The sequence below is a fragment of the Mycobacterium sp. OAE908 genome, from assembly GCF_017872775.1.
Lineage (GTDB): Bacteria > Actinomycetota > Actinomycetes > Mycobacteriales > Mycobacteriaceae > Mycobacterium.
This window is the reverse complement of sequence record NZ_JAGGJL010000001.1, coordinates 567,695-683,037: the sequence shown is the minus strand read 5'-3', so window position 1 is coordinate 683,037 and position 115,343 is coordinate 567,695. Positions and strand designations below refer to the sequence as shown.

Annotated in this window: 103 protein-coding genes and 2 pseudogenes (2 of these 105 running past the window's edge); 48 read left to right on the top strand and 57 right to left on the bottom strand. The window is 65.7% G+C overall.

Annotated features, from left to right (window positions below; genetic code table 11):
* The 6 genes from J3E61_RS03255 to J3E61_RS03230 form a co-directional block, all read left to right on the top strand.
* Positions 1-1,140, top strand: partial view of a type I polyketide synthase gene (locus J3E61_RS03255; RefSeq protein WP_210082601.1) — the 3' end only. 5,142 nt of this gene lie to the left of the window's left edge; the window shows 1,140 of its 6,282 coding nt (coding positions 5,143-6,282); its start codon lies off the left edge, out of view; its stop codon occupies positions 1,138-1,140.
* 47 nt (positions 1,141-1,187) lie between these two features.
* Positions 1,188-2,633: an acyltransferase gene (locus J3E61_RS03250; protein WP_192727058.1), complete on the top strand. Its 1,446-nt coding sequence runs from the start codon at positions 1,188-1,190 to the stop codon at positions 2,631-2,633.
* Between the two features lie 31 nt (positions 2,634-2,664).
* Complete coding sequence (locus tag J3E61_RS03245) at positions 2,665-5,787, top strand: RND family transporter (protein ID WP_210082600.1); 3,123 nt, start codon at positions 2,665-2,667, stop codon at positions 5,785-5,787.
* Positions 5,784-7,055 (top strand): glycosyltransferase, encoded by a 1,272-nt coding sequence (locus J3E61_RS03240; RefSeq protein ID WP_210082599.1) that lies wholly within the window; start codon positions 5,784-5,786, stop codon positions 7,053-7,055. The genes J3E61_RS03245 and J3E61_RS03240 overlap by 4 nt, the downstream gene beginning before the upstream one ends.
* A gap of 9 nt (positions 7,056-7,064) precedes the next feature.
* Complete coding sequence (locus J3E61_RS03235; protein WP_210082598.1) at positions 7,065-7,799, top strand: GAP family protein; 735 nt, start codon at positions 7,065-7,067, stop codon at positions 7,797-7,799.
* A gap of 125 nt (positions 7,800-7,924) precedes the next feature.
* On the top strand, positions 7,925-11,248 hold the full coding sequence (locus J3E61_RS03230) for a PQQ-dependent sugar dehydrogenase (RefSeq protein ID WP_210082597.1): 3,324 nt from the start codon (positions 7,925-7,927) through the stop codon (positions 11,246-11,248).
* Here J3E61_RS03230 and J3E61_RS03225 read toward each other — a convergent pair.
* Both J3E61_RS03225 and J3E61_RS03220 read right to left on the bottom strand, forming a co-directional pair.
* Complete coding sequence (locus J3E61_RS03225) at positions 11,232-12,476, bottom strand: glycosyltransferase (RefSeq protein ID WP_210082596.1); 1,245 nt, start codon at positions 12,474-12,476, stop codon at positions 11,232-11,234. The genes J3E61_RS03230 and J3E61_RS03225 overlap by 17 nt on opposite strands.
* A 19-nt stretch (positions 12,477-12,495) precedes the next feature.
* On the bottom strand, positions 12,496-14,235 hold the full coding sequence (locus tag J3E61_RS03220; RefSeq protein WP_210082595.1) for an AMP-binding protein: 1,740 nt from the start codon (positions 14,233-14,235) through the stop codon (positions 12,496-12,498).
* Positions 14,236-14,395: 160 nt separating this feature from the next.
* On the opposite strand from J3E61_RS03220, the gene J3E61_RS03215 reads away from it, so the two are divergent.
* Genes J3E61_RS03215 through J3E61_RS03205 form a run of 3 tightly spaced genes read left to right on the top strand, consistent with a single transcriptional unit; the run spans position 14,396 to position 16,763 of the window.
* Positions 14,396-14,905 (top strand): hypothetical protein, encoded by a 510-nt coding sequence (locus J3E61_RS03215; protein WP_192727051.1) that lies wholly within the window; start codon positions 14,396-14,398, stop codon positions 14,903-14,905.
* Positions 14,906-14,946: 41 nt separating this feature from the next.
* Positions 14,947-15,945, top strand: a complete 999-nt coding sequence (locus tag J3E61_RS03210) for a GNAT family N-acetyltransferase (RefSeq protein WP_210082594.1) — start codon at positions 14,947-14,949, stop codon at positions 15,943-15,945.
* Positions 15,945-16,763 carry a shikimate 5-dehydrogenase gene (locus tag J3E61_RS03205; RefSeq protein WP_210082593.1) on the top strand — a complete coding sequence of 273 codons (819 nt, stop codon included), beginning with the start codon at positions 15,945-15,947 and terminating at the stop codon, positions 16,761-16,763. Before J3E61_RS03210 ends, J3E61_RS03205 begins: the two co-directional genes overlap by 1 nt.
* Here the strand turns inward: J3E61_RS03205 and J3E61_RS03200 are convergent, their stop codons facing one another.
* From J3E61_RS03200 to J3E61_RS03180, 5 genes are all read right to left on the bottom strand, one after another.
* Complete coding sequence (locus J3E61_RS03200) at positions 16,764-17,669, bottom strand: hypothetical protein (RefSeq protein ID WP_210082592.1); 906 nt, start codon at positions 17,667-17,669, stop codon at positions 16,764-16,766.
* A gap of 8 nt (positions 17,670-17,677) precedes the next feature.
* Complete coding sequence (locus tag J3E61_RS03195; RefSeq protein ID WP_192727047.1) at positions 17,678-18,049, bottom strand: hypothetical protein; 372 nt, start codon at positions 18,047-18,049, stop codon at positions 17,678-17,680.
* Entirely contained in the window at positions 18,046-18,744 is a 699-nt protein-coding gene (locus J3E61_RS03190) for an LpqN/LpqT family lipoprotein (RefSeq protein WP_192727046.1), read from the bottom strand. Before J3E61_RS03190 ends, J3E61_RS03195 begins: the two co-directional genes overlap by 4 nt.
* A 241-nt stretch (positions 18,745-18,985) precedes the next feature.
* Entirely contained in the window at positions 18,986-19,297 is a 312-nt protein-coding gene (locus J3E61_RS03185; protein WP_210082591.1) for a hypothetical protein, read from the bottom strand.
* A gap of 115 nt (positions 19,298-19,412) precedes the next feature.
* Positions 19,413-19,724, bottom strand: a complete 312-nt coding sequence (locus J3E61_RS03180) for a hypothetical protein (RefSeq protein ID WP_192727044.1) — start codon at positions 19,722-19,724, stop codon at positions 19,413-19,415.
* A 100-nt stretch (positions 19,725-19,824) separates the two neighbouring features.
* Here J3E61_RS03180 and J3E61_RS03175 point away from each other — a divergent pair, with 100 nt between their 5' ends.
* Positions 19,825-20,478 (top strand): DUF5642 family protein, encoded by a 654-nt coding sequence (locus tag J3E61_RS03175; protein WP_210082590.1) that lies wholly within the window; start codon positions 19,825-19,827, stop codon positions 20,476-20,478.
* A 28-nt stretch (positions 20,479-20,506) separates the two neighbouring features.
* Positions 20,507-21,175, top strand: a complete 669-nt coding sequence (locus J3E61_RS03170) for a DUF5642 family protein (protein WP_192727042.1) — start codon at positions 20,507-20,509, stop codon at positions 21,173-21,175.
* Here the strand turns inward: J3E61_RS03170 and J3E61_RS03165 are convergent.
* Positions 21,172-21,768, bottom strand: coding sequence for an alpha-ketoglutarate-dependent dioxygenase AlkB (locus J3E61_RS03165; RefSeq protein ID WP_210082589.1), 597 nt, complete (start codon positions 21,766-21,768; stop codon positions 21,172-21,174). The two genes, J3E61_RS03170 and J3E61_RS03165, sit on opposite strands and share 4 nt — an antisense overlap.
* Before the next feature lie 32 nt (positions 21,769-21,800).
* Positions 21,801-22,235 carry a redox-sensitive transcriptional activator SoxR gene (gene soxR / locus J3E61_RS03160; protein WP_192727040.1) on the bottom strand — a complete coding sequence of 145 codons (435 nt, stop codon included), beginning with the start codon at positions 22,233-22,235 and terminating at the stop codon, positions 21,801-21,803.
* On the opposite strand from soxR, the gene arcA reads away from it, so the two are divergent.
* The gene (arcA, locus tag J3E61_RS03155) at positions 22,234-23,466 is read left to right on the top strand and encodes an arginine deiminase (RefSeq protein ID WP_210082588.1); all 1,233 of its coding nucleotides are present in this window, start codon (positions 22,234-22,236) and stop codon (positions 23,464-23,466) included. The genes soxR and arcA overlap by 2 nt on opposite strands.
* Before the next feature lie 59 nt (positions 23,467-23,525).
* On the opposite strand, the gene J3E61_RS03150 is transcribed toward arcA, so the two are convergent.
* The gene (locus J3E61_RS03150) at positions 23,526-24,380 is read right to left on the bottom strand and encodes a hypothetical protein (protein ID WP_210082587.1); all 855 of its coding nucleotides are present in this window, start codon (positions 24,378-24,380) and stop codon (positions 23,526-23,528) included.
* Positions 24,381-24,480: 100 nt separating this feature from the next.
* Positions 24,481-26,031 carry a phospholipid carrier-dependent glycosyltransferase gene (locus tag J3E61_RS03145; RefSeq protein WP_192727037.1) on the bottom strand — a complete coding sequence of 517 codons (1,551 nt, stop codon included), beginning with the start codon at positions 26,029-26,031 and terminating at the stop codon, positions 24,481-24,483.
* Positions 26,032-26,055: 24 nt separating this feature from the next.
* Between J3E61_RS03145 and rsmI the strand changes: the two genes are divergently transcribed.
* Positions 26,056-26,892 carry a 16S rRNA (cytidine(1402)-2'-O)-methyltransferase gene (gene rsmI, locus J3E61_RS03140; RefSeq protein ID WP_210082586.1) on the top strand — a complete coding sequence of 279 codons (837 nt, stop codon included), beginning with the start codon at positions 26,056-26,058 and terminating at the stop codon, positions 26,890-26,892.
* A 27-nt stretch (positions 26,893-26,919) separates the two neighbouring features.
* Positions 26,920-27,345 (top strand): hypothetical protein, encoded by a 426-nt coding sequence (locus J3E61_RS03135; RefSeq protein WP_210085414.1) that lies wholly within the window; start codon positions 26,920-26,922, stop codon positions 27,343-27,345.
* Here the strand turns inward: J3E61_RS03135 and J3E61_RS03130 are convergent.
* Genes J3E61_RS03130 through J3E61_RS03120 form a run of 3 tightly spaced genes read right to left on the bottom strand, consistent with a single transcriptional unit; the run spans position 27,297 to position 30,636 of the window.
* Positions 27,297-28,541, bottom strand: coding sequence for an aminodeoxychorismate synthase component I (locus J3E61_RS03130; RefSeq protein ID WP_210082585.1), 1,245 nt, complete (start codon positions 28,539-28,541; stop codon positions 27,297-27,299). The genes J3E61_RS03135 and J3E61_RS03130 overlap by 49 nt on opposite strands.
* Before the next feature lie 20 nt (positions 28,542-28,561).
* Entirely contained in the window at positions 28,562-29,458 is an 897-nt protein-coding gene (sigJ, locus tag J3E61_RS03125; RefSeq protein WP_192727034.1) for an RNA polymerase sigma factor SigJ, read from the bottom strand.
* Positions 29,455-30,636, bottom strand: coding sequence for an FAD-dependent oxidoreductase (locus J3E61_RS03120; RefSeq protein ID WP_210082584.1), 1,182 nt, complete (start codon positions 30,634-30,636; stop codon positions 29,455-29,457). Before J3E61_RS03120 ends, sigJ begins: the two co-directional genes overlap by 4 nt.
* A 128-nt stretch (positions 30,637-30,764) precedes the next feature.
* Here J3E61_RS03120 and J3E61_RS03115 point away from each other — a divergent pair, with 128 nt between their 5' ends.
* The 3 genes from J3E61_RS03115 (at position 30,765) to J3E61_RS03105 (ending at position 35,358) form a co-directional block, all read left to right on the top strand.
* A complete protein-coding gene (locus J3E61_RS03115; protein ID WP_192727032.1) occupies positions 30,765-32,078 on the top strand; it encodes an NtaA/DmoA family FMN-dependent monooxygenase in 1,314 nt (437 codons plus the stop codon).
* A 139-nt stretch (positions 32,079-32,217) separates the two neighbouring features.
* Entirely contained in the window at positions 32,218-33,843 is a 1,626-nt protein-coding gene (locus tag J3E61_RS03110) for an ABC transporter substrate-binding protein (protein WP_210082583.1), read from the top strand.
* 102 nt (positions 33,844-33,945) lie between these two features.
* Positions 33,946-35,358 (top strand): HNH endonuclease, encoded by a 1,413-nt coding sequence (locus J3E61_RS03105; RefSeq protein WP_210082582.1) that lies wholly within the window; start codon positions 33,946-33,948, stop codon positions 35,356-35,358.
* A gap of 1 nt (position 35,359) precedes the next feature.
* Here the strand turns inward: J3E61_RS03105 and J3E61_RS03100 are convergent, their stop codons facing one another.
* Together J3E61_RS03100 and J3E61_RS03095 are read right to left on the bottom strand one after the other, a co-directional pair.
* On the bottom strand, positions 35,360-35,860 hold the full coding sequence (locus J3E61_RS03100; protein WP_210085413.1) for a flavin reductase family protein: 501 nt from the start codon (positions 35,858-35,860) through the stop codon (positions 35,360-35,362).
* The gene (locus J3E61_RS03095) at positions 35,857-36,342 is read right to left on the bottom strand and encodes an NAD(P)H-dependent oxidoreductase (protein ID WP_192726986.1); all 486 of its coding nucleotides are present in this window, start codon (positions 36,340-36,342) and stop codon (positions 35,857-35,859) included. Before J3E61_RS03095 ends, J3E61_RS03100 begins: the two co-directional genes overlap by 4 nt.
* A 208-nt stretch (positions 36,343-36,550) precedes the next feature.
* Between J3E61_RS03095 and J3E61_RS03090 the strand changes: the two genes are divergently transcribed.
* From J3E61_RS03090 to J3E61_RS03075, 4 genes are all read left to right on the top strand, one after another.
* Entirely contained in the window at positions 36,551-38,500 is a 1,950-nt protein-coding gene (locus J3E61_RS03090) for an ABC transporter ATP-binding protein (protein WP_210082581.1), read from the top strand.
* Between the two features lie 62 nt (positions 38,501-38,562).
* Positions 38,563-39,879 carry an NtaA/DmoA family FMN-dependent monooxygenase gene (locus J3E61_RS03085; RefSeq protein ID WP_192726984.1) on the top strand — a complete coding sequence of 439 codons (1,317 nt, stop codon included), beginning with the start codon at positions 38,563-38,565 and terminating at the stop codon, positions 39,877-39,879.
* A gap of 26 nt (positions 39,880-39,905) precedes the next feature.
* Positions 39,906-40,784 (top strand): ABC transporter permease, encoded by an 879-nt coding sequence (locus J3E61_RS03080; protein ID WP_210082580.1) that lies wholly within the window; start codon positions 39,906-39,908, stop codon positions 40,782-40,784.
* On the top strand, positions 40,784-41,779 hold the full coding sequence (locus J3E61_RS03075) for an ABC transporter permease subunit (RefSeq protein ID WP_192726982.1): 996 nt from the start codon (positions 40,784-40,786) through the stop codon (positions 41,777-41,779). The genes J3E61_RS03080 and J3E61_RS03075 overlap by 1 nt, the downstream gene beginning before the upstream one ends.
* A 1,157-nt stretch (positions 41,780-42,936) precedes the next feature.
* Here J3E61_RS03075 and J3E61_RS03070 read toward each other — a convergent pair.
* The 6 genes from J3E61_RS03070 to J3E61_RS03045 all read right to left on the bottom strand — a co-directional run bounded on the left by J3E61_RS03070 (position 42,937) and on the right by J3E61_RS03045 (position 50,335).
* Positions 42,937-43,746 (bottom strand): GntR family transcriptional regulator, encoded by an 810-nt coding sequence (locus tag J3E61_RS03070; RefSeq protein ID WP_210082579.1) that lies wholly within the window; start codon positions 43,744-43,746, stop codon positions 42,937-42,939.
* A gap of 56 nt (positions 43,747-43,802) precedes the next feature.
* Positions 43,803-44,984, bottom strand: coding sequence for an MFS transporter (locus tag J3E61_RS03065; protein ID WP_210082578.1), 1,182 nt, complete (start codon positions 44,982-44,984; stop codon positions 43,803-43,805).
* Positions 44,984-46,123 (bottom strand): 3,4-dihydroxy-2-butanone-4-phosphate synthase, encoded by a 1,140-nt coding sequence (gene ribB, locus J3E61_RS03060; protein WP_210082577.1) that lies wholly within the window; start codon positions 46,121-46,123, stop codon positions 44,984-44,986. The genes J3E61_RS03065 and ribB overlap by 1 nt, the downstream gene beginning before the upstream one ends.
* 2 nt (positions 46,124-46,125) lie before the next feature.
* The gene (locus tag J3E61_RS03055; RefSeq protein WP_210082576.1) at positions 46,126-47,427 is read right to left on the bottom strand and encodes an NtaA/DmoA family FMN-dependent monooxygenase; all 1,302 of its coding nucleotides are present in this window, start codon (positions 47,425-47,427) and stop codon (positions 46,126-46,128) included.
* Positions 47,427-48,728: an NtaA/DmoA family FMN-dependent monooxygenase gene (locus tag J3E61_RS03050; RefSeq protein ID WP_192726977.1), complete on the bottom strand. Its 1,302-nt coding sequence runs from the start codon at positions 48,726-48,728 to the stop codon at positions 47,427-47,429. Before J3E61_RS03050 ends, J3E61_RS03055 begins: the two co-directional genes overlap by 1 nt.
* 62 nt (positions 48,729-48,790) lie before the next feature.
* Entirely contained in the window at positions 48,791-50,335 is a 1,545-nt protein-coding gene (locus tag J3E61_RS03045) for a methionine--tRNA ligase (protein WP_210082575.1), read from the bottom strand.
* A 24-nt stretch (positions 50,336-50,359) separates the two neighbouring features.
* Here J3E61_RS03045 and J3E61_RS03040 point away from each other — a divergent pair, with 24 nt between their 5' ends.
* The 3 genes from J3E61_RS03040 to rsmA all read left to right on the top strand — a co-directional run bounded on the left by J3E61_RS03040 (position 50,360) and on the right by rsmA (position 53,377).
* Positions 50,360-51,202, top strand: coding sequence for a TatD family hydrolase (locus J3E61_RS03040; RefSeq protein ID WP_210082574.1), 843 nt, complete (start codon positions 50,360-50,362; stop codon positions 51,200-51,202).
* Positions 51,203-51,347: 145 nt separating this feature from the next.
* Positions 51,348-52,412, top strand: coding sequence for a transglycosylase family protein (locus J3E61_RS03035; protein ID WP_210085412.1), 1,065 nt, complete (start codon positions 51,348-51,350; stop codon positions 52,410-52,412).
* Positions 52,409-53,377, top strand: coding sequence for a 16S rRNA (adenine(1518)-N(6)/adenine(1519)-N(6))-dimethyltransferase RsmA (gene rsmA / locus J3E61_RS03030; protein WP_192727029.1), 969 nt, complete (start codon positions 52,409-52,411; stop codon positions 53,375-53,377). Before J3E61_RS03035 ends, rsmA begins: the two co-directional genes overlap by 4 nt.
* On the opposite strand, the gene J3E61_RS03025 is transcribed toward rsmA, so the two are convergent.
* Positions 53,374-54,171, bottom strand: a complete 798-nt coding sequence (locus J3E61_RS03025; protein ID WP_210082573.1) for a serine/threonine protein kinase — start codon at positions 54,169-54,171, stop codon at positions 53,374-53,376. The genes rsmA and J3E61_RS03025 overlap by 4 nt on opposite strands.
* 91 nt (positions 54,172-54,262) lie before the next feature.
* Here J3E61_RS03025 and J3E61_RS03020 point away from each other — a divergent pair, with 91 nt between their 5' ends.
* From J3E61_RS03020 to larC, 3 genes are all read left to right on the top strand, one after another.
* Entirely contained in the window at positions 54,263-55,237 is a 975-nt protein-coding gene (locus tag J3E61_RS03020; RefSeq protein ID WP_192726972.1) for a 4-(cytidine 5'-diphospho)-2-C-methyl-D-erythritol kinase, read from the top strand.
* Between the two features lie 279 nt (positions 55,238-55,516).
* A complete protein-coding gene (locus tag J3E61_RS03015; RefSeq protein ID WP_192726971.1) occupies positions 55,517-57,151 on the top strand; it encodes an AMP-binding protein in 1,635 nt (544 codons plus the stop codon).
* Between the two features lie 101 nt (positions 57,152-57,252).
* Positions 57,253-58,497: a nickel pincer cofactor biosynthesis protein LarC gene (gene larC, locus J3E61_RS03010; RefSeq protein ID WP_210082572.1), complete on the top strand. Its 1,245-nt coding sequence runs from the start codon at positions 57,253-57,255 to the stop codon at positions 58,495-58,497.
* Here the strand turns inward: larC and larB are convergent.
* The 18 genes from larB to J3E61_RS02920 all read right to left on the bottom strand — a co-directional run bounded on the left by larB (position 58,476) and on the right by J3E61_RS02920 (position 78,739).
* Positions 58,476-59,156 carry a nickel pincer cofactor biosynthesis protein LarB gene (gene larB, locus J3E61_RS03005; RefSeq protein ID WP_192726969.1) on the bottom strand — a complete coding sequence of 227 codons (681 nt, stop codon included), beginning with the start codon at positions 59,154-59,156 and terminating at the stop codon, positions 58,476-58,478. The genes larC and larB overlap by 22 nt on opposite strands.
* A 13-nt stretch (positions 59,157-59,169) precedes the next feature.
* A complete protein-coding gene (gene larE / locus J3E61_RS03000; RefSeq protein WP_210082571.1) occupies positions 59,170-60,012 on the bottom strand; it encodes an ATP-dependent sacrificial sulfur transferase LarE in 843 nt (280 codons plus the stop codon).
* Complete coding sequence (locus tag J3E61_RS02995; RefSeq protein WP_210082570.1) at positions 60,009-60,611, bottom strand: aminodeoxychorismate/anthranilate synthase component II; 603 nt, start codon at positions 60,609-60,611, stop codon at positions 60,009-60,011. Before J3E61_RS02995 ends, larE begins: the two co-directional genes overlap by 4 nt.
* On the bottom strand, positions 60,608-61,981 hold the full coding sequence (locus tag J3E61_RS02990; RefSeq protein WP_210082569.1) for an anthranilate synthase component I family protein: 1,374 nt from the start codon (positions 61,979-61,981) through the stop codon (positions 60,608-60,610). Before J3E61_RS02990 ends, J3E61_RS02995 begins: the two co-directional genes overlap by 4 nt.
* Positions 61,978-63,159 (bottom strand): DUF362 domain-containing protein, encoded by a 1,182-nt coding sequence (locus J3E61_RS02985; RefSeq protein ID WP_210082568.1) that lies wholly within the window; start codon positions 63,157-63,159, stop codon positions 61,978-61,980. Before J3E61_RS02985 ends, J3E61_RS02990 begins: the two co-directional genes overlap by 4 nt.
* Positions 63,152-63,826 carry a cyclase family protein gene (locus J3E61_RS02980; RefSeq protein ID WP_192726964.1) on the bottom strand — a complete coding sequence of 225 codons (675 nt, stop codon included), beginning with the start codon at positions 63,824-63,826 and terminating at the stop codon, positions 63,152-63,154. The genes J3E61_RS02985 and J3E61_RS02980 overlap by 8 nt, the downstream gene beginning before the upstream one ends.
* A 27-nt stretch (positions 63,827-63,853) precedes the next feature.
* The gene (locus tag J3E61_RS02975; RefSeq protein WP_210082567.1) at positions 63,854-65,197 is read right to left on the bottom strand and encodes a hypothetical protein; all 1,344 of its coding nucleotides are present in this window, start codon (positions 65,195-65,197) and stop codon (positions 63,854-63,856) included.
* A gap of 23 nt (positions 65,198-65,220) precedes the next feature.
* Complete coding sequence (locus J3E61_RS02970; protein ID WP_210082566.1) at positions 65,221-66,492, bottom strand: MFS transporter; 1,272 nt, start codon at positions 66,490-66,492, stop codon at positions 65,221-65,223.
* Positions 66,489-66,650, bottom strand: coding sequence for a hypothetical protein (locus J3E61_RS02965; protein WP_210082565.1), 162 nt, complete (start codon positions 66,648-66,650; stop codon positions 66,489-66,491). The genes J3E61_RS02970 and J3E61_RS02965 overlap by 4 nt, the downstream gene beginning before the upstream one ends.
* Before the next feature lie 79 nt (positions 66,651-66,729).
* Positions 66,730-68,004, bottom strand: coding sequence for an ATP-grasp domain-containing protein (locus J3E61_RS02960; RefSeq protein WP_210082564.1), 1,275 nt, complete (start codon positions 68,002-68,004; stop codon positions 66,730-66,732).
* Positions 68,001-69,266, bottom strand: a complete 1,266-nt coding sequence (locus J3E61_RS02955) for an ATP-grasp domain-containing protein (protein ID WP_210082563.1) — start codon at positions 69,264-69,266, stop codon at positions 68,001-68,003. Before J3E61_RS02955 ends, J3E61_RS02960 begins: the two co-directional genes overlap by 4 nt.
* Positions 69,267-69,280: 14 nt before the next feature.
* On the bottom strand, positions 69,281-69,895 hold the full coding sequence (locus J3E61_RS02950) for a DsbA family protein (RefSeq protein WP_210082562.1): 615 nt from the start codon (positions 69,893-69,895) through the stop codon (positions 69,281-69,283).
* Positions 69,896-71,014: a branched-chain amino acid aminotransferase gene (locus J3E61_RS02945; RefSeq protein WP_210082561.1), complete on the bottom strand. Its 1,119-nt coding sequence runs from the start codon at positions 71,012-71,014 to the stop codon at positions 69,896-69,898. It abuts the gene before it with no gap.
* The gene (locus J3E61_RS02940; RefSeq protein WP_210082560.1) at positions 71,011-72,402 is read right to left on the bottom strand and encodes an adenylosuccinate lyase family protein; all 1,392 of its coding nucleotides are present in this window, start codon (positions 72,400-72,402) and stop codon (positions 71,011-71,013) included. The genes J3E61_RS02945 and J3E61_RS02940 overlap by 4 nt, the downstream gene beginning before the upstream one ends.
* Positions 72,399-74,375 (bottom strand): FAD/NAD(P)-binding protein, encoded by a 1,977-nt coding sequence (locus J3E61_RS02935; RefSeq protein ID WP_210082559.1) that lies wholly within the window; start codon positions 74,373-74,375, stop codon positions 72,399-72,401. The genes J3E61_RS02940 and J3E61_RS02935 overlap by 4 nt, the downstream gene beginning before the upstream one ends.
* A 13-nt stretch (positions 74,376-74,388) precedes the next feature.
* Positions 74,389-75,420, bottom strand: a complete 1,032-nt coding sequence (gene aroF, locus J3E61_RS02930) for a 3-deoxy-7-phosphoheptulonate synthase (protein ID WP_210082558.1) — start codon at positions 75,418-75,420, stop codon at positions 74,389-74,391.
* Between the two features lie 17 nt (positions 75,421-75,437).
* Positions 75,438-77,105 (bottom strand): acyl--CoA ligase, encoded by a 1,668-nt coding sequence (locus J3E61_RS02925; protein ID WP_210082557.1) that lies wholly within the window; start codon positions 77,103-77,105, stop codon positions 75,438-75,440.
* A gap of 158 nt (positions 77,106-77,263) precedes the next feature.
* A complete protein-coding gene (locus J3E61_RS02920; RefSeq protein ID WP_210082556.1) occupies positions 77,264-78,739 on the bottom strand; it encodes a lipase maturation factor family protein in 1,476 nt (491 codons plus the stop codon).
* Positions 78,740-78,837: 98 nt separating this feature from the next.
* Here J3E61_RS02920 and J3E61_RS02915 point away from each other — a divergent pair, with 98 nt between their 5' ends.
* Together J3E61_RS02915 and J3E61_RS02910 are read left to right on the top strand one after the other, a co-directional pair.
* Positions 78,838-79,791 carry an ATP-binding cassette domain-containing protein gene (locus tag J3E61_RS02915; RefSeq protein WP_210082555.1) on the top strand — a complete coding sequence of 318 codons (954 nt, stop codon included), beginning with the start codon at positions 78,838-78,840 and terminating at the stop codon, positions 79,789-79,791.
* The gene (locus J3E61_RS02910; RefSeq protein WP_210082554.1) at positions 79,788-80,636 is read left to right on the top strand and encodes an ABC transporter permease; all 849 of its coding nucleotides are present in this window, start codon (positions 79,788-79,790) and stop codon (positions 80,634-80,636) included. Before J3E61_RS02915 ends, J3E61_RS02910 begins: the two co-directional genes overlap by 4 nt.
* A gap of 96 nt (positions 80,637-80,732) precedes the next feature.
* On the opposite strand, the gene J3E61_RS02905 is transcribed toward J3E61_RS02910, so the two are convergent.
* Both J3E61_RS02905 and J3E61_RS02900 read right to left on the bottom strand, forming a co-directional pair.
* Complete coding sequence (locus J3E61_RS02905; protein ID WP_210082553.1) at positions 80,733-81,581, bottom strand: class I SAM-dependent methyltransferase; 849 nt, start codon at positions 81,579-81,581, stop codon at positions 80,733-80,735.
* A gap of 19 nt (positions 81,582-81,600) precedes the next feature.
* A complete protein-coding gene (locus J3E61_RS02900) occupies positions 81,601-82,071 on the bottom strand; it encodes a TetR/AcrR family transcriptional regulator (RefSeq protein WP_210085411.1) in 471 nt (156 codons plus the stop codon).
* A 580-nt stretch (positions 82,072-82,651) separates the two neighbouring features.
* Between J3E61_RS02900 and J3E61_RS02895 the strand changes: the two genes are divergently transcribed.
* A complete protein-coding gene (locus J3E61_RS02895) occupies positions 82,652-83,536 on the top strand; it encodes an alpha/beta hydrolase (protein WP_210082552.1) in 885 nt (294 codons plus the stop codon).
* A gap of 177 nt (positions 83,537-83,713) precedes the next feature.
* Here the strand turns inward: J3E61_RS02895 and J3E61_RS02890 are convergent, their stop codons facing one another.
* Entirely contained in the window at positions 83,714-85,372 is a 1,659-nt protein-coding gene (locus J3E61_RS02890) for an FAD-dependent oxidoreductase (protein ID WP_210082551.1), read from the bottom strand.
* Between the two features lie 615 nt (positions 85,373-85,987).
* On the opposite strand from J3E61_RS02890, the gene J3E61_RS02885 reads away from it, so the two are divergent.
* The 5 genes and pseudogenes from J3E61_RS02885 (at position 85,988) to J3E61_RS02865 (ending at position 91,282) form a co-directional block, all read left to right on the top strand.
* Positions 85,988-86,434, top strand: a complete 447-nt coding sequence (locus J3E61_RS02885) for a hypothetical protein (protein ID WP_210085410.1) — start codon at positions 85,988-85,990, stop codon at positions 86,432-86,434.
* Positions 86,431-89,292 (top strand): annotated as a pseudogene (locus J3E61_RS02880) (MMPL family transporter); the annotation flags it as partial. The gene J3E61_RS02885 and the pseudogene J3E61_RS02880, both read left to right, overlap by 4 nt.
* A 213-nt stretch (positions 89,293-89,505) precedes the next feature.
* The gene (locus tag J3E61_RS02875; RefSeq protein ID WP_210082550.1) at positions 89,506-90,414 is read left to right on the top strand and encodes an NAD(P)/FAD-dependent oxidoreductase; all 909 of its coding nucleotides are present in this window, start codon (positions 89,506-89,508) and stop codon (positions 90,412-90,414) included.
* An 80-nt stretch (positions 90,415-90,494) separates the two neighbouring features.
* Positions 90,495-90,836 carry a DUF732 domain-containing protein gene (locus J3E61_RS02870; RefSeq protein ID WP_210085409.1) on the top strand — a complete coding sequence of 114 codons (342 nt, stop codon included), beginning with the start codon at positions 90,495-90,497 and terminating at the stop codon, positions 90,834-90,836.
* Positions 90,837-90,841: 5 nt separating this feature from the next.
* A complete protein-coding gene (locus tag J3E61_RS02865) occupies positions 90,842-91,282 on the top strand; it encodes a DUF5078 domain-containing protein (RefSeq protein ID WP_210082549.1) in 441 nt (146 codons plus the stop codon).
* 96 nt (positions 91,283-91,378) lie between these two features.
* Here the strand turns inward: J3E61_RS02865 and J3E61_RS02860 are convergent, their stop codons facing one another.
* The 5 genes from J3E61_RS02860 to J3E61_RS02840 all read right to left on the bottom strand — a co-directional run bounded on the left by J3E61_RS02860 (position 91,379) and on the right by J3E61_RS02840 (position 96,485).
* A complete protein-coding gene (locus J3E61_RS02860) occupies positions 91,379-92,896 on the bottom strand; it encodes a GMC family oxidoreductase N-terminal domain-containing protein (RefSeq protein WP_210082548.1) in 1,518 nt (505 codons plus the stop codon).
* A 129-nt stretch (positions 92,897-93,025) separates the two neighbouring features.
* Positions 93,026-93,805: a maleylpyruvate isomerase family mycothiol-dependent enzyme gene (locus J3E61_RS02855; protein ID WP_210085408.1), complete on the bottom strand. Its 780-nt coding sequence runs from the start codon at positions 93,803-93,805 to the stop codon at positions 93,026-93,028.
* A 16-nt stretch (positions 93,806-93,821) separates the two neighbouring features.
* Positions 93,822-94,460, bottom strand: a complete 639-nt coding sequence (locus J3E61_RS02850; RefSeq protein WP_210082547.1) for a TetR/AcrR family transcriptional regulator — start codon at positions 94,458-94,460, stop codon at positions 93,822-93,824.
* Between the two features lie 15 nt (positions 94,461-94,475).
* Positions 94,476-95,651 carry an acyl-CoA dehydrogenase family protein gene (locus J3E61_RS02845; RefSeq protein ID WP_210082546.1) on the bottom strand — a complete coding sequence of 392 codons (1,176 nt, stop codon included), beginning with the start codon at positions 95,649-95,651 and terminating at the stop codon, positions 94,476-94,478.
* Between the two features lie 36 nt (positions 95,652-95,687).
* Positions 95,688-96,485, bottom strand: coding sequence for an SDR family oxidoreductase (locus tag J3E61_RS02840; protein ID WP_210082545.1), 798 nt, complete (start codon positions 96,483-96,485; stop codon positions 95,688-95,690).
* 91 nt (positions 96,486-96,576) lie between these two features.
* Here J3E61_RS02840 and fabG point away from each other — a divergent pair, with 91 nt between their 5' ends.
* From fabG to J3E61_RS02790, 10 genes are read left to right on the top strand one after another with little or no spacing between them, the layout of a single operon-like run.
* Positions 96,577-97,311: a 3-oxoacyl-ACP reductase FabG gene (gene fabG, locus J3E61_RS02835; protein ID WP_210082544.1), complete on the top strand. Its 735-nt coding sequence runs from the start codon at positions 96,577-96,579 to the stop codon at positions 97,309-97,311.
* Positions 97,311-98,066, top strand: coding sequence for an enoyl-CoA hydratase/isomerase family protein (locus tag J3E61_RS02830; protein ID WP_210082543.1), 756 nt, complete (start codon positions 97,311-97,313; stop codon positions 98,064-98,066). Before fabG ends, J3E61_RS02830 begins: the two co-directional genes overlap by 1 nt.
* A gap of 46 nt (positions 98,067-98,112) precedes the next feature.
* Entirely contained in the window at positions 98,113-98,913 is an 801-nt protein-coding gene (locus tag J3E61_RS02825; protein WP_210082542.1) for an enoyl-CoA hydratase/isomerase family protein, read from the top strand.
* Positions 98,910-99,695, top strand: coding sequence for an enoyl-CoA hydratase/isomerase family protein (locus tag J3E61_RS02820; RefSeq protein WP_210082541.1), 786 nt, complete (start codon positions 98,910-98,912; stop codon positions 99,693-99,695). The genes J3E61_RS02825 and J3E61_RS02820 overlap by 4 nt, the downstream gene beginning before the upstream one ends.
* A complete protein-coding gene (locus J3E61_RS02815) occupies positions 99,692-100,960 on the top strand; it encodes a Rieske 2Fe-2S domain-containing protein (protein WP_210082540.1) in 1,269 nt (422 codons plus the stop codon). The genes J3E61_RS02820 and J3E61_RS02815 overlap by 4 nt, the downstream gene beginning before the upstream one ends.
* 5 nt (positions 100,961-100,965) lie before the next feature.
* A complete protein-coding gene (locus J3E61_RS02810) occupies positions 100,966-101,478 on the top strand; it encodes an aromatic-ring-hydroxylating dioxygenase subunit beta (protein ID WP_210085407.1) in 513 nt (170 codons plus the stop codon).
* 8 nt (positions 101,479-101,486) lie between these two features.
* Positions 101,487-101,765 carry a hypothetical protein gene (locus tag J3E61_RS02805; protein ID WP_210082539.1) on the top strand — a complete coding sequence of 93 codons (279 nt, stop codon included), beginning with the start codon at positions 101,487-101,489 and terminating at the stop codon, positions 101,763-101,765.
* Positions 101,762-102,973, top strand: coding sequence for an acetyl-CoA C-acetyltransferase (locus J3E61_RS02800; protein WP_210082538.1), 1,212 nt, complete (start codon positions 101,762-101,764; stop codon positions 102,971-102,973). Before J3E61_RS02805 ends, J3E61_RS02800 begins: the two co-directional genes overlap by 4 nt.
* Positions 102,970-104,340, top strand: a complete 1,371-nt coding sequence (locus J3E61_RS02795; protein ID WP_210082537.1) for a hydroxymethylglutaryl-CoA synthase family protein — start codon at positions 102,970-102,972, stop codon at positions 104,338-104,340. The genes J3E61_RS02800 and J3E61_RS02795 overlap by 4 nt, the downstream gene beginning before the upstream one ends.
* A complete protein-coding gene (locus tag J3E61_RS02790; protein ID WP_210082536.1) occupies positions 104,337-105,542 on the top strand; it encodes an acetyl-CoA acetyltransferase in 1,206 nt (401 codons plus the stop codon). Before J3E61_RS02795 ends, J3E61_RS02790 begins: the two co-directional genes overlap by 4 nt.
* A gap of 65 nt (positions 105,543-105,607) precedes the next feature.
* On the opposite strand, the gene J3E61_RS02785 is transcribed toward J3E61_RS02790, so the two are convergent.
* Positions 105,608-106,096: a nuclear transport factor 2 family protein gene (locus J3E61_RS02785; protein ID WP_210082535.1), complete on the bottom strand. Its 489-nt coding sequence runs from the start codon at positions 106,094-106,096 to the stop codon at positions 105,608-105,610.
* Positions 106,097-106,129: 33 nt separating this feature from the next.
* A pseudogene (locus J3E61_RS02780) lies at positions 106,130-106,462 on the bottom strand (enoyl-CoA hydratase/isomerase family protein); the annotation flags it as partial.
* Between the two features lie 274 nt (positions 106,463-106,736).
* Between J3E61_RS02780 and J3E61_RS02775 the strand changes: the two are divergent.
* Positions 106,737-107,510 (top strand): hypothetical protein, encoded by a 774-nt coding sequence (locus J3E61_RS02775; RefSeq protein WP_210082534.1) that lies wholly within the window; start codon positions 106,737-106,739, stop codon positions 107,508-107,510.
* A gap of 695 nt (positions 107,511-108,205) precedes the next feature.
* Here the strand turns inward: J3E61_RS02775 and J3E61_RS02770 are convergent.
* From J3E61_RS02770 to J3E61_RS02745, 6 genes are all read right to left on the bottom strand, one after another.
* A complete protein-coding gene (locus tag J3E61_RS02770) occupies positions 108,206-108,949 on the bottom strand; it encodes an SDR family oxidoreductase (RefSeq protein WP_210082533.1) in 744 nt (247 codons plus the stop codon).
* A 50-nt stretch (positions 108,950-108,999) separates the two neighbouring features.
* Positions 109,000-110,040 carry an alcohol dehydrogenase catalytic domain-containing protein gene (locus J3E61_RS02765; protein WP_210082532.1) on the bottom strand — a complete coding sequence of 347 codons (1,041 nt, stop codon included), beginning with the start codon at positions 110,038-110,040 and terminating at the stop codon, positions 109,000-109,002.
* Positions 110,037-110,960: an alpha/beta fold hydrolase gene (locus J3E61_RS02760; protein ID WP_210082531.1), complete on the bottom strand. Its 924-nt coding sequence runs from the start codon at positions 110,958-110,960 to the stop codon at positions 110,037-110,039. Before J3E61_RS02760 ends, J3E61_RS02765 begins: the two co-directional genes overlap by 4 nt.
* A complete protein-coding gene (locus tag J3E61_RS02755; RefSeq protein ID WP_210082530.1) occupies positions 110,957-111,577 on the bottom strand; it encodes a TetR/AcrR family transcriptional regulator in 621 nt (206 codons plus the stop codon). Before J3E61_RS02755 ends, J3E61_RS02760 begins: the two co-directional genes overlap by 4 nt.
* Entirely contained in the window at positions 111,567-112,940 is a 1,374-nt protein-coding gene (locus tag J3E61_RS02750; RefSeq protein WP_210082529.1) for an NAD(P)-binding domain-containing protein, read from the bottom strand. Before J3E61_RS02750 ends, J3E61_RS02755 begins: the two co-directional genes overlap by 11 nt.
* 279 nt (positions 112,941-113,219) lie before the next feature.
* Positions 113,220-114,272, bottom strand: coding sequence for an LLM class F420-dependent oxidoreductase (locus J3E61_RS02745; protein ID WP_210082528.1), 1,053 nt, complete (start codon positions 114,270-114,272; stop codon positions 113,220-113,222).
* Positions 114,273-114,417: 145 nt separating this feature from the next.
* Here J3E61_RS02745 and J3E61_RS02740 point away from each other — a divergent pair, with 145 nt between their 5' ends.
* Positions 114,418-115,278, top strand: coding sequence for an SDR family oxidoreductase (locus J3E61_RS02740; RefSeq protein ID WP_210082527.1), 861 nt, complete (start codon positions 114,418-114,420; stop codon positions 115,276-115,278).
* 3 nt (positions 115,279-115,281) lie between these two features.
* Positions 115,282-115,343, top strand: partial view of an acyl--CoA ligase gene (locus J3E61_RS02735; RefSeq protein WP_210082526.1) — the start only. Its footprint extends 1,561 nt past the window's final position; 62 of the gene's 1,623 nt are visible here — the first part of the coding sequence; its start codon is at positions 115,282-115,284; the stop codon falls past the right edge of the window.

The window sequence follows — 115,343 nt, the reverse complement described above, 5'->3', positions numbered from 1 at the left end:
CGGGCGATGGGCGGGGCGCAACACACCGGCAAGCTGATCCTCGACATTCCGCGGGTAGGGCACACCAACGTCGCCGTCCCGCCCGAGCAGGCGCGTATCTTCCGCAGCGACGGTGCCTACCTCATCACCGGCGGCCTCGGGGGCTTGGGCCTGTTCCTCGCCGAGAAGATGGCGTCCGCAGGCTGCGGCCGGATCGTGCTGACCTCCCGGTCGCAGCCAAATGACAAGGCGCTGGAGACAATCAACCTGATCCGGGCGATGGGCGCAGACATCGTCGTCGAGTGCGGCGACATCACCGCGCCCGGCACGGCGAACCGGTTGGTGGCTGCCGCGACCGCGACGGGTCTGCCGTTGCGCGGGGTGCTGCACGCCGCAGCGGTGGTCGAGGACGCCACGCTGGAGAACATCTCCGACGAGCTCATTCAGCGCGACTGGGCCCCGAAGGTGTACGGGGCCTGGAACCTGCACCGTGCCACGGCCACACAGCCGCTCGACTGGTTCTGTTCGTTCTCGTCGGCCGCGGCTCTGGTTGGCTCACCCGGCCAGGGCGCATACGCGGCGGCCAACAGCTGGCTCGATGCGTTCACCAAATGGCGTCGGGCACAAGGGCTGCCGGGCACGGCGATCGCATGGGGCGCTTGGGCCGAAGTCGGCCGCGCCACCGCGGTGGCCGAAGCAGCCGAGATCGCGATCACTCCCGACGAGGGCGCATACGCGTTCCAGGCATTGCTGCGGCATGACCGCGCCTACACTGGATACGCGCCACTGACCGGGACACCGTGGTTCACCGCGCTCGCGCAACGAAGCCGGTTCGCCGAGCGGTTCCAGTCGACCGGTCACGGCTCGGCGGAGACGAGCAAGGTGCTCGACGAGTTGAGCACGTTGCCGAAGGACGAGTGGCCAACGCGGCTGCGGCGGTTGATCTCCGAACAGGTCAGCGTGATCTTGCGTCGCACCATCGATCCGGACCGGCCCCTTTCCGAATACGGTCTGGACTCGCTGGGCAACCTCGAGCTTCGCACCCACATCAAGGCCGAGACCGGGGTCCGCATCACGTCGGCGGACATCACCACGATCCAGGGCCTGGCCGGGCTGTTGTGCGAAAAACTGGAGTCACCGCAGGGTGCGTCGTCTTCCTGACATCGAAATGTCCGCTGATATCCAGGCATACGAGTAAGGAGAATCGGGTGTACATCGGAGGAGGATCGGCGGGGGTCGGCCTGATCACCGGCAGAGTCGAGGACTGGGACCCGGGCTCGGGTTCGATCGTGTCATGGCATGCCTCACCGGCTTCGCGTGAGAAGGCGAGGCAAGCACCAGTCAGCCCGGTACCGATCGGTTATATGCAAGCCGGTCATCTGCGCGGCTTTGTCGAGTACGAGGAGAAGGGATTCGAGTACTCGCGGGTGGTGATGGGTTCATGGGATGTGCCGGGCCGCTGCGACATTCGGACCATGAGCTACGTCATCAACGCCCACCTTCGTCGCCACGAGACGTATCGCAGCTGGTTCGAGTACCTCGGTCACAACAACATCGTCCGGCATACGATCGCCAATCCGCGCGACATCGAGTTCGTGCCGACGAAGCACGGTGTGCTGTCGCCAGATGATTGGCACAAGTTGCTGATGTCGACCCCGGATCCGCTGCACTGGGATTGCTTCAGCTTCGGCATCATTCAATACGAGGAGCATTTCGCCTTCTACGTGATCGTCGACCATCTGCACACCGATCCGGCGTTGATCACCGGCCTGTATGCGGAGATCGTCGCCATGTACCGGGCGCTGGCCGCCGGTGGCGCCCCGCTTCCGCTGCCACCGACCGGCAGTCACGACGAATTCTGCGTCCGGGAAAGGAATTACACCGCCGAGCTGACGGTGGACTCGCCTCAGGTCAAGAAGTGGATCGAGTTCGCCGAGAAGAACGGCGGCACGCTCCCGGACTTCCCGTTGCCGCTCGGCGATCAGTCGATTCCCTGTGGCGGCGACCTCGTCATCGAGCAGTTCATGAACCCGGAACAGACGGAGCAGTTCGAAGCGCGGTGCGCCGACGCCGGTATCCGGTTCAGCGGCGGCCTGTTCGGCTGTGCGGCGCTGGCCCACTACGAGCTGACCGGTGCCGACACGTATTACGGCCTGACGCCGATCGACAAGCGCAGAACGCCTGCGGAATACATGACGATGGGCTGGTTCACCGGCATCGTGCCGATCACCGTGCCCATCGATCCGTCCTCGTTCGAGGAGACGGCGCGGGCAACGCAGGCATCGTTCGACGAGAACGCCGAACTCGCCAACGTGCCATTCGATCACGTGCTGGAGCTGGCGCCATGGCTGCGCCGGTACGGCCCGGAGTACACGATGATGAACTACATGGACGCCGGGCTGCCCCCGCTGTCCGCAGTCGTCGCAACGGCCTTGAAGGGAGCGAATGCGACGGCCTATATCGATGGCAGGACACCGGCTTTCCTGTACTCGTCGTTCATCCGGCTGTTCGACGAGCTGTCGTTGATGGTTACTTTCCCCAACAACCCGATCGCGCGGGAGTCGGTGCTTCGCTATGTCGAGGTGCTGAAGTCCGTGTTCGTCCGGGTGGCAGAGGGCTACGACATGGTGGAACCGCTCCGCAATGTCGTTTGAGGACAGGCATGAAGGTTGAGGCGCATCGAGGATGGCCGCGAATGATGTAACCCGAAGCGGCGGCGTGTTCGGAAAACTGGGCAATGTGGTCGTGCGATGGCCGCTGCTCGTCGTCGTCTTCTGGGTCGCACTCGCGGCTGTTCCGTTGCTGACGCTGCCACCCTTGGCGGAGATCGTCGGCCGCCACAAGGCAACACCTCTGCCCTACGACGCGCCGACCATGGTGACTACGCGGGAAATGGCCGCGGCGTTCCACGAAACCGGTTCGGACAACGTCCTTTTGGTGGTGCTCACCAACGAGGACGGCCTCGGACCCGCCGACGAACAGGCCTACGGCAGGTTGGTCGACAAGCTGCGCGAAGACACCGCCGACGTCAAGTCGGTGCAGGACTTCCTCAGTGCGCCTCCGCTGCGGGAGATCTTGCAGAGCAAGGACAACAAGGCGTGGAATGTGCCGGTCAACCTGGTCGGTGACCTGGGTTCGCCGCAGTCGAGAACCGCCTACGAGCACGTCAGCGACGTCGTGGCGGAGACGGTCGCCGGAACCACGTTGACCGCCAACGTGACCGGGCCGGCGGCGACAGTGGCCGACATCGCCGAGGTGGGCGAGCGGGATCTGCACTGGATCGAGATCGGGACCGGCGCGCTGGTGCTGCTGATCCTGCTGATCGTCTATCGAAACGTCGTGACAATGCTGTTGCCGTTGGTCACGATCGTCATCTCGCTGGCCACCGCACAGGGTGTGTTGGCGGGTCTCGCCGAACTGGGCCTGCGCGTCGCCCCCGAAGCCATGGTGCTGATGACGGCGGTGATGGTCGGCGCAGGAACCGATTACGCCGTCTTTCTGATCAGCCGCTATCAGGACTACATCCGGCAAGGCCTGAACTCCGAGGAGGCCGTGAAGCGGGCGCTGGTATCGATCGGCAAGGTGATCACCGCGTCGGCGGCCACCGTGGCCGTCACCTTCGTCGCGATGATCTTCGCGAAGATGCCGATCTTTTCGACTGTCGGCCCGTCGATCGCGATCTCGATAGCCGTGGCGTGTACGGCAGCGGTGACACTGCTGCCCGCCATCATCTCGGTGATGGGACCACGCGGTTGGATCAAGCCGCGGCGCGATCTCACCAGTAAATTCTGGCGGCGCTCCGGAATACGGATCGTACGACGGCCAAGGGCGCATCTGGCGGCCAGCTTGGTTCTGTTGATCATCCTCGCCGCGTTGTCGACGCAGGTCCGTTACAACTACGACGATCGCAAAACACTGCCGACCGCTGTCGAAAGCGCAGTCGGCTACAACGCGATGGTCCGCCATTTCCCGCTGGATTCCCTTGTGCCGCAGTTCATCTTCGTGCAGTCGCAGCAGGACCTGCGGGGACCGCGGGCCCTCGCCGATCTGGAACAGATGGCTCAGCGGGTCAGCCAGGTGCCAGGCGTCGGGTTGGTGCGCGGCATCACCCGGCCTACCGGAGAGCCGTTGGAGCAGACAAAGGCGACCTATCAGGCCGGCGAAGTGGGAAGCAAGCTGAACGAGGGCTCCCAGCAGATCGCCAACCACGACGGGGACCTCAAGTTGTTGACCAACGGAGCCGACACCCTCGCCGACAGCCTCGGCGAAGTCAGAGGCCAGGTCACCTCGGCCATCGCCACCGTGACCGTCCTGGTCGACGCGCTGTCGTCGGTGCAGGGCGAAACCGGCGGTGCGGCATCGCTTGGCGACATCGACAAGACGGCACGACTCATCGACGGGATGCGGGCGCTCGGCGGCGCCATCAGCCAGAACGTCACGAAATTCGTCGCGAGTTTCGAATGGGCCGACCCCGTTCTCACCGCACTCGACGGATCTCCGATCTGCAGCATCGATCCCGCGTGCCGGTCGTCGCGTGACGAGCTGCGGCGTCTGGTAACCGCCCGCGGGGACGGCAGTTTCGACAAGATCGCCGATCTCGGCAGACAGCTGGAACAGACGCAGGACGTGCAGAGCATCGAATCGACGGTGACGCGACTGCGCAGCGCGCTGACCACCGCCGCAGGTGCCGTGCATTCGATGGGTCTGGACCAGCCCGGCGGGCTGCAGAGCAAGCTCGCCGAATTGCAGCAGGGCGCCGACGCTCTGGCCGACGGCAGCCGCAAGCTTGCCGAAGGTGTACAGCTCCTCGTCGACCAGACCCGGCAGATGGGCGCAGGCCTCGCCGATGCGTCGGCGTTCCTGCTGGCCATGAAGAGCGATGCGGCCGCACCGTCGATGGCGGGGTTCTACATCCCGCCTCAGGTGTTGACCCGCGACGAGTTCAAGAAGGCGGCAACCGCGTTCGTGTCACCGGACGGGCACGCCGTGCGGTATCTGGTTCAAACCAAGCTGGATCCGTTCAGCACCGCCGCGATGGATCAGGTGAACGCGATCCTCGACGCCGCCCGCGGGGCGCAACCGAACACGGCGCTGGCCGATGCGAAGATCTCGATGGGCGGTGTGTCAGCCGGATTGCGGGACACCCGTGACTACTACCACAACGACTTTCAGTTCTTCGTCTTCGCGACGATCCTCATCGTGCTTTTGATCATGATCGTCCTGCTTCGGGCGATCGTCGCCCCGGTCTATCTCATCGGGTCGGTCGTCATCTCCTATCTGTCCGCACTTGGCCTTGGCGTGTTGGTGTTTCAGGTGGGGCTGGGCCAGGAATTGCATTGGAGCGTGCCAGGACTCACGTTCATTCTGTTGGTCGCGGTCGGTGCCGATTACAACCTGTTGTTGATCTCCCGGATCCGCGATGAGTCGCCGCACGGCATCCGGATCGGGGTGATTCGCACGGTCACGTCGACGGGCGGTGTCATCACCTCCGCCGGGCTCATCTTCGCCGCCTCGATGCTCGGTCTGATGGTCGCCAGCATCACCACGATGATCCAGGTCGGTTTCGTCATCGGCGTCGGCATCCTGCTCGACACGTTCCTGGTGCGCACCATCACCGTGCCCGCCATGGCCGCGATCGTCGGGCGGGCCAATTGGTGGCCGTACCGCTGGTGGCCGGCGCGGCGGCCATCGAGACCATCGGCACAGCGCCACCGTCACCGCCGCGGCCGCCGCGACACCCCTTCTGCCGCAGTCAGTCCCGACGACGAGATCACCGACGTGATTCCGACAGATGTGAGGTTCACATGAAATTCGTGCTGGCTGTTCACGGCACCCGCGGTGACGTCGAACCTTGCGCCACCGTGGGTGTCGAACTGCAACGCCGCGGGCACGACGTGGCGATGGCCGTCCCGCCCAACCTCATCGACTTCGTCGAGTCCGTCGGCCTGGCGGCGACGCCGTACGGACCGGACTCCGGGCCGCAGATCGACGCGGCCTCCGATTTCCTTCACCGGCTGTCCAAGATCCAGAACCCGGTGAACATGGTGCGCAAGGGCATTGAGCTGTTCGTCGAGGGCTGGTCCGAGATGAGCACGACGCTGGCGGCGCTGGCGCGGGGTGCGGACCTGGTGTTGACGGGCCAGACCTATCACGGTGTGGCCGTCAATGTGGCTGAATACCACGGCATTCCGGTCGCCGGCCTGCACCACTTCCCAGTGCAGGTCAACGGGCAGCTGGGATTTCCTTCGGTGCCCGCACCCGCGCAGGTGATCCGCTCGACGATGCGGATGGCGTGGTGGACCTACGGCCGCATCACCATGGATGCCGAGGACGCGCAACGCCGCGCCTTGGGCCTGCCGCCCGTCGAGGAGCCTGCGTTGCGGCGGATGATGGATGCAGGCTCGCTCGAGATCCAGGGCTACGACCACGCCTGCTTTCCCGGGCTCGCCGCGGAGTGGAGTGATAGGCGTCCGTTTGTCGGCCCGCTGACATTGGAACTGGCAAGCGGCGCCGAGGATGAGGTCGCGTCCTGGATCGCCGCTGGGACGCCGCCGATCTACTTCGGGTTCGGTAGCACGCCGGTCAAGTCGTCCGGGGAAACCGTCGCGATGATCAGCGAGGCCTGTGCGCAACTCGGCGAGCGCGCGCTGATCTATTCGGGTTCAGCCGAAACCGTTTCACACGCCGAACACGTCAAGTTGGTTGGCCCGCTGAACTTCTCGACGATCCTGCCGCAGTGCCGCGCGACCGTTCATCACGGCGGGGCTGGCACCACCGCGGCGGGGCTACGTGCGGGGCTGCCGACGTTGATTCTGTGGGACGTGGCCGACCAGCCGCTGTGGGCGGCCGCGATCAAGCGGTTGAAAGTCGGTACTGCAAGACGACTGACGAAGACCAGCCGCGAATCGCTGGTCGCGGATATCGGCTCGATCCTCGCGCCGCGGTGCACCGCGCGAGCCCGTGCGCTGGCCACCCGGATGACGACACCCGGCGCCGCGGCCGTCAAGGCCGCCGACCTGCTCGAGACGGCGGCCAGCACGGCGAAGCCGACGCTGAAAACGGCTGTGGGAAGGTAGGGATTCGTCGTGTGGGGCACTGTCCTGATCGTGGCACTTGTCGCAGCGTGTGATCCGGTGCGGCTCAGCATCGCGTTGCTGTTGATCTCGCGGCCACGGCCCATGCTGAATCTGCTCGGGTACTGGCTGGGCGGCATGGTCGCGGGAATCACCGCCGCGGTGGGACTGCTGCTGGTGCTGCGCACTGTCGCACCGGTGCTTACCCAGCATGCGGCCGCCGCGGCGGAAAGCCCGATCGTCCGCCACATCCAAATAGGCGGTGGGATCACGGCGTTGGCGATCGCGGCCGTGATCGCCGTGGGGCTGGCGGCGCGGCAACGGAGCCGGGTCGAGGTGGCCGTCGGCGCCGCGTCGAGCGCAATGGGCCGGCCCGATACTGTGACCGCACTGTCGCGGCTGTCGAACCTGGGCCGAAACACGCTGGAGGACAGATTCTTCTGGGTGGCCTTCGTCGCGGGTGTGGTGTCCGCCATCCCGCCCGTCGAGTACCTGGTGGTCATCGCCGTCATCCTGAGCTCGGGAGCCGCCGCAGGTACGCAGGTGAGTGCTGCGTTGATATTCACCGTTGTGTCGTTGGCGGTCATCGAGATTCCGCTTGTCAGCTGTTTGGCAACCCCCGTGAAAACGCACGCCACGATGTTGCGGTTGCACGACTGGACGGCGGCTCGTCGCCGAGTGATCCTCGCTATCGGCGTCGCAATGGTCGGCACCTTCCTGGTTTTCACCGGTATCGGGAACGGCTGAGCAGTCCGCCATTTCAAGCAAACCCACGATATTAAAACTGACGACACAGTAAATTGAGTATGGACTGCGTTGCCGGTAATGAAAGCCGGTCGCGGCAGCGATGAACCGAACCTTGGGGGGTTCCAATGACGTCGACAAAGCGGAGCTCGGATCATCTGCGGCAAACTGCATTGCAGACTCCGGCTGCCAAATTCATCGGACGCGTCGGCGCGCTGGCAGTGGCACTCGGGGTCGGTGGTGCGTTGGCGACCAGCCCGGGTGTCGCGCTGGCCGACGATACGTCGTCGACCTCGTCGTCTTCCTCGGACTCGACCTCGACAGCGGGGTCGTCGGGGACGAACTCGACGACGTCGTCAACGACCGACCAGACCACGGGGTCTGCGTCCGAGGCCAATTCACCGACACACGATGACGGCCCGGTCGTGCACATCTCGGGTGGTGTCGACAAGTCCGATGACGGCGGGGGGACCTCCGGCGGCGAGGAGTTGCCGTCGACCGATCCGCGGAAACCCGAATCTGACGAGCCCGCCACCACCGAAGAAACCAATGCCGAGGCGCCGCACCGGAAGAAGGGCGACCGACCGTCAGCGAGTGCAGCGACGGCCGAAACCGACATCGAACACCGCGCCGTTCCCACCACGGACGCGACGAGCCACGAATCGACTGCACCCGAAGAATCCCCGGCTGACAAACCAACGGAGCAGCCAACGCCCGCAACGATATCGGTACCAGAAGCGGCCACCCAGACCGCTGTCACCACATTCAGCGCGGCGGCAGTCCAGCAACCTGTTGGCGGACAGCAGAGTCGGATCACGTCACTGCCTGGCGCAATCATCGGCCTGGCATCCGATTTGATCCATTCCGCGCTCGCGGCGATCGTCGGGCCAGACCCCGGTGCGCCAGGGGATTCGCCGCTGTTGTGGGGTCTACTGGGGTGGGTGCGCCGGCAGTTGAGCGCGCAGTTCAGCGATCAGACGCCCACCGTCGACGCCGCACAGACCGCGCTGGCGTTGGATGCCGCAGAGACGGGCCTACCCGAGGACTTGGAACGCACGATCATCGCATCGGGGCTGAACGAGCCGACCGACATGAGGTTCCTGCCTGACGGCTCGATCCTGATCACCGAAAAGAGCGGAGCCATCCGGGTATTCAAGAACGGACAGCTACAGGATCAGCCGCTGATCACAATACCTACCAAAACAGGCGGGGAGCGCGGCGTCACCGCGGTCGAGGTGGACCCGAACTTCACCACCAATCACTACATCTATGTCGCCTACACGGGCATCGACGACCACGAGAAATTGTCTCGCCTGACCGTGACGGGATACACGGGTGGACCGGGCATCGACTCATTGAGTGTCGACGCAAACTCCGAGAAGATCCTGCTGGCGTCCGACCAGGTGGCCGGCAACATCCACCAGGGCGGTGGACTGGCCTTCGGGCCCGACGGCAAGTTCTACTGGTCTCTGGGCGACAACTCGAATTCCTCTAATTCGCAGAACCTTTCGACCATTCAGGGCAAGATCTTGCGTTTCACCATCAATCCCGACGGCACCATCAGCACGCCTGCCGACAATCCGTTCGTCAACACGCAGGGTGCAAACCCGCTTATCTACGCGCTCGGTTTCCGCAACCCGTTCCGCTTCGTTTTCACGCCAAACGGCACCCTTCTCGAGGGCGACGTCGGCGGAACGGCTTGGGAAGAACTCAATGTCATCACGCGAGGCGCGAACTACGGCTGGCCCCTTGCCGAGGGCTTCTGCAACAACTGCGGCTACGCCAACCCGATCTACGCCTATCCGCATACTCCGTTGCCGGAGAAGGCGGGAGCGATCACGGCGGTGATGTTCTACACCGGTACGAAACTCGGTGCGGAGTACGACAATACGGTCTTCATCGCCGATTACACCCGCGGCTTCATCAGGGCACTGACATTCGACTCCAACTTCACCAGCCTGATTCACGAGCACACCTTCGACGACGCCGCAGGCACGCCGATCAAGTTGATGCAAGGGCCCGACGGCAACATCTATCAACTCAACATCTACCCCGGCGAGCTCTCGATCATCGCGCCCTCAGGCGGCAATAGAGCGCCGACCGCCGTGGTGACGGCGACTCCGGCGTATGGCAAGCCCGCGCCGTTGACCGTCGACTTCTCGTCGCAGGGTTCCAGCGACCCGGAGGGGTCACAGCTCAGCTACTCATGGAACTTCGGGGACAACACCACCTCCAGCGACGCCAACCCGACTCACACCTACGCCGCCAACGGCACTTATGTCGCGACGCTGACCGTCAGCGACGGCGAGAAGACGGCGCAGGCCTCTCAGCAGATCTTCGTCGGCAACACCGCGCCGTCGGTTCAGATAACGTCTCCGGTGGACGAGTCGAAATACAATGCAGGCAACACCATTTCGTTCAGCGGCATCGCAACAGACGACGAGGACGGGACACTGCCCGACAGCGCATATCGCTGGACCGTCGTGTTCCATCACGCTGACCACATCCACCCGTTCGCCGACAACATCGTCGGTAAGAGCGGAAGCATCGAAATTCCAACCGATTCCAGTCAAGTGGACACCACCTGGTATGAGATCTCGTTGACCGTCACCGACAGTAAAGGCCTCGCCAGCACGCAATCGGTGGAGGTCAGGCCGAATCTGGTGAACGTCTCCTACAGCGCCAACAACCCCAACGTGGTCTTCACGATCGACGGTATCCCGTATCAGGGCTCGTATTCCGAGCAGGGAGTGGTCGGGGTCAAGCACGTGCTCGGCGCGTTGTCACCGCAAGCAGACGGTGCGGACCAATTGGTGTTCAGCCGGTGGTCCGACGGTGGCGCGCAACAGCACACGATCACCACGCCTGGCTCAGACACCAGCTATTCGGTCACGTTCGACACCTATGTTCCTCATGCGACCTTCGCTGGGGGCGCGATACTCAAGCAATTGCAGCAGAACCTGAGCGAGACGTTCGCACACCTCGGCACCGCGTTGCGGACGTCTGCGGGGGCCGTCGTCGATATCGTGACCGGACTCCCGGCGGCAGCGCTGGACGCCGTGGCACATCCGACACACATCCCGTCGATCATCAGCGGCCTTTTCAACGACGCACGCAATGCAGGCGCTCCGGTGGCCCACGCCATCACCGACATCGTGACCACCACCGCCAACCGCGCCGCGGCCGTGGCCAGTGCGGTGGCCGCCAACGTCGGCCCGCTCAGCCACGCGATCGTTGACGCGCCTGCGGGCATCGGAGCAGCGCTCAAGGACAGTGCCAGCCTGCTGCTCACGTTCCTGATGAGGACGGATGCCGAGGGCTTCATCGGCGCGCTGCGATATGCGCAGCAGACCGTTCAGGGCGAACTGCAGCACCACGTCAGCGACATCGTCGGCTCGGTCGCCGATCTTCAGCACGACATCGTCGACGCGCTGGCTACCCCGCAGCCTTAGCCGGCTTCAACCGCGCTTCCTCGAGGAGGTCGGCCGCCGCGCGCACGCTGGCGTCGCATGACGTCATTCGAGCGGCGACCTCTTTGGCCCGAAGCGCGTATGACGGTGCCAGGATGCGGCGCAGATCGGCCGCCAACGTTCTCGATGAGGTCCGCGAAAAGCTGCGCCCCACACCGACTTTCAACTGCTTTACCTGCGCCGCCCAGATCGGTTGATCCGACGTGATCCACAGGATCACCGTGGGCACGCCGGCTCGCATCCCTGCCGCGGTCGTTCCCGCGCCACCATGATGCACGACAGCACGGCAGCGTGGAAAGACCGCCGCATGGTTGACCTGTCGCACCACCTTCACGTGGTCAGATGTGGGCGGGCCGTCGAAGTCGGCCCATCCGGAGCAGATCAATGCACGCTCGCCGAGTTCGGCGCACACCGCGCTGATCATCGCGACGGTGTCGGCGGCGGAACGGACCGGCATGCTGCCGAAGCCGAAGTAGATCGGTGCCGTGCCCGCGGCTATCCATGTCGCGACCTCATCGTCGGCCGGCGTCGGCAACTGCAAACTCAGCGCGCCGACGAATGGCCACCGGCCGCCCCATTCCGCCGCCAGGCCGGGGAAGCACAGTTCGTCGTAGGCCTGGATCTCCAGCGCTTTACGCTCGGTGAGTCGGCGCGACAACGAGCTTGCGGTCTGCGGCAGACCGAGTTCGCGGCGTTGTGAATCGTCGGCGTCCTTGGTCATCCGCCAATACAGCCACCACACTGCGGAAATCGCCGACCTCGTCACCGGTGCGGGCACCATCGGCACCAGGTGGCCGTTGGCCCGCGACGGGAAATAATGCAGCGCGGCCAACGGGACGTCGTAGTACTCGGCGACATTGGCGGCGACGCCCTGGTAGATCGTGCCCGTCAGCACCACGTCGGCTCCGTCGGCCAGCGATGTCAATGTCGCGCTCATCTCTGCCCAACCCCGGCTGACGTACTCCTTGAACGCCCGCACCAAGTTGAGCGGCTGCATCTTCCAATAGTTGTGTACGAAATCGTCGTCGATCAGCTCTTGGGAGTCCGGGCCATAGGGGGCAGCCGTCAGCCCGGCGGACTCGACAAAGCCAACCAGGTTGGGCGGCACCGCGATACGGACGTCGTGGCCGCGGCGTTGCAGCTCGACCCCGACCGCGGCACACGGCTCGACGTCGCCGCGACTGCCGTGCATCGCCAGCGCGAACCTCATCGGCCGAGAACCCGGCGTGCTATGCGTCGAGACGGGCGAACCGGCCGTGCCGATACTGCTCGACACACGCATGCCGTCTGACCTTGCCGCTCGTCGTCGTCGGAATCGAACCGGGCGGCACCAGAACCAGATCGGCGACACTGAGGCCGTGCGAAGTCGAAATCGCCGAGGTCACTTCGCGCTTGACCATTCCGAGTGCTTCCACCGCGTCATCGTAGGAGTCGCCGCGGTTCTTCAACTCGATGATGGCCACCAGTTGCTCCGAGCGATCGCCCGGCACCGAGATCGCAGCGCAGCGGCCCCGCGTGATCTCGTGGATGGTCGCTTCGATGTCGTCGGGGGAGTGGTTGCGCCCGTACACGATCAGCAGGTCTTTGATGCGGCCGATGATGAACAGCTCGCCGTTCGACATGAAGCCGAGGTCGCCCGTCCGCAACCACGGCCCATCGGGCGTGCCCGGCAACGGCGCGACGATCTGCCCGCCGAAGGTGCGTTCGGTCTCGTCAGGCCGGTTCCAGTATCCGACGGCCACATTGTCGCCCTGCGTCCAGATCTCGCCGACTGACCCGTCGGGGCACTCGTGACAGGTCTCCGGGTCGACGATCCGCAGGACCGGGAATTGCTTTGTGCCGTAGCCGATCAGCGGCGTGCCACCGGTGATGTCGCAGCGCGTCGCCTCGCCTGCCGACAACTTCTCGGTCTGGAAATGGACGACTTCGGGCGGCTGTGCCGGCGTGCGGGTGGCCAGATAGACGGCCGCCTCCGCCATCCCGTAGGACGGCCGGATCATGCTGCTGCGCAGGTTGAAACGGGCGAACCGCTCAGTGAAGCGGCGCACGGTCGCCGGCTGCACGCGCTCGCTGCCGGAAAGGATGCACAGCACCTTTCCGAGATCCAGACCGGCCAGGTCCTCGTCGGACGTGCGTCGCACGGCGAGTTCGAATGCGAAGTTGGGTGCTGCCGAAAAGACACGAGAATGCTTGGCCAGCAATTGAACCCACCGGGCCGGGTGCTGCAGGAAGCCGGCAGGGCTGAAGAGCACGGCCGGTCGTCCGGCCAGCATCGGTATCAGGATGCCGACGAACAAGCCCATGTCGTGATAGAAGGGCAGCCACGATACGAAGGTGGTGTCGGGCGGGGCCACCCCGCCGAACTCCTCGAAGTACGCAGATGCGATCTGTTCGAAATTCACCCGGACGTTCTCGTGGGTGACCATCACACCCGCAGGCATGCGCGTGGACCCAGAGGTGTACTGCAGGTACGCCACGTTCGGGTTGCCGTTGCCGTTGACCCGCCGGCCCGGTGCGCTCGCGGTGTCGAGCTTGTCGACCTCGATGACCGTAGGCGCGGGTGTGCCGGGTTGCGGGGTGAGGTAGTCGGCGAGCATGCCGGCCACCGAGGACGTCGTCAGCACCACGCTGGGCGACGAGTCGGCCAGCACCGAGGTGACCCTGAGATCGGTGGCGCCGCCCATCGGAAGTGACAGCGGCACCGCGATGCGCCCGGCCTCCATCGCGCCGAGGAACGCGACGATGTAGTCGAGCCCCTGCGGCGCGAGGATCACCGCCCGGTCGCCGGTCGCCCCGCAAAACCTCAGTTGGTGCGCGACGTTGAGCGTGCGGCGATACAACTGTGCCCACGTCAGGCTCTCAGCAACGCCGTCCCAGTCCTGCTCGTAGTCGATGAACGTGAACGCGACGTCATTCGGCTGCAGGCTGGCACGCTCACGCACCAGTGCGGAAACGGAGAAATCTCTCATGGCGATTGCAAGACCTTCCTGTTCGGTGCGCCCGGCTTCAGCTACGCAAGGTTAGCCATATATTTGACGCTGAGGTAAGAAACTGCGGATTCCAGTGTGTCGTCCGAAGTTGTGCCAAACTAATTAATTGTTGTCAACGTCAAATCCGAGGAGGCCCCCGATGACCTGGACCTTTTTCCGCACGGGCATGCCTCTCGCTTTCGCCAGCGCGCTGGCGGGCATCGCGGTCGGGGCGGCCGGTCTGGCGACAGCACCGCTGGCCTTGGCGGATTGCCCCGATGAACAGGTCGTTGACGCCAATTCAGGCCAGTGCGCGCCCAAGGACAACGAGAACTCCGAAGCGCCGTTGAAAGCGGCCTGGGAGGACGCGTTCGGGCCACTGCCCTCGCCGGAGGATTTCGCGCTGGCCCGCGTCGACGATCCGACCGTCGCGCTGCCAGGTGTCGGACTGCCCGGCGTCGGCCTGAATCTGCTCAGCGTCGCGCCGTCATTCGGCGCAGGTGCGGCCGCCGCGTCGGCGGTTCCGTCGATCGCGCCGCCGGTCGGCCTGCCTGCGCCGAGCATCCCCGAAGTCGGGTTGCCCGCATTGCCTGCGCCACCGCCGCTGCCGGGCCCGCCGTGTGTCGGATTCGGCACGCCGATTCCCTTTGTGGGCTTTTCCACCTGCTAGCTTCCTTGCTCGCCGCGACGCGCACGCCGTAGCCTCGTGACGTGTCCGGCCTGACAGATGTCCGCGCCGACGAACTCGCCGCGCTGGAGGTCTTCGCAGGCTGTCCCGCCGAGTCTCTGGTGCCCTTGGCGGCGCAACTGCGACCGCTGACCGCGGCGCCCGGCCAGGTGCTCATGCAGCAGGGCGAGCTTGCGGTGTCGTTCTTGATCATCGGATCCGGACGCGCCGAGGTGACGCACACCGGAGTCGACGGCCACGACACCGTCGCGGAGTTGACGCCGGGGATGATCGCGGGCGAGATCGCTTTGCTTCGAAACGGGCCGCGCACCGCGACGGTGATCGCGAAGGGGACACTGACCGGCTGGGTCGGCGGCAGGGACGCGTTCGCGACGATTCTCGAACTGCCCGGCATGCTCGAGAAGCTGCTGCGCGTCGGGCGCCAGCGCCTTGCCGCGTTCCTCACGCCGATCCCGGTCAAGATGCGCGACGGCACCCAACTGCATCTGCGCCCGGTGCTGCCCGGCGACAACGAACGCACGACGCAAGGCCCGGTCGAGTTCTCCAGCGAGACGCTGTATCGCCGCTTCCAGACTCCACGCAACCCCACCGCGTCGTTGATGCGGTACCTGTTCGAGGTCGACTACCTGCACCACTTCGTCTGGGTGATGACAGACGGTTTCGACGGGCCGGTAGTCGCCGACGCACGCTTCGTGCGCGACGAGGTCGACCCGACAGCCGCGGAAGTCGCTTTCATCGTCGGCGACGACTACCAGGGCAGAGGCATCGGCACATTTCTGATGGGCGCACTCGCCGTCGCAGCCGATTACCATGGCATCCAACGCTTTACGGCGCGGGTGTTGAGCGACAATTATCCGATGCGCGCGATCCTGGATCACTTCGGCGCCGACTGGCACCGTGACGACCTCGGCGTCGTCACCACCGTCATCGACGTGCCCCATCCGCCCAACCCGCCGTTCACACCGGAACTGACCAAACAGATCCGCGACATGACCCGTCAGGTCGTCCGGGTGGTCGGCTGATGCGTCCACCACTTTCCAAGGACACCCGGTTGTGCATCTCGCTGGCGGCCCGACCCAGCAATATCGGCACCAGGTTTCACAACTATCTCTACGACCAACTCGGCCTCGACTTCATCTACAAGGCGTTCACCACCACCGACATCGACGCGGCGATCGGTGGGGTGCGGGCGCTCGGCATCCGCGGATGTTCGGTGTCGATGCCGTTCAAGGAAGCCGTGATCCCCCTCGTCGACAACGTCGAGTCGTCCGCGCGGGCCATCCACTCCGTCAACACCATCGTGAACGACGACGGGCGTCTGACCGCCTCGAACACCGATTACCTTGCCGTGCAACGTCTTATCGACGATTATCAGCTGGACTCGAGTGACACCGTGCTGATCCGGGGCAGCGGCGGCATGGCGAGCGCGGTCGGCGCGGCTTTCCGCGACAGCGGCTTTCACTCCGGTGTGGTCGTTGCGCGCAATCCCGACGCCGGGCGCGCGCTGGCAGGCAGGCTCGATTACGACTACGCATCCGAGGTCGGCACGCGTACGGCGCCCATCATCGTCAACGTCACTCCGATCGGCATGGCGGGCGGCGCCGAGGAAAGCGAGGCGGCGTTCGACGACGCGACAATTGCCAAGGCGCGCACCGTTTTCGACGTAGTGGCCCTTCCGTCGGAGACGCCGCTGATCAAGGCTGCGCGCTCGGCAGGCGTCGCGGTGATCACCGGCGCGGAGGTGATCGCGCTGCAGGCCGCCGAGCAGTTCGAGCGCTACACCGGCGTGCGGCCCACTGCCGAACAGGTCGCGCAGGCCTCGGCGATCTCGCGGGCCTGACTACGGCGCGTTGACCACGACGATCTGGCGACGGACCTTCTCGACGCCCTGGGTCCACTTCGAATACATCAACGTAGCGCTGAGAAACCACCCCAGCGACGAGTGCACCGCCTCACCCGTCGGCGGCGCATCGTCGGGCAACGGCACCGCGAACGGCACCGTGACCGGCGACCCGTTGCGCAACGGGATTCCCTTGCCGAGCTTGATCGTTGGCCCCGACTTCGTGCCGCCTTCGACCGCGGGTGTGCGGACCAACGGATGGGAGATCCGGTGCCACACCCAATAGATCGAAAGCTCGCCGTCGGACATGTCGGTGTGCGGGGTGAGCGTGACGCTGCCGTTGATCGTCTGGCCTGCCCGAAAGATCGGTGACGGCACCACGATATCGATGTCGGTCCTGCCGTCGCCGCTTGTCCGCTGCAGCGAGGTCTCGGTCACCTGAAGGTCGTCGGTGCCTATCACGACGGCGAAGACACCTTCGGTATCGATGTCGCGGCCGCCCCGCTCTATCATCAGTCGGGCCGACCACCGCGCGAGCGCGTCTGAGGACCCCGGCGCCCAGGACGGAACCGTGAATGACGAAGACCCGCCCGTGAATTCGCTGGTACCGATCGGCAGTTCGACCTTCGTGACGCCAACCCAGTCCTCGGTGCTCCTCTCGCTGCCTGCGTCGGTGCCGACCTGGTCCATCATCAGCAGCGAGTCGTTCATCGCACCGGCCGCCGCGTCGGCGCGCCCGGCCCAGCGGTATCGGTAGAAGTTGGTGTAACCCCACTCCAGGGTCGCCGAGGACACCTTGTCGACCGGCTTGTCGGTGGTGATGGTGGCCTGCACCGTGTTCCTCGGCCGCACCACCTGCGGGGTCACCGACACCTGCACGCCTGCGGATCGATTGAACAGGCCCACGGGTGCGTCTACTTCTTCTGAGAGGCGGCGTACTCCTCGGGGCGGTTCTTCTTCATCCAGGCACGAAACGGCCAGAACAACGCCCACAGCACCGCGTAGCAGGGGTAGTAGACCGCCGCCATGGCGAGGATCCCGCCCACCCACGCGGGGTAGATGAGGATCAGGCAGAACTGGAGGAACTGCTTGATCACCACGGGGTAGCCCTCGGCCTGCGACCACACGAACCGCGGGCTCATGGCCTTCAGCAGTTGCTTGCCGGTCGACTCTTCGGCCTCGGCTTCGGCCTGCGCCGCGCTGACGTCGCGGCCGCGTTCATCGCTGGTGAGCCCGCGCGCAGGGGGCGGCGGTTCGTTGGGATCGAGCGGGGGAACGGCGGTCATGGCGTGATCGTCGTCTGCTCGTCGATGGTGTTCGTCGCGTCCATCAATGCGCCCATCTGGTCCTCGGTGCCGTCGGCGTTGAGCTGAAGCACGTACAGGCCGTCCTGGCCGGGGATCACCACGGTCTTCTGAGCGATGGCGCGCTTGACGCCGTCCTTGGTGTAGGTGCCGCCGATCTGCGTCGCGTCGAATCCGCTCAGCGTGCTCGAGCTGCCGTCCTGCGAGCCGTCATAGCCGGGCAGGTTCTTGATCTCACCCGGCGCGTACTCCAGGATCTTCGCCGGGTCGACGTTGCCCGCCAGCTTCGACACCAGCGCGATGATGGTCGGCGGGTCCTGGGCGAACGTCGGGTCGGTGGACACAATCGCGCCGTAGGCCCACTGCGGCGTTCGGCTTCCGGCGTCTTCCCACCCCGGCGGGAACGGCAAGTCGATCGTCGGCGCGCCCGCATCGCCCCGATGTACGGGCGTCTCGACGATGCCGTTCTCCTTGATGTAGTCGACGATCGTCTTGTTCGGGCCCGCGGCCTGTGCGGAGGTCGACGGTGCGGCCTTGCTGGTCGTGGTCGACGTCGAAGACGAGGTCTGCTTCGAGGTGGACGGCGCCGACTTGGTGTCCGATCCGCAGCCGGACAGGCCGATTCCGAGTGCGATCGCCGCGACGGCGACAGCGCCGGCCCGGATTGAGCGTGACATTGGGTCTCCTGTCGATTTGGAAATCTCCGGCGTAGCCTACGGTCGGCAAACATCGGGCGCAGGGTAAATCGACACGTCGAGTAGCGTTTCGCGGTCATATCGCGCCGTTGCCGGCGGTTCGGGGCGCGCTGCGGATGGCGGAGACGAGTTCGCTCAGCGACGTCTGACGCGCGCGTAAGAGCCGACGGCGGGCGGCCAAAGCCCGCTGTCGGCCGCTAAACACGTTGCGCGCCAGGCGCAGTCAGCACCTGGCTGTCAAATACACGGTTTGGTAGACGATTTGGTTCACCAACTCCGTGCCGTTTTGCACCGGTCGAATCACCGGCCCGACCGGACGCACCGAGTCGACCGTGCAGCGATCGAGCGGCGCGGCGCCGACCTTTTTCACCACGACATTGAAGCCGTTGTGCTCCAATTCGTTGACGGCGTCCTGTGCCGACCCGATGCCGGACGGCGCGGCGTCGGCGCCTGCCGGAAACCCTACTGCCAGCGCGAAAAAAGCTGCTACAGCAACCGTTGCAAAAGTCAACTCATTTAATTGTGGTGCCCTCACGTCTGCTCCTCAAGACCGACGGCATCCCCTCTAGTCACCGCGGGTCTGATTGATGAAACTCGCAGTAGCGCAATTTGATTCCGCTACTACAAGTGACGTGATGGTGTCGGCTCGGTTACACGTCGCAGTTCAGCGTCACGTTGATCGATCTGCTGACGACGACCGTGACGAGCCGACGATGCTTGCCCTCGTCCACCCAGAACGTCCTGGTCTGCGTCTGCGGATTGCGCACGCTGGTGACAGTGCACTGGTTGGTCGGCGCGTTGCCGACCCGGTCGATGATGACGTTGTAGCCCTCGTCTTCGAGCAGCCCGATCGTTTGGTAGGCGTTGCCTTGTTGAGTGGGTTCTGCCGTCGCGAATCCTGCGGGCGCGAGCATGGCACCGGCCACCGCTATCGTTGCTGCCACACTCCAGCCTGTGCGCATGACAGTCTCCATTCTGTTGTTTGCCTGGTATATGTTCATCGCTTTGCGGACACAGGACGTTGCAAGCCTTTTCTAAGCAATCTCTGTGGTATCAACGGGCGTGCGGCTGTTTGCCTTGTTCGCAGCGCTGTCACTGGGGGTGGCGGGGTGTGCGCAGACGCCGCCTGCTGTGCCGCCGACGGCAACGACGGCCTCGCGGGCATCGGTGAACCCGGCCCGGATCGACCGGGTGCGAACCGCGTTGCCGAGCGGCTACGAGGTGGCCGCACTATCTGGGCGGGCGGCGCCGGTGGCGTCTTGGGGTCTTGGTCCCGACTGGACGGCAGAGCCGCCGCAGTGCGGGGCACTCGCGGACCCTGCCGGTCGCGATGCGACGACGCGGGGCTGGTCAGCGTCGGGCACGGGCGGCATCGTCTATGCGGTGGTGGCCGATTCGGCGGCGACGCTCGAGCCGTCGCTGATCGAGGACTGCGGCCAGTGGACGGTGTCGGCGGGGCATACCGCCGGAACCGTCGGCGTTGTTGCGGCGCCCGCGATCGACGGTGCGACGACCGTCGGGCTCTCCGCCTCGACGACCACCACCGTCGAGGGCGGCACCGAAACCCATTCGCGCGCGGACACCTTCATCGCCTATCTGGGCGACTACGTCGCTCTTGTCACCGTCGTCGCCGACCCTGGCTCGCCGAATCCTCAACTCGGACTTCAATTCGCGTCGAATCTGCTAGTCAAAACGGTGTCGGCGTTACGCGGCTGAGCGCGACCCTGCGGGTACATTGGCGGCGATGTCGAACCGGAAGGCGATGGTTGTACTCGCGTGCGCGGGCCTGCTGGCCGCGTGCTCGGCCGGCCACTCCGCAGAGCAGGACGTGTCGCATGCCGACATCGCACACGTCGCCAACGTCAAGTCCAGTTTCGGGGCGGACTTCAAGGTGACCAATGTCGGGCCGACGGGCATCGACCCGCGACTGCTCGGCCCGCAGGCGCTGCCACAGGGCATGACGTTCGACCCCGCTGACTGCGCCAAGGCCGTCAGCCAGCAGGTGCTGCCCGCGGGCGTGAAGGGGAACATGGCAGCGACGACCGCCGAGGGGAAGGGCAACCGGTTCATCGCGATCGCGATCGAGACGTCGGAGGCCGTCCCGCGCAACGATCCCGCGCAGAATTGCCAGAAGGTCGGCTTCAGTGGGCCGGGTGTGCGCGGTCTCGTCGAGGTGGTCGAGGCGCCGCAGATCGACGGGGTGCACACGCTGGGCATCCACCGGGTACTGCAGACGACCGCCGACGGTAAGCCGCGCACCGGCGAGCTCTACAACTACATCGCGACTTTCGGCACGTTCCTTGTCATCGTGACGGCCAACCCGCTGGTGCTGCCCGACAAGCCGGTGGTTCCGGTGGATACCCAGCGCGCGCGTGACCTGCTGACCGCGGCGGTCGCGGACGTCAAGGGTTAGCGGACGTCGTGCGGGCGGAACTGGATACTGATCCGCGGGCCGACGGGCCGCGTGGTCTTCGGAATCGCGTGCTCCCAGGTGCGCTGGCACGACCCGCCCATTACCAGTAGGTCGCCGTGCCGGTGTTCGAGCCGCAACGACTTGCCGCCGCCCTTCGGTCGCAGCGCGAAAACCCTTGTGGCGCCCAGACTCACGATCGCGATCATGGTGTCTTCGGCGCTGCTGCGGCCGATCCTGTCGCCGTGCCATGCGACGCTGTCGTTGCCGTCGCGGTACAGGCAGAGGCCGGCCGTGGTGAACGGCTCGCCGAGTTCCCCGCCGTAGGTGTCGTTCAGCCGTCGACGCATCTGCTTCAGCCGCGGGTGAGGGGCGGGCTCCTCGATGAGATTGTGAAAGCTGACGAGCCGCGGCACGTCGAGCACGCGGTCGTACATCTGTCTGCGCTCGGCACGCCACGGGATGGAATCGCGGAGTTCGTCGAACAGTCCGTCGGCGTCGGAGAGCCAGCCCGACCGCACCTCGACCCACGCGCCACTGCCCAGGTGACGGCGTTCGGCGTGCTCGAACAGCGAGCTTTGGAGAGCCAGCTCCATGACCTCGAGTCTATCGCACAGGCGTTCGATTTCTAAAGGCGCACGGCGCCGGGGCCCTGGTCGGCAAGCATGTCGCCGGGGTTGGACAGGGCACACGTCTTCAGGCTCAGGCAGCCGCAGCCGATGCACCCGGCGAGGTTGTCGCGCAGCCGCTCCAGGTGCAGGATCCGGTCGTCGAGGTCTTGGCGCCAGCCTGCCGACAGTCTGGCCCAGTCCTTGCTGGTGGGGACGCGATCGGAGGGCAGCGACTGCAGTGCCTCGCGAATGCGTGCCAGCGGGATGCCGAGGCGCTGGGACATCCGGATGAATGCGACGCGGCGCAGCGTCTCGCGGGCGTACCGACGCTGGTTGCCGCTGGTGCGCTTGCTGGCGATCAGCCCTTCGCGTTCGTAGAAGTGCAGTGCCGAGACGGCGACGCCGCTGCGCTGCGACATCTCGCCGGGAGTGAGTTCGTGAATCAGCTCCATGAGCTCAACCATAGTTAAGGTGCTAGATGTGAAGTTGGGCTGCGACTCCGAGGTCGGCACACTGCGGGCTGTCATTCTGCACAGGCCGGGAGCGGAGTTGCAGCGGCTTACGCCACGTAACAACGACGCGCTGCTGTTCGACGGGCTGCCCTGGGTGTCCAAGGCGCAGGAGGAGCACGATGCGTTCACCGAGGTGCTGGAGTCGCGAGCCGTCGAGGTGCTGTTGCTCGCGGATCTGCTGACCGAGGCGCTCGCGCACAGCGGGGCGGCGCGGATGCACGGTATTTCGGCTGCTGTCGACTCACGACGGCTGGGATTGCCTCTGGCGCAAGAGCTTTCGGCTTATCTGCGGACGCTGGAGGCCGGACCGCTGGCGCGGGTGCTGATGGCGGGGATGACGTTCAACGAGTTGCCGCTTTCCGGGGGCGATCTGTCGCTGGTGCGGCGCATGCACCATGGCGGCGACTTCGTCATCGACCCGCTGCCGAATCTGTTGTTCACGCGCGACTCGTCGTTCTGGATCGGGCCACGGGTGGCGATCCCGTCGCTGGCGTTGCCCGCGCGGGTGCGCGAGACGTCGCTGACCGACCTGATCTACGCGCACCACCCGCGGTTCCTGGGGGTGCGACGGGCATATGAGTCGCGATCGGCACCGGTCGAGGGCGGTGACGTGCTGCTGCTGGCGCCGGGTGTGGTCGCGGTCGGGGTGGGGGAGCGGACAACGCCTGCGGGCGCGGAAGCGTTGGCGCGCAGCCTGTTCGACGATGATCTGGCGCACACGGTGCTGGCGGTGCCGATCGAGCAGGAGCGCGCGCAGATGCATCTGGACACGGTGTGCACGATGGTCGACGTCGATGCCGTGGTGATGTATCCGAACATCGTGGACTCGTTGTCGGCGTTCACAATTCACCGCGACGGCTCGGGCGGGGTGAAGATCGACGACGCGGCGCCGTTCGTGGAGGCGGCCGCTGCGGCGATGCAGATCGACAAGCTGCGGGTCATCGCGACCGGCCTGGACCCGGTGACGGCGGAGCGTGAGCAGTGGGACGACGGCAACAACACGCTGGCGCTGGCGCCCGGTGTGGTCGTCGCATACGAGCGCAACACGGAAACCAACGCGCGGCTTACCGATGCGGGCATCGAGGTGCTGCCGATAGCGGCATCCGAGCTGGGCACCGGACGCGGGGGCCCGCGCTGCATGTCATGCCCCGCGGCCCGCGACCCGCTCTAGCGCCAACCGCGGCGCTCAATTTTGCACTCACGGCTGCAATTCCGCCGAATTCACAACCCTCACTGCAATCTTGGGGGCGTCCACCCGCGTCGGTCGAATGCTTCGTGCGCACGATGCAGGATGAATCGCCTGCTGTGCTCGGCGACAACCTTGATATCGATCCAGCCCTCGCGGTCGACCAGTTCTGCTCGCCCGATGTCGTGCACGTACCGATCGCGGTTGGTCTGGTGTTGCTCGCCGTCGTAATCAAAGGCGACCATCGGCTCGTCGTAGCCCATGTCGAGAAATGCCACGCGCACTCCGTCGCTGACTCTGATCTGGGTACGTGGCGGAGGCAACCCGTCGTCAATGAGGATCAGCCGAACTCGTGTTTCCTGCGGCGATTCGGCCCCACCGTCCATCAGCGGCAGCGCTATTCGCGATCGTGGCAATCCGCGTGCCCTCGGATATTGATCAGTTAGCAATAGGACGTCGGTCACCTTGATGCCCGTTGCTCGAGCAAGCGCATCGAGATGTCGGACAGCGAGGTCACGCGGCAGGTGTCGAGCGATGTCGAAGGCTGTTCGTTCGGGTGTCGTCACGGGAATTCCACCGATCACCATGATGTGCTCGGCGTCAATCCGTTCGTTTCGCACCACGATGCCGGCGGGGGGACGACCGCATCGCCAAATCATTTCGATCGGCGTTGTCGCATCGATCCACAGAGCACCATGGAGTGCTGCCGCCGCTCGACCGGCGATCACGCCGTCGCGTCTCGACCATAGCCACGCGCCGACAGTGCGGAGCTGGAGCGAGGGTGCGACGAACTTCGAAAAGTAAATGTCAGGGAACATCGCGCGGTAGTTCCAACGTAGCTGGGCGCGCGTCAGGCCACCGCTGGCCAACGCCGCACTGCCGATGAAGACCTCACGCATGCGGCGATGCTCTCGGTCATCGCCGACAATTTTCGGCTACCCCCTGAAATTTGCACCCAGGGTTGTGGATAACGCCGAACCACAGCCATGAGTGCAAAACTCAGCGCCAGGACGGAAGCCAGATCTGCATATTCCACGTCGCCTGCGAGATGGGCAGGCCCGTCAGGATCGGATACATCCACGCGAAGTTCGTAATCACAAGTGCGATATAGCAACACACGACGATCAGGCCCAGCGTTCGTCGCTCCGCATTCTGATTCGGCTTGTGCAGGATGTCGCCGAGAATCATCGCGATCATCAACACCAGGAACGGCGCCATCGTCGCCGCGTAGAAAAAGTACATCTGCCGGTCGATGTCGGCGAACCACGGCAGGAACCCCGCGCCGTAGCCGACGAGCAGCACACCGTAGCGCCAGTCCCGCTTGACGAACGCCCGCCACAGCGCCCACCCCAGCACCGGCACCGCGATGAACCACATCGCCGGCGTGCCGACGAGCATCACCGCTTTCACACACGACTGCGCGCCACACCCCGGCACGTTCTGGTTGTCGATCGCATAGAGCACCGGCCGCAACGACATCGGCCACGTCCACGGCTTCGATTCCCACGGGTGGTGATTGCCTGCGGCGTTGGTCAGTCCCGAGTGGAAGTGATAGGCGGCGTACGTGTAATGCCATAGCGAGCGCACCGCGTCAGGAAGCGGCAGCACGCTGTCGGGCCCGATCGTATTGCCTACCTCATGCCGGTTCACCGCCGTCTCCGACGCGAACCACGGCGCATACGACGCCAGGTAAACCCCGAACGGGATCAGCACCAGCGCGTACAACGACGGGCCGAGGTCGCGGCGCAGCGCCCCGACCCACGGCCGCGGCACCCGATACTGCCTGCGCGCGTTGATGTCGAACGCCAGCGTCATCAGGCCGAAGAACACGATGAAGTACAGCCCGGACCACTTTGTCGCACAAGCCAATCCGAGCAGCACGCCGGCGCCGAACCGCCACCACCGCACCCCGAGCCGCGGCCCCCACGGCGTCTCGCCGATGCGGCCTTCCAAGAGCGCGACATGCATCCGCTCGCGCACCTGGTCGCGGTCCACGATCAGGCATCCGAACGCCGCCACCACGAAAACCACCAGGAACCCGTCCAGCAGCGCGGTGCGCGATGCGACAAAGCTGACGCCGTCGCAGATCAACAACAGCCCGGCCATCCCGCCGACCAACGTCGACCGGCTGATCCGTCGCCCGATCCGCACCACCAGCAGCACGAGGACGACACCGCACACGGCTCCGCTGAACCGCCAGCCCAGCCCGTTGTAGCCGAACAGCGCCTCACCGATCGCGATCAACTGCTTGCCGACCGGCGGGTGCACCACCAGGCCGTAGCCGGGGTTGTCCTCAACGCCGTGGTTGTGCAGCACCTGCCACGCCTGCGGCGCGTAATGCTTCTCGTCGAAGATCGGCGTGCCCGCATCGGTCGGCGAGCCCAGGTTCAGGAAACGCGTTATCGCCGCCAGCGCCGTGATGACAGCCGTCATCGCCCAGCCCTGCAGCCGATCGACCGGCCCGAAGTCAGCGACGGGCACCAGGGGCGCGGGGCTGATGACGGGAACCGCGCGCCCCTTGGCAACGAGTTCGTCAGCCGGGGCGGTCACGACAGCGATCGTAGGCTGTCTCCCATGTCGACCGGCCGACTGCTCATCGGCGCCACGCCGCTGGGGCAGCCATCTGATGCATCCGCGCGGCTGGTCAAGGCCCTGGCGAGCGCCGACGTGATCGCCGCCGAGGACACCCGGCGCATCCGCACGCTGGCCACCGCGCTCGAGGTCAGGCCTCGCGGCAGGGTGCTGAGCCTCTACGACGCGAACGAGGCGTCGCGCGTCCCGGCTCTGGTGGACGACATCCAGGCCGGGGCCACGGTCCTGCTGGTCAGCGACGCCGGCATGCCGCTGATCAGCGATCCGGGGTACCGCCTTGTCACCGCGTGCATCGAGGCAGGCGCTAGCGTCAGCTGCCTGCCTGGTCCCTCCGCGGTGACGACGGCGCTGGCGGTGTCCGGGCTGCCGGCAGAGAGGTTCTGCTTCGAGGGGTTCGCTCCGCGGAAGCACGCCGCACGCGTGACGTGGTTCAAGGCGCTGGCCGCCGAACCCCGAACCTGCGTGTTCTTCGAGTCGCCGCGCCGGCTGCCCGACACGTTGAGGGACGCCGTCGAAGCGCTCGGCGCTGAGCGCGCGGCGGTGGTGTGCCGCGAGCTGACCAAGACGCACGAGGAGGTCGTTCGCGGCACGCTCGGGGAGCTCGCAGAGTGGGCGGCCGACGGGGTGCTCGGCGAGATCACCGTCGTATTGGCCGGGGCCACACCGAAGGCCGACCTCGAGACGCTCGTTGCTGAAGCCAACGCGCTCGTCGACGACGGAACGCGGGTGAAGGACGCGTGCGCGCAGGTGGTGGCGGCGAATCCCGGCGCGCCATCACGGCGTGAGCTCTACGATGCGGTGTTGCGATCACGCCGCTGAAAGGGGTGGGCCACTGTGAGTACCGCGGTGTTTGTCGTCTTGCTGGTCGTCGGAATTCTGGCGGTGCAGGTGCTGATCTGGATTCCGATCATCGTGTGGTTTCGGCGCCGCAGCCGCCGCGTTGCCGCCGAGTTGGCGGTCGAGTTGGAAAGCGAGCAGGTTGTCCGCCCGCCCGAGAAGGGCAACTACCGAGGGGCGACGGCGCCGGGTTACCCGATGGTCAAGAACAACGGTTTGATCGCACTCACCCGGCGACGGCTGGCCTTTCGCACGCTCACCGGCAAGGCGATCGACATCCCCGTCGACGCGATCACCGGGGTGCGTCAGGCCTCCGTATTCAACGGCTCGGTGGTCGGCGGCCGCACCCATCTGATCGTTCAGACAGCGGCCGGTGAGATCGGCTTCTACGTCTCGGACAACGCGGGCTGGACGGCCGCGCTGTCGGCCGCGTAGATGATCGGTGCCGCCTTGTGCAGGCACTCGTCCCACTCGCGGTCGGGATCGGAGTCGGCCGTGATGCCGCCGCCGACGCCAAGAACTGCGTTGCCTGCCGCGTCGAACTCCACCGTTCGGATCGCCACGTTCAGCTCGCATCCCGCCACCGGCGACGCCAAACCGACTGTGCCGCAATACACTCCGCGGCGGTGCGGCTCCCAGCCGCGCAGCAGCTGACGGGCGCGCAGCTTCGGCGTGCCGGTCACCGAGGCCGGCGGGAACGCCGCATCCAACACCGAACCCATCGGCACGCCCACCCCGACTCGCGCCTCCACCGTCGACACCAGATGCCACACGCCCGGTGCGGGCTCGACGGCCAACAACTCGGGCACGGTGACCGTTCCCGTCATCGCGACGCGGCCGAGGTCGTTGCGGACCAGATCGACGATCATGATGTTCTCCGCGACATCCTTGACCGACGCCCGCAGTGCTGCCGGATCGGCATGCCGCGGCAGCGTGCCCTTGATCGGGCTCGACTTCACCGTCTCGCCGCGGCGCCGCAAAAACAGCTCCGGAGACAACGACGCCACTGTGCCCCATTCGCCTGCCACGTACGCCGCCCGCGCAGGCGCGGTCCGCTCGACGGCGTCGACGAAGAAATCGATTGGTGCGCCTTCGATGCGGCCCGCGAATTGCGTGCACACACACGCTTGGTAGATCTCGCCCGCCGCAATCGCTTCCAGACAGTCCAGCACGCCGCGGCGGTGCGCATCCCGGTCAGCCTCACCCCACGTGATGCGAAAGTCGCTGCGCGGCACGGGTGCACTCAGCGCAGCGGTAACCCATTCCGGAAGTGCTGTGCCGGAAAGGCTTTCATACCACCACTGCCCGTCGCGGTCCTGGCGTAGCACGCAGTCGGACCAGCCGCCTGCCGCTTCGGGGATTCGCGGGCCACGTCCGTCGATGCCCGCGTCGGGATAGGACAGATAGCCGAACCAGCCGCCGCCGATCACACCGTCGGATTCGCCTGCGGGCACGGCGAAGACGTCATCGACGGGGACCGCGTTCAGCGACGGCGCGATCACCGCCGCCGAGCCGAACCAGTCGCCGATCAGTGCGGCGGGCGGCGCCAGGTCACACCGCGCAGCGCCCGCGGCGATCGCGCGCAGCACACGCGGCGCTTCGCCCAAGTCGCCGAGTCGCTCGATCCGCACGGACCAAGCGTGACAGAGCGCTAGCGGCTGATCACCCGCGGGACCGCGATGCCTGCCAGCTTGTCCGGGTTGCGCATCGCGTAGAAGTGCGTGATCTTGCCGTCGACGACCTCGACGAGGAACACGCCCTCGAGGTGGTCGCCGCTGTAGACGACCACCGCAGGTGCGCTGTTGTAGACCGCCGTCTCGACCCGCACGTCGGGCAACTTCTGCCCGAGCCGGAACAGACCGATGATCGCCTTGGCCACCTTGTCGGCGCCGACGACCGGGCGGCGGGCCGCGCTGGCCTTGCCGTTGCTGTCGGCGGTCCAGACCGCATCAGGGGCCAACATCGACATCAGCCCTTCGAGGTCGCCGGTGGACGCCGCGGTCAGGAACTGTGCTGTCAGCTCGGTGGTTCGCGCCGAGTCGACGGGATCGAAGCGCTTACGTCTGGCGTGCACATGCTCGCGGGCGCGGTGCGCGACCTGGCGCACCGTCGTCACGGATTTCCCTACCGCTCCGGCGATTTCGTCGTAGTCGAAGCCGAAGACCTCGCGCAGTACGAACACCGCACGCTCGTCGGGCGTCAGCGTTTCGAGCAGCACCAGCATGGCCATCGACACCGACTCGGCGAGCACGACGTCGGCTGAGGCGTCGCGCTCGTCGAGCAGCAGCGGTTCGGGCAGCCACGGGCCGATGTAGTCCTCGCGTCGACGGGCGCCTGCGCGCAACGCATTCAGCGCCTGACGCGTCACCAACTGCGCCAGATACGACTTCGTATCCCGCACCGTCGCGAGGTCCACTTCGGCCCACCGCAGATAACTGTCCTGCAGCACGTCATCGGATTCCGTTGCAGAGCCCAGGATTTCGTAGACGATCGTGAACAGCAGCGGCCGCAGATGGGTGAACCGCTCGGCGTGCTCGGAGGTGGTCACGATTCCGTGACCACCTGGCGCAGCGGAGATGACGGACGCCTGCCGCCCTTCATCACGAAGGTGGAGCCCGGCTTGTGCGCCTCGTGGCGGATGCCCCACAGCGTGCCCTTGCAGATGGCCTCCTTGACCGAGGCGCCGAGCCGGCCGCCGATGTAGTACTTCACCGGGGTGTCGTCCTTGCGGGCCAGTTGCACGGTGGCGGCGTGCCGCCCCAGGCTGACGCAGGACCCGACGAACGCCTGGTCGATCGGCGCAGGCTCGGTGCCTGCGATCCGGCTGAGCACGGTGTCGGCCGCCCGCGCCCCCAGCGGGACCGCGGCCTGGCAGCTCATTCGCAGCGGCTGGCCCGAAGGGGCGGCGCAGTCGCCTGCCGCCACAATGCGCGGGTCGTCGATGCTGGTCAGTGTCTCGTCGGTGAGTAGGCGGCCCATCCCATCAGTCTGCAGTCCACTGGCCGCGGCCAGTTCGGGCACCCCGAAGCCCGCCGTCCAGATGGTCAGCGCGCTCGGCCGCACCGCGCCGTCGGCGAAGACGACCGCATCCCGTCGCACCTCGGCGACCACGTCGACGTCGAGCACCGTGACGCCGAGCTTGCGCAGCCGCTTGCGCACCGAGCGCCGAGCTTGCGCCGCAAGCGACGGAACCAACTGGCCGCCGCACACCAGAGTGACGTTGCGCCCCTCTTCGGCGAGCTCGGCTGCCGTCTCGGTGCCGGTCAGCCCGGCGCCGACGACGGTGATCGGGGCGTCGGGGTGCAGCTCGTCGAGCGCGCCGCGCAGCCGTAGCGCCAGCTCCAATTCAGCGATGGGATAGGCGAATTCGGCGGCGCCAGGAACCGATGCGGGTACACCGCCGGTGCTGCCGACGGCATAGATGACGTAGTCGTAGTCCAGCGCCCGGCCCGACGCGAGCGCCACGGTGCGGGATGCCGTGTCGATTCTGATCGCACTGTCGACCACAAGACCGACGCCCTCGCCGAGCAGCGTGTCGTAATTGACCGTCGCGTCGTAATTGCCTGCCACGTGCTGGTGCAGGCGAATCCGCTCGACGAACTTCGGCCTCGAATTGACCAGGGTGATATCGACGTCGTCGCGCTGTCGCAAGTGATTGGCCGCGGTGGCCCCTGCGTACCCACCACCGATGACGACGACCTTGCTGCGTGTGTTGTTTTCAGTCATGCCCTCTAGACACCGCCGATCGCCGAGATGTGACGACGCGTGACGCAGATCACTCACCCGCGGCGGCGTAATGCGCGCGGAATCGTGCGCCCCGGTGCGCCGAAACATCTGCACGTCACATTGGTCGCATGTTTCATCTGGGTTGGTTCATGGGCAGTGGATTCTCGGTACAGACATGGGCGCTTGATCCATGGGCGGGCAATACCGGCCACGACTGGATGAAGGGCGATCTCTTCGTCGATCTGGCCGCATCGCTTGAGCGCGCGCGCTTCGACTACCTGCTGGTCGAGGACACCAGCATGGTCGAGGACGCTTATGGCCGGTCGATGGAGACGACGCTCAAGTACGGCATGCTGGCCCCCAAGTGCGACCCCGTCCCGCTGATCCCGCTGCTGACCCAGCGCACCAAACACATCGGCATCGCGGTCACGCTGTCGACGAGCTTCTACCACCCGTTCATGGCGGCACGGACCATGACCACCCTCGATCACCTGACCGACGGGCGAGTCGGACTGAACGTGGTGACGGGCAGTTCGGCGCGCGCGGCGCAGCAGTACGGCTACGACGAGCTCATGTTGCACAGCGAACGCTACGAAATGGCCAAGGAATGGATGGAAGCCGTTGGCGCACTGTGGGACTCGTGGGAAGAAGGGGCCGTCCTGGTCGACGAGGACACGCCGCGGTATGCCGATCACACGAAGGTGCACACCGTCGACTTCGAGGGCAAGTACTTCCGCACGCGTGGCCCGCTCAACACGATTCCAGGGCCGCAGCGCCGTCCGGTGATCGTGCAGGCAGGCGCTTCGCCCGCGGGGCGTGACCTTGCCGCCAAGTACGCGGAGTCGATGCTCGCCCACGGCACCAGCATCGAGGGCATGAAGGCATTCAGGCAGGACATGCACCGCCGGATGAAGGAGTACGGCCGCGACCCGAGCACGCTGAAGATCCTGTTCCTGATCGACCCGATCCTCGGCGACACCGATCGCGTCGCGCAGGCCCGCGAGGAGGACATGAAGGCCGCCCGCTGGAGCGACCACGCCATCGAAAAGGCTTTGTGGGGTTTGAGTTACACGTCGGGCGGCGAATTCGACTTCTCGACCTTCGATCTGGACAAGGAGGTGCCCGACGTGTGGGGCAACGGTGAGACGAGCACGCTGCGGACGTTCATCGAAGGCGCACGGGGCAAGACGCTTCGCGAGGCGATCGCCACCGTCGACACCCACGCCGGTCTCGCGTTCGTCGGCTCGCCCGACACGGTGGCGGCGAAGATGGGCGAGGCGATGGAGGAGGTCGGCGGCGACGGCTTCCTGCTCTCGCCGGTCGTCACCCGGCGCAATATCGCCGAGATCGCCGACGGCCTCGCGCCTGCGTTGCGAAAACGCGGCCTGATCAGGGACGGCTACCAGCACAGCACGTTTCGGGAGAACCTGCTCGAGTTCTAGTCGCCGCCGCAATCCCGGCGTAATGCGCGGGGTACTGACGTGAAGCGGTTGCGTCACACGCCGCCTATTTACTGCTCGCAAATGGCGCGCCAGCGAATGCCGTGCTCTCAGGTCGAGCCTTGACCCCTAGGAGGCATTCGTGTTCGACACGACACACCCGCGCAACATTCCGTCCGGTCCGCAGTGGGACCGCCGCGCCTTCTTGAAGGCCGGCGGCATCACCGTCGGCGGCATCAGCCTGGCCGCCCTGATCGCCGCATGCGGTGGCGCGCCAAGCGGTTCCGGGAACGGCGGGACACTCGTCCTGCGCATGCCGTTCCTGGCCGACATGCAGGTTCCCGACCCCGACATCATGTACGAGGGCGAGGGCGTGCAGGTGATGGAATCGGCCTACGAGGGACTCGTGCGCTACAAGTCCGGCACGTCGGAGATCATCGGAAGCCTTGCGAAGTCGTGGACGGTGTCGCCGGACCAACTGACGTATACGTTCACGCTGCAACCCAACGTGAAATTCCACGACGGAACGATCGCCGACGCCCAATCGTGGGTCAAGAGTTTCGACCGTCGCGGGAAGATCAACCAGGGCCCCGCGTACATGGTCGCCGGTGTCGTCAAGACCGAGGCGCCGGATCCGACGACGTTCGTCGTCACGCTCAAGGAGCCCAACAACGCGTTTCTGCATTACCTCGCCTGTCCGTGGCAGCCGTTCGCGGTCAGCCCCACCGCCGTTGCGAAAAACGCCGTCGGCGACGACATGGCCCAGGAATGGCTGAAGACCCACGACGCGGGCACCGGACCGTACATGTTCAAGGAGTTCGTCACCGGCAGCCATTACACGCTCGAGGCATTCGATGATTACTGGGGCGAGGAGCCGGTGTTCAAGAGCATCCGCATCGACATCACGCCGAGTGTGGCCACCCAGAAGCTGCAGTTGGACTCCGGCGCATTCGACATGGTGACAAAGGGTTTCGCGATTCCCGACGTGCTGGCCTATCAGAAGAACACGCAGTTCGCCGTCGTGAACTCGTTCGGCGGTGTCGGAGAGGCGATCTGGCTCAACCCCACCTCCGGCATCTTCGCGAATAAGGCACTGCGCAAGGCCGTGCTCACTGCCCTGGACCGCAAGTCAATAGTCGACACCGCGTGGGGAGGGTTGACTACGGTGCAAAACGCGATGTGGCCCGACCGCACTCTGAACCCGGCACTGGCTCCGTTCCCGTCTCAGGTCGACGCCGCAGCGCTGAAAGCGATTGTGCCGACGCTTCCTTCGAAGAAGATCGACCTCGCCTGGAGTGCCGATGGTGGCGCGCCCCGGGGGCAGATGGCCGAGCTGATCCAGAGTCAGCTGGCGGCATTCGGACTCGACGTCACGGTGCGGACCATGCCGGTGGCCGAGGAGTTCGACCTGCCGAACCAGGCGCCCGAGAAGCGGCCGGACATGCTGGTGTCGTTCCTCGGCGGTGATGCGTTGCACTTGGACACGACGTTCCGGATTCTGTTGCGCACCGGCGCGAAACCGTTGAATTTCTACCAGTATTCCAATCCCGAGCTCGACAAGTTGATGGACGATGCGGTCAAGCAGCCGGACTGGGCCCAGGCCGAGCAGATCTATGCCAAGTGCAGCCAGATGATCCTCGACGAGGCGATCTGGATCCCGTTGTGCATACCGCCGAACTCGACGATCGCGCACAGTTACGTCAGTGGGGTAGAGGACAACTCGTTCTATCCGCCGATCTTCTGGCCGCAATCACTCAAGCGGGCTTAGCCTGTGGGGCAACGCTTTTAGCGACATTTTAGCGACAATCTCTCATGGTTTTCTTCGGAAATGCGGCCGTGAATCCTTAGGGTTCGAACATATGTTCGAGTCATGGGTTCGGGTGCGGTGCAGACAGCGGTCACCGCGCTGCGCGCCGCCTACGAGGGCCTGGCCGCGTTGCCCGTCGATGCGCTGGGCACGGCGGAGTTGATTTCTGCGCTGGACGAATTGGAGGCGCTGTCGTGCGCCTTGCCGTCGCAGCGCCATCGCCTGTTGGCGCGTTTGCAGGAGCAGACCACGGCCACCGAGATGGGTGCCAAGTCGTGGCGCGAGGTGTTGGCCATCCGGTGGCGCATCTCGACTAGTGAGGCCGGCCGTCGGCTCGAGGAGGCCGCTCAGCTGGGCCCGCGGCGCACGCTGACCGGCGAACCTTTGGACCCCGCGTTGCCCTGCACCGCGCTCGCGCAGGGGTGCGGATCGATCAATCGTGAGCATGTCAAGGTGGTGCGCGAGGCGATGGACCGCCTCCCGGCCGGGGTCGATTCGTTGACCCGCGCGCAGATCGAAGTGGATCTGGTGCGCACCGCGATCGGGGTGGGCCCCAAGGAGTTGAAAGACAACGCCGAGCGGATCCTGTTTTTGTTGGATCAGGACGGGCCGCAACCCGACGATACTGAGCGCGCGCGGCGCCGCGGGGTGACGAAAGGACCGCAGGGATCCGACAAGATGACCCCGTTGACAGGGACTCTCACGCCGCAGGCGTGGGCGATCTATGAGGCGATCTTCGCCAAATGGGCCGCCCCGGGCATGTGCAACCCCGACGACGAACACCCCTGCCTGTCCGGCACACCGTCGCAAGCCCAGATCGAGGGGGATCACCGCAGTTTGGCGCAGCGCCAACACGACGCGCTGCTCGCGGTGGGGCGCAGCGTGTTGGCCAGCGGCCAGCTGGGGCAGCACAACGGGTTACCGGTCTCAGTCATCATCCGCACCACCCTGCAAGACCTGGAAAGCCGCGCCGGCATCGGCGTCAGCGGCGGGGGCACCTTGATCCCGATCGGCGAGGTGATCCGCCTAGCCGCCACCGCCAACGCGAGCCATTACCTGGCGGTGTTCGACAAGGCCACCGGATCAGCGCTGGACCTGTTCCGCTCACGCCGGGTGGCCTCGGCGGCGCAACGGATCATGCTCATCGCCCGCTACGGGGGCTGCACCAAACCCGGCTGCACCGTGGGCGCCTACGGCAGCCAAGTCCACCACGCCGCCCAAGACTGGGCCGATGACGGCCAAACCAACATCGACGACCTCGCCTTAGCGTGCGGGCCGGATAACCGCATGGTCGGTCCTGGCGGCTGGAGCACCCGGATCAACGCGACCAACGACGTCGAATGGATCCCACCCCCACACCTGGACACCGGCCAAGCCCGCACCAACGACTACCACCGCCCCGAACGACTATTCCGTCCACCCGACGACCAAGGCGACAAGGAAAGCCGGGCAGGTCCAGAAGACGGCGCGGCCTGACCTAACCCGTCGAGGCCAGCTCGTGAAAGTTGCTGCGGTGGAAGACCATCGGGGCGACATCGGGATACATCGCCAGTGAGACGATCCGGAGCACCACGATCTCGTGGTCGCCTGCGTCGACTCGCTTGTACGGTGCGCACTCCAGCCACAGCGTCGCACCGTGAACGAAGACCGCGCCGCTGTCGGTCGCCATCCAGTCGACTTCGCTGAACCGGTCGCCGGTCTTCGACGCGAGTGAACGCGCCACGGGCGCGTGGTCACCAGCCAGCACGGAGAGCCCAAGACGATGCAGCCGTGCGAGTTTCGGCCAGGTGGTCGACGACTTGGCCACACACACCGACACCAGTGCAGGGTCGAGCGAAACCGAGGTGAACGAACTCGCCGCCATCCCCTCGGCGACGCCGTCGAGCAGGCCGCAGAAAGCTGTCACCCCGCTCGGGAAACAGCCGAACGCCTGACGCAGCAGAGCCTGGTCGAACCTCTCGTCCACCGCCGCGATCACGACGACACCGCCGCGACGAACCGACGGGCGACCGTGAGCCACTTCTCCAAATCCTCGGATGTCTCGTAGTCGGAGTCGAGCAGATACAGGCTTGGTGCGGGGCAGCTGGCACCGATCTCGACAAGCACTGGGCGCAAGGTCAATTCGGGGGCAAGCGCATGCGCGTACGAGCCGCCGAGCATCAGCGGAAACGTCGTGATCTGACCGAGCTCGCCTGCGCCGAACTGGTCGAGGAACAGTTTCAGCAGCCCGGTGTAGGTGGCCTTGAACGTCGGGGAGGCCACCACCAATGAGTCCGCTGCCTTCACGATTTCCTTGGCCTCGGCCACCTTGGGGTCACCCCACCCGAGGAGGCCGGCACCTAGGTCGACGACGTCGATAACATGTTGAGGCGCAACGCCGGTCAGCCTTTCGGCGACCAACTCGGCCGCGGCCCGCGTCCTCGACATCGGCTTGGGATTTCCTACCACGACAACAGTCATGCCGTGCAGTCAACAAGGCCTGGATTTCGTGGCTTCGGCCCGCGGGTAACACCTTCATTGCGCCGCGGTGACGCCGGACGCCGTTGATCGGCGCAATCTCACCGACACAGTTCCGACGTGACTCCGTCATCCGTTGCGGCTTTGCTCATGCCAAGAGATTGCGTGGCGCCGGCGCCCGATCGAACCCCAACGGGAATCGAGGGTAACCATGAGCGAGCACACCCCCCGCGCCAGAGTGCACGATCTGCGCGTCACCTTCCAGCGGCGCGGAGTCCCGTTGCACGCGCTTCGGGGCGTCAGCATGGACGTCCAGCCGGGTGAGGTGCTCGCACTAGTGGGCGAGTCGGGATCCGGCAAGAGCGTGATGGGTCTTGCGCTGCTCGGCCTACTTGCAGGGGAGCCAGCACCGGTCATCAGCGGCAGGGCAGAGGTCTGCGGCATCGACATGGTCGCCGCCTCACCAGAGGAACGGCGTCGGGTGCGAAAGGCCCACCTGGGCGCGGTGTTTCAAGATCCGATGACCTCGCTGGACCCGACCATGCGCGTCGGCAGGCAGGTGAGCGAGGCGACGGGGGACTCCGAGGAGGCAAGGCGGCTGCTGGAAATCGTCGGAGTGCCCGACCCGAAGCGGCGCATGAAAGCGTTCCCGCACGAGTTGTCCGGAGGACTGCGGCAGCGCGTGATGATCGCGATGGCAGTGGCAGGCAAGCCGGATCTGGTCATCGCCGATGAGCCGACGACCGCTCTCGACGTCACGGTGCAGGCACAGGTGCTCGGCCTGCTCCGTGACCTGTGCAACGAACTGGGGACGTCATTCATCGTCGTCACCCACGACATTGGCGTGGCGTCCCAGATCGCCGACCGGGTCGCGGTGATGTACGGCGGACGGGTCGCCGAGCTCGGTGAGATGGACGAGGTGCTGCAGGCGCCGTCGCACCCCTACACCGTCGGGCTGCTCAACTCGCGGCTGGATCTCGACCTGCCGCTCGGTCGCGCGATTCACGCTCTGCCCGGTCAGCCGCCCGACCCCAGAGACCATCCGAAGGGATGCGCGTTCTCACCGCGCTGTCCGGCCGCGGTGCTCGCCTGTTCGGACGCGCTGCCCGAACCGACGCCCGCCGCAACGCATTCCGGTGTGGCGGCATGCATTGTCGACAATGCGACAACTGAGGCGGGCACTCGCGAGGACACTCCGCTGTTCGCGCCGATGGTCGAGGTGGACGACAGCCGAAAGGCGTTGCAGATCACCGGGATCGACAAGCGCTTCGCGGTGCGGCGCGGCTGGCTCAGGCGTGACAGCCTGCACGCGCTGCGCCACGTCATCCTCGACGTCGCGGCCGGTGAGTCGATCGCGGTGGTCGGCGAATCCGGCTCGGGCAAGTCAACGCTGCTGCGCGTCGTGGCCGGGCTGATGCGCCCGGAGGACGGGACTGTCAGCTATCTCGGGTCGCGCCCCCAGATGGTGTTCCAGGATGCGGGCGCGTCGCTGACACCGTGGATGACGGTCGGCGAGATCGTCGGTGAGCGGCTGCTGAAGACGACAGGTCGCACCGAGCGTCGCGACCGCGTCGATCAAGCGCTTCGCCAAGTCGGCCTGCCGCCGGACGTCGCGGGCGTCAAGGCGACCAGCCTGTCCGGTGGGCAGCGTCAGCGCGTCGCGTTGGCGCGCGCGATCATCGTGCCGCCACGGCTGCTGCTGTGCGATGAACCGACGTCGGCGCTCGACGCGTCACTCGCCGCGTCGGTGCTGAACCTCCTTCAGGAGTTGCGCCGCGAACTCGGGATGGCCGTCATGTTCGTCACGCATGACCTCGCCGCGGCACGGTTCATCTCGGATCGAATCGCGGTGATGTATCTCGGCCAGATCGTCGAGGTGGCACCGACAGAGGAACTGATCAACAACCCGAAACACCCCTATACGAAGGCGCTTCTCGCCGCGGTGCCGACTCCTGGAACCGATCCGGTGCGGCTGCCTGGCGAACCGGCGAGCCCGTTGGCGATCCCGACCGGCTGCTCGTTTCATCCCAGGTGCGCAGAACGGGTGGACGGTTGTGACAGCAAGGTGCCGACATTGGTCTCCACCGACGGAACGAGCCTGCATCTGGCGTCGTGCCTGCTGGTCGCCACCGACGACTCGTCTGCCGGTCAGGTGGCGTAATGCCATTGCTACGCAAGTGAATCCGATGAGACATAGATCGCCCCTGTGATGAGGAGATGGAGATGACCAAAAAGTTCCACCTGGGCTGGTTCATGAATTTCATCCCCCCGGAATGGGATACGCCGTGGGCGTCGCCGGATGTGGCGAACTGGCCCAACGGCAAGTTCTACGTCGACATGGCGAAGAGCATGGAACGCGCCTGCTTCGACTACATCATGATCGAGGACACCGTGATGGTGGCCGACTCCTATGGCGGCACTATGGAGGGCTCGCTGAAGAACTCGGTGTTCGCACCGAAGCACGATCCGATCCCGTTGGCGGTGTTGATCGCGGCGAACACGTCGAAACTCGGTGTGGTGGCGACGATGTCGACGTCGTTCTATCCGCCATATCTGTTGGCGCGGCTGGCATCGACCGTGGACTCGATCGCCGAGGGCCGCTTCGGCTGGAACATCGTGTCCTCGGCCGAGGACCGGGCCGCTCAGAACTTCGGCCTCGACGCGCTGCCCGAGCACGATGAGCGCTACAACGTCGCTGACGAGTACTACGACCTCGTCTGCGAACTGTGGGATTCGTGGGATGCGGACGCGGTGGTGATGGACCGCGAGACCCATACGTATGCCGACTTCAAGAAGGTCCGCACCATCGACTTCGTCGGCAAATACTTCAAGTCGCGGGGACCGCTGAACACGGTGCCCTCGCCGCAACACAAGCCGACGATCCTGCAGGCGGGGGCATCCCCGCGGGGTCGGGCCTTCGCAGCCCGCGCCGCCGATGCGATCGTCGCCGTCGGCACCGGCACCGCAGGCATGAAGGCCTACCGCGACGACATCAGGGCCCGCGCCGAGGCGGCGGGACGCAATCCCGACGACGTCAAGCTCATGTTCTGCGTGTCACCGGTCGTCGCCGCCAGCGAGGATGAGGCCAGGGCGCAGATCGACCGGCTCACCGCGCTCGACAGCTACATCGAAAAGCAGTTGGCCGCAATCTCGTCCAACACCGAGATCGACTTCAAGCAGTTCGATTGGGACGAGCCACTTCCCGAGGGCCTGACCACCAACGGGGAGCGGGGCTCGCTAGAGCACTTCATGCGCGGCGACGGCAGTCCGGGTCCGAAGACGTTGCGGCAGTTGGCCATTGACTGGGCCACCACCGGCGTCGAGTTCGTCGGAACGCCTGAGCAGGTCGCCCGCAAGATGGGCGAGACGATGGAGGAGATCGGCGGCGACGGCTTCCTGATCATGAAGCCGGGCTGGGACCTGAACCGCAACTACATCTCGTCGATCACCGACGGGTTGGTGCCCGAATTGCAGCGGCTCGGCCTCACCAGGACCGAATACACGCAGTCAACGCTGCGGCAGACACTGCGCGAGTTCTAACCACAAGACACCACAAGGAGGCGTCAATGGCGGTCGCGGAATACTACGTACCCGCACCACTTGTGCGGTACCGAAGCCGCATCGGCTTTTCGGTCAGGCAATACTTCCACGGCACCTCGGTGCCCAGCTACGTCGCGTTCGGCGCGTTGGCCGCGGTGATGCTGATCGCGATCTTCGCAAGGCAGATCGCGCCCTACGACCCGCTGGCCGCCGTCGGGCAGCCGATGACGGCCCCGAACGCCGTCAACCTGCTCGGCACCGACACCGTCGGACGGGACGTGCTCAGCCGGGTCCTGGCCGGCATGCAGAGCAGCTGGTTCGGTGCACTTGCGGTGTGCGCGTTCGGGGTGCTGTTCGGTGGTCTGGTCGGGCTCATCGCCGGAGCGTGCGGCGGTTGGTTCGACGCCGTGCTGATGCGCGTGACCGACGCGTTCCTCTCGCTTCCGGGACCGATCCTGGCGCTGGCGGTGGTGGCCGCGATCGGGCGGTCCTACACCCATACGCTGATCGGCGTCGCGATCGTCTGGTGGCCGCTCTACACGCGGATCGTGCGGTCGGAGGTCCGGAGGTTGAAAGCCTCGCCGCACCTGGAAGCGGCGAAGGTGGGCGGTGCCGGTTGGTGGCGGCTGATGTACCGCCATCTGCTGCCCGGCGCGATACCCGTCACGATCGTGACAGCAAGCCTCGACATCGCGGCTCTGGTCCTGATGGTGGCGGGCCTGTCGTTCCTCGGTCTCGGTGCGCCGCAGCCTGCACCCGAACTCGGTTCGATGAGCGCGCAGGGCGTCACCTACATCTTCAGCGCCTGGTGGATTCCGATCGTGCCTGCTTTCGCCGTTGCGGTCATCGCGATCGTCGCGAACTTCGCGGGCGACGCGATCCGCGACCGGATCCGCGACCGCTGATGCTGACCGTCCTGCCGAGGCGTCTGCTCGGCGCGATCCCCGTTCTGCTCGTGCTCGTCCTTGCGGTCTTTACGCTGCAGAAGGTGGCGCCGGTGGACCCCGTCGCCGCGCTCGTCGGCGCCAAGGCCTCGCCGGAGGTGTACGAGGCGGCGCGGCACAAGCTGGGCCTGGATTCCCCACTGCCCGTGCAGTTTTGGCAGTACCTGACGCATGCGGTCAGGGGCGATCTCGGCGAGTCGAGCGTCACCCGCACCCCCGTGCTGGCCGACCTCGCGCAGTTCCTGCCGGTGACGCTCGAATTGCTCTTCGTTGCGCTCGTCTTCACGGTGGTCATCGGCTTCTTCATGGGCCTGGCCACGGCACAGGGCTGGCGAGGGTCCGGGGTACTGCGAGTGATGATGGTGTCCGGCGCGTCGGTGCCGGTGTTTCTGGCCTGCCTGCTCGGCATGCTGGTGTTCTACCGCTGGCTCAACATTCTGCCGGTCACCGATCAAACGTCCTACATCGACGCCCCGACCGGCCCGACGCACTTCCTGCTCGTCGACAGCCTATTGGCCGGGCGACCCGAAGTGTTCTTCGACGACCTGTATCACCTTGTGCTGCCCGCGTTTTGCCTGGCGCTGACACCGGCCGCGGCCGTCGGGCGGGTGTTGCGCAGCAGCCTGGAGGCGACGCAGCGGGCCGACCACACCCGAACGGCGCGCGCAAAAGGGCTGGGGGAGAAGCAGATTCTTATCATGCATTCGCTGCGCAACTCCGTCGGCCCGGTGTTCGCGTTGATCGGCCTGCAGCTGGCGCTGATGGTCGGCAACTGCATTCTCGTCGAGTTGATTTTCGCCCGACCGGGTATCGGGCTGTACATCTCCCGCGCCATCGACAAGGCCGATTTCAACGCGATCGCAGGCGTGACGCTGGCCGTCGGCCTGCTCTATGTGCTGACCAACATCGCTGTCGACCTCATGCAGTCGATCGCGGATCCGCGGGTGGCACTCTGACACGCGAGCAGTTGGGCGGTTCGTTGCCTTGGCTGCTGATCAGCTCGTGGATGTGGCATCTCACGCGGTGGGGCGGCCTGTTCCTGGGGACGTACCTGGTCACCCACCTGGGTGGGCAGCCGATCGCCAACCAGTTCGTCGGCGTCGCCATGTTCGCCCCGATGTTGCTCGGCACCTACGTGTCCACTCGGGTCGACCTCGACCACCGCAGACTGGTTCTGGTCACCGAGCTTGTGCTGCTGCCCATTTCGGTGGTGATGGCCCTGCTCGTCTGCAGTGGAGCCGTCGCGACGTGGATGGTCTTCCCGTACGAAGTGGCATTCGGATTCGGTGGCATGGTCAACATGACCGCGCAGCGCGCACTGCTGTTCGGGATGGCAGGTCCGCTTCGCTCGATGCGCGTGCTGAACACCGAACTCGCGGGCATGGCGAGCGCGATGATGCTGGGGCCGCTCATCGGCGGGATCACCATCGCGAAGTTCGACCTCGGCGTCGCATTCGGCGTTCCGGCCGCGCTGCTCGCCTGTTCGGCGCCGCTGCTGTGGCTCTCGACACGCCACCTGCCCGCCCAACCACGCGGAGCAACCGCGGCGACACCCGTGGGCAGCGGCCACTGGCGACTGCTGCGCACCTCGCGACCGCTTGCGGTGATTCTGCTGGTGACGTTGATCTGCAACCTGTGCTACTTCGCGTTCACACCGCTGGTACCGGTGATCGCCAAGCACCTTGGCGCGGGCCCGGCGATGGCAGGGCTGATCGGCGCGACCGCAGGCATTGTGCAACTGGTGATCGCCGCGGCACTGATCGTCCGGCCGGCGCGGCATCCGATCCCCACGTACACCGCCGGTGTCGTGCTGTGCCTGTTCGGCCTCGGGATACTGTCCTACACACCGGTTTTGACCGTCGCCCTGCTTGCCTTGGGTGTGGCGGGAATCGGCCAGGCGCTCTTCGGCTCGACGCAGGCGACGTTGCCGTTCACCGCGGTCGCACCGCATGAACGCGCCGCCGCGCTCGGGCTTATCACCACGACCATCGGCGTCGCGCTACCGACAGGCATGGTGATCCTCGGCGTGACATCCAGTCTGTTCGGTGCGCGGCTGGCAATGCTGTTGTCGGCCTTCATCGGGCTGGTCGCGCTCGTCGTCACGCTGCTGACTTCACGCGGAGCGATAAGCGTTGGCGGAGAAGGCGACTCGATCGCCGCGCAGCCGGAGCTGGGCGAGCGCGCGCGGCTGGGCGTTCTCATCCTCGATGACGTCCTCGAGCCAGACCAGCGGAGCGCCGACGTCGACCCCGATGAGCTCGGCGGTCTGCTCGTCGGCGGCGACCGCGCCGATGGTGGTTTGACTGCCGCCGATGCGAACCCCGAGCTGGCGCTCGAGGATCAAAATGACGTCGGGCTCCTCGATGTCGAAGTCCGGCGACTCGTCCTCGCTGAGGGCGATGTAATTGACCGACAATCCCAGCGGCAGACCGTTTTCCAGCACCAGGCTTTCGATCATCAGCACGGTCCAGCCGAAAGGCAGCCGTAGCCGGTCACGCACCATCGGCGGGCAGCCCAGCAGACGGCGCTCCAGGGTGCGCGCCTCGACCGTGCTGGAGGGTTCGGTGGCGAATTGCGCGACCGGGCTCAGCTGGTCGATGCGCAACAGCAACGAACCGGTGGCCCGTGTCCCGTTCTTGGGCTCGCGGGTGACAAGCCCCTCGCGGGCGAGTTGCTGCAGCACGGTCCGGATGGTGTTGCGGCTCGCGGACAGTGCGTCGGTGAGGTCTCGTTCAACGAGAGGCATGTGCCTGCCGCCGCTGACCAGCGTCGAGCGCAGCAGGTCATAGGTGCGCCTTGCCGAGTTGTTCAGCCGGTCCGGGCTTTGCCGCTGACGTTGGTAGAGCACCTCCGGCGGGACCTGACCGGTCGGCAACAACCGCGCACGACATGCTGCATATGAGGATGGTTCACGTGTTGACACGCGTTCATTGGACACCGCGATTGTTAACGGATCCGGGCGTCGTTGATTCGCCCGAGTTACGTTGCGGGCATCCCGCGGCCGACCACGTGGGCCAACTGTGCGCTACCTAACAAAACGATCGCGATGAGGGCGAACAGCGCTGCGATCCCGATCTGAGCCTCGAGCACCGCGCAGCCGACCGAGCCCGCGAGCAAACCGATGCCCGCTGAAATCCGGAACTTCGCAAGACCCGCCGAGGACTCGCCGACCTGGGCCACGACCATTACGGGAAGACTTGCGGTCGCTCCCGCCAGGCTGACACCGAACAATGCCGATGCCACCAGATACGTTGTCGCGCCGGGGATCAGGGCAAGCAGCGTCGCGCACACCATGCCCAACGCGAATGACGTGATGAGCACCGCGACGACCCCGATGTGCCGGATGATGCGATAAGCCACTGCAAGAACGGCGATCTCGACACCTGACATCAGTGCGATGGCCGCGGTGATCGTGATCGTCGGGTACTCGCGGGCGGCTCCTGCCAGCGGGAGCGCGGTGAACAACACGCCGCCACGCAAGAAGTCGCCGCTCATCGCCAGGATGAGCGCGGCACCGCTGCCTGGTGTCCTGTCCAACTTGGGCAGGCTGATTCGCGGCGGCGGTGACTCGGGCGGCGCGGCGAGGCTGGGCAGGGCGGCGGCCAGCGCGGCAGCGACGACCACGGCCAGCCCGCCGGTGACGACGAACGCGATCTGATAGCCGGCCCGTCCCGCGATGAGACCCGCAACCAACAGGCCACCCGGTGAGCCGACAGCGCCGCCGAACAGGAAGGCCGCGTTGAAGCGGCCGAGCGAGCGGGCGATGTCGCCGGTGGCACTATCGACGCGAACCGCGGCCTGCAGTCCGGCGCCGAGCACCACGCCGCCACCAAAGCCCTGCATGACTCGCGACGCCATCAGAAGGACGCCGCCGGACGCCAGGCCCATGCCGATGCACGCCGCGCCGAACAGGCAAAGTCCGATGGTCAGCGCTGCCCTTGAGTCAAGCCGCGGGACGAATCTGGTGCCGAATACGTCGATCACGATCACGCCCAACGCCGCGCTCAGCATGAAGACGCCGATGTAGATGCTGTTGTGCCAGAACTCGCGCACGAAAAGGACTTCCAGCGGGGCGGTGAGGCTCATGGCGACACCGCTCGCGGCCATCAAGGGCAGGAACCATCGCGACCGCGGGATCGGCCCGCACCGTGCCTGCGTCATCAGGATGTCGATGCGAGGCGCGAAGAGGCGGCGAACGGCAGACCCACCGTCTCGGCGACCTCGAGGCCGAACGCCTCCAGCCCGATGCGTTTGACCGGGTGATTCGTCAGTAGCCGCATCCGCCGCACCCCGAGGTCGGCGAGGATTTGTGCGCCAAGACCGTAGTCGCGCGCATCTGCGCCGGCGTCCTCGAGGTGATGCGCGTGTCTGCGCTCGTGGCCGCGAAGGTAGACCACGACGCCGCGACCCTCGGCGGCGATCATCTGCATCGCGCGCTGCAATTCGCCATGGCAATCACAGCCGGCGGACGCGAAGACATTGCCCGTCAGACACTCCACTTGCACCCGCACCAGCGGCAGCGAAATAGTTTGTCCGGCAATGTCTCCCATCGCCAATGCGATGTGTTCGCGACCGTCCAGCACGGACCTGAAGCCGTAGGCCTGGAACTCACCGTGCTCCGTCGGCAGCCTGCTGCTTGCCTTGCACTCGACGAGTCGTTCGGTGCGATGCCGATAGGCGATCAACTCGGACATCGTCACGATCGCCAGGCCGTGTTTGGCGGCGAAGGCGCGCAATCGTGCGCCGCGCGCCACCCTGCCGTCGTCGTCGACGACTTCGCCCATCACCGCGACGGGCGGCAGTCCGGCCATTTGTGTCAGGTCGACGGCCGCCTCGGTGTGACCCGCCCGGCGCAGCACGCCGCCGTCCACGGCCCGCAGCGGAAACACATGACCGGGCCGAATCAGATCGCGCGGTTCAGTGTTGGGGTCGGCGAGCAGTGAGATCGTGCGGGCCCGGTCGGCGGCCGAGATACCGGTGGTGATGCCCGTGCGCGCGTTCACCGAAACCGCGTATCCGATGCCGCGTGAGTCCTCGCTGACCGCGACCATCGGCGGCAGGTGCAGGCGGTCGAGGTCGGCGGCCGGCATGGGCACGCACAGGATGCCGCCCGTGTGGCGCACCATGAATGCCACCCGCTCGGGTGTTGCGTGCGAGGCGGCGAGCATGAGATCGCCGTCGTCGTGCGGGTTTTCGGCGTCGACGACGATGACCATCCGGCCTGCGCGCAACGCGCTGACCGCCGCTCCGACAGGATCGCCTGCGTGGTGTGCGCGCCTGCGGATCCCGATGACGCCCATGCTCAGAACTCGCGCAGAGTGTCTCGCAGGTGCGCGTGCGTGTACTCGGTGCGGGCCAGTCCCTGGCGCTGCAGCGCGGGGATGAGTCCTTCGCAGATCTCGGTGATGTAGGCCCTGCTCACCCGGTTGGTGCTGATGAGGAAGCCGTCGCCGCCAACGGCTTCCATCGCCTCGCCCATCTTGGTGGCGACCTGATCGGGGGTGCCGACCAACTCGATGGAGTCCGACGTTCCGCCAGCGTCAAGGACCAACTGGCGCAGCGTTTTACCGCTGCCCCACTGCGCGAACTTGTCGAGGGAGCCGCGCTCGCCGTTGGTCTCCAGTGGCGGAAGCGGTTCGTCGAGGTCATAGACCGAGAAGTCGATGTCGGTGACCGACGAGATGCTGGCCAACGACTGCTCGAAGAACGCCGGGTCCTCCGAGGCGGCCTGCTTGCGGGCCAGCGCCTCCTGTTCGGTCTCACCGAGGGTCGGGCTCACGACGAACAGCACCTTGATGTCGTCGGGGTTGCGGCCCTGCGCCGCGGCCCTGGCCCGCACGTCGTCGCGGTAGGACTTCATCCCCTCCACCCCGTTGGCGACGGCGATGATCGAGTCTGCGTATTTCGCCGCGAACTGGCGTCCCTTCGGGGATCCGCCGGCCTGCACGAAGGTGGGTTGGCCCTGCGGGGAGCGCACCGTGTTCAGCGGGCCGCGGGACTTGAAGTACTTGCCCGCGAAGTGAATTGCGTGCACCTTCTTGAAGTCGGCGTAGGTGTTGGTCTCCCGGTCGCGGATCACCGCGTCCGGCTCCCACGAATTCCACAGCTGACACACCAGGTCGACGTACTCGTCGGCGATGTCGTAGCGCAGGTCGTGTTCGGTGAGCTTGTCCATGCCGAAGTTCTGCGCCGAACCGTCCTCACCGGAGGTGACGATGTTCCAGCCGAAGCGTCCCTCGGCGATGCTGTCGAGCGTCGAGGCAAGCCGGGCGAGCAGGAACGGCGGGTAGAAGGTCGTCGACATGGTTGCGACGACGCCCATTTTCGAGGTGGCCGCGGCCATGATCGCGGCCAGCGGTGCCGGGTCGTGCTTGGGCGCCATGGTCGCGTACTTCAGGTACGCCTCGGAGTTGCCGCCGTAGGCCTCGGACACCATCAGCGTGTCCTCGATCATGATGTAGTCGAAGCAGGCCTTCTCCATCGCCTGGGCCATCTCGATGTAGAACTTCCCGTTCCAGGGGTTTCCGTCGTTGCCGAACGGAGAGTTCCACTCGTTTGCGGTGAAGTTCATGAACCAGCCGAGGTGAAATCGCTTGTCGGTCATCAGAACTCACGCAGGTGGTCGCGAAGCATGGTGGTGGTGTACTCCGAGCGGACAAGGCCGCGTTTCTGTAGCTCCGGGATCAGGCCATCGGTGATCTCGGTGACGTAGCGGCGGTTCAGCCGCATCACCGGGCTGGTGATCAGGTAGCCGTCACCTCCGACCTCGTCCATCACCGCCCCCATTTCATCGGCGACCTCTGCTGGCGTGCCGATGAACGGGACATTGCCGGAAAGGCCGCTCCCGGTGACGATTTCGCGCAGTGTCTTGCCCTTTCCGCGGGCCAGGAAGCTCTCAAGCGCGCCGCGCTCGCCGTTGGTCGACACGTCTGAGGGCACCGGTTCGTCGAGATCGAACTGGGCGAAGTCGATCTCGGTGATCGACGAGATCTCGGCCAGCATGTACTCGATGTAGAGCGGATCGTTGAACCACCGCTCCCGCTTGGCCAACGCCTCCTCGTGGGTGTCGGCGACGATCGGGGTGACGAGATATAGCAGCTTGCAGTGTGACGGGTCGCGGCCGTTGGCCTTCATCCTCGCGTGGATGTCGTCGCGGTAGGCCTTCATCGCTTCCACGCCATTGGCGGGCGCGACGATCGTGTCGGCGTGTTGCGCGGCAAGCTCGCGTCCCGGCGGCGACGCCCCCGCCTGGGCGATGGTCGGGCGGTATTGCGGTGACGGTGCGGTGTTCAGTGGGCCTCGCGACTTGTAGTACTTGCCCTCGAAGTCGATCGTGTGGACCTTCTTGTAGTTGGCGTAGGTCCCGGTCATGTAGTCGCGCTCGATGGCGTCGGGCTCCCACGACTCCCACAGCTTGCTCACCAATTCCAGGTACTCGCTTGCCATTGCGTAGCGCTCGTCGTGCTCGTAGAGCTTGTCGAGCCCGAAGTTCTGCGCGGCGCGATCCTCACCCGAGGTGACGACGTTCCAGCCGAACCGGCCGCGCGCGATGTGGTCGATGGTGCTGCACAGCCGGGCCAGCAGGAACGGCGGATAGAAACTCGTCGACATCGTCGGGACGACCCCGAGTCGGGTGGTGGCGGCGGCCATCAGCACCGCGAGCGGAACCGGATCGTGTTTGGGATTCACACCGTGCTTGAGGTCGTGCTCCATGGTGCCGCCGTAGGCGGTCGACACCATGAGCTTGTCCTCGATCAGCACATAGTCGAACTTGGCGCGCTCGAGATCCTTGGCCATTTCGACGTAGAAGTCGCCGGTGAAGTCGCGGCCGCCGTCGCCCCAGTTTCCGTTCCACTCGTCGGCGACGAAGTTCAGAAACCATCCCAGATGGAACATGTTGGTCATGCCCTCAAGGGAAGTCGGGACGCGTTACCTCAACGTGTCGGCGTGGTACCGCCGAGATTGCGCTACGCCTGCTCGGCGGGAACGTAGCGCGGGAACACCCCGACCGGGGCGGGCAGCGTGGTGCCCGGCGCCAGCCGCGTGCCGATGGCCGCGAAGCTCCGCTGATCCTCGGCCTGGCCGAGCAACTCGAGCAGCTTGCCCGTCGACTCCGGCATCACCGGCTGGGAAAGCAGCGTGGCGATCCGCACCGTCTCCAGCGTCGTGTACAGCACAGTCCGGAACCGGTCTTCGTCGGTCTTGCGCAACACCCACGGCTCCTGTGCGGAGAAGTATTTGTTAGCGGCGGACAGCACCGACCAGATCGCCTCGAGCGCGAGATGCATTGCGGTGGCGTCGTAATGGCTGCGGACCCGGTCCATCAGCGCATCGGCCAACTCCAGCAGCGACTTGTCCTCGGCGGTGAATTCGCCTGGCTCAGGGACTTTTCCGTCGAGGTTCTTGGCCACCATCGACAGCGAGCGCTGTGCCAGATTGCCCAACTCGTTGGCCAGGTCGGCGTTGATGCGGCCGATGATCGCGTCTTCGCTGTAGCTGCCGTCCTGCCCGAACGGCACCTCGCGCAGGAAGAAGTAGCGCACCTGGTCCACGCCGAACGTGTCGATCAGATTCAGCGGGTCGACGACGTTGCCAACCGACTTGCTCATCTTCTCGCCGCGGTTGAGCAGGAAGCCGTGCACAAAGACCTTGCGCGGCAACTCGATTCCCGCCGACATCAGAAACGCCGGCCAGTACACCGTGTGGAACCGGATGATGTCCTTGCCGATCATGTGCAGGTCGGCCGGCCAGAACCGCTTGAACAACTCCGATGAAGTGTCCGGAAAGCCAACGCCCGTCAGGTAATTCGTCAGCGCGTCCACCCACACGTACATCACGTGATCCGGGTGATCGGGCACCGGCACACCCCAGTCGAACGTCGTCCGCGAAATCGAAAGGTCGCGCAGCCCACCGGAGACGAAGCTGACCACCTCGTTGCGCCGCACCTCGGGCTCGATGAACTCCGGATGCTCCTCGTAGAGCGCGAGCAGCCGGTCGGCGTAAGCCGACAGCTTGAAGAAGTACGTCTGCTCCTCGGTCCACGTCACCGGCGCCCCGGTTTCTCCTGCGATGCGCACGCCGTCGGGGCCGACGACCGTCTCGGCCTCGGTGAAGAAGCGCTCGTCGCGCACCGAGTACCAGCCCTTGTAGGCGTCGAGGTAGATGTCGCCTGCCTCGTTCATCCGGCGCCAAATCTCCGTGGACGCCTCGTAGTGGTCGGCATCCGAGGTGCGGATGAACCGGTCGAAGGAGATGTTGAGCCGCTCCTGCATCCGCTGGAACACGTCGGAATTGCGGCGCGCCAGTTCGGCCGCCGGAATGTCCTGGGCCGCCGCGGTCTCGGCCATCTTCTGCCCGTGTACATCGGTGCCGGTGAGGAAGCGCACGTCGTAGCCGTCGAGTCGCTTGAACCGCGCGATCGCGTCGGTGGCGATGTATTCGTAGGCGTGTCCGACGTGCGGGTCGCCGTTCGGGTAGGCGATGGCTGTCGTGATGTAGTACGGCTCACTCATTTGTCCTCACCTTATGGTGTTGTCGTGAATCAGAAGCGTCCGGCGCCGCCCGCACCGGAGCCGCTGACCCCGCTGATCGACGCGCACACCCACTTGGACGCCTGCGGTGCCACCGATGCCGCCAGCGTGACCGCGATCGTCGACCGTGCCGCTGCGGTGGGCGTGCAGGCCGTCGTCACCATCGCCGACGACCTGGACTCCGCGCGCTGGGTGACCGAGGCCGCTGACGCCGACTCACGCGTCTACGCGGCCGTCGCACTGCACCCGACGCGCGCCGACGCGCTCACCGACGAGGCCAAGGCCGTCATCGAGCGACTGGCCGGGCACCCGCGCGTCGTCGCGATCGGCGAGACCGGCATGGACATGTACTGGCCGGGCAAGCTCGACGGCTGCGCCGAACCCGCCGCCCAGCGCGACGCCTTCGCCTGGCATATCGACCTCGCCAAGCGCACCGGCAAGCCGCTGATGATCCACAACCGCGACGCCGACAGCGAGGTCCTCGACGTCCTGGCCGCCGAGGGGGCACCGGAGACGGTGATCTTCCACTGCTTCTCGTCGGACGCGGCGATGGCCCGCACATGTGTGGCCAACGGCTGGCTGCTCAGCCTGTCCGGCACGGTCAGCTTCAAAAACGCAAAAGCGCTGCGCGAAGCCGCCCGGCTGATCCCGGCTGACCAGCTGCTCGTCGAGACCGATGCGCCGTTTTTGACCCCGCACCCGTATCGTGGGGCCCCGAACGAGCCGTACTGCCTGCCCTACACAGTGAGGGCGCTCGCCGAAGTCGTCGAGCGCCCGGCAGAAGACCTTGCCCAGGCAAGTACTGCAACTGCCCTACGTGCGTATGGGCTGGAGAGTTGCCGCCCCTAGGCCGATTCGTTACCGTGCTGTGATCGAACGGGGGGGTCGGCCCAGCCGACGACCGTCCGATAGTCGGGGATAGACCAGGCAATTGAATACTCTTAATAAGCTTCACGAAGCGCGCTCGCCGATGCTTCGCCTGCTGGTTGGTGCGATGTTGCTCGCACTCACCTTCGCGGGCGGGTACGCCGTCGCCGCGCACAAGACTGTCAAACTGACCGTCGACGGCTCCGAAATGACGGTTGCCACGATGAAGTCGCGCGTGATCGATGTCGTCAAGGAGAACGGCTTCGACGTCGGCGAGCGCGACGACCTCTACCCGGCAGCCAACGACGAGGTGCACCAGTCAGAATCGATCGTGCTTCGCCGCAGTCGGCCCCTCCAGATTTCGCTTGACGGACAGAACAGCAGGCAGGTCTGGACCACCGCGTCGACCGTCGACGAAGCACTGGCGCAGTTGCGGATGAGTGACAAGGCGCCTGCCGCCGCATCCCGCGGCAGTCGCGTCCCGCTTGCCGGTATGTCACTGCCCGTGGTGAGCGCAAAAACGGTGCAGCTCAACGACGCTGGCGTGATTCGCACGCTGCGCATCGCAGCTCCGAACGTCGCGGCTCTGCTCGAAGCTGCGGGTGTTCCGCTGATGCAGAAGGATGCCGTCGTGCCCAACGCGTGGGCGCCGATCGTCGACAACATGCAGATCCAGGTGACCCGCATCCGGATCGACAAAGTCACCGAGCGCATGCCGTTGCAGCCCGACAACAAGCAGGTCCCCGACCCCACGCTGAACATGAGCCGTCAGGTCGTCGAGGACCCGGGGACGCCGGGCACCCAAGACGTCACCTTCGCCGTCGCGACCGTCAACGGCGTGGAGACCGGCAGGTTGCCAGTAGCCAATGTCGTTGTGAATCCGGCCCGCGACGGCGTGCTTCGCATCGGCGCCAAGCCGGGCACAGAAGTTCCCCCGGTAACAAACGGACCTGTCTGGGATGCCCTCTCTCGGTGCGAAGCCGGAGGTAACTGGGCCATCAATACCGGCAATGGATTTTACGGTGGCGTTCAATTCGACCAAAACACCTGGGAACGACAGGGCGGTCTGCGGTATGCTCCGAGGGCGGATCTGGCTACAAGAGAAGAACAGATCGCGATTGCTGAGGTCACTCGGGCGCGACAAGGTTGGGGCGCGTGGCCCGTGTGTAGCGGGAGGATTGGAGCGCGCTGACTATTCGACTCCTCGGGCGGACCGAGATACGACACCTGGCGAAAGAGATCGACTTCAGGCCCCGAAAGTCTTTCGGCCAGAACTTCGTCCATGACGCGAACACCGTTCGCCGTATCGTTTCGGCCTCCGGTGTCAATCGGCACGACCATGTTCTCGAGGTCGGTCCCGGCCTCGGCTCGTTGACACTGGCCCTGCTCGACAGGGGTGCCAGGGTGACGGCCGTCGAGATCGATCCCGTGCTGGCCCGTCAGCTGCCGAAGACCATCGCCGAGCATTCGCACAGCGAGATCAACCGGCTCACGGTGCTCAACCGCGACGTCCTCACAGTGCATCCGCCCGACCTCGAAGAGCAGCCCACCGCGCTGGTGGCCAACCTGCCTTACAACGTCGCCGTTCCAGCCCTGCTGCACCTGCTCGCCGAGTTCCCGTCGATCCGGACGGTGATGGTGATGGTGCAGGCCGAGGTCGCCGAGCGACTGGCCGCCGAACCCGGTGGCAAGGAGTACGGCGTGCCAAGCGTGAAGGTCCGGTTCTACGGCAACGTGCGGCGCTACGGCATGGTGTCGCCGACGGTGTTCTGGCCCATTCCGCGGGTGTATTCCGGGCTGGTCCGCATCGACCGGCACGAGGTCTCGCCGTGGCCGACCGACGCCGACTTCCGCACCCAGGTGTTCAACCTGATCGACGTCGCGTTCGCGCAGCGGCGCAAGACGTCGCGCAACGCGTTCGCCGAGTGGGCGGGTTCGGGCAACGAGTCGGCCCGACGCCTGTTGGCCGCCAGCATCGACCCGTCCCGCCGCGGCGAGACGTTGTCGGTGGCGGACTTCGTTCGGCTGCTGCAGCGCTCTGGAGAGTGGGAGGCCACGCCTGCCGCGCCTGCCCCGCCACAGCCCGCCGTGACGCAGCCCGCCGAACCGCAGACCCAGGAGCAGCCGGCGCAGCAGCCGCAGTTTCGCGTGATCTAACGCAGCGCGCGCGTGATCAACGCGATGAACTCCGCGCAGGAGTCGTACCTGTTGTCCGGGGTTTTCGCCAACGCTTTGCTCATCATCGAGTCGAAGGCGTGCGGCAACCACCTGACTTTGCGGGAGAGCTTCGGCGGTGGAGCGTGCAGTTGCTCGTCAACCAGTTCCATCGACGTAGCCGCGGTGAACGGCGGCGAGCCCGTGATCAATTCGAAAGCAGTACACGCCAGTGCATATTCGTCGGTTGCTGCCGACGGCGCCTGCCCGCGCAGTAATTCGGGCGCCGAGTAGGGCAGCGACGCCTCAACGTGTGTGGGCCTGTGGCGCATGTCCTCGGCAACCGCGTGCGCGACGCCGAAGTCGATCAGCACCGCGCCGCGTGACGAAAAGGGCAGCGATACAAGGATATTCGAAGGCTTGACGTCACAGTGCACGATGCCGAGCCGATGGGCGTAGTCCAGTGCGTCGGCGATCTGGGCCAGCGCAGCCAGCTTGTCGGGCAGGCCGACCAACTTGGTCGCGGTGCCGCCGTCGACCAATTCCATTGCCAGCCAACCCTCGCCGCATTCGTACATCTTGATGATGTGTGGATGGTCGAGCTGGTGGGCGAAGTCGAATTCCCGTTGGAGCCGGGCGATCTGGGCAGGGCGACGGTGAAAATCGTCGAGAATCTTCAGCGCCACACGGCGATCCGGGGCCGTGGCGTCATGTGCCAGATACACCGTCGCATAGCCCCCGTGGCCGAGCGCGGCGTCGATGACATAGCCCTCGTAGAAGCCGCCGAGTGTCACCACGCCCCCAGCCTAGGGTTTGCTGGCGGTATTCGCTTGCCAGGAAAGGTGCTTTCGGTACGTGTGCCGCCCGCCGCGGCGATAGTGTCGTGCCGTGTCTGCCTCCGACGGAAACGCCGCCTCCGAGTGGGTCCCCACCGGGTCGGTCACCGTGCGAGTGCCGGGCAAGGTCAACCTGTATCTGGCCGTCGGTGATCGCCGCGACGACGGCTACCACGAACTGACGACCGTCTTTCACGCAGTCTCGCTGCTCGACGAGGTCACTGTGAGCACCGCCGACATGCTGTCGCTGGAACTGGCGGGCGAAGGCGTGGATTCGCTGCCAACCGACGAGCGCAACCTGGCCTGGAAGGCCGCGGAGTTGATGGCCGAGTACGTGGGGCGGGCGCCGGACGTCGCGATCTCGATCGAGAAGTCGATTCCTGTCGCCGGTGGGATGGCTGGTGGGAGTGCGGACGCGGCCGCGGTGCTCGTCGCGATCAACACGCTGTGGGAGCTCGGCGTGCCGCGTCGCGACCTGCACACGCTGGCCGCTCAACTCGGCAGCGATGTCCCGTTCGCGTTGCACGGCGGCACAGCGCTCGGCACAGGCCGCGGCGAGGAACTGGCGACGGTGCTCGCCCGCAATACATTCCACTGGGTGCTGGCGTTCGCCGATGGCGGCCTGTCCACCCCGGCGGTGTTCGCCGAAATCGATCGACTGCGCGACACCGCGGGCGCGGGCCGGGATGCGCCGCCGAGACTCGAAGATCCGGAGCCGGTGCTAGCAGCGTTGGCGTCGGGCGATCCGGCCGAACTGGCGCCGCTGCTTGGCAACGATCTGCAGGCCGCAGCGGTGAGCCTCGACCCGGGGCTGCGGCGCACGCTTCGCGCCGGCACCGACGCAGGCGCACTGGCCGGGATCGTGTCCGGGTCCGGTCCGACATGCGCGTTCCTCTGCACCTCGGCCTCGGCGGCCGTCGACGTCGGCGCGGAGCTGGCCGGGCGGGGCGTCTGCCGCACCGTGCGGGTGGCCAGTGGGCCGGTGCACGGCGCGAGGGTCGTGCCCACCCCGTCGACATCGGTTTGATCACGATCTGGGTGTGACCCAGGTCGCAATTATCGCTTCGGTTTGGCGGTTACTTAAGAGTTGCTTAAGATGATCGACGGTGAAAGCTAGCGGTCAGGAATCGGGCGCGATCTTTTCAACCTCCGGTAACCCCGGCGGTGGATTGGTCGGATATATAGACAAAACCCCGATTCGAGACCTAACCGCTCCCAAATTGTGTGCGCGCCTTCCGGAAAGCGCCCTCTATCAGCGGGAGCATTACTCTCAGGCATTTGCTCTGGGACCGTCTAGGAGGATGTCGTGAGCAGATTCACCGAGAAGATGTACCACAACGCCCGCGTCAGCAACCGCGGCATGGTCACCGGTGAACCGCACGAACCCGTACGCCACACCTGGGGTGAGGTCCACGAGCGCGCGCGTTGTATCGCGGGCGGTCTGGCCGCTGCGGGCATCGGGCTCGGCGACGCGGTCGGCGTGCTGGCCGGCTTCCCCGTCGAGATCGCGCCGACGGCGCAGGGCCTCTGGATGCGTGGCGCCAGCCTGACCATGCTGCACCAGCCGACGCCCCGCACCGACCTGGTGATCTGGGCCGAGGACACGATGAACGTCATCGGCATGATCGAGGCCAAGGCCGTCATCGTCTCCGAGCCGTTCCTGGTCGCCATTCCAGTGCTCGAGGAAAAGGGCATCAAGGTCCTCAAGGTCTCCGACCTGCTCGCCTCGGACCCGATCGATCCGGTCGAGGTCGGCGAGGACGACCTGGCGCTGATGCAGTTGACGTCCGGCTCGACCGGTTCTCCTAAAGCCGTCCAGATCACGCACCGCAACATCCATTCCAACGCCGAGGCCATGTTCATCGGCGCGCAGTACGACGTCGACAAGGACGTCATGGTCAGCTGGCTGCCCTGCTTCCACGACATGGGCATGGTCGGCTTCCTGACCATCCCGATGTACTTCGGTGCGGAGCTGGTCAAGGTCACCCCGATGGACTTCCTGCGCGACACCCTGCTGTGGGCCAAGCTCATCGACAAGTACAAGGGCACCATGACCGCGGCGCCGAACTTCGCCTACGCGCTGTTCGCCAAGCGGCTGCGCAAGCAGGCCGAGCCGGGTCAGTTCGACCTGTCGACGCTGCGGTTCGCGCTGTCGGGCGCCGAGCCCGTCGAGCCCGCCGACGTCGAGGACCTGCTGGACGCGGGCAAGCCGTTCGGTCTGCGGCCCGACTGCATTCTTCCGGCCTACGGCATGGCCGAGACGACGCTGGCGGTGTCGTTCTCCCCGTGCAACGCCGGTCTGGTGGTCGACGAGGTCGACGCCGACCTGCTGGCCGCGCTGCGTCGCGCCGTCCCCGCCACCAAGGGCAACACCCGCCGGCTGGCCTCGCTCGGCCCGCTGCTGACGGACCTCGAGGCCCGCATCATCGACGAGCACGGCAACGTCATGCCGCCGCGCGGTGTCGGCGTCATCGAACTGCGCGGTGAGTCGTTGACGCCCGGCTACCTGACCATGGGCGGCTTCATCCCGGCGCAGGACGAGCACGGCTGGTACGACACCGGTGACCTCGGCTACATCACCGAAGAGGGCAACATCATCGTCTGCGGCCGCGTCAAGGACGTGATCATCATGGCCGGGCGCAACATCTACCCGACCGACATCGAGCGCGCCGCAGGCCGCGTCGAGGGTGTTCGGCCCGGCTGCGCCGTCGCGGTGCGACTGGACGCCGGGCACTCGCGCGAGACGTTCGCCGTCGCGGTCGAGTCCAACGCCTGGCAGGACCCGGTCGAGGTGCGTCGCATCGAGCATCAGGTCGCCCACGAGGTCGTCAGCGAGGTCGACGTGCGGCCGCGCAACGTCGTCGTGCTCGGGCCGGGCACCATCCCGAAGACGCCGTCGGGCAAGCTGCGCCGGTCCAACTCGGTCTCGCTCGTCACCTAACCGGCGCACCAACCCGCGAGCGGCCGTGTCTGTACATAGACACGCCGCTGAAGCATGGCAATTTGCGGTCACTCGCGGCTGTTCGCCATAGCGTGGCGGATATGGGACACAGTGCTGGTGTGCACTTGTGGGTCGACGCCACCGCGGGCATCGCGGGCGACATGTTGTTGGGCGCATTGATCGACGCAGGCGCCCCGCTCGGCGCGGTCGAATCCGCGGTGTCCGCCGTCGTCCCCGGCGAGGTTGCGCTGCTTACGAGCACAGTGCACCGGGCCGGTCTGCGCGCGCTGAAGCTGGACGTCGAAAGTCGCGCCGAGGATCACCCGCACCGCTCGTGGGCGCGCATCCGATCGATGCTCGAGGCGGCTGAACTCCCCACCGGGGTCCGCGCGTATGCGCTCGCGGCGTTCGCGCGGCTTGCCGACGCGGAGGGGCGAGTGCACGGAGTCCCAACCGACGACGTGCACTTCCATGAGGTGGGTTCGTGGGATTCCATCGCCGACATCGTCGGAGTGTGCGCAGCTGTGGCCGAGCTCGGGGTCACCCGCGTCACGGCCAGCCCGGTAGCAGTGGGCTCCGGCAGGATCGGCTCGGCCCATGGCGACGTGCCGGTGCCACCGCCGGCGGTTCTCGAGCTCGCCAAGGGGTGGCGGATCGTCGCGGGAGGTGAGGGGGAGCTGGCCACGCCCACCGGCATGGCGCTGATCCGTTCACTGGCAGACGAGTGCGGTCCGATCGGGCCGATGGAGATCACGTCGGTCGGCGTCGGCGCGGGCGGACGAGACATCCCTGGGCGCGCCAACGTTGTCCGCGTCGCGCTGGGCACTGCCGTCGCTGACCGGCCCGCGACCGACAGCATGTGGGTGCTGGAGACGAACGTCGACGACATGGATCCACGGGTGTGGCCGACGGTGCTGGCCGCGCTGCTCGAGGCAGGCGCCGCCGACGCCTGGCTGGTGCCGATCGTGATGAAGAAGGGACGGCCGGCACACACGCTGTGCGTGCTCACTCACGATGCCGAGCGGGAAGCGTTGCGCGACAATGTCTTTGCGCTGACTTCGACGATAGGCGTGCGGGAGACGCGGGTGTCGCGGGTGGCCCTGCACCGGGAATGGCGGCCCGTCGTGCTGCCCGGCGGCGAGGTAGGGATCAAGGTGGCGGTGCAGGACGGTCGCATCGTGCACGCCACCCCCGAGTTCGACGACGCGGCCGCGCTGGCCCGGGCCCGCGATGTGCCGGTGCGCCAAGTGCTCGACGAGGCGATCGCGGCCGCCGACGCCGCGAGGCTACGACCCGGCGAGCGATGGCCGGACGCGCCTCGCGATCAGGACGGCGCGGCGATCTGAGCGGCGAGATGGCCTGCGCCGTAACCGTTGTCGATGTTCACCACGGCGACCCCGGGCGCGCAGCTGTTGAGCATCGTCAACAGCGGTGCCAGGCCCTCGAACGCCGCGCCGTAGCCAGTCGACGTCGGCACCGCGACCACCGGCGCCGCGACCAGCCCGGCAACGACCGCGGGGAGCGCCCCGTCCATGCCCGCCACCACGACGATCACCCTGGCCGCGCGGAGGACGTCGAGGCGGCCCAGAATCCGGTGCAGGCCCGCGACGCCGACGTCCATGATCAGGTCGGCTGGACGGCCGAGGTGCCTGGCGGTGAGCAGCGCCTCCCGCGCGACGGGCGCGTCGGCCGTGCCTGCGGCCACGACGAGGACCCGGCCACCCACCGGGTCGGGCGGCTCCGGCGGCCACGCCAGCAGCCCGCTGGCCACGTCGTGGACGGCGTCGGGCAGCTCGCCAAGTATCGCCGCGGCGTGTTCAGCGTCTGCACGAGTGAACAATGTGCGGGCGCCGTGGCCGCGCAGCGCCCTGGCGATCAGCCGGACCTGTTCGGGCGTCTTGCCCCGGCAGTACACGGCCTCGGGATAGCCGCGTCGCGCCGCTCGATCGAGATCAAGGTCGGCGAACGCGGTCAGCGCCTCATCAGGCTCCCAGGGCTCCGTCATCGAGGTCACGATCTCACGAAGCGATCGCACTGTCACCGACCGCGGGCGCAAGCGTGGGCGAGCGGTACGTCGCTATCCGCCCGGCACCGGCCAGGCCAAGGTGTTTCATTTCCGTGAGGACTTCGGCGGCCAGTGTGGGCGACGCCTCGAGTGCCGCGTGCGCCGACGAGTCCAACTCAACCCGAAAGCCGTTGCCGAGCAACCGAACTCGCACATCACGCGGCTGGACACCGGCTCCGGCCAGCCGTGCTCGCAGCGCGATCTCGGCACGCTCCACCAGACCCAGCCTGCCGATGGAGACCGGTACTCCCACCGCGATCCGGGAGGCCAGGCACGGCATCGCCGGCTTGTCGGCGACGGGCAACGACCACGCCTCCGCCAGCGTCCGGATCTCCTGCTTACCGAGCCCGGCGTCGGCAAGCGGTTCGACCACGCGCAGCTCGCGGGCCGCGCGCAGGCCGGGACGGTGCAACGCCCGGTGGTCATCGGCATGCGTGCCGGTCGCCACATGTGCGATGCCGCGCTGGACCGCGAGCTCGCTGACAGCGCTCAACACGGTGCGTTTGCAGAAGTAGCAGCGATTGCCCGCGTTTTCGCGGTAACCGGGATCGTCGAGCTCGGCGACACGGACCTCGACCAACTCCGCCCCGAGATCGGCGGCGACCTGCCGCGCCTCGATGAGTTCGGTACGGGCGAGGCTTGGCGAGTCAGCGATCACGGCGAGCACCCGGTTGGTCGGCAGTGCGCGCAAAGCCGCGGCCAGCACGAGCGTGGAGTCAACTCCACCGGAAAACGCGACAGCCACACTGTCGAGTGATCGAAGGGTGGCCAGCAGCCGGTCGGCGGAGGTGGTCATGCTGCCCCGACCTCCTCCGCGGCCAGGCGGCCGCGGATGCCGCGCACCGCATTGCCGACGATGTCGACGCCTTGTTCGGTGAACAGCGATTCCGGGTGGAATTGCACGCCCTCGATCGGCAGCGTCCGGTGCCGAACTCCCATGATCTCGCCGTCGCTCGACCAAGAGGTGGCCATCAGCTCGGCAGGCAGCGTGTCGGCGTCGATCACCAGGGAGTGGTAGCGGGCGACCGTCAGTGGGTTCGGTAGTGCGGCGAAAACTCCACTGCCGTCGTGGGTTATCTCCGAGCACTTCCCGTGCATCGGCGCGGCGGCGTGGCGGATGCGGGCGCCGAACGCCGCGCCGATCGCTTGGTGGCCGAGGCACACCCCGAAGATCGGGAAGGTGTGCCCCAGCCGCCGGATCACGTCGATCGAGATACCCGCGTCGGCCGGATCGCCGGGGCCCGGGGAGATGAGGATCAAGTCGGGGGCGAGGTCGGCGACCTGTTCGACAGTCACCTCGTCGTTGCGGTACACGACGCAGTCTTCGCCAAGATCTCCCACGTACTGCACGAGGTTGTAGACGAACGAGTCGTAGTTGTCGATGACGCAGATCATGTCGCGTCTCCTTTCAGGGTTACCCCAAGGGCCCGGGCGGCCGAGCCGAGTTTGGCCAGGCATTCGGCGTACTCGCCCGCCGCGTCGGAGTCGTGCACGATGCCGCCTCCCGCCTGCAGGCGAATTTCCCCGTCGCACAGCACCATGCTGCGAATGGTCAGCCACAGGTCCACATGGGACAGTCCGAACGAGCCGACCGCGCCCGAGTACAGCCAGCGCCTGCTCGGCTCGAGGTCGTCGATGATCTCCATGGCGCGGACCTTCGGCGTGCCGGTCATCGTGCCCGCCGGAAACGTCGCCCGGATCAGCTCGTCGGTTCGCCGGTCGCCGCGGATGTCGCCGTACACGTCGGAGGTCAGATGCATCACGTGCGAGTAGCGCTCCACGTCCATCAGCCGCTCGACGGAGACACTGCCCGGCCGGCATACCCGGCCCAGGTCGTTGCGAGCCAGGTCGACAAGCATCCGGTGTTCGGCAAGTTCCTTGATCGACGACCGCAGATCCGCTTCGGCGCGCTGGTCGGCGAGGCTGTCGCGGCCACGCGGCCGGGTTCCCGCCAGCGGGCGGATGAGCGCCCGGCCGTCGTTCAGCGTCAGGCACGGTTCGGGTGAGGCGCCGACCGCCTCGAACCGCGGGCCCGCGTACCAGAAGTGGTAGGGGGAGGGATTGATCGCGGTCAGCCGCTCGAAGATCGCCAGACCGTCCACAGTGGCCGGTGCGGTCCAGGCGGTGGACAGCACCAGCTGGAAGACGTCGCCGTCGAGGATGTGTCGCTTCGCGCGGTCAACCGCGGCGGCATACTCATCGAAGCTGAATCCGAACCGGCCTGCGCCGACGGCGACGAGGCCGAGCCCTGCGCCGGCACGGTTCAGCCTCCTCGCGACCCATTCGGCCGCGGCGCGTGCGGCGGCGGCCGACGGGCCCCGACCGATGACCTGCCCGTGGTCGTCGGTGAACTGGATCAGCGTCTCGGGCAGGAAGAACTCGTATACCGGCCGATCGGCCGCCGGGTGGCGGCTGGGCAACCTCTCGAAGTCGCGCACTGCGTCATAACCCAGCAGCCCGTACCAGGCCGCCTCGGCAGACGGGGTGTCCGTTGGGATATCCAGTGCGGCAAGGAAATTCACGGCATCGGCCAGCGGCGCGTGGCCCGCGCCACCGGGATGGGAGACGACGGCGAGCTCTCCGACCGCCAGCGTTGCGCGACGACCGTCGGATCCGGCGGTCAGCATGACCCGCCCGGTGTCACGCAGCGCCGCGGCGGCGGCGACCGGGTTGATCGAATTCGCCAGCGGAATGACATGGCGGTACAGCCGCGATCCGGCGGTCAGCGCAAGCGAGGTAACCGTGCTGCTCTGAAGAATCGTCATCCCCGCACACCTTCCAGCTGGGGCGGCACCCGGAACTGGGTACGTTCGTGCGCGCCGACGGGCTTGCCCATCGCGTAGCGGAAGGCGGCCAGTTGGATCGCGCGGGGCGGGCAACCCTCGATGAAGATGCCGAGATCGCGGCTCTCGTAGAGGCAGTTGCCGACCAGGACCACCGCACCGCGCAGTGGCGGCATCTGCACCTGCGGACCGGAGATGATCGTCATCTCGCCGTCCCAGTCGCGCAGTTCGTCGGCGAGTGCGCGCATCGCGCCTGCGACGAACCGGCTGCACGCCGGGCAGGCGTGCTCGGCGTGGATGTGGATGCCTGCGCGCGGCGCGACGATTTCGACCGGTGCCTTGACCATGTCAAAAGCGAGCTCCGCCAACGGCGTTCCGAGCAGGTCGATGTCCTCGAGCGCGAGCGGACCCATGCCGCGCTGGTGTGCGTCGCGCAGATAGGCGACGCTGTTCGGGTCGAAGCCGGCCAGCACGCCGACTGCGACGTCGAGGGCGACCGCATTGCGGCTGGCGGCCAGGAAGCCGACCCAGCGTGCGCGCCCGTCCATCGGGTAGTTGCCCTCGATCACCGTCGTTCCGTCGCAGATGACCAGGTCTTGCGGGCGCATCAGGTTCAGGTCGACGGTGGATTCGTCGACCCCGGCCATGTGCACGATGCGGGTGGTGTAGCCGGGGAGCAGCCCGACCAAGTTCTTCATCGCGTTGGAGTAGACGACGCTGGCGTGCGTGCGCAGCTGGGGCACCCCGATGAAGTAGTCGCAGTCCTCGATCAGCTCGGGCACCGCGATCGGCACCCGCAGCGACGTCGCGCCGGGAATGTTGGTGATGCGCAACGGAAGATCGTCGAGGCTGACCACACGGGCGTATCGGGCGGCCTCGTGGTCGTTGAGGATCTCGTAGATGGCGTGCGTGCGCTCGGCGATCACCGGTCGTGCGCCGTGCTCGGCGACCGCGCGGGCGATGGCCGCCAGCAGCGCCGGGCTCACGTGGAACCCGGGTTCGGTCTGGAACAGGTTCGGCTTGATCAACACCTCGGCGCCTGGGGGCAGGCCTGCCAGCGGCTCGTCGATCAGCTCGAGCAGTCCCTGCAAGACACCGGGCACCGCGGCGTCGTCCGCGACGGGTGCCAGTGCAACGGATGGCCGGAATGAGTCAGCCATCGGTGTCCTCCATCGCGATGACTCTCGTGGGAGCCGCCTCGGCGCCTGCGGCCTTCATCGGCAGGGCGACCAGTTGCACGACCTGCTTGGTGAGCTCATGCATGTTGGTGACGTACTCCAGCAGCGGGATGCCGGCGGCCAGCAGCGCGTGATGCACGGGGGACTCGGCGTCTCCGGGCCGTTCGGTGAGGCAGTCCAGCCCAAACAGGCTGGCGCCGTTGTCGATTGCCCATTCTGCGGCCGAGGGGGTCAGGTACGGCGGAACGTCCCAGTAGTCGGGCCTGCCCCAGTTGTTGTACAGGTAGTCGGTGCGGACCAGCAGCCGGTCGCCCTCCTGCCACACGGGCCGCAGGACCCGCTCCAGATCGTCACCGGTGACCGGCTCCAGCTCGCCCTTGTCGGAGAGGTCGGCGACGCAGGCGCGCCCGATCAGGGTGTGCAGCGGCACCTCGTCGATGCCCTCGGCGCCGGGGAAGAAGTGCAGCCGGTACTCCATGTGCGTCCCGTTGTGGGGGAACACGTGCAGGTACGAGAACGTGCGCTTGGTGCCGTAGGGGTCGGTCTCCGGGGTCATCGTTCTTTCGCTGACGAACTGCGGAAACCAGTCGGCGGGATAGGACGGCATTCCGTCGTAGAAGCCGTGGGTCAGGTCGACGAATCGGGTCATTGGTTTGCTCCTTGCTCGGTGGATGGATCAGCAGGTGAATAGGCAGGTGTTGCGGACTTGGGTGTTGTTGATCATGGTGATGACTGTGCTGCCGCCGGGCGGTACCGCGCGCACGCCGCCACCGCACAGCCCGGCCGGCGTCATGAAGGCGGCCCAGAGTGCGAAATAGTCCGTGCGGGAACCGGTTTGGGGGTCGATCACCGACTCCACATTCGGCTGTACGATTTCCTGCACGAGGCAGCCGGTCTGCGTGCTCTCCGCCAGTGCCTCCCGCCAGGTGCCGGGGTCCACTTCACGTCCGATGAGCACACCCTCGCCGCCGAACAGACCAGTTGGCTTGAACACCAGGCTTTCCCGGCGTTGCACGCATTCGGAGATGAACCGCTCATCGGATTCGGCGCCGCGTCTGCCGAGCATGCGGCTCCACGGCAGCACCCGCTCGATGACCGCACGCTCCTGCGTGTCGAAAACCGATGCGTCCTCGGCGAACTCGGACAGCATCGCGAGCGTGCCTTTGTTCCCGAACACATTGGTCGGCGTCCACACCACGACGGTGCCGTCTTCATGGGCACGAAAGACCGGCTCCATGAGTGCCTCGCCGTCGGGATGGGCGAGCATCTCTTCGAGCCCGTAGTAGCGCAGGATGACGTCGATCGCGGTGCCGTGCAGGTAGGGCTTGCCTGCGCGGAACGTCAACTCGCTGATCTCGCCGACGCGGGTTTCGACGCCCTGCTCGGCCAGCAGCTCACCGATCGCGCGGCGTTGGTGGCCGTAGGTGGCCATGCCGCCGGGTCCTTCCAACACCGCGACCACCGGCTCGGCGGCACCAATTGTCTTGCCCGCATTGCGAAGTGCCGCGGCCAGCTCCCTCGAGGTGTCCAGGTAGCCGAGGCCGTGCTCGGCGGCGAACTCGGCAACCGCGGGGATCTGCAGGTAGGCCTTCGGCAGCGGGCCGACCATGTCCACGCCGCCGAGCGCGCTGCCGATGTTGAACTCGAGAAGCTTGAAAGACGAACCGTCGTAATAGATGTCGGCCCGGCCGTACAGCGGCGGAGCGCCGTCGCCGAGCAGCCTGCGCATCCACGCACCGCGCCGGTCGTCGATGCCGAGGTCCGCGCGGAACCGGTCGAAGTCCCCGTCGAAGCAGCGTTGCGGCAGCGAGGTGACCAGATCGAAGATGGTGGCGAGATCCTGCCCGAAGGCCCGGAACTCGGCCTCGTCGACCATGACAGGGCGGGGCAGCAGCCTCGGCCAGGCCGCCCGCATGGTCTCGGAAACGGAGAGCTGGGCCAGCGCGCCGCGCAGCCTGCTGTCCGGGGTCGCGCAGTCAGCGAGGTAGGCCTGCGTGACCTGGTTCGCGCGTGCCGACATGATTGCCTCCAAGGTGTGAAAAGTCAGACGGATACCGGTGTTTGGGCACCGGCATGCGCGGGGCGGCGGGCCAGGATCACCCGGTACTGCATGAGGATCACGACGCCGAAGAGCAGGTAGATCCCCGCCATCCCGTGGGTGCTCAGCACCGCGCTCAGGCTGACCAGCAGCGAGTTGAGCACCTGACCGAACCGGATGTGCAGGTAGTAGGCGGCCATGTAGCGGGGCCGGCCCTGCTCGGGCGCAAGGTCCGCCAGCAGCGACTGCTGCATCGGCGCGTTCATCAGTTCGCCGATGGTCAGCACCACGACCGCGGCCAGCAGCACCCATGCCGTGTTGGTGATCGCCAGCACGGCGAAACCGCCTACGTACAGCGGGATGCCCACATAGAGCCTGACCCGGTCTGAGAGCCGTCGCAGCAGCGTGTTGACCTGAAGAGCGAGCAGCACGACCAGGACGGTGTTGACCGCCTTGAGCACGCCGAGCATCTGCACGCCGTGCACGTCGCCGAACGGGAAGACGTGCTGGACCCCGAAGTCGTTCGACAGCCGGATCCCGATCGCGGTGCTCAGCTGCCCTTCGAGGGTCAGCACCAGCGTGGCGACAATGATCAGCCGGCGGAACGTCGAATCGGCCAGCACGACCCGGTATCCCTCGGTGAACTGAGCCAACCCGCGCAGCTTGGCGGGTGGGGCGGCCATCCCTGACCGTCCAGCCGATTCCGGCTTCGTCTCGGCCACCAGCAGCACGGTGACGAGTAGGGCGAAGCCCATGCCGATGGCACCGCCCAGGATCACCGCGCCGAAGTGCGCGCCGTAGAGGAAGCCGCCGAGCAGTGCGCCGCTGCCCAGCGCGACGTTGATCACCCAGTAGTTGACCGTGTAGACGTACTTGCGGTCTGCGGGCGGGGTGGCGTCGATGATGGTCGAGTCGTTGGCCGGAAGTGCCATGTTGGTGCCGAACTTGACGATGGCGTAGCTGAAGTAGACGGCCAGCGGGCCCCAGTCGGCGAAGTAGGCCACGGTCATCAGCACCAGGAAGGCGGTGCCGATGAGGTCCCCGGCGATGAGGACCGGCCGACGCCCCCACTTCTCCGACAGATGACCGCCGACCAGCATGCCGAAGACCGCGAACACGGCGAATATCAGGATCAAGGCGCCTGTGGTCGCGATGCCTACGTGGGCCGCGAGGTAAATCGCGATGAAGGTGAGGATCATCGCGTCAATGAGCTTGTGCACGAACGCCAGTCCGATCCTGACCCGAACGTTGCGGTGCAGCGCCATGAACTTCTTCATCGGGCCCCGACCTTTCCGGCTGACGCATAGGCCGCCAGTTCGGCCTTGATCTGTTCGTGCATCCAGTCCGCGCGAGCCAGGGCTTCGGCCGAATCCCAGATCGCGATTGCGGGGATCCCGAAGGCGTCGGCCTCTGCGTTGCTCATGTGTGTAGGCATGAGGGAAATTCTTGTGATCGAGCGGCGGTTTCGTAATCGCCGGGAAGCCAGACTCCGGGTGTCGATGGGGAAGGCTTTCCTATCCGCTAGGTAAGGCACGGTTGGTTCCCGTTGCGCGCGTGGATGTTTCGTCATCAGTCGCGACCTCGACCTTGATCAGTTCCCGCACCCGCGCCGCGCGAGCCTGAGCCTGTGCGGGGTTCTCGGAGGCGGTGAGTATCACGAAGCCGTGCCGGGTCTTGGAGCTCACCGTCTCTGGCAGCACGTCCCCGACTGAGAACGGGAAGCTCAGCGTGTGAACGAAATCCAGCTCCCTGGCTTCGTCGAGGCCCGACACCGACTGCAACACCCCGCTTTCGAAACTGAAGTACGCGATGTGGCCGATGGACTCCGACAGGCCAGGCGCAGGCGGCCGCCCGGCGAGGGCGCCGAACATTGCCTGCTTGATGTCGAAACCCTGAGCGATCTGGATGATGTCGGGGATCTTGTCCCCGCCAAGCCGGGCCTGCGACTCGACGATCCGCGGGCCGTCGGCGGTCAGGATGATCTCGGTGTGCGCCGGGCCGCACTGGTATCCGACGGCGTCGAGCAGCTCCACTGCCAGCGCGGCCACCTCGCTGGTCTCCACCGTTGCCGGCGCGCCGAACAGGTGCCCCTTCTCCACGAAGTGCGGCAGCGGGCCAAGCAGCTTGCGGGTCACCCCGATCACGTGGTGCTCGCCGCGCACAGTCATCGTCTCGACGCTGAACTCCGGGCCGCGCAGGTATTCCTCGACGAGCACCGGCCCGTCGTAGGAGTAGGCGGCCAGTTCGTCGCCCCAGGCGGGCAGATCGGCCGGGTCGGTGAGCAGGTAGATCCCCCTGCTGGCGGACAACGTGGTCGGCTTGACGACGACCGGCAGCGTGAAGTCGGACAGCAGCGCCGCGACGTCCGACCAGTGCTCGGCGATGGCGAACCTGACAGCGGAGATGCCCTTGTCGCGCAACAGGGTTCGCATGGCGAGCTTGTCGTTGAGCAAAGCGACCGACTGCGGTGAGTTGACCGCCTTACCCAGTTCGTCGGCCACCTCGTACGCCAGCATCATCGATTCCTCGCTACCGACATGCCACACGTGGTCGGCATCGGTTTCCCGCACGGCCGCCCGGATCGCGTCGGCGTAGGCGGCGTGATCGGTGAAATCCACCAACCGGAAGCCGTCGGCTTGAGCCTCGACGTCCTTCAGGTACTGGGCGGCCTGCGCGCCGAACAACCGCTGCGCCTCGGCCGGGTCCCAGATCGCGTGGATCCGGAAACCCTCGGCCTGCGCCTTGCGTAGGTATGCCTGGTAGGGCATCACCATCACGAGGTTCGTCATGTCGTCTCTCCTGCTTCCCGGTGGGTGTGCACCGCGATTTGTTGGGCCGCGGCCTCGGCTATCCGGCCGGCCAGGTATGGGTCGTCGGCGGTGGCAAGGACGTGGCCGATCCGGTCCTCGTTCACTCGCAAGGGGTTGACGCGCGCGCCCGGTTCGACGGACACCACGGCCTCACAGACTCCTGGCACCGCAGCGGCGATCTCCAGACCGGTGACGCTGTCCACGACGCCTTCGGGCGCGGTGACGTACCGAATCGCCGCGCCGCGAACGGGATTCGTCTCGATGGCGCTGACGGACTTGCCAAGGTACTGGCGGATCAGCATCTCCATGGTGGACAGCCCGAAGCTGCGGTCCATCAGCTCGGTGATCTGGTCACCGGCAGGCCGTGGGTTGATCTCGATCAGCTTGGGACCCGTTGCGGTGTACTTGATTTCGACGTGCGCGATGCCGAGGTCGAAGCCAACCGCCATGGTCGCGGCCACCGCGGCCTGTTCCAGTTCGTCTCGGATCGGAGCCGGCAACGATGTCGGGAAACTGTGTCCGAGCTCGATGAACCGGTTGCCGCCCCCGACCAGCTTGTCAGTCACCCCGAGCACGCGAACGGATCCCGCCTCGGCAAGCACCTCCACGCTGACCTCGAAGCCGACCAGGCATTCCTCGACGAGCACCTCGGGAGTCCGGGCCTGACCGCGGCGGTTGGTGGGTTGGGACCGCACCGTCGAGAAGGCGTCGATCACCTCGGGCACGGTCGTGCACCGGACGACATTGGCCCCGCTGGTCTCGTCGACCGGCTTCACCACGACCGGTAGGCCGATTTCCTCGGCGGCCTGCGCGGCCTGCTCGGCCGTCGTCACGGCGCGGAATGCCGGGATGGGTACGCCGCGCTCGGCCCAGCGCCGGCGCTGCTCGGCCTTGTTGCGTGCGATCCGGATGGCGTCCGGATCGGGGCCGGGCAGGCCGAGTTGGCGTGCCACCTCGGCGGTCTGAACCACCTCGTACTCGGCGACCGAGAGCAACGCGTCGAGCGGTCGAGTCGCATCGACCTCCTTCACCGCGGCCAGTAGCGGCGCCAGCTCGTGGGTCGCGCAGTAGACGACTTCGTCGATGCAGGTGCTCAATACCTCCGTGCCGCCCGGCGTCGCGTGGTAGCGATCCAGCCCGCAGCTGAAGAAGGTGACGTGCAAGCCCAGCTTGCGCGCCGCTCGTAACGCGTCGAACCCGGATCCGGAGCGGTTCGATTCCACAAACCCGATGTGTCTCATGTGCACAGGTCCCCTCAGTCGTAGTTCAGGTCGCCGGAGCGAGCCCGTTTGAGCTCGAAGAAATGCGGATTGGCGGCCAGGGTCCTGGCGCTGTCGAAGATGCGCGCCGCTTCTTCGCCCCGCGGGATGGCGGTCAGCACCGGCCCGAAGAAGCCGACGCCGTCGATGTGGATGGTCGGGGTGCCGAGATCCGCGCCGACGGGTTCCAGCGCCGCGGCGTGGCTCTTGCGCAGCGCCTCGTCGTACTCGGCCGCGTGCGCCGCGTCAGCAAGATCGAGCGGCAGGCCCACCTCGGCGAGGGCCTGCTCGATCACTTCCGGGTAATTCTTGTTGCGCCCCTTGTGGATTCGGGTGCCAAGCGCGGTGTAGAGGTCGCGCAGCACGTCGTCCCCGTGGTGCTGGGCGGCGGCAACGCAGACGCGGGCGGGCCCCCACGCACGGTCGCAGAAGTCTCGATACCACTCGGAGATCTCGCGGTCCTCGTTGAGCACGGACACGCTCATCACCCGGAACCGCAGATCGATGTTCCGCCTGGGTTCCACCTCGAGGATCCACCGGGAGGCGATCCAGGCGAACGGGCAGGCGGGGTCGAAGTAGAAGTCGACTTTCGCGGTTGTAGACGTGGTCATTCAGGTCTCGCTCTCGGTGTCGACGAGCCGCATCCAGCCGAATTCGTCTGGAGTGTGGCCGTATTGGAGGTCGATCAATGCATCCAGCAGGCGCGACGTGACCGGGCCTGCGGTGCCGTCACCGACCTGCCACTCCCGCTGCGCGGAGACGACCTGCCCGACCGGTGCGATGGCCCGGGCGGTGCCGGACGCGAACGTCTCGGTGATGCGCCCGTCTCGGCAGCCCTGCTCCCACTCGTCGAGCGTGAGGGGCTCCTCGGCGACCGGGTAGCCCAGCTTGCTCGCCAATCGCAGGATCGAGTCCCTGGTGATGCCGGCCAGCAGGGTTCCACTCAGTGGCGGTGTGCGCAGTCGGGTTCCCTGGGCGGTCGACTCCACGAAGAACAAATTGGAACCGCCGGCCTCCTCGATGTAGGAGCGTTCCCGCGCGTCCAGCCACACGACCTGGTCGCAGTCGTTGGCCGCGGCCTGTCGCTGGGCGATGTAGGAGCCGCCGTAGTTGCCGCCACACTTGACGCCGCCGGTGCCGCCCGGCGCCGCGCGGATGTACTCGGTGGCTGCCCACAACCGCATGGGCTTCGGGTCGACGGAGGATGTGGGCCGCGCCGGGGTGCCGATCACTGTGAACAGGTATTCGGCTGCGGGACGGATGCCAAGGCCCGTCTCCGTCGCAATCATGAACGGCCGCAAATAGAATGCGTGTCCCCTGGCGCGCGGCACCCAGTCGGCGTCGGCCCGCAGCAGCACCTCGAGCGTCGCGACGAAGTCTGCCTCGGGCAGCGTGGGCATGGCCATCCGGCGCGCCGAGCTGTTGAACCTCCGCGCATGGTCGGCGGGCCGGAAGAGGGCCCGCTGACCGTTCGGGCGCCAGAACGCCTTCAAACCCTCGAAAATCGTTTGACCGTAATGCAATGCCATGGTCGCCGGGTGAAGCGGCAACGCGGCGAGCGGCCCGACGCTTGCGTCGTGCCAGCCTTGCTCGGCACTCCACCGCACGGTCACCATGTGATCGGAGAAGGTGTCGCCGAACCCGGGCCGCGCGAGCAGTTCCGCCCGCCGTTCGGCGGGGACCGTCTCTGCACGCTTCCGGGTGAACTCCAGCGCGGCAACGTGATTCATGCGGACTCTCCTTGTCGAACGTTGCCGAAACGCTCGAGCGCACGGTCGACCAGCGGACCGGACATCCCGGTGTAGGCGGACGGATCCAACAACTCGTGCATGTCGGGAGCGGTCACTCCGGCGTCCTCGAGCGCGATGGCGACAACGTCGGCGAGGTCGGTACCGTCGCGCTCGGCCGTCGAAGTCGCTTCGGCCAGTAGGCGTTTGGCGTTGGTCTTGCCGAGCAGCGGCGCCAGCACGACGTTGACGCGCTCGGAGACGATGGCGCCGCGGGTCAGCCGCAAGTTCGCTTCCATCGCCGCGGTCGAGACCCGTAGCGTCGCCGCGAGGCGAGCGGCGTTGGCGGCGGCACCGGCAGCGATGCGAAGGCACTCGCGCAACGGTTGCCACTCGGCATGCCAACCGCCCGAGGACCTTTCGTCCTCCACGGCCATGGAGCCGAACAGCACGAGGGCGATCGGTGGGAGTTGCCGTGCGGCGGTCGCAATGAGCGTCGAGAACACTGGATTGTGCTTCTGCGGCATGGCAGAGGACGCACCCCGGCCCGGCGCATGCTCCTCGGTGACCTCTCCGATCTCGGTGCGCGTGAGCACGAGGACGTCGGCGGCCAGCTTTCCGAGCACACCCGTGGTGACCATCAGGCTCGCGGCGACGTCGGCGAGTGGAGTGCGTACTCCGTGCCAGGGCAGGGCCTGCTCCGCCAGACCGAGGCGACGGGCCACCAACTCCGGCAAGCGCATCGTCGCTTCGCTCGCCCAGGTGGTGTCCAGCGCGTACTGGTGGTACGCGGCAAGTGTTCCCGCGGCGCCGCCCAGCGAGACCGGCAACGCGGCGCGCGTCCGGCGCACCCGCTCCACGGCGTCGAGCACCCCATGCAGCCAGGTGGCCGCCTTCAAGCCGAAGGTGACCGGCACGGCGTGCTGGGTCAGGGTGCGCCCGGCCATCGGGGTATTCCGATGTCGATCCGCATGTGCGGCAAGGCTTTCCGCGCATGCCATCAAGTCGTCTTCGATGCGGGCCAGGGTGGCCGCGCACAGCAGCATCAGCGCCGTGTCCAGGATGTCCTGGCTGGTGCTGCCGCGGTGCACGTACTCGGCGGCGGACGCGTCGACGGCGGAGACCGCGGCGGTGAGCTGGCCGACGAACGCCACGACGGGGTTGGCCGTCTCGCGCACTCCCGCAGCCACCACCGCGAGGTCGATGGAAGTGGGCACGGCGGCGTCCCTGATGGCCTTCGCCGCGCCAGGCGGAATCACACCCAGCTCGGCCTGCGCCTCGGCCAGTGCGACTTCCGTCGCAAGCATGGCTGTCAGCAACGCGTCGTCGTCGACGAGGTCAGCCGCTCCCGTCGCAGCCCACGCGGGCGCCAGAATTCCGTGGTCCGTCATGCTGTTCTCTCTGTCAGGTAGTCGGCGTGGTCCGCCGCAGTGCGCAAACAGGTCCTGGAGATGGCGTCCGCATCACCGAGAATCACCGAGTTGACGCCGGGACGGATGCCCGCCGCGGTCACCCAGTGCACCGACTCGGTTGGCACGCCGAATGCGAAACGCCGGGGGTGCGGGCGATCTTGCGCGTCGAGCAGCCGGTACGGCCGCCGAGTCACCGCGACACCGCCCGCGACGTAGTGACCACCGCCGCGGATCGGGATGCGGTACGGCTGGCACTCGCCCCGGTCCAACAGCGTGCGCAACAGCGGGTCGGTCGTGCGGTGCACGTCGGTTTCCGGAAGGCGCGCCTCGATCAGCGTGGTGGCCTGCACGACGAGATCCGGACAAGTTCCGGAGTGCGCGACGAAGCGTCCGTCCGTGCACTCGACGCGTACATCGGGGCCGAGCACCTCGAGCACTCCGGCATCCATGAGGGCGGCGAACTGTTCGATGCGTTCGGCGGGCGGCCCGATCGACAGGTGGGCGTTCAACGGCATGTACCAGCGCTGCAGTTCGTCCCGGTAGGAGTCGCCCGACAGGCCGCCGTGGTCCACGAGCAGCCGGATCTCGTTGCGCAGGTCGCGCAGGACGTCCAGCGCCGCCTTGCGCGGACCGGTCACGTTCCCCTTGCCGGCCTCGGTGACCTCGAGGTCCAGATACGACCGCAGCCACGCGCGGAACCGTTGAGTCGACACGAGGTCGTCGTCGGTGAACGGCGCCGCGATCTTGCGCCAGTCCCAGCCCTCGCCGGGATCGATGTCGAACTTGGCGAGCACAGTGCGTTGCGCGTCGCTCTCCTCGACGGCCAGCGGGTCACCGAAGATCGGCACCGCCGCGGCCTCCGCCGTGGCGAACATTGCGGTGAATTCGTCTGCGTCGCAAATGCATCGACGCTCCTGCACCAGGGTCGCGTAGTACACCGTGCGGACTTCCTGATCGATCATCGGCCAGATGTCCCGGCGGAAGTCTGCGGGTGCTCCCGCGTCGGCGCGGGTCCGTAGCCGTTCGATGACCTCGGGTGTCACGTAGCGGGGCTGATGACGGCCTGCCGACCCCTTCTGGTTCTTGCCGCGGGCGTGGTAGGGCACTCCGCGCCGAGATCCGGCGATCAGCTTGGGTTCCCGCCCCGACGGAAGGTAGCTCAGAGCCCCGTCGGGCTTGCGCACGAACGTGCCGCCACGACCGAGGGTGAACAGCGCCATGTAGTCGAAGAAGTTCAGGCCCAGACCGCGCAAGATCACCGATTCGCCAGGGGCGATGGCGTCCAGCGACACGTCGGCCGGGTTGCTCGGCGCGACATACCGCAGGCCGTTTCGGTCCGCAAACCGGCTCAGGGCCGACTCCGACTCCCCGAGGCGATGGGGCATGTGACCGAGTGCGAGCACCACGGCCTGCAAGTCGCCGAGGATCTCCCCGTTGTCTAATACGACTTCCTGCAAGCCATTTGGGGTGTCACGAACGTCGACGGCGGTTGCCGGGTGCGACTCGAAACTGACAACCGGGGGCGCCGTCCAGATCATGCGATCGCGCGCCCACTGCAGATAGCTCCCATAGAACGCACGCGACGGATAGTCGTCGGGCCCGAGTGCAGCGGCTTCGACACGATCGGCGTCCGGCACATTCGGGCTGCCGACCAAGGCGATGGAGCGTGCCCACTCGTAGAGGCTCGGCCCGGTCACCACCGGCCCGGCGCAGTCGACGGTGTCGTCGACGAAAACTGTCACCTGGCAGGCGACCGTGTTCATCAACAGCACCCGGTCCTGCGTGCTGCGCCATACCTGGCCGCCGTCGGCCACGTGCGGGTCGATGAGGTGGATGACGAGCTCGCGCCCTTGCGGCAGAAGCGATTCGGCGCTCGCGCAGAGGCGTTCGGCGACGGACAATCCGCGTGGGCCGAGCCCGACGATCGCGAGCTGCAACTTCTCAGTGGACACCACGGGCCCCGATCTATGCGCTGCTCATGTGGCGGCCGAGTCCGGCCGCCAGCGGAGCGAGCCGGCCCATCAGATCCGCGAACTGTTGTGGGCGGATCGCCTGCGCGCCGTCACACAATGCCTGCTCGGGCTGGACGTGGACATCGATCAGTAGCGCGTCCGCGCCGACCGCGACCGCGGCCAGCGACAGCGGTTCCACCAGTTCTGGCCGGCCACCGGAATGGCTGGGATCGACAATGACCGGCAGGTGGGTGCGCTGCTTCCACAGCGCGACCGCGGTCAGGTCGAGTGTGAAGCGCGCCGACGGCTCGAACGTGCGGATACCCCGCTCGCACAGCACCACCTGGTCGTTGCCCTCGAGCAGCAGATACTCTGCGGCAGCGAGGGTTTCGTCCACGGTGCAGCCGAAGCCGCGCTTGAGCACGACCGGTAGGCCGCTCTGGCCGGCCGCGGTCAGCAGTGCGAAGTTCTGCATGTTCCTTGCGCCGATCTGGAGCGCGTCGACCACCGTGGCCAGCCGCTTGACATGCTCCGGGTCGACGACCTCGGTGACGACGGGCAGACCGGTCCGCTCCCTGGCCTCGGCCAGCAGTTCAAGGCCGTCCCACTGCAGGCCTTGGAAGGAGTGCGGCGAGGTCCGCGGTTTGAAAACGCCGCCCCGCAGGCCGACTGCGCCGTGTTCGGCGACGACGGCCGCGGTGGTCAGCGTCTGTTCCGGCGATTCGACCGCGCACGGTCCTGCGATCACCGCGACGGAACCGTCCCCAATCGTGGTGGGGCCGAAGTTGACCTGCGTCCCGCTGGGACGTAATTCCTTGCGCCCCAACCAGACTTCGGTGTTTCTCAGCACCTTGTGGGTCGGCGCAGGAAGCTCCGGCCCAGCGTTGTCGATGAGGTCCGCATCGGAGACCGGAAGCACGAGAGTGTCGCCCAGCCGGTACATCTCGGTGGGTGCGCCCGCGGATTCCAGGTGCGTTAGCCATCCCTCTATGCCGGCGCGGCTAACGGTCTCGTCGAAGACGAGCAGAGTGTCTGAATTGGTCACGATGGTTTCCGATCGGATTAGGCGAGCGCAGCGCTCTTTGCGAGGTTTTTGCCTGGGCTTTCACCGAGGTAGCTGACGAGGTCCTGGTACTTGTCGCGCAGGTAGCGCTTGAGCGACTTACCAGTGACGCCGAGTGGGAAGTCTTCGTCGCCGTTCGCGACCTCGACCACGGCAAGTTCGGGGTTTCCGTTGGCGCGCAACGCTTTATTGGCCGCCGACAGCACCTTCTCCGGGTCGATGTCCTCGCCGGTCACCACGGCGACGGCCACCTTTTCGTCTCGGTACCCACCGGCGATGACCGTGCAGTCCTTGACACCGTCGACCTCGTTGAGCACCAGTTCCTCGATCTGCACCGAGTAGCCGGGGCCCTGGGCGGTGTGCACCACGTCGACCGCGCGGTCGACCTGGTAGAAGTAGCCGTCCTCATCGCGGTAGGCGATGTCGCCGGTCAGCCAGTAGCCGGCGAGAATGCTCCGGTAGTAGGTGTCCTGGTTGCCCCAGTACCCCACGGTCATCGAGGGTGGTTTCGCGCCGAGGAAGCCGTACTCGTACGGCTCTGCGAGCGTGCCGTTCTCGCGCAGGATGGCGACCTCTGCGAAGCCGACCGAGCGGCCCACGCAGCGGTCGTTGCGCTCGGTCGCCAGCGTGCGTGGCTTCATCAGGACGCCCCAGCCCAGTTCGGTCGTGCCAAGGCGGTCGAGGAACGCAGCGGGGGGCAGATGTGCCGAGCGACGTGCCAACACGTTCTTCAGGTGCCGCTCGTGCACCGCGTCGCCCATCGAGACCCAGATGTTCACCGAGTCGAGGGCGCCAGGTGGAGTCTCCAGCGCGGCGAGCTCGGGGTAGGCGTGGCCGAATGCCATCACCATCGTCGGCTTGTGCTGCGGGATGGCCGCGGCCAGCTCCTCGCCGGTGACGTCCCGCCAGGCCAGCAGAGGCTGTCCGGTCAGCACCGCATAGGAGGTGAAGGAGATGGTGCCCTGATGTGACTGCGGAAGTGCAGTCATGATCAGGGCGTTGGGCTCCTCCTTGTAGTCGACGGCACGGAACTTGGGGCCTTCGAGAATCGTGCGGTGCGTGTGAATGACCGGCTTGGGCAGGCCCGTCGTGCCCGACGAGTGCATCATCCCCACCGGGTCGTCGGGGCTGTGCCGAAACCGTGCCTCGTCGCTCAGCGTGGCCGAAGCCGGGCTCGGCATCTCCTCCATGGTCTTGATCCACTGCAGCGACAGCTTGTCGAGATCGGGCGCCATCCGGTCCAACCGCTCCTGGTCGGTGTACAGGCCGATCGCGCCGGTGCGTTCGCACAACGCGACCGCGCTCTCCCGCGGCGAGCGCCAGTTGATGAGCACGGCGATGGCGCCGATCTGGGCGATGGCCGAGTAGTGCACGAAGTACGCGATGGAGTCGGGAAGGAAGATCGCGACACGGTCCTTCGGCCGCACACCTTGCGCCGAGTACCACACCGACCAGCTTTGGATCAGGTGGTCGAGGTCGCGCAGGCTGAACTCCGTCCGCGTCTCGCCGTCGGTGTAGGGCACCGGCGTCAGCGAATGGATGAACGGCTCGTCCGGATACGGGTTGATGGCCAGCATCGAGGGAAGCAGATTGCCGCCTCCGATGCTGGAATCCGCGGCCACCTTGGCCCGCAGCTCCGGGGTGAGGACTGTGTTGTGCGTCGTCATGAGTGGAATAGTCGTGGTGAAGTCGTGTCTGCGTAATCGCCGGGAAGCCACATTCCACGTGTCGATGGGGAAGGTCTTCCTACCCGCCGGGTAAGCAATGCCGTCGACGCGAGCAGAGTCGCTCGTCAGCTAGTTCTGCCGGACCAACGCGAAATCCCTTAATTCGTGGGTGTTTTGGGGGTGTTCGCGTCTGCTCGCGGAGGTCGGCCGAACGCGACCGGTGGCAGATACTCACCGACGAGCGTGCGGTGCCACCATGCGTGATCCTGTCGTAGCTCGTGCCACGTGGTGAACCGGTATTGATACAACTGCGCACGCACATACTGCGGTGGCGATTCGGGGAACGGATTGTGCCGAAGCAGCCGCAGCGTCGGCCCATCGTTGCGCAGCAGTCGAATCACGAACGGGCCCAGCCAATCCCGCGCATAAGCCGGGGTCAGAGCGGCGAACCACATCAGCCAGTCCAGGCGCAGATGATAGGGCGCCCACTGGCGTGGCAGCCGGTGCGGGTTACCGGGTTTCCCTTTGAACCCGTATTCCTTCCACATGGTGTGCTCGGTGATCTCCGACTCCTCGGTGCCTTCGATCACCACCTCGAGCCGTTCGCGACCGATGCTGCCGAAGGCGCCGTAGGTGTTCATGAAGTGATAGGGGTTGAACGCCGCGTTCATTCGCTGATGACTCGAGATCATGTTGCGCACCGGCCAGTAGCTCAGCACAACGCTGACGACGGTGAACACGATCACCAAGGTGGCAAACCAGAGCGGCGGGTCGTGCAGCGCGGGTGGATCGGGGACCGGGAGCACCGTCGCGAACGACGAATGATCGATCGCGCAGAACGCCAGAAGGATCGTCACCCAGTTCAGCCACGCGAAATTGCCCGACAGCACCAGCCACAGCTGGGTGACGATCACGATCCCGGCGGCGACACTCGCCACAGGCTGCGGGGCGAACAGCGCGAAGGGCACGATCAGCTGCGCGAAGTGGTTGCCTGCCACCTCCACCCGGTGCAGCGGCTTGGGCAGGTGATGGAAGAACCAGCTCAGCGGCCCCGGCATCGGTTGGGTTTCGTGGTGGTAGTACAGGCAGGTCAGATCGCGCCAGCACGGGTCGCCGCGCAGCTTGATCAGTCCCGCGCCGAACTCCACGCGGAACAGCAGCCAGATCGCCAGCAGGATCGCGGGCAGCGGTGGCGCGGTCTCGTCGTTGCCGAGGAAGACCGCGATCAGGCCGGCTTCCAAAAGCAAAGACTCCCAACCGAATCCGTACCACCGCTGACCGACGTTGACGATCGACAGATACAGCACCCAGAGCACCAGCCACATCGCCATCGACGTCCACAGCGGAACCACATCGACGAAGCCGACGACGATGGCCGCCGACAACGCCGCGCCGAACCAGCTGATCGCGGCGAAGAAGCGGTCGGAGTAGTGCAGGTGGAAGATGCTCGGCATGGCCCGGAACGACACCCGTGCCACAAACGTCGGCACCGGAAGCATCCCCTGGTCACCGATCAGCGCCCGGAATTGTCGCGCAGCGGCGACGAAGGCGAGCAGGTAGATCGCCGCAACGCCGCGCTGCAGGATCTCTCTAGCCAGCCAATACTCGGGTGCTACGAACCATTCCGCGTGCATTTCGGATACTCCTGAATCTGTTGTACCCGCAGGCGGGCGTCCAGAAGCGGAAACAAAACCAATGGCCCTGTGTCGGTGTGCGCCGATACGGTCGAGGCATGAGACCCGCGATCGAGGCCATCGACCTGGTCAAGAGGTTCGGCGAGAACACCGCGGTTGACGGGGTCAGCTTCGCGGTCGCGCCCGGCACGGTGCTCGGCCTGCTCGGACCCAACGGCGCAGGCAAGACCACGACGGTGCGGATGATGACGACGCTGACGCAGCCCACCACCGGCACGGCACGCGTCGCCGGGTACGACGTGGTGCGGGAGCCGGACAAGGTGCGGCGCAGCATGGGCCTGACGGGTCAGGTCGCCACCGTCGACGAACTGCTCACCGGCCGCGAGAACATCCGGATGATCGGCGGGCTCTACGGCATTCGGCGCAAGGAGCTGACGCGGCTGGGAGACCAACTGCTGGAACAGTTTTCGATCGCCGATGCCGCCGATCGCGTCGTCAAGTCGTACTCAGGCGGGATGCGCCGCCGGCTCGACCTCGCCGTCAGCCTGCTGGCGTCGCCGCCGGTGTTGTTCCTCGACGAGCCCACTACCGGGTTGGACCCGCGCAGCCGCAGCGACCTGTGGGAGGTGTTGCGCGGCCTGGTCAAGGGTGGGACGACGTTGTTGCTGACCACGCAGTATCTGGAGGAGGCCGATCAGCTGGCCGACAACATCGTGGTGATCGACAAGGGCCGCATCATCGCCGAGGGCTCGCCGCTGCAGCTCAAGGATCAGGCGGGCACCGCCAGCCTGGTCGTCACGGTGTCCAACGCCGACGACCTGCCCGCAGCGCAGGCGCTGCTGGGGAAGACGGGCGCCGAGGTGTTCGTCGACGCGGGCGCGCGGCAGCTCACCGCGGCCGCCGACGGCCTGGCCGACATGGTGCGAGTCGCGGGCTGGCTGCGCGACAGCGACATCGACGTCGACGACATCGGGCTCTCGCGGCCCAGCCTCGACGACGTGTTCCTGTCACTCACCGGGCACCGCACCGAAGAGGAAGAGGTAGAGGCATGACCACCACGGCGGCACCGTCGCAGATCCAGCTGGAGCCGGCACGCACTCATTCAACAAACATCGTGCAGCAGTCATGGATCATGGTGAAGCGCAACATGATCCACACAAAGCGGATGCCCGAGATGCTCAGCGACGTGACAGTGCAGCCGATCATGTTCGTGCTGTTGTTCGCGTTCGTCTTCGGTGCGTCGATCGCGACGGGCGGCAGCGCGTCCTATCGGGAGTTCCTGCTGCCGGGCATCCAGGCGCAGACCATCGTCTTCACCGCGTTCGTCGTGGCGTCGGGGATCACGGCAGATGTCGAGAAGGGCATCATCGATCGGTTCCGGTCACTGCCGATCGCAAGGTCGTCGGTGTTGATCGGGCGCAGTGTTGCCAGCCTGATGCACTCGTCGATCGGTGTCGTGGTGATGGCGGTGACCGGGTTGGCCATCGGGTGGCGGATTCGCGGCAGTGTCGCCGAGGCTGCGCTGGCGTTCCTGCTGATTCTGGTGTTCGGCTTTTCCATGATCTGGTTCGGCATTCTGATTGGATCGGTGATGCGGTCGGTCGAGGCGGTCAACGGCGTGATGTTCACGGTGCTGTTCCCGATCACCTTCCTGGCCAACACGTTTGCGCCGACGGAGCCGATGCAGCACTGGCTGCGCGTGATCGCGGAGTGGAATCCGGTTTCCTCGCTGGCTCAGGCGATGCGGGAGCTGTGGGGCAATGGCGGACCGGCACCTGCCAGCGCTCAGCTGCCGCTGCACCATCCGATCCTGGCGACCGTTCTGTGGTCGGTGGCATTGACGGCGGTCTTCGCGCCGTTCGCATTGCGGGCGTATGCGCGTCGTACGGGCGGTTAGCGTTTTCGATGAGCGGACAGGGGTGGCCCGCTGGGTTCCCGCAGCTTGGTGTTGTGGCGCTCCCGCTGCTGAGCGGCGGCCGAGTGGTGTCGGCGGTTATCCCGACGCTTTGGCATTGATCGTCCAGCACGCGGCGGTGTAACGAACCTCGGTTCCGTGCACAAAGGGATCAAAGGCGGGACGGACGACCTCGATGACTTGGGCGCGGGTTCGCTCGTCCTTGCCTTGAAGTGCCAGACCGACAGGACCCAGCCGCGTGATGAAGCCGATCAACCCCGGCTCGGGCAAGGTGCATTCGATGTCGATGGGCTGGATGTCGATGCCGGCCCAGCCACCCGCGTCGAGGATGGCAGCGACCCGTTGCGGGTCGGCGAACGAGAACTGGCCCGGGCCGTCTGCCGGGCGGTCCGGAATGTTTGGCAGCAGCGGGGCCGCGGCACGCTCGGCGGTCGTCATGAACGGATTCTCCGCGGCGCTGCGCCAGGCGATGACCTGAAGCCTGCCGTCGTCGGTTGCGGCGCGCCGCAGGTTCGCGAAGGCCTGGACCGGGTCGTTGAAGAACATGACGCCGAATCGCGAGATGATCGTGTCGACGCTTACGCGCTCAAACGGATGGGTCTGCACGTCAGCGAGGATGAAACTTGCTGGTATGCCGTCCCTTTCGGCCCTGGCCCGGGCGGCGGCGATCATCGGCTCCGACACGTCGGCGCCGACGCACTGGCCCTCGGCGCCGAGCCTGCGCGCGACCGCGAGTGTGGTGCCACCCGTGCCACAGCCGACGTCAAGCACCCGCCGCCCCGATCCGGCAGCCACGCCCTCGACGAGCAGGTCTTCCAATCCCTTCATCATCTGGTCCAGCAGGTCCTGCGCATCGACCCAGGCGCATCCAGCTGTGGTGTTCCAGTGGTTGCTCTGCTCGTCGTTGGTCGGTTGTGTGACATCCATGGGCGAGCCTCCTATTGCGCTAGGGAGCCGGGCAGACGCCGCGCTCGAAGGTCCGGATGATCAGTGGTGCGACGGTGTGCCGCGGCAGGGCACCGGCGATGGCTCGTTCACAGCCGCGCAGGATCAATGCGTAGAGGGCGTGCCAGATCCAGGTCGGGTTGAGATCAGGGTCGAACACGCCTTCGTGTTGTCCCCGTGTGATCAGGTTGATCACTACCTCCTCGTTCGGGGACTGGGCTGGTGGGATATCGCGCAGCACCGCCGGGTCACCGAAGAGGAAGACCAGCCGTTCGCCGATGGAGACGCCGGCGGTGATGAATCGTCGCATCGCCTCGAGTGCTGGTCCGTCCTCGGTGGCGGCCTCGTCCACCGCTTCATTTAGCACGCGGATCGAGTCCAGGGTCGCCTCGTAGATCAGCGTCTCGCGATCGGCGAAGTAGCGGTGCAGCGTTGTGCGACCGACCCCGGCCACGCTGGCGATCTCCGGCATGGTGGCCGTGCGGTTCGCAGCCAGCGCAGAGGCCGTAGCAGCCAGGATCGCGGCTCTGGTGCGCGCTTGCACACCCGAGAGTTGCGTTGTCGACACGATGTGATCCTAGTCTACTGGAATAGAACGTTAATGTTCTGATATTGAACGATTATGTTCGTTACAGCGCGGATCTCAATGAAGTGGTCTTAGCAGGGTTGAGCCGCATGACGGGTCCTCGACACCGGAGGACCGGAAAAGGTGGTGGGAAGTGATGCGCGTTTCTTCGCATGCTGCGGCGGGGATGGATACCGCTGGTGATGGTGGCCGCGCGGCAGGTTCTCGCCGTAGTCGCCGTGTCTAGGAGAGTCCGTGTGCTGCCACGGGCGCGCCCTGCGAGCAGGCGCCCTTTTTAGGAACCTCATGCTCACAACGGAAGGAACCAACAAGCAGACAGCTTCCCCAGTGGCCCTCGTGACGGGCGAGGGAGCACGCACCAAACGCTGGAACCAAGCGCTGGGCGCATTGACCCTGACCTAGCCCGAACGAATCAACCCCTACCTGTAAACCCGCCACCTAGATCAGCTTGCTGGAAGGATAGAAAATGCAAACCAATGAGTTTCCCGACTCGAGTTACACGAATACGTGGACCAACGGCCGAGGCGAGGTTCGCTTCTTCACCCGCCGCGACGGTTCGCGACTGCGCTACTACACCGCAGGCACCGGCCCGCCGCTGGTCCTGATGCACACCGTCCGAGGCCAATTCGACTACTTCCAGAAGGTGATTCCGCTCATCTGGGACCATTACACGGTCTATGCGCTGGATCTGCCCGGCATGGGTTGGTCCGACATCGTCCCCGGCGCAAAATATGAGGAGCCCCAGTTGCGGGCCGTCGTGGTCGAATTCGTCAATGGCCTGGATCTTCACGACGTCACGCTGTCTGGTGAGTCCATGGGGGGCGCTCTGTCATTGCAGGCATCCATTGACCTCAAAGACCGAGTCACTCGGGTCGTGGCGTTCAACAGCTACGACTACCCCGGTGGAGGCGAGCGCGGAAACTTGCTCGCCCGAATCATCATTATGAGCGTGCGCATGCCGGTGTTGGGCGTGCTGTTCGCCCCCCTCGAGCCACGCCCCATCTTCCGAAAAATCCTGCAGGGCGGCTACGTCGACAAAACGAAGTTGCCCGAGGACTTCATCACCGAACTACTACGAAGCGGCCGTCGACCGGGCTACGCCAAGGTGTCGCGCGGAATCTTCCGCAGCCTCAAAGGATTTGACCGGGCCCGCACGCGCTACCCAGCGGTGTCGGTACCGGTCACCCTCGTCTACAGCGAAAACGATTGGTCCCGGCCCGCCGAGCGCGACCGAGTGGCCAAGGCGCTGAAGGACGTTCAGCGCATTAACATACCCCGCACCGGTCACTTCTCGGCGCTGGAGCGTCCCGACGAAATGGTGCGAATTCTCTTGGATGCCAACGCAAGCTGATCGCCATACGTGCGACGCCGGCGGCACCGTGAACTAACCCAGGGTTCTTGTTCAGAACAAATCTCGGGTAGTTCACGGTGCTTGCTCGGTTATGGGGACAGGCCACACGTGACGACTACCTGTGGGTCGCACCGTGGTTTGAATTGCAGCTCGAATCTTCTTGGTGTCCGCAGTTAGTCATTGCGTCGACGTTGGGCTGCCCCGCAACGTCCTTCTGCTGGCGAGGTAGGCGTGGACTGCGGAGATGACCACTGATCCCTCGCCGACGGCCGATGCCACCCGCTTGACGGAGCCTGCGCGCACGTCACCGACGGCGAACAGCCCGGGTATCGAGGTGGCAAAGCTGTCGTGGGTGAGCACGAAGCCCTTGGCGTCGAGGTCGACACCGATGTCGTGCAGCCAGGTCGTGCAGGGGTCCGCGCCGATCATCAGGAACAGTGCGGCCGCGTCGAGTCGTACGTCCCGGTCGCGGGCGCGGTCGTGCCAGGTCAGCCCGCTGAGCCGGCTGCTGCCATGGACGGCGGACAGTTCGCAGCGAGGGTGCACGGTGATCCGCTCATGGTGGGTTAGGCGCTGCGCCAGGTAGTTCGACATGGTGTCGCGCAAGTCGTCGCGGCGGATCAGGACGTGGACGTGGCCGGCGTTCCGCGCGAGAAACAGGGCCGCCTGGCCGGCGGAGTTAGCGCCCCCGACCACGACGGCGTTCTGCCCGGAGACCACGTTGGCCTCCAGTTGGCTTGCGGCGTAGTAGACGCCACGACCCTCGAGGTCGGCCAGGCCGGGCAGGTCCAGGCGCCGGTAGCGCACGCCGCTGGCGATGATCACCGCGGAGGCGAGGATGTCGTACTCGTCGTCGAGCCGCACCCGAAACCCGCCGGGCATCTCCGACAGCCCAGTGACTGAGCGGGGTGATAGAAGTCGGCTCCCGAACTTGACCGCCTGCAGCATCGCCGCCCGTGCCAGTTCAACCCCGGACACGCCGCGGTAGAAGCCGAGGTAGTTCTCGATCCGTGACGAGCTGCCGGCCTGGCCGCCGATGGCGACGTCCTCGACGACGACCACGTCCAGTCCCTCCGACGCACCGTACACAGCAGCGGCCAGCCCCGCCGGTCCGGCGCCCACCACCAGCAGGCCACACCGGGAATCGTCGGCGATGCCCCACAGGTCGATTCCCAGCGCGGTTGCCAGATCACGCGTGGTCGGCGCTGTCATTACGCGGCGCTGCGCCGTGACAACGGCCGTACCGGTCTCGGGCAAGGCACAGGTCTGCGCCAGCTCCGACCACGCCGACGGGTTCGAGCGCAGCACCGTTCGGTAGGGAATCTGGTTGCGTTCAGCGAAGTCCTGGAGGCGGTGCAGGTCGCGGTCGTCGTCTCCGGCCAGTACCAGACCGCCCTCGCCCTTCCTGCTCAGGAAGCGCCGCCGGGCATCCAAAGCGGACAGCACGACATCGCTCAGCTCCCCCGAGATCTCCACCAGCCTGCGCAGTTCCTCCACCCGAACCCGCAGGATCGCGGTGTCTTTCATGGCCACGCCCTGGAAGACGGCGCGTTGCCCCATCAACATGCCCAGCTCGCCGACGAAGTCACCGGGCTCGATCACGAAGACAACCCGGTCGTCCCGGCGGTCCACGAGGAGCACGCCACCGGTCAGCACGAGGTGCAAGTCGGTGGGATCACCGGCGTCCCACAGCAACTCGCCGGGCGCGGGGTGCAGCTCCTCACCGGATGACCGCAACAGGTGCAGGGCGTGTTGGCTCAATACCGGCCAGGCCAGCTCATCAACCAGACGGGACGAGTAAAGGGTCAGGTCGTCCGGCACGGGGATGATGCTCATGCTTCTCCCTTACCTGGCAGGCGAATCGCTCCGGTCACGATTCTTCTCCGCTCGTTTCGGCGGCGTCGTGCGCAGAAGCCGTGGCAGCGAGGATCGCGGCTCTGTTGAGCCCTTGCACACCCGAGAGCTGCTTCGTCGAGACGGACATGATGTGATCCTAGTCCGTCCGGAATAGAACGTTGACGTTCCGATGTTGTACGGCTATGTTCGTTTGGCGCGGATCTCAACCAGGTTGGTACTAGCCGGGTAGAGCCGCATGACGGCGTCCTCGACACCGAGGACCGGAATAGGTGGGCGGGGAAGTGATGCTCGAGCAGCCCAAGGCGGTCGCCGACCACATCCTGGGCTTTCTGAACAGCTGACCCGCCTCCAACCACCCAGAACGCGAGTTGACCGAACCATGACTGATGTTGTCCAGAAACACGATCTCGGACGATTCGGAGCGCACAAGGAAAGGCAGGAACCCATGGCTGTGACGACTGTTGCGTACGCAGGCGGGGCGGCGGATGGCCTGTACGGCGGTGTCGTAAACGTCGAAAAGGTCGGCCCGTCCGCCTATGCACGAGGCCGATAGGTCGGCGAGTGGACGCGCACATCGAAAAGCTTTCCGTGCCGATGCCGACATCACCGATACGAAGGGCGGCCGTCCGTCAATGGGCGGTGCTCGTGGCGATCATCGTGGTGGTCTTGGTCGTCAGCGGTGTCTACCGTCTGCACGGCATCTTCGGATCGCAGGACCAAACATCAAGGCCCTCAGCTGATTCGCCCGACAACACCGGATTCGACCCCAAACGGGTCCGCCTGCAGGTCCTCGGAAATCCCGGCGCGCGGGCAACCATCAACTTCCTCGACGAGAACGCTCAACCCCAGCGCGTCGACGACGCACCCCTGCCGTGGTCGCACGACTTGGTCACCGAGGATACGACGCTGTTCGTCGACCTACGCGCCCAGGGAGATTCGAGCAGCATCACCTGCCGCATAACCGTCAATGACATCGTCAAGGATGAAAGGTCCTCCAACGACGTGAATGGATACATCGCCTGTCTGGACAAGACGGCGTGAGTCGACACGGGACAGACGGCTCCAACCGTTCTCGGGCAGCGCGTGTCATCCGCACACTCGCCCTGCCGATCATTCTGATCTGGATCGCGGTCGCCGGCGTGACGAACGTGCTGGTGCCCCAACTCGAGATCGTCGGTACTGAGCGTTCGGTGGCCTTGAACGCGCCTGATTCGCCGTCGGTCATGGCCATGAAGCACATCGGGGAGAAGTTCGGCGAGTTCGACTCCGACAGTGCAGCCGTCATCGTGCTCGAAGGCGATCAGCCGCTGGGCCAGGACGCGCACACCTACTACGACGGCCTGGTCGCGAAGTTGCGAGCAGATACCCAACACGTCCAGCACGTTCAGGACTTCTGGGGCGACTCGGTGACCGCGGGCGGCGCCCAGAGCAAGGACGGCAAGGCAGCGCTCGTTCAGGTCTACCTCGAAGGTAACCAGGGCGAGGCGCGATCCAATCGTTCCGTCGATGCCATCCGCCAGATCGTGGCCGACACGCCGCCCCCGCCGGGGGTCAAGGCATACGTCACCGGCGCCGCCCCGTTGATCACCGACAACTTCGAGATCGGCAACGAAGGCACCCATATCATCACTGCCGTCACGTTTCTCGTCATCGCGGTGATGCTGCTCATCGTGTATCGCTCATTGGTCACCATGTTGATCGTTCTCCTAGTGGTCGCAGTCGAACTCGCCGCAACGCGGGGGGTGGTCGCCGTGCTGGGCAACGTGGGCCTGTTCGACCTGTCCACCTACGCGGTGAACCTTCTGACGGGCATGGCCATCGCCGCGGGCACCGACTACGCCATCTTCCTCGTCGGGCGCTACCAAGAAGCCCGAGGCAAGGGCCTAGATCGCGAGGCCGCTTACCACGACATGTTCCGCGGCACCGTCCATGTCATCGTCGGCTCTGGGCTCACCATTGTTGGAGCAGTGGCGTGCCTGCACTTCACCCGGCTCCCGTATTTCAGCAGCATCGGCATCCCTACGGCGCTGGGCCTGATCGTGACGTTGACCGCGGCGCTGACCCTGGGGCCGGCGGTGGTGACGACCGCTGCGCGATTCGGGTTCCTCGATCCCAAACGTCGGCTTCGCACCACGGGCTGGCGCCGCGTCGGCACGACGATCGTGCGGTGGCCGGGGCCCGTGCTCGTCGCGTCGTTGGCGGTGTCCGCGGTGGGCCTACTCGCGCTGCCGGGAGCGCAGATCAACTTCGACGGGCGCCCCTACATGCCCGATGACGCCCCGGCCAACGTCGGATATGCCGCCGCGGAACGCCACTTCTCAGAGGCGCGGCTCAACCCCGAGTTGCTGATGATCGAATCCGATCACGACATGCGCAATCCCTCGGACATGCTGATTTTGGAACGCGTCGCCAAGGCGGTGTTGCACACCCCCGGTGTCGCACTGGTGCAGTCGATCACGCGGCCCCTCGGTACGCCGATCAAGCACAGTTCCATTCCCTTTCAGATCAGCGCCCAAAGTGCCGGCCAGGTCATGAATCTGAGCTACCAGGGGGACAGGGCCCGCGACCTGCTGACCCAGATCGATCAGACCACCAAGGGGATCGACATCTTGCAACAACAGCTCTCCTTGCAGCAGCAAGCCACCGAGGCCACCGATGAGCAGGTGCGGGCATTCCACGACACCGTCGACACCATCAACGAGGTCCGAGACAACCTCGCCAACTTCGACGACTTCTTCCGGCCGCTACGCAACTACTTCTACTGGGAGCCACACTGCTACGACATCCCGTCGTGCGCGGCGCTGCGATCGGTGTTCGACTCACTCGACGGCATCTCCAAACTCAGTGACCAATTCGGCAAGATCACCGCGAGCCTGGACAAACTCAACGCGCTGCAACCTCAACTGCTGTCGCTGATCCCACCTCAGGTCGACATCCAGCAGACCAATCGCGCATTGCTGCAGTCGAATTACGCCACCGTCAGCGGCACGTTGACACAGGCCCAAGGAGCGTTGGAGAACGCCACCGCGCTCGGCAAGGCCTTCGACGATGCCAAGAACGACGATTCGTTCTACCTGCCACCGGAGGCGTTCGACAACGCCGAGTTCAAGCGCGCCCTCACGCTGTTCATGTCGCCCGACGGCAAGGCCGCCCGCATGACGATCACGCACGAGGGCAAACCCGCCAGCCCCGAGGGCATCTCGCACATCGACGCCATCCGCAACTCTGCCTTCGATGCGATCAAGGCGACCCCCCTGGCCGACGCGAAGATTTACATCGCCGGGACGGCGTCGACGTACAAGGACATCCAGGAGGCATCGCTGTACGACCTGATGATCGTCACGTTGGCGGCGATCGCGTTGATCCTGCTGGTGATGATCCTCATCACCCGCAGCTTCGTGGCCGCCATCGTGATCGTGGGCACTGTCGTCCTTTCACTGGGAGCTGCGCTCGGGCTGTCGATCCTGGTGTGGCAGTACATCTTCGGAGTCGAGCTGTTCTGGCTCGTGCCCGCCCTCGCGATCATCATCCTGCTCGCGGTCGGAGCAGACTACAACCTGCTGCTGATCTCCCGGTTCAAGGAGGAAGTAGGTGCCGGATTGAATACCGGCATCATCCGTGCGATGGGCGGCACCGGCGGAGTGGTCACCGCCGCAGGACTGGTGTTCGCGTTCACACTCGGCTCATTCATCGTCAGCGACCTGGTCATGATCCAGCAGATCGGCACCACGATCTGCCTCGGCCTCGTCTTCGACACGTTGATCGTGCGATCGCTCTTGACGCCGTCGATCGCGACGCTACTGGGCCGCTGGTTCTGGTGGCCGCTGAACGTGCGCACCAGGCCGGCCAGTCAGATGCTGCAACCGTTCGGTTCGCGGATCTCCGTCCGAAAACTGTTGGGACCAGATCCCAGACCCTCGACGGGCGGGACCGAGGAGCATGACCGAATGGCCGGATCGCGCATCGAAGACGGCGCGGCACAGCATGAGAGTCCACCCGCCGGTGACGCGGCGCACGATCGTCACATCACACAAGGGTGAGCGATGAAACAACTCACGATCATGGCCGTCAAGCATTCGGTCAACGCCCGAAACCACTAGGAGAATTAGGTCATGGACACTACATGGGACTGCATCGTCGTCGGTGGCGGCGCCGCGGGCTTGAGCGCGGGTCTGGTACTGGGCCGGGCGCGGCGGCGAACGCTGCTGGTCGACGCGGGTCAGCAGAACAACCTGGCCGCCCACGGCATCGGCGGGTTGTTGGGTCACGACGGCCGACCGCCGGGCGAGCTATACGAGGCCGGGCGGCGGGAGATTGCCGCCTACCCGTCCGTCGAAGTGCGGACCGGTGAGGTGGTGGCGGGTGAGCGTGCCGGCGATGTGTTCGAACTGGAACTGTCCGACGGTCGGCGTGAACGTGCGCATCGGGTGCTGCTGGCCACTGGCATGGAGTATCGGCCGCCCGCGCTGCCCGGGCTCGCGGAGTTGTGGGGGCGGTCGGTGTTTCACTGCCCGTTCTGCCACGGCTGGGAGGTTCGCGATCAACCGTTGGCGGTGTTGGTGAACGGCCAACGGGCAGTGCATGCGTCGTTATTGCTGAGGGGATGGAGCGACGACGTTGTGCTCCTGACTGGAGGGCCTGCGGAGCTCGATGGTGATGCCCGATCCCGGTTGGCCGCAGCACGTGTTGCGATCGACGAGCGGCCCGTTGCCGAACTCGCCTCAAGCAATGGCGAATTGGAAGCCATTGTGTTCACCGACGGAACTCGGCTGGCACGCAGCGGTCTGCACGTCGCGACGACACTGCATCAGCGGTCGCAGCTGGCTGAACAGCTCGGGGTCGGATTCGGTGAGCCGACGCCGGCGGTGGCGAATCCCATCGCAGTCGATGCGCTCTGTGGGACAACGGTTCCCGGAGTATTCGCGGCCGGCGACACCATTGCGACGCAGATGCCGCAGGTGGCCTTGGCCATCGCGACAGGTTCGCTCGCTGCCGCGTCGATTGTGCAGAGTTTGGCCTAGGACGTGGGGCGCAGCTGGCAGATGCGGACCGCACCGAGACCGGCAGCACTACCGACAGGAGCCACAGTATGAGAGCAATCATGAGTGTGAGCGGCTGGGTACTGCTGGGGATCATGGTGGTTGTCGCCGGCGTGGCGACTGCCTGGCCTGCGCATGCTGATCCCGACACCGACTTCGCCAACGAACTCCATACGTATGGCATCTACGGGCAGAAGGACTACAACGCGTGGATCGGCAAGATCACCTGCAAGCGGCTCTATAACGGGCTCGACCAGGATGCCGACAAGTCAGCGAAATTCGTCTTCCTCCAACTGCCCAAGGGCAGCACCACCGAGCAGGCGTGGCAATTCCTGGGCGCCGCGATCAATACGTACTGCCCCGAACAGGCGCCGGTCCTGCAACGAGCAGCCGCAGAAGGGTGAACACGATGTACTTACGCGCAGGGTTCGCGGCACTCGCGATGTGCGGAACCGTCCTCGCCACAGCGGGTTTCGCGTCGGCCGATGCCAGTGACGACTACCCGATCCCGAATCGGATCCTGAAGACCACCTGCACCGTCGACCAGTACATGGCCGCCGTGCGCGACGTCGAACCGGTCTACTACGAGCGCTACATGACCGACTACAAGAACCGGCCCGTCGACGTCCAAGACGCCGCCCGCGACCGCATCTACTGGTTCTTCTCCCTGGACTACGCCGGCCGCCGGCAGTACTCGGAGGACACCGCGACCAACGTCTACTACGAGCAGATGGCCACCCACTGGGGCAACTGGGCCAAGCTGTTCTTCAACAACAAGGGCGTCGCCGCACACGGCACCGACATCTGCATGAACTACCCGCCAACCGACCCATCAGTCTGGAACTGGTAACGATCCGGCCGTGTCCGCTCAGGGCCTGAGGCGTGGATCGTCATGTTCGCCACAATGGCGGTATTCCATTGGTTTGAGCCCAAATTGGTTGGAACATCAAGAAATTCGTAGCAGCAGGTCGGCGCCGCGGTGAGCGATCATCATGGTCGCGGCGTTTGTGTTTCCGGACGTGATCGTCGGCATCACTGAGGCGTCGATGACTCGCAGTCCCTCGACGCCGTGGACCCGTAATTGAGGGTCCACGACGGAGTCGTCGTCCGAACCCATGCGGCATGTCCCTACTGCGTGGTAGATGCTGTTCTCCCTCGCCGCGAGCCATGCTGCACCGGTCGCGCCGTCCTCGTCGAGGTACTCGCCGGCCAATCCGCGCATCGCCGGCTGCGTCTCAATGAGTTCGCGTGTCATCTCGACGCCATCGAGCAGCCTGCGGACATCATGGTCGGAACCCAGTCGAGTGAATTCGAGTTCCGGACTTCCGCCGCGAAGGCGCACGCGGCCTCGCGTCTCAGGATGCATGAGAACGGTGTAGACCGTGAATGCATCCGAGCGTCGAAGACTGGCCCGTCCGCGGACCGGATCGAGTTCATAGCGCACCGGACTGATCGCGATCTGGAATTCGTCGGTGAACAGTTGCGCCTCAAAGGGCGTCGTAGTCAACGCCCCAGTGCCGTTGAACGCCAGTGATCCCGCCGCACGAACGGCGGCCAGCGGGCCGATCGTGTTGATCGTAGGAACCTTGGACTTCCAGTGCTGGGTGACGACGAGGTGATCTTGAAGGTTTTCACCGACGCCGGGCAAATCGACGACCGATAACCCAGGACCTATGCCCGATCTCAACAACAGGGCCGGCGACCCGATCGCGCCTGCACACAGGATGACCTCCTGCCGGGCACGCAGCGTCTGACCCTCGCATTCGACCCCGATTGCGCGGCCGTGGTCTACCAGTATTCGCGTGGCCTTCGTTTTGGTGAGGAGATAGGGCTGGGAAACCTCCGGGAGCCCGCGCAGGAAACCTTTCGCCGAGGAACACCGAAGTCCACGACTTTGATTGACCTGGCTACGGGCGACACCCAACTGTGTGCGTCCATTCGGATCGGGGTTGCGGTCGTGTCCCGCCTCCACAGCCGCCTCGATGAACGCGTCATCCAGCGGATGGTGGTGTCCGCACCACGACACGGCCACCGGGCCCGCAGCGCCGCGGTATTCGTCGGGGCCACCGACCCAGTTTTCAATCGATTTGAAATGCGGAAGCACACTGTCGAATTCCCACCCCGTGGCTCCGAGACCAGCCCACTTGTCATAGTCCGACGGGCGACCCCGGACAAACACCATCGCATTGATAGAGCCGCTGCCCCCGACGATGCGACCACTGGCGAATGCGCCGCCGACACTGTTCTTGCTTGGGTCGGGAGCAGTCGGATACCGCCAGTTTGCCGTCGCGTAGAGGCTCACAATCCCCAAGGGCAGGCGCACGTCCGGCCGGCGATCCGTCCCCCCAGCCTCGACAAGGATGACGCTGGCGCCGGCGCCGGCGAGTTGAGCCGCCGCAATGCAACCGGCCGAGCCCGCCCCGACGATCACGAAGTCAGCTTCCCGCGGTGCGTTCCGTTTCATACGTGTCTCCAATCTGCTGCTGTGGTGCAACTCCCTGTCGATCGCACCCGCGCCGGCCGGCGGGCGGTAGCCGTTCTGCCACAGCGCATTCCGCGGAAACAGCGTCGATGACGATGTAGCCGAAACGGCTCATACCACGTTGACCCAGTCCAGGAACCGTGTGCCGAGCGTTTCATCACCTGAGATCTGCACCTGGCGTGCCCGCCAGTCACACCGCTTGGTGCCCCAATCTGGAAACTCGACAGCCGAGGCTTCGATCAGCACGGCGGGTCCTGCGACTCCGGCACGGATGTCGCCACCGGGATGAATGGTCCATGCGCCGCCGCCCATTCCGTCCAGTACCAAGCCGATCGACCCGTCGACCACCGTCGGTGAGGTGCTCATTTGATTCGCGAGCACTGCCAGCATCCACTCGATGACGACGGTCATTCGGTCTGCGTCTGTGCCCGGATCCGCCACGCCGAGAGCGGGAACGATGTCGTGGCGCAAGTGAGTGTGGTGATCGAAGACCATCGCACCAATCAGAAGCTGCGTCAAAGGGAATCGGCCGAGTTCGGCGAGTGGGGCCGTAATGCGACCCAGCGGGCTCCGCGTCAAAAATTTGGCGGTCGCCACCACCCGCTGGCTCCATCTACGGTACTCGTCGAGTGTCCGCTCGGGGCGCCAAGCTCGACGCTGTGCTACGAACTCGTCGTTGGCGCGCTCGATGTCATTGCCGAACATCATCTTGACGAGGGACGGGCTAAACATGGCATGGCAACCGGACCCGATATGAGCCACGACGTCCTGAACTGTCCAACCGTCGGCCATGCTGGACGACAGCCACTGAGGCGCATCCAATCCCTCGCAGACCGCGAGCAGATCATCTCGTTCGCGCCGAAGCGCATTCACCCGATCGGCAGGTCCCATTGCACCGCCTCGGCTCTCACGCACGGGTCTTGTCATGACGTGACAATCCTCGCAGGAGCGTTCGACTAATCTCCGTGGCGATGCGATCAGCGGATTCAGGTGAGCCGAGCTGGAGCCAACGATGCGAATCCAGAGTGAGCCCGAGGGTGCCGAGAGCGAGCAATTGAGAATCGCAGGCGTGGAAATCACCGACGGCGACACCGCGCTCGATGATGTCGCGGATGCGTTCGCAGACAACCGTTTCCACACGACGTACTTCGCTCAGCTGCTCATCGGTGAACCATTCGCCGATGTAAGGGCCTTCTTGAGCGTAGACGGCGGCGGCATCCGCGTCGGCGGCGACGATGCGCATTAGATTCGAAATGCACTCGTGCAGAGCATCTTTCGGCTGGCGGTCGGTCCTGGGTTCGACGGCGGCCAGTGTCGCCGATGCAGCGCGCCGGTAAATTTCGTAGAGCAGCAGCGCCTTGCTCGGATAATAGTAGTAGAGCGTCGCTTTGTTGAGTCCGACGCCGTCGGCTAAGTCGGACACGCGCGTCCCGTGGAACCCGCGTGTGGCGAAGAGTTGTGTAGCGATGCGCACGATGTCCTCACGCCGCCCGTTGCGCCCGGAGGTCGTCGACGATGAACTCGATGCGGCAGGGTAGGCGCCCACTTTGTGTTGCACTTGTCAGGCGCGTTGGTTGAGTCGTTTGCCGAGTACCTGAGCGGCGATCGTGTTCTTCAGTACCTGCGCAGTGCCGCCGGCGATCGAGGACACGATGACGTCCCGGAAACACCGCTCGGGCGGGAAACCGGTCACCAATCCGTTGCCGCCGAGAATCTGCATCGCCTTCCAACAGACATCGCGCCCCATGTCGGCGGCGTGCAACTTCGCAGTCGAGACGTCGAGCGCACGCGGGAACTTGCCGCGCTCCGCGGTCAGCGCCGCCTTGTACGTCAGATAGCGCACGGACTCGATCTGCGTCCACATTTCGGCCACCAGGTGGTAGACGGCTTGGAACTCGTTGATGGGGCGTCCGAACTGCTCTCGCTCGTTCGAGTAGGCGACCGCTTCGTCGAAGGCACCTTGTGCCAATCCGAGACACAACGACGAGATGTACAGCCGTTCCATGTTGAACGCCTGCATGAGATGGGCGAACGAGCCCTCACCCATCAGGAGGTTCTCGGCGGGCACACAGCAGTTCTCGAAGTGGAGATCGCCGTGTGGCGAACCGCGGGATCCCATGTACTCGGGCCCGGTACCGAGAGTGAAGCCAGGTGTGTCCTTGTCGACGACGACCGCGCCGATGCCTTTCATGCCCTGGATGCCGTTGAGTCGAACGAACACGACGTAGACGTCGTAATCCGGTGCGCCCGTGATGAATCGCTTCGAGCCGTCGATGCGAATCTCATCTCCTTCGATGATCGCCGACGTCTCGATGTCTGTGACCGCTGAACCGTACTTGGGTTCCGACAACGCGATGGCCGCCGTGCGCTCGCCGGCGGCGATCTTGGGTAGATAGTTGGCGTGAGCCTTCGTGTTGTCGCTCATCATGATGACCGACGGGCCTGTGCAGGTCGTGGCGAAGAGGATGTCGCCGGCCATCCACGATTTCATCGACCGGCATGCCTGTTCCACGGCCAGGGCGAACTCGATGGCGCTGTGGCCGCGTCCGCCGAACTCCTCGGGAATGGTCAGGCCGGAAAGGCCGAGTGTCACCGTATCGGCGATCATCTGATCAGTGGGCGCCTTGTCGTCGCGGTCGATCTCGGTGGCGAGCGGCGCCCACTTCTCCCCGAATTCCCGCGCCGCATCGACGATTTCCTGCTGAGTCGGTGTCAACGCGAATGCAGATGAGTCCAACGTCGTGTTTCCTTTCGAAGGGGAGCATCGAGACGCTCAAGGCATGTTGTAGCCACCGCTGACGGACACGAGTTGCCCGGTGACCTGCCTTGCCGCCAGGGGCGAGGAGAACCACAGCACCGCCCGGCCGATGTCCTCGGCGCTGGTCAGGCGACGAAGCGGTGTGTCCTTCAGCATGAAGTCGATTTGCTTTGGATTAAAAACTTCGTCTTGGCCGACTGCCCACAGGCTCGATGCACCCACGGCGTCGGGGCCCTCCGGGATCACGAGTCCGGGGCAGACGATGTTCGACCGGATGCCGTGGCGGCCGTGCTCTCGGGCGGTGGTGCGAGCGAGTGCCACCATGGCCGCCTTCGATGCCCCGTAGACACCTTGCCGGATCTGACCGAACGCCGCGTCGCTGGCGATGAACACGATCGCACCGCCGCCGGCCTCCTTCATCGGCGGGATGGCAGCCTGTGTTGCCGCGATCGCGGAGAACAGGTTGATCTCGATTGTGCGCTGCCATTTATCGCGGTCGGTGTCGGTGGCGACGAATCCCGGAACGCTCCAACCAGCATTGTTGACCAGGACGTCGACGCCGCCCCACCGGACCTGGGCGGCTCCCACCGCCGCCTCGGCGGCACCGGGAACAGTCAGATCGGCGATCACGACGTCAACCTCAGCCGCCCCTCGATCGAACGCCTCGTCACGGACCTTCTTCGCCTGGGGCTCATCGATGTCGTTGATGACGATGCGGGCGCCCTCCTCGGCGAACGCGTGCACGATGCCGCGCCCGATGTTGGAGGCGCCGCCGGTCACCACGACCCTTGCGTCGGCCAATCCCAGATCCATGTTGACTCCCCACTGCATCGTCGCTTGTGACCGCCGGTGCCGATAGTTTAACCTAGATTAGAAATTGTCGAAAGAAGCGGAGACCAAGACGATGGCTGAAGCACTCCTGGCGGGTCAGGTCGCGGTGGTGACCGGGTCAGGGCAGGGCATCGGACTGGAGATCGGGCGGGTACTGACCGAGCACGGTGCGAAGGTTGTGTTCGCGGACATCGACGGTGCAGCCGCCAAGACCGCGGCGGATCGTTACGAATCCGTCGGCTATGCCTGTGACGTCACTTCCGAAGACGATGTCGAGCGCCTGGTTGCTGCGACGACTGGCGAGTTCGGTCGTCTCGACCTCTTCGTCAACAACGCGGGCATCACCCGCGACGCGTCATTGAAAAAGATGACAGTCGCCGACTTCGATGCCGTCGTCACCGTGCACCTGCGAGGCACCTGGCTCGGCGTGCGCTACGCGTCGGCGATCATGCGTGAACAGAAGAGCGGCAGCATCGTCAACATCTCCTCGCTGTCCGGCAAGTCAGGAAATCCGGGCCAAACCAATTACAGCGCAGCGAAAGCCGGCATCGTCGGTCTTACCAAGGCGGCGGCTAAAGAGGTCGCGCACCACAACGTGCGCGTCAACGCCATCCAGCCCGGCCTCATCCGCACCGCGATGACGGAGGCGATGCCACCAGACGTCTTCGCCGAGCGCGAAGCCGCCGTTCCGATGAAGCGGGCCGGCGAGCCGGCCGAGGTCGCCGGCGCCGTCGTGTTCCTGGCGAGCCCGTTGTCGAGCTACGTCACCGGATCCGTCCTCGAGGTCGGTGGCGGGAGGTACATGTGATGACCGTTCGCAGCCGAGTGGAGGACGGCGTCGCGTATCTCATCCTCGAGCGGCCCGACAAGATGAACGCGATCTCCGTCGAGCTGGCTCAAAACCTCGTGTCGGCCCTGCGCATCTGCGGCGAGGATCCATCGGTTGCCGTCATCGTCATCAGCGGAGCAGGTGGAAACTTCTGCGCCGGCGGCGACATCGACGACGTTGAACGATTGCGCGCCGAGGGAGCCGACCGGCTACGAACCCTGTTCGACGCGTTTCGCCAGGCATGTGCGGCGATCGCCGCCCTCGACGTACCGGTCATTGCGGCCGTCGAAGGTGTGGCGATGGCGGGGGGATTCGAGTTGATGCAAGCGGCTGACATCGCGCTGGTGCGCGACGACGCGAAGATCGCCGACAGTCACATCAACTTCGGGATGATCCCCGGTGGCGGTAGTTCGCAGCGACTTCCGCGTCTGGTCGGGCGTCAGACGGCGACGGCGCTACTGCTGAGTGGCGATCGCATCAGTGGTCTGGATGCCGTCCGCCTCGGACTTGCGTACCGCAGTTACTCACCAACTGAATTCGAGGCCGGGGTTCGGGCTTTTGCCACAAAGCTGGCGACCCGTGACCGTACCGCAGTCTCGCGCATCAAACGCCTGGTCGAGACTGCCGGCGACCTTGCCCTGTCCGAGGGGTTGGACGCCGAGGTCGATGCGGTGGTCGCCCACATCTGCGGGCGGGGCGTCGACGAGTTCGCCAACGTGGGAGATCGACGATGACACCCGGTGCAGTACCAGAACAACCCAACATGAAAGGCCGCCATTCATGACGTCAACGACCACCACCCCGGTAGCCCTCGACGTCGACGGCGGTATCGCCCGGTTGCGGCTCAATCGACCGGAGGCGTCCAACGGACTCAACGTCGAACTCCTGCAAGCGCTGCACGGGGCGATACTGCGTTGTCACGCCGACCCCGCTGTGCGTGTTGTGCTGCTGTCCGGTGCAGGCCGAAACTTCTGCGCTGGTGGCGATGTGAAGACTTTCGAATCAAAAGGTGAGCATCTGCCCGAGTACCTACGGGAGGCCACGGCGTGGCTGCAGTTGGCCACATCGGCCCTCATTCAGTTGCGCGTGCCCGTTGTCACGGCGGTGCAAGGCTTCGCCGCAGGCGGCGGTGGACTCGGTTTGGTCTGCGCATCCGACATCGTTGTCGCCGCGGAGTCGGCCAAGTTCTTTTCCGGTGCGGTCCGAGTGGGGATGGCACCGGACGGTGGCTCCTCGGTCACGCTCACGCAACTGATCGGACTTCGTCAGGCGCTCCGAGTCCTTCTGTTGAATCCGACCCTGACCGCCGCCGAAGCTCAAGACCTCGGCCTGGTCACGGAAGTTGTTGCCGAGGAGTCTCTTTCGACGCGTAGCGAGGAGATCGCGAGCACCCTGGCGACCCTTCCGACCCTGGCGCTGTCGGCGACGAAACGGCTGGTGTGGAATGGAGTAGGTGCCTCCGTGGAGCAGCGGCTCGCCGAGGAATCGCGCACCGTGTCCGAACTTTCCGGGACCGCGGACTCGCTGGAGGGCCTGCGTGCCGTCATCGAGCGCCGGCCGCCGAGGTTCACCGGCCGATGAACGTCCTGACCCATGACGACGGGGCCGTGCGCACCATCACGTTGAACCGGCCCGAGCTTCGCAACGCCATCGACATTCCGCTGAGAGTGGAACTTGCGCAGGCGATCTCCGCGGCAGATACCGACGGCTCCGTGCGTGCGATCGTTCTCACCGGTGCCGGTCGTGCCTTCTGCTCCGGCGGTGACATCGCCACGATGCGGCGGATGTCGCAGGACGAGGCGATGAAGCGCGCCGAGCTGGCGCAAGGCGTCATCAAGGCGATCTGGGGGACTGGAAAGCCCGTCATCGCAGCAGTCGAGGGCGCGGCGTTCGGTGCAGGCGCCGCCCTGGCCGCTGCGTGTGATCGCGTCGTCGCGGCCCGTGATGCGCGTTTCGCCACGACGTTCACCAATGTCGGGTTGGCCGGCGACATGGGCGTGTTTGCGTCGCTTCCCCGGCGCGTCGGCATCGCCAAGGCGACTCAGATGCTGCTGTTGCCGGAACCGTTCGATGCCGAACAGGCCCACTCCTGGGGTCTGGTGGATGCCATCACCGAACCTGGAGCCGCACTGGATTTCGCGCTTCGGGACGCCCAACGGCTCGCGGCAGGACCCGCCGGCGCGCACGCGGTAATCAAGTCGCTCATCGCCGTGGCACCGACCATGAATCCCGTCGAGGTGCTCGATGAAGAGGCACGGCACCAAGCAGTCCTGTTCGGTAGTGACGACTTCGCCGAGGGCGTCGCGGCCTTCCAGGAAAAGCGCAAGCCCGTGTTCGGAGCCGTGAAAGGAGCACGATCGTGACCTCGGTCATCGACGACGCCGCAGACACTGGAAGCCCCTACGACCGGCTCATCTTGCCGGACAAAGTCCACGGTTCGCTGTACACGGACTCGCACATCTTCGAAGAGGAACTGCGAAAGATCTGGTACCGCACATGGGTTTTCGTCGGCCATGAGAGCGAAGTCGCCCAGCCCGGTGACTACGTACGCAAACGTCTTGCCCTGCAGGACGTGATCATGACCCGCGACCGTGACGGTGAGGTGCACCTGCTGCTCAACAGGTGCGCCCATCGCGGCAACCAGGTGTGCGACGACGCAAAGGGCAATTCGTCGACGTTCCGGTGTCCGTATCACGGTTGGACGTTCCGTAACAACGGCGACTTGATCGGGTTTCCCTTCTTCAAGGGATACGGCGGGCGGCAACTCGACCTCGCACTGGGCCGGGTGCCGCGCATGGAGTCGTACCACGGTTTTGTGTTCGGCAGCTTCGCGACAGACGGGCCGAGTCTGATCGAGCACCTCGGCGCCGCCGCCGGTGAGATCGATCGGCTTGCGCGATTGTCACCGTTGGGCAAGGTCGAACTCAACGCCGGATGGTTGCAGCACCAGACCCGCTCGAACTGGAAACTGCTCGCAGAGAACGAAACCGACGGCTATCACCCCCAGTTCGTCCACGGGTCGATCTTCGGGGTCACCGGCAGCACCATCGGGCCGCTCTACAGTGACGCATCTACCGCTGTTACCCGCGACCTGGGCAACGGCCACAGCGAGAACGACCTACGTCCGGAGTTCCGCAAGTTCGCGGAGCCGATGCGGTGGTTCGGCACAACCGAGTCGCGAGTGCCGGACTACGTCGCCGCGATGCGCGCCAAACACGGCGATCAGGCTGATCGGATCCTCATCGAGGGGGCTCCGCACGTGATGATCTTCCCGAACCTCTTCATCGCGGAGATCCAGGTCTTCAACATCCAACCGGTAGCGGTGGGGGAGTGCGTGCAGTACTCGACGGCAGTGCAACTGGCAGGAGCTCCTGAACTCAACAAGCGCATGGTCTCGCAATGCGTGGGGTCGGTCGGTCCGGCCGGAATGTTGCTCGCCGACGACACCGAGATGTACGAGCGCAACCAGGCGGGCCTGGCCGCCCTCGATCCCGAATGGCTCGACGTGCGACGGGGGATGAACCGCGAAGTCAGAGACGAGAACGGGTTCAAGATCGGCTCGGCGACCGACGAAACGGGGATGCGGGGATTCTGGTCCCATTACAAGAAGCTGATGGAGGCGCAGTGACCGCTATGGCGCAATCAGTAGACCTACCAACAGGTTTCGATCGCAGTGAGGTCGAGCAGTTCCTCTACCGCGAGGCCCGCCTCGCCGACGAATCGCAATACGATGAGTGGGAAGCGTTGTGGACGGATGACGCCCTGTACTGGGTACCCGTCGGTGGACAGGGCGGCGACCCGCGCCGCGAGATGTCCGTCATCTACGACAACCGCAATCGCATCTCCACTCGGCTCAAGCAACTGCGCACCGGCCGCCGCTACGCTCAGGCGCCGCAGTCCAACCTGCGTCGACTGATCAGCAACATCGAATTCCTCGGTGGCGTAACGAATCCCGCCGGTGCGATCGATCTGGAAGTCGGAGCCAACTTCCTGGTCATCGAGTCTCGCGCACGCGACACCCACCTCTGGGGTGGCCGCGCGACCTACCGGCTGCGGCGCGATGACGACACCCTGCGGTTGGTGTACAAGAAGGTCGTTCTGGTCGACAACGACCGGCCTTTGCCCACCCTGGGATTCCTGATTTAGGAGAGCGCATGTCCATCGAATTCGGTGATCCCACACCGGTGGAAGTGCCGGGGACCGGCGCAGTCATCGGCAGTGAATTCGCCCAGATCTCGGTAGCCTTCGACACTTCCGGGAACGCACCGCGGCTGCGGTTGCAGGACCTGCGCACCGACAGGGTCCGCTACCTCGACGCCCTGGAGTTGGAGAGCATCATCTGGCTCCCCGACGAGCAGATGGCAGCGCTGCTCGACCCGTCGCACAGCCGGTGGCGTGGCGAGGCAGCCGATGAACCAGGGTCGACCCGGTGAGGCGTGCCGCGATCGTCGCCCCTACCCGCACTCCGGTCGGTACGTTCGGCGGTGCATTGCGTCCCCTGCGGGCCGAGGATCTTGCCGCGCGCGTCGTCACGGCCGTGGTCGAACGTACCGGCATCGACCCGCAACTCATCGAAGACGTCGTGTTCGCCCAGTCGTACGCCAACTCGGAAGCCCCGTGCATCGGGCGCTGGGTTGCCCTGCACGCCGGTCTGCCCGTCAGTGTTCCCGGATTGCAGATCGACCGGCGTTGTGGTGGCGGCCTGCAGGCCGTCATCACCGCGGCGATGACAGTGCAGACGCGCGCCGCCGATGTCGTGCTCGCCGGTGGGGTGGAGTCGATGAGCAACATCGAGCACTACACCACGACAGCTCGATGGGGCAGCCGTGCCGGCAATCTGACGCTGTACGACAGGCTCGATCGAGGTCGGGAAATGTCGCAGCCGCCATGGCGTTTCGGCCCCATTAGCGGAATGATCGAGACCGCCGAGAATCTCGCCGCCGACTACGGCATCGATCGCGACGCCGCCGACGCGTTCGCCGCGCGCAGCCACCACCGCGCCGCCACCGCGCAAGCCAACGACGCGTTCGCCGACGAACTCGTCGCCGTGCAGGTGCCGCAGCGACGCACGGATCCCGTCGTGGTCGACCGTGACGAGGGCGTACGACCCGACAGCACCACTGCAACTCTGGCCAAGCTCAAGCCGATACAGTCCGGCGGCACCGTGACCGCCGGTAACTCGAGCCAGCAGAATGACGCTGCGGCAGCGTGTTTGATCGTCGCCGAGGACAACCTCGACACGTTGGGCCTGGAGCCGATCGGGTTTCTCGAGGGTTGGGCCGCCGCCGGTTGCGAACCCGCACGCATGGGCATCGGTCCCGTGCCGGCGGTAGCCAAACTGCTGAAGCGTTCCGGACACACCCTCGACGACTTCGATCTCATCGAAGTCAACGAGGCATTCGCCGTGCAGGTCCTGGCCGTACTGGCCGGATGGGGCACCAAGCTCGACGACGTCGATGATCGTCTGAACGTGAACGGATCCGGCATTTCGCTTGGACATCCGATCGCGGCGACGGGTGTCCGGATCATGACGACGATGCTGCACGAGCTGCGACGCCGCGGCGGCGGGCTGGCGCTGGAGACCATGTGCATCGGTGGCGGTCAGGGCCTCGCAGCCGTCTTCAGCGGGGTGACGGTGTGACGGCGAAGCTCATCGGCTACGGAACCTACCTGCCCCGATACCGGCTCGCGGGCAATGACATCGGTCTGCGTGGCGGTGACCGTGTGGTGGCTTCGTTCGACGAGGACTCGACCACGATGGCCGTCGCCGCGGCCAGGTCGGCGATCGAATCACACGATCTGCCGGACCACGTGTACTTCGCCACGTCGAGCCCGGCCTACGGTGACAAGACCAACGCCACCGCCGTACACGCCGCGCTCGGGCTGCCTGTGCAGGCGTTCGCCGCGGACGTCGGCGGCACCGGACGCAGCACCATCGCGGCGCTACGACTGGCGGCCGGTACTGGAGGGCTCGCCCTCAGCGCCGACGTCCGGGTGGGACGGCCCGGATCAGCCGACGAGAAACTCGGCGGTGATGGCGCTGCAGCATTGCTCTTCGGTGAAGGACCGGCGATCGCCGACGTCGTCGCCTCTTTCTCCACTACTTCCGAATTCCTCGACAGGTGGCGGGCTCCCGATTCGGTGACGGGCGAACAGTGGGAAGAGCGCTTCGGCGCGGAACAATATGGCGACCTCATTTCCGCCGCAGCCGCCGCGACCCTCGACCAGGCCGGACTGCCCGAGGTCGACCACGTGGTTCTCGCGTGCCCTAACTCCGCGATCGTGAAGCGGGCTGCCACGCTGATCAAGGGTGCAGAGTCGACGACCACGTCTCCGATCGGGTTCAGCGGCACGGCTGATGCAGCACTGGGGCTCTGCGGCGCCCTCGATCGAGTCGAACCCGGCGAGACCATCCTGGTGGTGTCGGCCGTCGATGGTTGCGACACCGTGCTCTTGCGGGCCACCGATCGGGTGTCGAATGCGCGTCAGCGACAGTCACTTCGGGAACAACGCGAGGGCGGGCTGCCCGTCTCGTATCTGACCTATCTGGCATGGCGTGGACTGGTCGAACGGGAGCCGCCGCGGCGTCCCGAACCGGACCGTCCCGCAGGGCCGCCGGCCGCGCGTGCTGCGGACTGGAAGTTCGCTCTCACGGGTAGTCGATGCCGAGAGTGCGGCTTCGTCCACCTGCCGCCCGTGCGGGTATGCCGCGAATGCGGTGTCGCCGACAGCATGTCGCCCGTGCCCGTGTCACGACTGGGCGGCACCATAGTGACCTATACCGTCGACCGGTTGGCGTATTCGCCGTCGCCGCCGGTGGTTCAGGCCGTGATCGACGTCGATGGCGGCGGTCGGTGCACTCTCGAGATCGCCGATGCCGAACCCGACCGCCTTGCCGTTGGCGCGCGTGTCGGGTTCACGTTCCGTCGTCTGTTCACTGCGGGCGGTGTACACGACTACTTCTGGAAGGCCCGTCTGGCCGATTCGGCCGAAACGGAGGAATCATGAGCAGCCGTGGCATCGCCGACAAAGTCGCCGTCGTTTCGATGGGATGCACGAAATTCGGTGAGCGATGGGAAAGTTCGACCGACGATCTGCTGCTGGAGGCGGTAGGGGAGTGCATCTCGGCTGTCTCGGGACTTTCGCTCGACGACGTCGACGCCTACTGGCTGGGCACACTGGGTTCAGGTCAATCCGGGCTCACTCTGAGTCGGGCGCTGGGAACCGAGGACAAGCCCGTGACTCGCGTCGAGAACTACTGCGCAACGGGATCGGAGTCCTTCCGAAACGCCTGTTACGCTGTCGCATCCGGTGCCTATGACGTGGTCATGGCAGTCGGTGTGGAGAAGCTCAAGGACTCCGGATTCTCCGGTCTGCTGCGCGCCGACCCGCCGAGTGATGGCACCGCACCGGAGCTGTCGCTGACCGCACCGGCGGCCTTCTCGCTGCTGGATCCGGCATATTGCGCCAAGTATGGCGTGGATCCCGGGCAGATGCGCGAGGCGATGACCCACGTCGCTTTCAAGAATCACAGCAACGGGTCACGAAATCCGAAGGCTCAGTTCAGGTCCCCGGTGTCGAGGGAGACCATCGACGGCGCTCCGAAGGTTGCCGGACGACTCGGGGTGTTCGATTGCTCCGGGGTTTCCGATGGCGCGGCCTGCGCACTCATTGTGCCGGCAGAGCGCGCTACCGAGTACACCGATCGCCCGATGTACGTCAAGGCGCTGTCGCTCGTGGCGGGATCGGCGCGGGGGTCGATGGACCCCGGGTTCGACTTCACCACGTTCCCCGAAGTGGTGCGCTCTGCCAGGGATGCCTATCAACAGGCGGGCATCGACGATCCCAACCGGCAACTCTCGCTGGCCGAGGTGCACGACTGCTTTACTCCAACCGAATTGATTCTCATGGAGGACTTCGGCTTCTCCGATCGAGGACGAGCGGTAAAGGACGCACTCGCGGGCGAGTTCGACGCGGACGGCCGACTGCCGGTCAACGTCGACGGCGGACTGAAATCATTCGGTCATCCGGTGGGAGCAAGCGGACTGCGGATGCTCTACGAGGCGTGGCTGCAGTTCCAGGGCAGTGCCGGTGAGCGCCAGATCCGCGACGCGCGAACGGCGTTGACGCACAACCTCGGTGGTCGGCCCGGCGGGTGTGTGTCGTTCGTGTCGATCGTCGGCACCGACCTGGGTGCCGTGAAACGCTGACACGCGGCACCTCAACGCGCAGAACCGTCAGACCGGCAGTTGTGCCGGCATCTCCGCACCCGGTGCTACGAAGATCGGTGTCGGCTCACCCGCCGACCAGCCGCCGTCGCGGGCGTGGAAGCGGGACGATCTGCTGCAAGATCTGTTGGTACGCAAGGTATTGGAGCGCCCGGCAGCTCGAGCAGGTCGCCCATCTTGCGGACAGTCGTGTGCAACGCTCTTAGTGGTCGGACCCTGACCTTGAAGGTGACGATCGTCTCGTCGTCAGACCGCCGGATCATGTCGACGCCCTCGATCTGTATGCCATCGAGATCAGCGCTGAAATCCAGAATTGCCGACTGCTCGCGGTACCAGGCGCCGGTATAGCGAAACGTGGTGTTGGCAAACATCTTTTCTGCTGCGATCAGGTAAGCCGCCGCCTTCGCGCGGCCCGTCTGCGGCGTGAAGACGGCGGGGGAGTAGAAAGTAACTTCCTCGTCGAGGAGATCGTCGAGCAGGGCTGCATCGCCGGTCTCCATGAAGCGGTACCAGCGTTCTACGACGCGCGGCGTCATACAGTCGCCGTCGCCCGGGGTGTGCAAGATTTCCTACTTGCGGAGGTTGCGGTACGCCTTGCCGATTCGGTCGACGACGTCGGGATGCCAGATCACTTCGCGGTACGCGAGGGTTTCGTACGTAAGGGCTGCAATGGGATCCATGGCAGGAGCGCGAAGCGCAATCGCCTTGTTCATCGCCGAGGCGGTAGTGGTCTCGGCAATGGACCTGGCGAGCTCCGTGGCGACCGCCACGGCCTGGCCTGCCGGTACGAGTCGATCCAAGAGTCCGATGCGGTAAGCCTCGGCGGCATCGATGCGGTCGCCAGAGAAGGTGAGGAGTTTCGCCTGACTGAGCCCAACGATCTTCCACAGAGGTGAAAAGTACGCATCGTCGCCTTCCGAGCACGTATGGCTGGACCCAAGACCCAGAAGACCGTCCAGCGACTCGACCCGCTGACTGCACGGGCGGTCCTATTCAGGCTAGCACATAATTTAATCTGAACTCAAAAAGAGGGAAACATCGCGGCCAGGCCGTCTCGAACAGGGTTCTTGCTAATTTAATATCGATTAGATATTGTGAAACCCCGCCAAGGGTGGATCGTAAGCAGGTGCGGCCTTATCAGTGCAGGGGGACGACTGATGCAGGTGGTCATGAACGGTGGCACGCCGCGCAACACTCCGGCAGGACGCAGAGCAGGAAGGGTCAACGATGACTGAGCGTGAAGATTTCCTCTGGCAGCGGTTCTTCGCCGCCTGCGCCGGCCTATTCGCCATCTTCACCTTTGTTGGCCTCGAGGTCTGCTGGCCGCAGCCACCTTCCTTTGAGCTGAGTGGCGAGCAGACCGCGGCCTACTATGTCGAACACCAGACCGGCTTCTTCATCGGCATCGTCCTGTGCAGCGTCGGCATGGCATTCCTCCTGGCATGGACGGTCCAGTTCTGCCTGATGCTGTGGCATCTGGAGGGAGGATCGCGAGCGGTCACTGCCGTAACCGTAGCGAGCCTGGCCGCAAGTCCTATCCTGCTGTCTTTCGACCTTGCGATCTTCGGGGTTACTGCATTTCGTCCGCGTGACACCAATCCGGACGTGACGCGCGCTCTGAGCGATGTGGCTTGGCTCGGTTCAATGCATATTTGGCCAATGCTGGGTTTCGGGATGGCCCTGGCGGGGATCGTGATCCTTAGAACACAGGGCCGCCCAGGGTCGCTGCCTGCCTGGCTCGGTCATTTCAGCCTCGTGGTTGCGGTGTGCGAACTCGGACAACTTCCGATCTTCTTCGTCAAGACGGGCCCGTTCGCCGGAAACGGTGTCGGCTCTTGGTATCTCGCGGTGTTCACATGGGGTGGGTGGATACTGGCCGCCGGCTGGGCAATGTGCCGGGTGTTGGGACGCCAGCAAGCCGCGCGTTTGGCTCACGCCGGTGGACAGTGACCTGCGATGTGGGGCGGGATGTACGAGTTGAAACGATCGTGACTGCTCGCATCCGAGAAGCGCTAAGCGTGCAAACCAGTCGTGATTCATCAGATGAAAACGGCGACATTGTTCATGGATAATAGAGATTATCCATGAATGCATGAGATGCCTTGGCGGACAATCATTTCAGATGTTGGCCTGGCTGACGTCGACAATCGTGATCGCTTTCGACTGCACCGTGCCGCACCGAGGCATTCGGCCTTTCGGAGGCAGCGGAATTATTGCGGATTCTGGTGGTTGGCTCGCACGAAACGTCACTTGACATTCGAATCATGGTGTGCGAGGGGCAATCTCATTGCGCTGGACTTTGATCCTTCGGTGCGCGGGTGGCCGAACAGCCATTCACAATGCGGTTCGCTGCTGTGGAAGGTGGCCAGCGGGAACACACGCCGGACTTCTTCGTTCGTTCGGTTACCGGAGGCGACCGTTGTGGATGTTCGTCCGCAGGCAGTGATCGACGTGAGCGACCGGGAGGTTCGGCTGGGAATATCGGCAGCTCGGTGAACTGCCGAGTCCGTGGATCGCCAATGTGCGGTGGCTGGCCGGATATCGCCACGAGCGAGCGCACCCGCTGCGGTCGCGGTAACGCACGTCTCACCAGAGCTGCGCGGGAGTCGATAGAACGCTGTGGCCGACTCGGCCGCAGTGCGTGCCTAGCAATTAGCAGCTGCCGCAGCCGGCATCTCCGCACCCGGCGCTACGAAGATGGGCGTCGGCTCACCCGCCGACCAGCCGCCGTCGACAGCGAACTCCGCGCCAGTGCAGTACCGCGCGTCGTCGCTGGCGGCGAACATCACCACTGGTGTGACGTCCTCGGGCGTGGCGATACGGTCGATCGCCAGTCGACCATGCACCGCATCGTCGGGAATTCCCTCCAGCAGCGGCGTTTTGATGTAGCCGGGGTGAACGGAATTCACCCTGATGCCCTGTGTCCCCAGTTCCATCGCGGCGACCTTGGTCAGCCCGCGGACCGCGAACTTGCTGGCCGCGTAGGCGCCCAGCAGGGGGGAGCCGATCAGCCCCGCGAAGGAGGAGATGTTGATGATCGCACCGCCACCGCTGCCTGCGATCAGCGGCGCCGCGGTCTTGATACCAAGGAACACGCCATCGAGATTGACTGCCAGCACCTGGTGCCACACGTCGAGGTCGGTCGCGGTGAGCGGCGCGGGGACACCGCCGATGCCGGCGTTGTTGACGAGGACGTGCAAGGCGCCCTCCTCGGCAGCGACCGAATCCAGTGCGGCACGCCATTGGGTTTCATCGCTGACGTCCAGTCGGACGTAGCGGGCGCCCGAGCCGATCTCGTCAGCGAGTGCTCGACCCTCGTCGTCGAGCACGTCGCAGATGACCACTTGCGCGCCCTCGGATGCGAAGCCGCGCGCATGCTCGGCTCCCATACCTCGGGCCCCTCCGGTGATCAGAACGACACGATCGCGGAATCTTTCTGCTACGGACACAGCACTGCCCTTCCGTTGATGGAGCCCGTGTGAAGACGATCGAAGGCCGTGAGCGCATCGTCGAGCGCGAAGGTCTCGACGTCGAGCCGCAGGCGCCCTGCGTTCGCCAGCGCTACGCAGGCCAGCAGGTCGGACTTGGTGCCGCCGTACGAGGTTCGCACCGCCGCACCGTACGGCCAACCGACACCGAATCGTGGTACGGCATCGATGACCGGCCTGCCGCCCCCGATGCCCACAAGTTGATAGATCCCGTCGGGCGCAACGGTGTTCACCGCCAGGTCTGCGCTCGACTGGTTGCCGACGAAGTCGAATACTGCGGCCGCACCTCTGCCGTTCGTCACCTCGAGGATCGCGCTCGACGCAGTCTCATCGGCGAGTAGGACGTGGTCCGCACCGTGCCGTGTCGCGGCCTCGAGGCGCTTCTCGGTCACGTCCACCGCGACGATCCGAACCCCGGTCAGCTGCCGAAGCAGTTGCACGGCAACGTGTCCGAGTCCGCCGATCCCGATCACCAGGCCCGTTGAGCCGGGCCGCAGCACGTCGAGTGAGTTGCGGATCACGTGATACGGCGTCATTCCGGCGTCTGCCAGCGGCGCCGCCTGAACGGGATCCAAATCCCCCAGTGCGACGAGGTAGCGAGCGGGGACGACCATGAATTCGGCCATACCGCCGGCGGGTCCGAGCCCTGGTGTGGGTGGCTGAGCCATTCGTCCGGCGCTGTGACACACGTTGTCGTCGCCGCGAGCGCATGCAGAGCACGAACCGCACGCCCAGATGAGGTGAACCAACGCGCCTTGGCCGACTGACCACTCGGTGACGCCGGGGCCGAGATCAACGATGTGGCCCGCGGTTTCGTGTCCGAGCGTCAGAGGCAGTGGCAGGACTTCCTCGAGCAGCGACACGATGTGCAGGTCGGAGTGGCAGATGCCGGCGGCGGCTACCTTCAGTAGCACCTCGCCCTCGCCGGGGGCGGGCACGGCCACGTCGTCGACCTTGAGAACGGTCGGTGCTACGAGTCGGACGGCCTTCATGCTGTCACCGCCAATGTCTTGGTGTTCGCGAACACCCGATGAAGGAAGGCGCACTGGTGCGCCAGAACGCGGGCATGCACCGGGCCGCCGGGGTAGACGTCGAAGTGATCGGCCGGATAGCGACGCACCATGGCGCGCAAACGAACTGCCGCGCGTTCCGCGGCAGCGGGTGGGGCGGACTGATCGTTCTCGGCGATCTGCATCAGGATGGGACACGCGATCGCGGAGCGGCGTGCGGGACGGTACAGCCCGATGCGCAGCAGGAGGCGAGCGGCGATGGCGTTGCGCCACGTAGGTCCTGCAATGGCATGCATGCGTTCACTTGCGCCCGGTGAGGTGAGTGCACCCGGCGCGCCCGGCCGAGCGACGATGGGCAGCATCAACGGCTGGCGGCCGATCGCCGCGCCGATACGGTCGACGACGCCGCGTGCGCACAGGCGCCCCGCGTGAAAGACGCCGTGCGCACGGACGATCTGCGCGACGGCGGCGCGTCCGTCGACGGCGGGCGTGACGCTGATGACCGCTGCGATGCGAGGGTCGTGGGCGGCGACCTCCAACACGTGGCCGCCCGAGAGCGAGACGCCCCACACCACGATCCGGTCTGGGTCGACTCCCGGCAGTCGGCGGGCGTACGCAACGGCGCTCCGGTAGTCGCTGAGTTGGCCGCGCAGGTTCACCAGTTGTCGCGGTTCTCCGGAGGATCCCGCGAAATTGCGGTAGTCGAAGGTGATCACGTCGGCGCCGGCTCGGGCGAAGCCACTGGCGAATTCATCGAGTCCGCAGTCCCGTGTCGCGCCGACCCCGTGTGCCATCACGACACACGGTCGACCGAGTGGACCGTCCAGTGAATCCGTCGCCGCTGCGTAGTGATCGCCCGCGAGCATGCCGCCATCGTGTGCGCGAATACTGATGACGCTCATCGGGTTCCGCCGAAGATCGCTGTGGTCCAGATGTGCACCAAGGTGGCGTGTACGCGGGATGAGTCGTCGGACCCGCTGCGCAGATGACGTTCGAGAACCCTCTCGTTGAGGGAGATGAGGCCATGAGCGAGGTCGCGCGCATCCACGGGGCAGGCCGCGGCGTGTTCGGACACATACTCGGCGGCGAAGTCCTCGTAGCGTCGCAGCCAGGCCTCCCACACGGTGCGCGTGCCGGTGTCTGAGTCTCGTGCATCGAGCATCGCGACGAACAGGGTCCGCTGCCTGCACCACGATTCGACCACCAACCAGAGTGCCGAATCGAGGTTGGCGCGGGGGTCGCCCGGAGCGTTGATCAGCTCCGTGACGCCCGACACCTGCTCGACGAAGATGTCCTCCAAGAGGTGTGTGACCGCTTCGTGCTTGCCTCGAAAGTAGAAGTAGAACGCCGATCGTCCGACTCCAGCCTTGTCGGCGACCTCGGCAACCGACACGTCGGCAAGAGACTGGTGCTGAAGTTGGGAGGCGAGTGCGTCGAGCAAGTGGACCTTGCGCTGCTCGCCGCGCGGTTGCGGGCGTGCAGGGTTGCGCCGAGGGCCCCGGTCCGTATCAGTGGGCATCGGAGACCACTGCGGCCAGACGCCGAGTGAGAGTCACGGGGCCGGACTTTTCCACCCGCTTGCGGCCGGCGGGAAGTTCGCGCTTGCGGATGTCGCGCTCGTAGTCGAAGTAGTCGACTTGTTGGGTATGGCGCGGCGAGTCGACGAAGTGACCGGTGTACTTGCGTTCGTCGGCCTCAATCACGCGTTGCATCTCGGCGGGTACCGGCGGCCGGTACGTGCCTGCCAAATAGGCTGCGACGAGCCGAGCCTGGCATTCGACGAATGGGAACAAGGTAGGCAGAGCCTGGGCGAACCCCACGAACACGAGGTCGTCGATTCCCGGTTTGAATATGCGTTTGTACAACGACAACTTGTTGTTCGGAGCCGACAAAAATTCGGGATCGAAGAAGGGGAACGTGATGTTGTAGCCCGTGGCGTAGATGATGACGTCTGCTTCGACCACCGATCCGTCGGCGAAAACTACGCGATCGCCGTCGAGGCGTTCCACATTGGGCTTGGCTACGGCGTCACCGGCGCCGAGCCTCATCAACAACTCGGCGGACTGCGTCGGATGAGCCTCGAGGAAGTGGTGATTCGGCGTCGGCAGGCCGTAGTGCTCAGGGTCGCCGAAGAGAATCCTGGCTACCGGTCGCATGGCCCTGCGTTGCCAGGACAGCGGGATGATGGGGAGCGTTCGTGCGATCTTGTCCGCGGTCATGCCGAAGATGTACTTGGGGACAACCCAGGCGCCCGAACGGGTCGATAGATAAACGGTGTTACGCCAAGACTTTTGGGACAGTTCGGACACGATGTCGGCCGCCGAGTTCCCGATGCCGACGACGACGATGCGCTTGCCGTACAGATCCAACGGTTCGGTGGGGTCGATGTACGCGTGGGAGTGGATGGTCTCTCCCGTGAACTCGCCGGGGAAGTCGGGGAAACGCGGGTCCCAGTGATGGCCGTTGGCGACGACGAGGGCGTCGTAGTGCTGTGTGCGGCCGTCATTGGTGGTGATGTCCCAACCGCCACCGGTGATGCGGTTGGCGCGTGTCACCGCGGTGTTGAACCTGATGTGCTCGCGCAGCCCGAAGGCGTCCGTGTATTGGTCGAGGTAGGTCTTGATCTGGGAGTGGTGCGGGTAGTCGGGCAGGCTGGGATCCATCGGGAAGTCTTTGAAGCACAAGAGATCACGAGACGTGTCGATGTGTAGTGACCGATAGGCGCTGGAGTGGCCGTTGGGGTTGCGGAAGGCCCAGTTGCCACCAACTCGGTCCGATGACTCGAAGCAGTCGAACTCAACTCCGGCATCGGCAAGGTTCTTCGCGCTTGTCAACCCGCTGATCCCCGCGCCGATGATCGCGGTCCGAGGTGTGGTGGGCATTGCGCTCCTTGCGGGCTGTGGCGGGCATCACGGGCGACTCGGGATGACGGTAGACCGAAATCCTGACACGAGTCAACATTTTCGAGACATATTTTTAATCCACAATCAATACTTTGGTCTGTCTGGTTTCCGGATGAGAAATGGGTTCAGCAGGCATAATCCGATTCGCTCAAGCGGCACGATTGCCTTGCAAAAGAGGCTGGTTTTAGTCGATATTTAAGGCAGCGGAGCCCGCCGGGAGGGGTCGGCGGGCTACCGTGATGCGGTTCGGCTGGCTCGCTACGTCTTCGGCCAGAGCTCACCGCGAAGCATGGACATCTGCGCGAGGCGCTCCGCGTGGGTCTCGGCGGCCGGGCTGACGAGCAGGCAACTGACGCCGGCGGCGGCGTACACCTCGAGCCTTTCGCGGACGTACTCCGGCGATCCGATCAACGCCAAACGACGGGCCAGTTCGAGAGGCACTGCGGCCGCGGCTTCGGTCTTGCGTCCGCCCAGATAGAGATCCTGGATCTGTTGCGCCGCGTCGCCGTAGCCGTATCGACGAGCCAGTGTGGTGTAGAAGTTCTTTCCGCGTGCGCCCATACCGCCGATGTACAGCGCTGCGTGGTGGCGTACCGCATCCAGCGCGGTGGCTTCGCGCACGGGATCGTCGGTGATCAACAGCGTGGTCTGAGCGGAGATGCCCAGTGCGCCAAGCCCGGGATCGCGCTTGGTCCGACCCGCGTCCAGGGCCTCGCCGAAGGCTTGCTCCACGAGGTCGGGTACGAAGAGAAACGGCTGCCACTCGTCGAAGATCTCGGCGGCCAACTCCACGTTGCGGGGCCCGATGGCGGCGAGCGCGAGTGGGATTCGGTCGCGGACTGGGTAATTGAGCAGCTTCAGTGGTTTTCCCGTGCCGGTGCCGCCGCGTAACGGAAGCTGATAGTAGGTGCCGTCGTAGTCGGTTCGGTCGCGGCGCCAGATCATGCGGCAGATTTCGACGTGTTCCCGAGCGCGGGCGACCGGAGCATCGAATGGGACACCGTGGAAGCCCTCGATGACTTGTGGTCCGGATGCGCCGATGCCCAGGATGCACCGGCCCCCGCTGACGTAATCCAGACCGGCCGCGGTCATAGCAAGGTTGGTGGGCGTACGGCTGTACATCGGGAGGATGCCGAACGCGAGCTCGATGGTGGACGTTCTGGCGGCGACGTAGCCCATCTGCGTGACGGCGTCGAACCCGTAGGCCTCGGGGATCATCACGCGGTCCAACCCCGCGTTCTCGTACTGAACCAACTGGTCGACGGTCTGTGCGAAATCCGCGCCGTACGTGATGGGCATTCCCAGCTTCACGAGGACCCTCCGGACGTCGTTTAATCGTAAGTAGATGGCAGCAATCGAGCGCTGCAAACAGCGTTCAGCGCAGCATACTTGACTGCCAGCTAGATTTTAAACTAGATTCAAATCGACTTGTTAGTCGACAGGAAAGGCTGTGGTCGTGCCGGGAGTTCAGGACAAGGTCGTCATCGTCACCGGTGCCGGGGGAGGATTGGGTCGCTCATACGCGCGCTTCCTCGCGGGCAACGGTGCACTCGTCGTCGTCAATGACCTCGGCGGAGCGCGTGACGGCACGGGCTCCGGAACGAGCATGGCCGATCAGGTCGTTGAGGAAATCCAGGCGGCCGGCGGAAAGGCTGTCGCCAATTACTCGTCGGTCGCAACGGCCGATGGCGCTGCGGAGATCGTGGAAACCGCACTCGACACGTTCGGCGCGGTGCACGGCGTGGTGAGCAACGCGGGAATCCTGCGCGACGGCGCATTCCACAAGATGACCGAGGACAACTTCGACAGGGTGCTGAAGGTCCACCTGTACGGCGGTTTCAACGTCGTCCGCGCGGCATGGGCACACTTCCGCGAGCAGCGCTTTGGACGTGTCGTCGTCGCGACCTCCACCGCGGGAATCTACGGCAACTTCGGTCAGGCGAACTACGGCGCGGCCAAACTCGGGCTCGTCGGCATGATCAACACGCTGGCCGTCGAAGGCGCGAAGTACGCCATCACCGCCAACGCAGTGGCCCCGCTGGCCGCCACTCGCATGACCGAGGACATCGCCCCCCGAGAACTGCTCGACAAGTTGAACCCCGATCTGGTGGCTCCCGCCGTCGGATACCTCGTCTCCGAGGAGAATAACGACACCGGTTCGGTCTTCGTCGTCGGTGGTGGCTTGGTGCAGCGCGTCGCTCAATTCCAGAACGACGGTGTCACCTTCGCCGCACCGCCGAGCCTTCAAGACATTACCGCGCGCTGGCCCGAGATCAGCGATATGTCCAGCGCCAAACTAGGTTCCAGCCCGGTCTGAGCGATGACGGCGGCAGGCCAGCGTCTGATGACTCGGGCACAATGGGACGCCGATCGCAGCGTCGA

Excerpts from the sequence above, each read along its gene's own strand:
- J3E61_RS03245 (WP_210082600.1), top strand. The coding sequence starts at position 2,665 with ATGGCCGCGAATGATGTAACCCGAAGCGGCGGCGTGTTCGGAAAACTG.
- J3E61_RS03240 (WP_210082599.1), top strand. The coding sequence starts at position 5,784 with ATGAAATTCGTGCTGGCTGTTCACGGCACCCGCGGTGACGTCGAACCT.
- J3E61_RS03230 (WP_210082597.1), top strand. The coding sequence starts at position 7,925 with ATGACGTCGACAAAGCGGAGCTCGGATCATCTGCGGCAAACTGCATTG.
- J3E61_RS03225 (WP_210082596.1), bottom strand. The coding sequence starts at position 12,476 with ATGAGGTTCGCGCTGGCGATGCACGGCAGTCGCGGCGACGTCGAGCCG.
- J3E61_RS03220 (WP_210082595.1), bottom strand. The coding sequence starts at position 14,235 with ATGAGAGATTTCTCCGTTTCCGCACTGGTGCGTGAGCGTGCCAGCCTG.
- J3E61_RS03215 (WP_192727051.1), top strand. The coding sequence starts at position 14,396 with ATGACCTGGACCTTTTTCCGCACGGGCATGCCTCTCGCTTTCGCCAGC.
- J3E61_RS03205 (WP_210082593.1), top strand. The coding sequence starts at position 15,945 with ATGCGTCCACCACTTTCCAAGGACACCCGGTTGTGCATCTCGCTGGCG.
- J3E61_RS03195 (WP_192727047.1), bottom strand. The coding sequence starts at position 18,049 with ATGACCGCCGTTCCCCCGCTCGATCCCAACGAACCGCCGCCCCCTGCG.
- J3E61_RS03190 (WP_192727046.1), bottom strand. The coding sequence starts at position 18,744 with ATGTCACGCTCAATCCGGGCCGGCGCTGTCGCCGTCGCGGCGATCGCA.
- J3E61_RS03180 (WP_192727044.1), bottom strand. The coding sequence starts at position 19,724 with ATGCGCACAGGCTGGAGTGTGGCAGCAACGATAGCGGTGGCCGGTGCC.
- J3E61_RS03170 (WP_192727042.1), top strand. The coding sequence starts at position 20,507 with ATGTCGAACCGGAAGGCGATGGTTGTACTCGCGTGCGCGGGCCTGCTG.
- J3E61_RS03165 (WP_210082589.1), bottom strand. The coding sequence starts at position 21,768 with ATGGAGCTGGCTCTCCAAAGCTCGCTGTTCGAGCACGCCGAACGCCGT.
- arcA (WP_210082588.1), top strand. The coding sequence starts at position 22,234 with ATGAGCTCAACCATAGTTAAGGTGCTAGATGTGAAGTTGGGCTGCGAC.
- soxR (WP_192727040.1), bottom strand. The coding sequence starts at position 22,235 with ATGGAGCTGATTCACGAACTCACTCCCGGCGAGATGTCGCAGCGCAGC.
- J3E61_RS03150 (WP_210082587.1), bottom strand. The coding sequence starts at position 24,380 with ATGCGTGAGGTCTTCATCGGCAGTGCGGCGTTGGCCAGCGGTGGCCTG.
- rsmI (WP_210082586.1), top strand. The coding sequence starts at position 26,056 with ATGTCGACCGGCCGACTGCTCATCGGCGCCACGCCGCTGGGGCAGCCA.
- J3E61_RS03120 (WP_210082584.1), bottom strand. The coding sequence starts at position 30,636 with ATGACTGAAAACAACACACGCAGCAAGGTCGTCGTCATCGGTGGTGGG.
- J3E61_RS03115 (WP_192727032.1), top strand. The coding sequence starts at position 30,765 with ATGTTTCATCTGGGTTGGTTCATGGGCAGTGGATTCTCGGTACAGACA.
- J3E61_RS03105 (WP_210082582.1), top strand. The coding sequence starts at position 33,946 with ATGGGTTCGGGTGCGGTGCAGACAGCGGTCACCGCGCTGCGCGCCGCC.
- J3E61_RS03095 (WP_192726986.1), bottom strand. The coding sequence starts at position 36,342 with ATGACTGTTGTCGTGGTAGGAAATCCCAAGCCGATGTCGAGGACGCGG.
- J3E61_RS03090 (WP_210082581.1), top strand. The coding sequence starts at position 36,551 with ATGAGCGAGCACACCCCCCGCGCCAGAGTGCACGATCTGCGCGTCACC.
- J3E61_RS03085 (WP_192726984.1), top strand. The coding sequence starts at position 38,563 with ATGACCAAAAAGTTCCACCTGGGCTGGTTCATGAATTTCATCCCCCCG.
- J3E61_RS03080 (WP_210082580.1), top strand. The coding sequence starts at position 39,906 with ATGGCGGTCGCGGAATACTACGTACCCGCACCACTTGTGCGGTACCGA.
- J3E61_RS03075 (WP_192726982.1), top strand. The coding sequence starts at position 40,784 with ATGCTGACCGTCCTGCCGAGGCGTCTGCTCGGCGCGATCCCCGTTCTG.
- J3E61_RS03065 (WP_210082578.1), bottom strand. The coding sequence starts at position 44,984 with ATGACGCAGGCACGGTGCGGGCCGATCCCGCGGTCGCGATGGTTCCTG.
- ribB (WP_210082577.1), bottom strand. The coding sequence starts at position 46,123 with ATGGGCGTCATCGGGATCCGCAGGCGCGCACACCACGCAGGCGATCCT.
- J3E61_RS03055 (WP_210082576.1), bottom strand. The coding sequence starts at position 47,427 with ATGACCGACAAGCGATTTCACCTCGGCTGGTTCATGAACTTCACCGCA.
- J3E61_RS03050 (WP_192726977.1), bottom strand. The coding sequence starts at position 48,728 with ATGACCAACATGTTCCATCTGGGATGGTTTCTGAACTTCGTCGCCGAC.
- J3E61_RS03045 (WP_210082575.1), bottom strand. The coding sequence starts at position 50,335 with ATGAGTGAGCCGTACTACATCACGACAGCCATCGCCTACCCGAACGGC.
- J3E61_RS03035 (WP_210085412.1), top strand. The coding sequence starts at position 51,348 with ATGTTGCTCGCACTCACCTTCGCGGGCGGGTACGCCGTCGCCGCGCAC.
- larC (WP_210082572.1), top strand. The coding sequence starts at position 57,253 with ATGGGACACAGTGCTGGTGTGCACTTGTGGGTCGACGCCACCGCGGGC.
- larB (WP_192726969.1), bottom strand. The coding sequence starts at position 59,156 with ATGACGGAGCCCTGGGAGCCTGATGAGGCGCTGACCGCGTTCGCCGAC.
- larE (WP_210082571.1), bottom strand. The coding sequence starts at position 60,012 with ATGACCACCTCCGCCGACCGGCTGCTGGCCACCCTTCGATCACTCGAC.
- J3E61_RS02995 (WP_210082570.1), bottom strand. The coding sequence starts at position 60,611 with ATGATCTGCGTCATCGACAACTACGACTCGTTCGTCTACAACCTCGTG.
- J3E61_RS02990 (WP_210082569.1), bottom strand. The coding sequence starts at position 61,981 with ATGACGATTCTTCAGAGCAGCACGGTTACCTCGCTTGCGCTGACCGCC.
- J3E61_RS02985 (WP_210082568.1), bottom strand. The coding sequence starts at position 63,159 with ATGGCTGACTCATTCCGGCCATCCGTTGCACTGGCACCCGTCGCGGAC.
- J3E61_RS02980 (WP_192726964.1), bottom strand. The coding sequence starts at position 63,826 with ATGACCCGATTCGTCGACCTGACCCACGGCTTCTACGACGGAATGCCG.
- J3E61_RS02975 (WP_210082567.1), bottom strand. The coding sequence starts at position 65,197 with ATGTCGGCACGCGCGAACCAGGTCACGCAGGCCTACCTCGCTGACTGC.
- J3E61_RS02970 (WP_210082566.1), bottom strand. The coding sequence starts at position 66,492 with ATGAAGAAGTTCATGGCGCTGCACCGCAACGTTCGGGTCAGGATCGGA.
- J3E61_RS02965 (WP_210082565.1), bottom strand. The coding sequence starts at position 66,650 with ATGCCTACACACATGAGCAACGCAGAGGCCGACGCCTTCGGGATCCCC.
- J3E61_RS02960 (WP_210082564.1), bottom strand. The coding sequence starts at position 68,004 with ATGACGAACCTCGTGATGGTGATGCCCTACCAGGCATACCTACGCAAG.
- J3E61_RS02955 (WP_210082563.1), bottom strand. The coding sequence starts at position 69,266 with ATGAGACACATCGGGTTTGTGGAATCGAACCGCTCCGGATCCGGGTTC.
- J3E61_RS02950 (WP_210082562.1), bottom strand. The coding sequence starts at position 69,895 with ATGACCACGTCTACAACCGCGAAAGTCGACTTCTACTTCGACCCCGCC.
- J3E61_RS02945 (WP_210082561.1), bottom strand. The coding sequence starts at position 71,014 with ATGAATCACGTTGCCGCGCTGGAGTTCACCCGGAAGCGTGCAGAGACG.
- J3E61_RS02940 (WP_210082560.1), bottom strand. The coding sequence starts at position 72,402 with ATGACGGACCACGGAATTCTGGCGCCCGCGTGGGCTGCGACGGGAGCG.
- J3E61_RS02925 (WP_210082557.1), bottom strand. The coding sequence starts at position 77,105 with ATGACGACGCACAACACAGTCCTCACCCCGGAGCTGCGGGCCAAGGTG.
- J3E61_RS02920 (WP_210082556.1), bottom strand. The coding sequence starts at position 78,739 with ATGCACGCGGAATGGTTCGTAGCACCCGAGTATTGGCTGGCTAGAGAG.
- J3E61_RS02915 (WP_210082555.1), top strand. The coding sequence starts at position 78,838 with ATGAGACCCGCGATCGAGGCCATCGACCTGGTCAAGAGGTTCGGCGAG.
- J3E61_RS02910 (WP_210082554.1), top strand. The coding sequence starts at position 79,788 with ATGACCACCACGGCGGCACCGTCGCAGATCCAGCTGGAGCCGGCACGC.
- J3E61_RS02905 (WP_210082553.1), bottom strand. The coding sequence starts at position 81,581 with ATGGATGTCACACAACCGACCAACGACGAGCAGAGCAACCACTGGAAC.
- J3E61_RS02900 (WP_210085411.1), bottom strand. The coding sequence starts at position 82,071 with ATGCCGGAGATCGCCAGCGTGGCCGGGGTCGGTCGCACAACGCTGCAC.
- J3E61_RS02895 (WP_210082552.1), top strand. The coding sequence starts at position 82,652 with ATGCAAACCAATGAGTTTCCCGACTCGAGTTACACGAATACGTGGACC.
- J3E61_RS02890 (WP_210082551.1), bottom strand. The coding sequence starts at position 85,372 with ATGAGCATCATCCCCGTGCCGGACGACCTGACCCTTTACTCGTCCCGT.
- J3E61_RS02885 (WP_210085410.1), top strand. The coding sequence starts at position 85,988 with ATGCCGACATCACCGATACGAAGGGCGGCCGTCCGTCAATGGGCGGTG.
- J3E61_RS02875 (WP_210082550.1), top strand. The coding sequence starts at position 89,506 with ATGGACACTACATGGGACTGCATCGTCGTCGGTGGCGGCGCCGCGGGC.
- J3E61_RS02870 (WP_210085409.1), top strand. The coding sequence starts at position 90,495 with ATGAGTGTGAGCGGCTGGGTACTGCTGGGGATCATGGTGGTTGTCGCC.
- J3E61_RS02865 (WP_210082549.1), top strand. The coding sequence starts at position 90,842 with ATGTACTTACGCGCAGGGTTCGCGGCACTCGCGATGTGCGGAACCGTC.
- J3E61_RS02860 (WP_210082548.1), bottom strand. The coding sequence starts at position 92,896 with ATGAAACGGAACGCACCGCGGGAAGCTGACTTCGTGATCGTCGGGGCG.
- J3E61_RS02855 (WP_210085408.1), bottom strand. The coding sequence starts at position 93,805 with ATGGGACCTGCCGATCGGGTGAATGCGCTTCGGCGCGAACGAGATGAT.
- J3E61_RS02840 (WP_210082545.1), bottom strand. The coding sequence starts at position 96,485 with ATGGATCTGGGATTGGCCGACGCAAGGGTCGTGGTGACCGGCGGCGCC.
- fabG (WP_210082544.1), top strand. The coding sequence starts at position 96,577 with ATGGCTGAAGCACTCCTGGCGGGTCAGGTCGCGGTGGTGACCGGGTCA.
- J3E61_RS02830 (WP_210082543.1), top strand. The coding sequence starts at position 97,311 with ATGACCGTTCGCAGCCGAGTGGAGGACGGCGTCGCGTATCTCATCCTC.
- J3E61_RS02825 (WP_210082542.1), top strand. The coding sequence starts at position 98,113 with ATGACGTCAACGACCACCACCCCGGTAGCCCTCGACGTCGACGGCGGT.
- J3E61_RS02820 (WP_210082541.1), top strand. The coding sequence starts at position 98,910 with ATGAACGTCCTGACCCATGACGACGGGGCCGTGCGCACCATCACGTTG.
- J3E61_RS02810 (WP_210085407.1), top strand. The coding sequence starts at position 100,966 with ATGGCGCAATCAGTAGACCTACCAACAGGTTTCGATCGCAGTGAGGTC.
- J3E61_RS02805 (WP_210082539.1), top strand. The coding sequence starts at position 101,487 with ATGTCCATCGAATTCGGTGATCCCACACCGGTGGAAGTGCCGGGGACC.
- J3E61_RS02790 (WP_210082536.1), top strand. The coding sequence starts at position 104,337 with ATGAGCAGCCGTGGCATCGCCGACAAAGTCGCCGTCGTTTCGATGGGA.
- J3E61_RS02785 (WP_210082535.1), bottom strand. The coding sequence starts at position 106,096 with ATGACGCCGCGCGTCGTAGAACGCTGGTACCGCTTCATGGAGACCGGC.
- J3E61_RS02770 (WP_210082533.1), bottom strand. The coding sequence starts at position 108,949 with ATGGGAGCCGAGCATGCGCGCGGCTTCGCATCCGAGGGCGCGCAAGTG.
- J3E61_RS02765 (WP_210082532.1), bottom strand. The coding sequence starts at position 110,040 with ATGAAGGCCGTCCGACTCGTAGCACCGACCGTTCTCAAGGTCGACGAC.
- J3E61_RS02760 (WP_210082531.1), bottom strand. The coding sequence starts at position 110,960 with ATGAGCGTCATCAGTATTCGCGCACACGATGGCGGCATGCTCGCGGGC.
- J3E61_RS02755 (WP_210082530.1), bottom strand. The coding sequence starts at position 111,577 with ATGCCCACTGATACGGACCGGGGCCCTCGGCGCAACCCTGCACGCCCG.
- J3E61_RS02750 (WP_210082529.1), bottom strand. The coding sequence starts at position 112,940 with ATGCCCACCACACCTCGGACCGCGATCATCGGCGCGGGGATCAGCGGG.